This window comes from Lysinibacillus sp. FJAT-14222 (assembly GCF_001278875.1).
Classification (GTDB): domain Bacteria; phylum Bacillota; class Bacilli; order Bacillales_A; family Planococcaceae; genus Lysinibacillus; species Lysinibacillus agricola.
The window spans coordinates 1-86347 of the sequence record NZ_LIYL01000065.1; the positions used below are offsets into that span (position 1 = coordinate 1).

Consider the following 86347-nt stretch of genomic DNA (forward strand, 5'->3'; position numbering starts at 1 on the left):
ATAATACACGATTTCGCGTACGATGTTTTTATTTTTCTAAAGTGTTCAACTTGATTCTACTATTCGCCAAAAAAACAGAATTATACAAGTTAAAATAATTTTAAAAGGATTATCCATCTTTGATTTAAAGACCATCTCTACCACCATCACTTATAATTATAACCTTAATAGGTCACTTTAATATTTTTCTTTTTGGCAAATCTTGCTTCAATCAAAATCTTACCAACTATATGTGAAGGACTCCAATTTCGTTGATTGAAGCCCCTTACTAGATTATTCCTTTACTCTTACCGCTGTTCCGTATGCTAATACCTCTGATGTGCCATCCATGACAGAGGATGTAGAAAACCTTATCGCAACAATTGCATTTGCTCCTAGTTGTCTTGCTTCTTCTTCCATAGCTTGCGTAGCAATTTCTCGAGATCGAACGAGCATTTCTGCATATTCCTTCATCTCTCCTCCGACAATATTGCGAAGTCCCGCCATCATATCGCGACCAATATTTCTTGATTGTACCGAATTACCTTTTACCAAACCTATAGTTTCCACAATTTCTTTTCCAGCCAAAATATCTGTTGTTGATAATAGCATCCAAAGCTCCTCCTATTTTTTATATTTTTGAACGGCTTGGACAGCTTCAGCAATAGAAGTTGTAATCATGCCAGTGCGCTTAATCAAGCCAATAACAAATAAATTGCGATAAACAAACTGATTTTCAATTCCGTCCCGTACAAGTGCCTCTATTTTCATCATATTGTCCCGGCCTTGTTGACGAACATCTGTAAATACGCCTACGATTGGTCGATTCAGCATCGCAAATGCACCAATCTCTGCTGCCACACCCGAGTCAATCTCAACACCATCTAAAACGGCTACTAATACATCACTATTTTGTAGCATCTCTAAATCCGCTTGCGCAATTGCTAAACTATCTGCATATGCCGTTTTATCATTTATCGCATCATTCTCCTGTGGCACATATAATTCAATACCTGGTACTGCCTCTCGAATTGCCGCAGCGAGTTGCTCGTTGACTAAACGATCTCCTAAAGAAAATAATCCATTTGCTAAGTATGCCTTCATAATAAAACTCCTAATCCAATAATTTTTCAAATACGATTTTATGTCGATCTTTTGTATCGACAAATGTTGATACAATATCAAATCCGTGTTTAAGATTTGTTATGAGCATTGCTTTTCGCTCATTTCTACCATATGTACGAACTTTTTTAAAGCCTAGTGTCTGAAGATGCTCATGCTGCTTCCTCATTAACTGACTGGCAATTTCTTGACCACGTTTCTTTTCATGCACACCACCTAGCCAGCTATAAAAAACACCATCAGGATGTCTGAAGCCTAGTTTAAAGCCTATTATATCTTCCTTCTCAACTGCTAATAAACAAATCAACCCTTCTTTACTTTCAAGTTTTTCTAGTAGTAAATTTGCTCCATCAAATACATGTGCATGAATTTCCTGTAATTGATTCAACCAATCATATGGTACGCCTTCAACTGTAACAATATGCATTTTTATCACCCCAATCGTGTATAGTCATTAATTATAGCAGAAAAGGTTTAACAATAAGGCTTGAACATTGCATATTCATTTGTGTTGGAGGTTTTCTGCAAAAAAGTTTTAATTAGAAGTTGAACTCATTCTGATGCGGAGGGGTGATGCTTAGATTATTTTTTCTCCCTTCTTCCCCCATGATCATTCTAAGTAATCGAAATTAACTATTTTATGGATATTTTCAAATATACTGTTTTCGTTGCAAGGCACATTAAGTATACTTGACATAATCCATTGATCTTTATCGCATAATAGGAGGTAATCTCATGACACCCATAAACAGTTGGTTGACAAATACGCTTCGTCCTTATTTCGGACTTCATTCGGTAGAAGAGCATTGGGATACGATTGAAATCAAAAATGGTTATTTCATCTGCATGGATGGTGATATCATTCGAAAACGTATCTCAGTTAGTGAGCAGGCCTATCAAGAAACGGATGTAGAGATCCCGACACGAAATCGTGAAGTAATTCTTCCTCAAACTGCCCGTGGTAAAGAGAAGAAAATGAATTATACCCATATTTCCAGCATTAAAGCGAACGGGGTTATTTTTTCTGCTGGCATGCGTACTGAGGATCTGCCATCCAGCTACATCATCGCTCGCAATACGAAAACCTTTTTCGAACTGCCACTGACCAACACGAAGAATTTAACGAGCAAAGAGGAAATCGTCGAATGGTTACATCGATATCCGTCAAAGTTGCCTACAGATTATAATCTGAAGCTGAACAAGCTAACAAGCAAAAAAAGCTTGCGCTATAAAGCTGTTCCAGGAGATATTTTCCGAGTAGAAATTGATTTATTTACAGACGGCTACGTACTCGTCATCGGAGATTTACGTCAAATGCAAAAAGATGGCCTGTTTGCCGAAGATAGTCTATGGAATAATGTAATGACGATGCCTCTTTTTATTCGACCTTATCTGTTCAAAACAACAAAACGCTTACCAAGTATGGAGGATATTACATCAACCCCATTATCTGAACAAACCTTGATTGTCATGGACGATCATTTTATGCGGGGTGGCTATGAAAAAGTTGGACACAAAACGCTAACCGAAACAGATATTCTCTTACCACTTGGTTACGGTATAAGCATCGATTATGGAAAAGAAGAACGCTACCGCCTTTCCTGGGGGACAGGAACAATTAGCAAGTCAGAACAAGAAACTTCTTTTAAGACAATAAGCCGTTTTTCTAATTATGGCGTACACGCAGGGATCGCTATCGAGTCGTTTGATACTGACAGAGGACAAGCTTTTTCACTGAATAATCCGCTATCTGCAAAGGAACGTAAGCAGGCACTCGCGGAATTTGGCTTTCCAGAGGATATTACATACGATGAATTTAACCGTCAAACAGGTGGACTGACCCGCTCGGAGTATTTGGATTACTTATCGAACAAATATCCCCGTTCCCGTAAATAAAGAAATTGATTTACACATGTCGTATGGTTTGAGATATCAGGACAGTTATCTCAAACTAGGTAGCTTTTGATTTGCTGCTCAAACACAGTATCATAGTAAAATTTACGCGGATAGCATTCTTCCTGTAACACCTTACAGAGTGCAGTTTGCCCCTCCTCGTAGCGAACGGCATATTCACATACATCGTAAAATTGTGTGATAATTGCTTTACTGATTGATCAGCTTGCATTGAGCTTACCCTCCATCCGAATCGAATCATATCGAGTTGGTCCAATGGAAAAAGAAAAATGAACAACATCACCTTATTGCATTAGGAGAATGGGGGTTTCATTATAACATCGTGTATGGGGACAATAAAATTATCTCTGATGACGAGAAAAAAATCTATTGCGTAGCTCTGTTCTTTTGTAGAGCTTTTCCTCTCTTGATAATATTTAAATTTTCAAGAGAGGAAATTAGCTTTATACATAAAAATGCTGGGGACCCTATACCAATGACATTTTAGAGAATGGTTTATTTCCTTTTCAACTCTATTGAATAGCCATTCTAAGTTAGATTTCCATTCAATCCAGCATTCTGATTCACGCCATAATTCAACGATTTCCCTAATACCATCAGCATCTGGAACTTCATCTCTAATATCAGCTAAATATTTTAAAATAAACTTCAATGATTCTTCATCTGCATTTATTGAGTGTATTTTTTCAAATTCGTCTTCAGCGTCATATAACTTCCCTGTATCAAGATACATTACATAGAGCTCCGCAAGCGCCATTGCACTTATATCGAAAACGAAATCAATCTCATCGAAGCTTTTTCCAAAAAACCCCTCGCGTTTCATCGTATTAATAACCTCAGACAGCTCTATATGATTTGATTCTAAATTATTTTGGATATAGTCCTCTAAAAAATCGACTACATCCAAACCTTCATCACTTTCTAATGGTTTATATCCCCATGCTCCCATAGTAAGACTCCTTTCATATTTAAAATATAATATTTCTTTGCTTCCCTAAAAACTATGAGAGAAGCTAGAATCATCTACATTATGGAGTTGCTTATAAATTATTTCTAATCTAGTGTCGCAGCTCTGAAAATAAAAGCGCGACCATCCGAATTTAAAATCTGCAGTCCTTCACTTGTTCCAGCTAATGCTGTGTCCCAATGAACATGACCACAGCAGACCAAAAGCTCAGCAGCATTTTGTAGTTCATTCCAAATATGCGAATTACCAGGAAGACCTTGAGAGCTAATTTCCGGACTTTCATGAAGTAGTAGGATATCGGGAGCTTGTTTTAAAATGTCTCTGAGCTTTGCCAAATAATCAGCTTCTCCCATCCGATTCGGTTTATCCGTCCTACCGATGATTCCTCCGAGTCCTGCTATTGCAAGATTTGCATGCATGATCGTACCCCCATCCGAGAAGAACTGGATACCTGAGGTAGAACCTAATTCGGCTTGTTCCTCATTCGTCAATAGGTCGTGATTTCCTGCGATGCCTGTGACAAATCCAAAATGACTCTGAAAAGCTCTCCATACCGGTAAAGGATTTCCGCTAGCACCTCTTTTACTTAAATCAGTATATAAGTCTCCACATAAGCACACCATCACCTTTGCTGGGTCCAAATCTGACAAATGGATTTGAAACAATAGGGAAAGCACTTCCGCAAGTTCCTCACCTAGTAACTTCCGTGTTTTTTCCATTTTTTCCTGTTTATTACCTGCGATGCCTTGTAAATCAGAAGCAATAATTAGCGCATCCAGCTCCTCTGGCAGTCCAAGCATCTCTCCCCAATAAATAGGAAGCCATTCATAAGAAATCCCTGCTCCCTTTGATGCAGCGGTAATGTATGGTATTTTCTCTAAAGGCTCCTTAGCAATATCAACGATTTTCAATGCTCTTTTTGTATGTTTCTTCATTTAAATACATCACCCTTAAAATTCCCCTTTTCTTGCTCTTCCGAATCTAAAGTTAGTCAGATTGCCCCTTTTGTATTTGCCCTGGTTCATAAAGTTCATTTCGTATCGATGAAAAAATCTCCCGCCTATACACAAACGAATTGCAACAATAGTACTGTTCGTTCTAGCGGGAGACTATATCCGATCATCCGATTGTTTCCACAACGTTTCCTTCCTGATCTTTAAGGTAGGTTTTTACAATTTGGAAGGAAAGCCCTGGGATAGAAGCTAACTCAAATTCGCTTTCCTGAGGCTTCAAGCTTTGACTAAGTTCAATGAGGGCCTTTTCATTCAAAGTAATGGTAACATCCTGTTCCTCCACACTGTACTCGGATTTTTCCCCTGGCTCAAATACAACTCGGATTTCTCGACCAACGAGGATAAGGCTTTTCCCTTTTAAAATTCGTCCGCGTAGTAGTTTGTCGATAATTCCTGCTTGCTTTGCCCCTAGCATAACTTTATCAAGATGTTTGCTGAACCATCCTTTTTTCCCCTGTTCCCAAGCTAGCTGATCCACGAATAAATAGCCGGTATTGGAGCCTTCCTCCTCCATTCCTCTTTCTACCGCCTCAGCAATAGATGGGATCTGTAAAAGCGATGTCCGAGATAAATCAGTTACATAGCTCGGGATAAACTCTACACCTGCATTTAGTACGCCTAAAGTATTCCAAATTTGCATCGCCTCAAGCTCATCGCCTGTAATCCCCACCATTTGAATAAATTCCAATTGACCATTTGGTGTATCAATAGCAGGTAATTCGGGATCCAACGTAAAAGCAAGCGCCGTCAAAAGTGTGTCAGCATCTAGGCAAATAGGGCCGTTTGCATCCAAATAATCACCCGATTTAAAAACATTGCCACTGTTAAAAACGTATCTTCCCATGTTTTGTAGCAAATTCAACGCCCAGGCTGGTGGCTCCTCCTCATCCTCATTACGTGCAAGACGAAATGTTAACTCAAACCCAAATCCGCTGTAGTCAGCATCCTCTGATTCTTTTTCATATAACTCAGAAAATCCATATGTAACAAAATGCCAGTGTGGAACTGGTGACTCACTTTTATAGGCGCTAATTCCTTGAAGTGGATCTTCGCCTCCTAATGAATATGGAAGAATAGTGCCATAATGCTTCGGCTCCTGTTCCCCGTAAATTTTTAATAATTCCTGATCAATCGCATCCCAACCAAATGCATTTACTTCTTCGCTCATCCTAACGCCTCCTATGTATTTTTGATTTTCAACTTTAAGGTAATTTATGGACTCGTTTCTTTGGTCTTTCAGGCTGTCAGGCCACATAAACCCGATTTCGCCCTACTACCTGACCAACTCCAGGTTTCTACAACACTATTTTTTCTTGTTATGTATGTTACTCATTATATTTAATTAAAGCTATATTTCCCTGAATACTACAAAGAGAATAATACTCATTTTATTACAGAATAGATTTATTTTCATTTAATCGGTGTTGGACTTCAAGTCAATCAGTTAAACTCAAGCTACCACAGTAGTGACCATAATGTGTTAAGCCTCGGTAGATGTCTAGACACGCCGAGGCGTTATGATAGCGAGGTTAAATGATTTGAGGGTTCTCCTTAACCGTATAACATTGCTGGTGCACGTACACCTTGTAAATAATCTGCAAGCTTCCCAGCATATACTTTTTCTAAATAAGGTAATTGTGCGATACAATGTGGTGTCATTAATGCTGGGTTTTGGTAAACTTCTAAACCTCCAACCTTTAAGAGCATCGCCACAAATTGTGAGCAAAAATAGGCACGCTCTCTTCGAACCTCCTTTTGCATCATAACCCCAAAGAGCCCAATAAAATTGTATTTATAGCGATCGCGATTCCAATACATATATCGTACGATTTTCATCATCTCTAAGTATTGATAATGGGAGATTCTACAACGATAAATTACACAATCAGCTGTTTCAAATAGCCCCCTTTCTGCATCTTCTTGCAAAAATCCACCACTTAAAGGATTGTTTAGTTGCCTGCGTCCAAAGCTATACATTTCAAAGAGTTCCTCATCGAAAGCAATGGATGCATGATTCATCTCTTTTCCAGTATACATGCCTATAGCTTTTGATAATAATGTACCTGTTTTTGTTAATACTATGTAAATGGTGTATGCCATTTCTTCACCTTCTTCAATATTCTTCGCTACTACCAATACGTTTTAAATCTTCAAATAGTTTCGTTAAATGCCTTTTTTTATAAGTATATAAAACAATGTTTAACTTTTTCTTAGCAGAAAATGAAGAATTTCTTAATTTTTATAAATCAATTGATTGTAAGAATCTATTTTTCCGCTACCTTTATTTATATGATTTTATTTGTATTCTTATGTAAAGGAAATTGCGGTATCGAATAAATCCGAACAGGTAAATGCTCTATCGGTACCTATCATTTTTGTTTTAAAACAAACGAAAGTCACTCATTTTTATGTTTCAAATGAGTGACTTTTTCATATTAGCAATTCTTCAACTTGTGTTTTTCACCAATATAGGCAAAACAAAGGTTAATAATAGCGAGAACAGATGCATTAAACTTGCCAATCCTCTATTTAATAAACTCTCTTTTTTCATTGTGCTGTTCCTCCAATAGCATAAAATATTTGATTGTTACCTTTTAAAGTAAGCAACTAAATTCATCATAAAAGGTGACGCTACTGGAGATTCAAGGACAAATGATAATTTTTTTATTAGACACTTATAAGAGAATTAGTGTTCGGATTTTATGTATAGGTGATTAATTTCATTTAAACTGTACAAAAGGAAGCGAAAAGAGAAAGAATAATGGAATTTCGTTTAGAATTATTTGTTGAAGATTTACATAAATCTATTAATTTTTATGAGGAAATTTTAGGTCTTACATTTTATAAGAAGACCGACATGAGTGCGATGATTAAAACGGAGAATTTTGCTTTATTATTAACAACTGATCAAGTTTTTAAAGAAGATCATTATTTTTAAAAAGGAGGTTTGAAACTAAAAGGAAAAGGTGTCGAAGTAATAATAATCTTTGATAATATCGAACAAGTATATCAACGTGTTCTTGATAAAAATTATCCAATAGAATCAAATCTTACAACGCAATCTTGAGGAATGAAAGATTTTCGTACTATCGATCCTGATGGCTAGTATTTGAATTTAACTTCACATATAAAGTAAAGCTTTAATCAGTGGGGGTTTTCCACTGATTATTAGTCTTCACCAATCGGGCTTTTATGGGTAGTTAATCTCCAACCTTTTTTACATGGAACTTTGTTAACATTTACTTTCATCTTCAAGCAAAAAGTGAGACATACTAACCACAGCAATTGAAAAGAGGTGCTATATGAAAAAACATTTTCTAATTTCATGCTTTTTTGCCGCCTTTATTATATCTCCAGTTCAAACAAATGCGATTACAATGCCTTGCAGTTTAATATTGGAGCCAGTTGATAAAAGCATGAAAAATGCAAAAGGTGAAGCACTGATTTATAAAGTGCAGTTGAATCCACCTAGTTTTGCACGGACAAATTTAAGTATCCTCGCTGTACACCTTCCCGAACCTTCATTTTACGGAGATTTTGATGGCTATGAAGGCTTTGCATTTATCCCTAAAGAGATTAGTTGGCGATTTAAACTCTATCCAACTTCAGAAGAATTAAGTCCAACTTGGGCAGGAAGATTTGATCCCATTACAGCTGAAATGAAGAACGTTGAAGTACAAGTACGACTCTCTAATTCCAAAAGTGGGAAGCTCGGACCAAGTGTTTTATCAAATAGTATCAGTAACTGTAAATAGTTTATCCAAATAGCAGCGTCATGCATTAAACCTCTAACTATCTATACGTGCAGGTTAATCCCAATACCATTCCACCAATGCCTCAATATATTTCCATCCTTAATTGTCCGTGCGATTATGCTATTCAGCTTTTTATATTTTAAATCTTTTATCTCAGACAATTCACCATACAAAATAGCTATCAAATCATAATAATAGTAGTGTAAAGCGAATTTAGCTTTGCATCTCCTGATTTGTTGGCTAGGGGTCACTCTGGTCCAGTGACCCTTTTTTAAAATACATTGGCGAAACCTTTCCCAATGTCATCCATACAATAGGTAGAGGTATAGTGAAAATCGAATTCACGAAGTTATCTAGTAAACCAAAATTAAATTATCAAGATGTTATTAAAGAAAAAGCAAAAGACGGCTGGAAATTCATACAATTAGTAGCTCCTGCATTAGCAACATCTGGTATAGGAACACGTCTTATTTCGAGCTGATTTTTGAAAGACCTATTAACTAGAGCCCCTTATATTTATCAAATTTAGGACATGTACTACAAGTTATTATTATATCTCCGGCTAAAAATCGCCACTATCAATAATACGAGATTGTTTACTGTTTAATGCTGCCAATTACGAATAAATGCAGGTAGGGACGGATGGTTCGGATTGCAACGTTTCGCTGACGCAAGCTCCAAATGTTCATCGTCATCATCATCAGTCACCGAAATAAAAGCCAAAATGTTTTCGTCAATAACACCCTCCCGCTTCAATTCATACATCGTATCATTCATCGCTTCATGAACCATCACTTTATGTTCAACAAATTCTTCATCTTCAACATACAATATTTTATCTAATAACTCACGACTCACCTTTGCTAGCATATCTGTATCATCGTAGTGTAAATATTCATCCTTCAAAAATCGATACTCTTCTGGGTCATCCTCATAATTCTTACCAATTTGAAGTAGCGATTTTTCTGTCCCCATAGTTAAATAAAGACTCCCACAATCTCCGTCTGTCACTAAAACAACAGCATATATTTGTTCATCCTTTAAGCCATTATACATTGCAGTATAAGCCTCTTGTACAGCTTGCTTGATTTTCTGTTTCATGTATACTCTCCTATGTAAAATTTTTCTCTACCAGATTTAAAATAAAGGTTTTTGAAATCCATTAAGATGAGCTATAAGTGCAATTTGTCCGATATGATAGGTTTCATGCATATATATATGATTAAATACCCAGTTCAATGTTGGTTCTGAAGGAGGTTTCCATCCATCATTAAAGTTTGGTACCTCAATTAACGTATGTAGCTCTGATATGTTTACTGAGTGTAAAATTTTATCAGTATAATGCCTGATCTGAATATATCCATTCAATATTTCCTTCGGTGAACTTTCTTCGTTTAGGTTTAGAATACATTTATTTTTCATGGCAATTTCATTAATCCAATAATCCTCACTGCTTGCAATGTGAGCAATAATCCATGCAAGTGTCTTTGGATAAACATCGGACTTTAAAAACCAATCATTTTTATCAAGCTTTTTTAAGTAAGGAATTAAAGTTTTTCTAGCGTCATTTCTATATGGGTAAAGCATGAGACAACTCCCCTTCTTTAATCGAATTCCCCTCTATAATTTTATAGCCTCCACATACTCTTTCAAAAAGTTATTCTATATTTTTCCCAATTCAAGTAAAATGGTAATAAAATTACTGCCCGTTAGTGCGAGATAAAATAAGTATTATCTTAAGGAAGGTCGAATATGAAAATAACACATTTAGATCATTTAGTTTTGACTGTAAAAAATATTGATAAAACATGCTCGTTTTATACACAAGCTTTAGGAATGGAAATGGTCACATTTAGGGAGGGCAGAAAAGCCCTTAGTTTTGGACAACAAAAAATTAATTTACATGAGGTTGGAAAAGAATTTGAACCAAAAGCTGCAAAGCCTACGTCTGGTAGTGCTGATTTATGTTTAATAACAGATGTTCCTTTACTGGATGTAATAAATCATTTTAAGAAGTTAGGAATTGCAATTGAAGAAGGTCCTATCCAAAGAACAGGTGCTATCGGTCCAATTACTTCTGTTTATATTCGTGATCCAGATGATAATTTAATTGAAGTTGCAAACTATTAAGCCGTTGTTAAGATTAAACTAGGACTCACTTTGACTTGGCGGAACCCCAATAAGAAAACAATGTTGTAATTTCAGTAATTAGCCTTTGGAATTGGGTTGATGTTTGTCGAAGAGAAAAAGAAAGCTTAATAGATAATATTTTATTGATGTTATTACTGCTGTAAATGATAATGGCAGTTTGTAAAATGTCAATCAGTGAAGGCCTCTACTCACCTCCACTGATATTTTTGTCAAGCGTTTTGTTATTCATCAGCAAATTTACACAATTTTTCTGCTGTGTTTACATGTAAAAGAACGAATAACTAATGGGTTATCTGAAGTCTTTTCACTTTGACGAAAAATTAATACTCAAAGCTTCTTCCAACGCTTCCCCAAACTGATATAAAGTCGCTTCTTCTTCATGTTTAGCGATTAATTGAACGCCAATTGGCAATCCGTTTTTCGCCTTTCCACAGGGAATCGATAAGGATGGATTTCCTGTGTAATTTGTTGGAGATGTTAATCTTAATAAAGCATCTTGAACGGATTCTGTCGTATCCTCTATAACAATTTTTCGTTCTCCTATATTAGGAGCCGTAGTAGGGAGCGTAGGTGCAATTAAAACATCAATCTGACTAAATACGTCATTATATTGAGCAATTAACTTATTTCTTTTTAGCTGCGATAACGCATATTCATAACCTTTAACTCGCTGACTATTGACTAATCTTTGATAGACTTCTTCATCCACTTCATTTTTATGATTAATGATTGTGTCTATGTGTACAGCCGAAGCCTCTGATTTAATGGTGATGGATTGTGCTTCTGCAATTTCTTTCATTACAGGGATATTAACCTCTTTCACGGTTACTTGCAAATCTTTTAATATACTTATACATTTATTCACTGCACTTTTTACTTCTTCATCGACCCGATTAAAATAGAAAGAATTGATCCCTACTGTCCTACCACTCAATTTTTTGCCAATTAATCTTAAATAGTCTTCTTTATCTTTTATTAACGAATACGGATCTTCAGAATCATATCCCGCAATAATATTTAATAATATTGCACTATCTTTGACTGTTTTTGTGATGGGACCAGTGTGATCCAGTGTATAAGCAAGTTGGAAAACGCCTGCTTTACTTACTAAACCAAATGTTGGTTTCATCCCGACAACCCCACATGCGGATGATGGAATACGAATAGAGCCACCTGTATCTGTACCGATAGATGCTGCCACCATATTAGCGGCGACTGCAGCAGCAGACCCACTGCTAGAACCACCAGACATTTTCTCTAGATCATGGGGGTTTCGGCATGGACCGAAATAGGAACGATCCCCTGTTGGACCATAGGCAAACTCATGTGTATTGGTCTTGCCAATGATGACCGCTCCTGCCGCTATTAATTTTTTAATAACTGTCGCATCATAAGTTGGAATAAAGGTCTCATATATTTTTGAACCCATGGTTGTTCTTATTTTTTTCGTATAAACCAAATCTTTGATAGCTACTGGTATTCCATGTAGGGGCCCTCGTATATTCCCTTCTATTAATTCCGCTTCTAATATTTTTGCCTGATTTAATGCTTCATTTTCTGAAACGGTAATAAATGAATTATTTGTAGGATTTTCTTCATAAATCTTTTTTAAAGATTGATTCACCAAATCAACAGGCGAAATCTCTTTCTTTTGAATCCGTTTACCAGTTGTAACTATATCCATCATCAAAATCACCTCCTGCTTAAACGACAGCAATATTTTTAGATTTTCTCTTACCAGGTTTTACAAATAGCATAGCTACCATCCCGATCACAGAAGCAACTGCAGCAGCTGTGAACATGGAAGAATAGCCATAACTGATGACTAAAAATCCAGTCAGGGTAGGAGCAATAATTGTTGCAGTATTTGTAATGAAATGGGTAATACCGCCAAATGTACCCGCTCTATTCGGTTCTGTATCAATGATGACAGACCAGTAGACTGAGTTTGGCAAAGAGTTAAATGCATTTCCGATTGTCATCAATAGCATGACACCAGCGATGGAATTAGCACTAGGAATTAACATAAAGCAACATGCAGTTAATAATAACGAAACTACAGCTAGGCCTGACCTGGCAATTCTTAAATTTCCTGTCTTCATTCTTAAATAATCCGAAAGTTTCCCACCTAATAGAACGGTAAAACATGCACCGATCCATGGAATCATCCCTAAATACCATAAAGATGATAATTGGAATCCGAATTCATCTTGTAAGTATTTTGGTGTCCATGTTAAAAGCAAAAAGTTAATATATTGGAATGCAAAGTATCCAATCGCATTAAAAACTAAAGTTGGATTTTTAAAAAAGTGATACCATCTAATATTGATTTTTTCTTCTGCTTCAACGAGTTGTTCATCTGGAAGTAAATCACTCTTTGAACGAATTTTTTCAAGTTCCTCTTTTGTTACTTTAGGATGTTCCTCAGGTAAGTTGGTGAACATCTTAGTCCAAATAACAACCCATATCAATCCTAAAGCTGCTAAGAAGAGAAACATTATTTTCCAGCTAGTGACTGATAAAAGAAATACTGCAACAGGAGCTGTAAGCATTGCACCGAGAGGCGTTCCTAGCAAACCTAAAGATACCGCAAAGCCTCTTTCTTTTGGTGTCGCCCAGTTTGCTACTGTTTTATTAATAGTTGAGAATGTTGGGCCTTCAAAAAATCCAAATAAAATCCGGATAAATGCAAAACCAAAAAGGGCTGAACCGCCAAATAAAGCGATGCCAATTTCGCCTGCAAAGGCAGTAGCCATAACAAAAATCGACCAACCGATTCCGATGATTATCCAGACAAATTTTGGTCCCTTTTTATCAGCTAATGCACCACCAAACAGTGCTCCAAATAAATATCCATATCCAAAGTAACCTAATACAGCACCCCAAGCGATTGTATTAAAACCAAATTCAGCAATAATTTGCTCAGACGCATATGAAATGGCTCCGCGGTCAATGTAGTTAATGATAACCATCAGAACCATCATGAACAAAATGTTATAACGATAACTATGTTTCATCCGTATAATCCTCCTCAAGTCGACTAGATTTTTTACCGTTCACTTAATCCTCAATAAAAGTCTTTTAATGATTCCTCCTCTCTAATAATTACTACTGCAAGTTTCGTGCCAAAATCCATTCAACTACAATTTTGCCTGGTAGTATTGATAATGTACAAAAATCACTATATGATAATTTTAAAAAACATGCTTTTTTGCACGATTATTATGCAAAAAAGCATGAAAGTTGTGAGGGGAATATAATTGGATATGGAAATGTCTATAGAATCAGCCATCAATTCGTTGCGAACGGGCTATATTATGACAGATAACAGAGGAAATATACAATATATGAATAATAAAGGAGCTGGGCTTCTTCAGGTTGATAAAAATAAAATCATAACAAAATCCATTTTTAGTTTAATTCCGGCCATGAATAAAAATATGCTTTCTGATAAGGCTCATTTTTTTAATGATGTTTATTATTCAGACCGTAAATTCTTCTTCAATTATTCGCCCATTTATTCAGAGAAAAAAAATGAACTGATAGGCGGCTCATTTTTATTTAACGAAGAACACTATTATGAAGTCTTTTTAAAAGAATTAGATGCTTACAAAAATTTAAATAGTGATTTAAAAGCGATATTTGATATATCGTATGATGTTATTTACGTATCGGATGAAAATGGAACCACACTGCGAGTTAGCTCTGCTTGTAAAAAGCTATGGGGGAAAGAGAAAGAGGAATTAATCGGAAAAAACGTATATGAACTTGAAAAGTCCGGAATTTTTAAACCTTCCGTTACAAGACTAGTACTGGAAAGAAAAGAAACCGTCTCTCTTATCCAAGAGACTCAGACAGGAAGACGGTTGATGGTTGTTGGCACTCCTATTAAAGATGAGAACGGGGAAATAACTAGAGTCGTTAACGCTTCTCGAGATATTACAGCTGTAAATCGTCTACAAACAGAATTAAATGAAACCAAACAGTTGATGGAAGGTTACAAAAAAGAACTTGAATATTTACGAAGTAAAACTAGTAAGAATAATGATATTGTATATCAAAGCATTGAAATGGAACGTGTTATTTCGCTTGCCCAAAAAGTAGCAAACGTGGATTCAACAGTATTAATTTTAGGTGAAACTGGTGTTGGTAAAGATGTAATTGCTAATTATATACATCGCTCCAGTGAGCGTACCGATAAACCTTTCATCGCGATAAATTGTGGTGCTATTCCAAAAGATCTGCTTGAATCAGAATTATTCGGGTATGAAAAAGGGGCTTTTACAGGCGCAGCTAAACAAAAACGAGGTTTATTAGAATTAGCGAATAATGGAACTCTATTTCTTGATGAAATTGGTGAGATGCCGCTGACTCTACAAATTAAATTATTACGTTTCCTTCAGGAGCAAAAATTTACTAGAATTGGCGGGATAGAACAAATTAACGTAAATATACGGATTATTACCGCTACAAATCGAGACTTATTTGAAGAAGTAAAAAAAGGCAAATTTCGTGAAGATCTTTATTATCGTTTAAACGTTATTCCAATTAAAATTCCTCCTTTACGAAATCGTAAGGATGATATTTTATCTCTTATTCACCATTTTCTTCATATATTTAACGAAAAATATGCGCGGTCTAAAACATTTTCGATTGGTGTAATCGAATTACTGCAACAATATGATTGGCCTGGTAATATAAGAGAGCTGCAAAACATTATTGAAAGACTAGTCGTTTTAGCTGAAAACGACGTGATAGACAAAGCAGATTTAGATGCGTTTTTAATTCCAGCGGGGCACAGACACTCGGAGAATGTTGTTGTTAATAATATTATTCCTTTAAAAAAATGTATAAAAGCCGCTGAAGAACAGCTGCTCAAATTAGCAAAACAGAGATATAAAACAGCTACTAAAATTGCCGAAGTGCTCGAAGTGAATCAATCAACGATTAGTAGAAAATTAAAAAGCTTAGATAAGTGAGTAAAGTGTGCCCTTTGTAAAGGACATTTTGAAAAAAAACTAGGTAACTTGTTGGAGCTGCTGTCTGTATTTTGCAAGCGGTAGCTTTTTCAAATTCCATTACCCTCGATAGTGATTGTAATAAATCATGTAACGCTTTATTTCCTGTTTCACTTCTTCTAGTGTCTGGCATTCTTTCACGTTCGTCTCATCTTTAAAATGCCCAAAGAAAGATTCTTGTGGGGCGTTATCCCAACAGTTTCCTCGACGCGACATTGATTGCCCTAATCCCATTTTTCTCACAAGTTTTTGGAATTGTGGATTCGTATAATGGAATCCCTGATCTGAATGTATAAAGGCATCTTCTGTTAAATGATGGTGTTTCTTCAATTGATGAAGCGTATTTAAGGCAATGTCGATACTTAATGACGACGACACTTCATACGCTAAAATTTCATTCGTTTCAGCATCTTTAATCGTTGATAAATAAGCGCGTTTACTGCCTCCGTACGTTAAATATGGGATATCCGTTAATAACACTTTTCCTGCGACACCTTGTTTAAAGTTACGTTACAATTTATTTGGACACGTACGATGTTCTTTTGTCACTTTTGCCATACGTCGAGTTGGATTTGCTTTTCGAATTGGGCAAATGATTTTTTTCATGACCATACCTGTCAAAGGCTCTTCTTTTTTATATACTGTAAAAACTTTATTTTTGCCTTCTTCTTTTGCTTCGCTTAATGCATACGCTATTTCCTCAAGCTCAAATTCAGCATCACGTTCTAAATACATTTTTGCTGCAGTAGTCAGTTTCATCTCTCCTTATCAAAATAAGAGCATTCGTTTGACAATATAATAGAACAAATATTCCTATTTTGGCAAGAGAATAATTAAAATATTTTTAGTGTATTTCTAAAATAGTTTGCCTTATGATTAAATCTTCATCAAATATAGCTGTTGTTATTTTTAATTTGCCCTATTGTATGATATAATTCCTTTACTGACTAACCTAAGTAAGTCGATAACCAACCACTATTGAGCTGTAGCGATGCCGTATGCTACAGCTTTTTTGTAATAAAATGTGGACAAATACTATTTATTTGTACGTCTCTTTGCAAATATGGAAATATTCCATCTTTATCCCAACCAATTAATTTCAACTTCAAATCTGTTGAGTTTGGCATAACTTCTATATCCAAGTTACAACCACATTTATGGCACCATATAGGGTCAGCACCTATTATCCTTCAACTTTTAACTCATACATTTCTTTTGGCTTACAAAAATAAGGCTGTAATTTACTTAAACATTTTTTAATAATTCTTTAATGATAAGTGTTTCTTCCCTGCTTTTAGCTATATCTAACGCAATTTTCCCAAAAACATTCTTAATTTCTGGGTTTGCTCCTCTTTTTAGAAGTAATTGAATAATATCGATGCGTTCCTCACCTTCTGAAACTTGTGTAAGTAAAGGAGTATCTCCATCATTTGCAGTGATATCTATAAATGCCCCATGATCTAATAGACATTCAGCTACTTCTGGGTAAAGTACTATATGTAGTGGAGAAATCCCCTCATCATTTCTCGAATTTACATCGACACCTAAGGCAAGTAAATATTTAACAAGGTCTAGATTTTCGGTACTTACAGCAGCATGTAATAAAGTAAAACCATATTCATCTTTACTTAAAGCTAAGCTTGGATTTTCGTTTAAAATATCTTTTACTTCTTCAAACTGGTCTGTCTCTACTAAATCATATAAGTCAAGAAAATCATTCATACATTCTTCTCCTTCATTTCAATTTTTTCGGATCATCACCATAACGTGTGGTTGATTTCCGTTCCGACTGGCGCTTTCTTAGAGTCGCCCAGCCTTCACTCCAATCAACTTATATATATGGCATACGTTTTAACAATTGCCATCCACAACTTTTGGTGATGAGCCATTTTTTCTCTATTATTATAATGTTTTGATTAATATTTTCCTAATCAAAACAATGTCAACTTCCTATCCCTTACATTGATAAAGTTTTTTGTCTCACATCTTCATTTCCATCCATTGAAGCTTTTTCTTAACTCTCATTGGAATGAAAGATATTAAAAATCTTACTACTTTGATTCTAAGCTTTATGACAATGGCTCTCTTATTGCTTCTAGCTGCCATCATTTCTTTCATTTTATTTATTGGTAATTTGTTTAGTTAGTAGTGCTACGTGGAAACACCAAGGGCATCTTCGTTATTATTTACATTTATAAACCAAGCCTCTTGACGAACATTTGTTCCGATATTAAAATAATAAAAAAAGGAGGCTATTTTATGCAAAAAACGAACACCATTGAATTAGTACATTTCTCAGAAGAGTTTGTGGATATTTTGAATGACTTTGAGCTTCCGGAAGAACAAAGTCGATTTACTGCCCTTCCTAAAGAGATTTCTATAGAAATGGTTGGACAATATCCAATCGTTATTTTGAGTGATAATGTGCCTGTTGGATTTTTTGTCCTGCACGCAACTGAAAGAGTTAAAGAGTACTCTAATAATCCAAACGCTATGCTACTTACTGCACTATCTATTGATCATAAACAACAAGGAAATGGGTATGCCAAAAAAGGGATGTTGGTACTGCCTGAATTTATTAAGAAAAAATTTAAAGGTTGTAACGAAGTTGTTTTAGTCGTTAATCATAAAAATATTCCCGCTCAAAATTTGTATTTAAAAGTTGGCTTTGTCGATAATGGGGAAAGAAGAATGGGACGTATTGGCGAGCAAATTATTATGAACCTATACATCTAATAATTGTAGAAATGGATCTTCAAAAATCACTCATCATGACTTTTACATGAGTTAAAGTAATATCATTAATACACCAGTAATGAGGTATTTTTAAGCTGAACTAATTCAAACAATTTAGTTCAGCTTTTATTTGAATAAAAATGAAAATTGACATATTTAAGAAGTATCCGTACTCTACAAGTAGATGTCTATAATTTTTATTCAAACTAACGGAGCAACCTAGTTGAAGAAAGAAACTTAACATTTAAAGACAGACAGGAGTTAGATACGATGATAAAAGGTTTCGGAGGAATATTTTGGAGAACTAAGAATCTTGATGTTATAAAAAAATGGTAGAATTGGAATGGGACTGTGAATGTTAATAACACCTTTTTCATAAAGCATCTCCTAATCTAAAGTCTTTTAAAACTTATAGATTGAATATTCGACAAATATTCCCAAACATCTTCATACTCCTCTTACAGAACAAATTTCTTTAATCGAAGTGATGTGTTAGTTTCCGTCATTGTATGAATAAGAACTTTGAACAAGAAACGCTCTAATAAATACCTCATCTGTTTTAAATTGAATGCTATCGAGAAACGCAAACTAAGCAAAATAATTTTGGGTGTCCTAATTAATAGATTGAATATTCCGCTCCGTTGCCTATATTTGAGTCCCCTTATTTAGTTAACATAATGTTTTTATTTTATACCAATTATTTTTTCCTCAAGTTCACATGGTAGCTCTGTGTAAACCTTAAACCTCTTGCTTCCACTCCTTAAGAAGCTTAAGGCGCTCCGGTAATTTCGCTGTCCCCCAGCTCCTCTCGCTTCAATCAAGTAAAAATACAAAAACAGGAGAAGAAAACAATTTGTTTTCTTTTCCTGTTTCATTTTAAGAGTTATGGTTTACCTCGATGCAGGTAATGTTGTGTGGCATTTCCTGCATTAAATTGCTCAGTAATATATTGAACAGCGTCTTGTAGAGCTAATTTACTGTTACACGTGAAAACATCTATTGCCGCATAACCGTACTCTGGCCACGTATGAATCGTTAAATGTGATTCTTGAATAATGACTACACCGCTAACCCCGTAAGGTGAAAAATGATGGAAATGTTCGGTCACAATTGTTGCCTTTGCTATATGGGCAGCTTGACACATAATCTTTTTAATTTGTTGTACGTCATTGAGCAATGCATCATTGCAATCGTGCAACTCTAATAAAATATGATGCCCTAATGCATGCTGGGATTGTGATTTTTCTACTGTTCTCTTAATTTGTGAAAACCTGTTATTTTTGCAATTCGGGCAACCACTGGCTTGAAGCTGAGCAATCGTGCTGTATGGATAGCCAGCTCCGACTGTAAGTGCGTGCTGACAATGGATACACTGATATACGACGGATTTCCGCTCAATTTCTCCTGTGTAAATTGGTCGCGTAAATTTACGCTGATTAGGAATGTAGGAAGTCATTTGTTCTGTTGCTTGTAATACGAACAATTGGCTTGTAGCGCCTAAAATCTGCGCACCTTCATAAGTGTTTATCTCGTATTGAATACTGTCAATCACGAAGCCCATAGCATGTAAGCTTTGCTGTAGTTGCCACTGCTTTTGATAGCTACGTTTAGCGTAGGAAAAAAACACATGTCGCATTGCTTCTGGCTTTAATGCGTTAATCGCACGTGATAAAAAAAGCTGTGCGCCAATCAAGGTATACGGTGTATCTGTATATACGCAATCAAACTGGTCAGCGTATGTTTTAGGCAAAGGCTCCTGAACGTTATAATAATCTGTTTTAATCGGAAGCTCATAGTCTTTAGCTATTTTGCTAATCGTACATAAAATTCGTCTATCAATATCTAACACAACAATTTTAGTTGTAGAATTTGGAGCGATTTTCTTTAGTAAAAACGCTAATGCAATACTGATGAAATCATCATCGCCTAAACACAAAATGCGCTTATTGAGTAGCATCGTATAGTCTAGTGCGAGCAATGCACGTTTTAAGGCTGTCTCAACCGTACATTTTGCTTGATCAATTGCCACGTCAGCTTTGGGTCTAGCATCATAAATAGTGCTTAATTCGCTTATATTTTGTGTAATCCATTCCGTACGAAATGCATCATCTGTCGTTAATTGAAGGTAGAGTTTAGCATCAGCACCTGAGAGTTGAAAATATTGCGAAATAGCGAGCTGGCCTTTTTTCGTTAAGCTATGTTTACCCCAACCTTGTTTGGCAAATTCTTGCTTCATTGCTGAAACGATAGGTATTGGTAAGTCTGTCGTATGAGCTAAAGATTTAGTTGTGCAATTTTTATGGAAATATAAATCAAGTAGAGCTTTTTCTAATGTGTGATAATGTTCTTCAAGCTGCATATCAGCTGTAATTTGTTGTAATTGTTTTTGCATTGTAGATTCGTCCTCTCAATTTTAATAAGTAAAAAATTAAAATTGTCTAAATCAACGAATAGAAAAAGCGCGACTAAAACTAGTCGCGCTAAATGTTCATACGAAGCTAACTAATTCTAATCTTGCTTTTTTGCACAACAAATAACACCTCTATATAAGTGGTTTGTTCGACAAAATTAAGCTATAACGTTGATTCAGATTAGAATTCTACAATTAACAAAAAGTTCACCCTTTAATAAAATAGTATATTTATTATATAATAGATATGGAAATTTCACAAGTTTTAGTAAATCATCGCTTTTATAGTTTAATATTCCCTAAAAATGATAGAATTTGTATTATAGTATGCTATGATTTACCGTAACCAATCTAAATGAGGGTTTCATTAAATGGATTTGTATGGAGGAAACACTAAAAGTTAGAAAGGAGTTAATAAGATGAGAGATATTAGAGTTTATCATGTAGATGCATTTACAACTGAAAAATTTGGCGGTAATACAGCTGGCGTTGTGCCAGATGCTGAAAAATTATCCGAAGATGAGATGCAAAATATCGCAAAAGAATTAAATTTACCGGAATCCGTATTTTTACTACCTTCAGATAATAAAGATATAGACTATAAAGTAAAATATTTTACTCCCAGTGAAGAAATCAACTTTTGCGGACATGCAACTGTTGGATTAACATGGCTTTTGGCGACTGAGTTTGGTCTTGCTGAGAAAAAAGAAGGTATAGTGCTAGAAACGAATATTGGTAGAGTACCGGTTGTATGGCATAAGGAAAACGGAAAAGTTATCAATGTGGAAATGACGCAAGTAACGCCAAAAACACAAGATATCCATATTGATGTGGAAGAGCTTAGTCGACTGATCGGCGTCCATTCCGAAAGCATTGATTTAACGTATCCAATCAAACTAGCGAATACTGGTGTCTGGCATTTACTCGTTCCAATAAAAGATCAAATCGATATCGACAATGCAGTGCCAGATTTAGCAGCGTTAGCGAAACATAATAAAGAACATAATATTAGCACGACACATCTTTATACTTTTACTAACTTGAAAGAATATGAATTATATACAAGAGATTTTGCACCAGGGATTGGTATACCTGAAGATCCTGTAACTGGTGCAGCAAATGGTGCGTTAGCCGGCTTCCTCTATTTAGAAGGTGTTATTTCTCAAGGTGAAATAACATATCTTAAAATTGCTCAAGGTGATGCGATAGGAAGACCTGGAACTCTTTATGTGACTGTTATTCCGAATGAATTAAAACCAGTCATCAAAGTTGCAGGAGCAGCTACCATCACAATTCGAGGTATCTTAACTATCTAAACATAGCAGCTTGAATTTGAGACTTTTTTATAGCTATGATTTTCAAAAATCACTCGTTATGTTATGAGGGCACTGAAAAACTAAAGAAATTCATTTTTTTATATTATAAATCTGTCTTTTGTTGGATTTAGAAACTCAAAAAGTCGATTTGCATCACATTTTTTGTGGCAAATCGACTTTTTCAGTGCCTTCTTATGTTATGGGTGATTTTTTCTGTTCGCTCCTTACTGATGGCATCAGGATATAAGGGATTTGAGCCTAGACATAGGATTGTCATTGCGAATAGACGGTTTTGACAAGGGTTTACATCATTCCGTCCGTAAGGTGAAAAGGTGTAATATCTTTAACGATGTGTTCCAAATGTGCAGATATCAAGGTTTGTAAAAATCAGAGGTATAACATCTTTAATTGGATATTATTATTTCCCACTTAAATACATGCGTTAGTAAAATTTTGGCATTTAGTTATATTTCGGCTGACTAAACGTCTCGAAATCCAAATTATTATATTTTATTAATTTCTAAAATCATTGCTGAATGATTTGAAAATCGTACGACGGAAAGCTTGTCATATCAAAATAATGTTTGGTTTCCAGTTTTTATAAAAATTTTGACGATAGTTTTTCCCGTCTCTTTTAAAAATTGATGGTTTTTCTCCTCAATATGATAAGAGTTAGGCATTTATTAGCAAAAGTAGCCATTGCCCTTTTAAATGTTTATCTGTTACCCAAACCTTTATTTAGAAAAATTCGGATGTCGGATTATAAAACCGTAAATCTATATAATTGTAAAAAACACTTGCACCACTTCCAAATGGAGGCGTTCGCCCCAAATCAGGAAATGGGTCGAAACTATGATGATGTCTTGATGTCTTTCCGTAACAATAAGAGGTGTGTGTAGCGCCATCCAATACAGTAGATTAGCGAGCTGACAAATTCCACCGCCAATGCCCGTCTTTACTTCTCCCATTGCGAGCTGCATGCCTTCAATATAGCCTTTTGCCCTCAGTCGTTTTTCCTACTAGTTGCCAAAAAGAAAAAGTTTCACCATGCTTAATGATTACGTCATCGATTTCACTCGTAGCAATTTTTAAATTGATTATTTTATTTTCTTGTAATTTAGGATCACTGTTCCCTAATTTTCTTTTCAGCAATGATTGATGTTTTTTACAAGTATAAGGAAATGTAGTTGATAACTCTTTATGCGTGGCAAACCGTTTTCTTTCTTTTAAATTTGCTAAAAACCGAAAAAGTCTTTTTTGTTCGATTCGTGTGTGATAGAAGAGTGGATGAAGTTCAGTTAGTCTCAATACTATTTTCCTCCCTGTTTTTAAACTAGAAAATAATAAACTTTCTATTTATTAATATGCTTTTTTAGTTGAACTCGTTCCACATGGATTTTTAATACATTCCATCGTACTTCTTCTTTCTGGTTGAACTTTTTTTATTTAGATTTAATCTATCAGTAGCCAGGGTAGAACGTACGAGGGCGTGGGACATTGATCCCGTCAAGTAAACTGTTCACCCCCTACTTGTAGAAATATGTTTGAGGCTGGTTGGGACTTAGATCTCGTATAACAAGCGAAGCTGTAATACTACGGTACCATCTCAACGAAAAACTCTTAAAAATTGTACAATAGTTGAGTTCATTGAATTAAGGACCTTATTAAATTAAAGCGCATCAAAATTCACTTCCACACCTAAACCTGGTTTATCAACAATTGTTATAAGACCACCATCTTGAACAAAACCTCCCGTGATATGAGGAGATTCTGCAATTAGATAATGACTATCCAAATCAGATGCCCGTATATTAGATTTGGCACCGACAAGTGCAGCACCAGCGGCAATACCTAATCGGGATTCGCTCATGCAACCAACCATGCATGGAATTCCTGCAACTTCGGAAATAGCATTAATTTTTATTCCTTGATAAATACCACCACATTTCATGAGTTTAATATTTATCATATCCGCTGCTTCAGTCTGTATTGCCCGTAATGCATCTTGAGGTGAGTGGACAGATTCGTCTAACATAAGATGCTGGGAAATACTCTCTCTAATTTGACAGCAAGCTGCTAGATTCCAATAGGGCACCGGTTGTTCTACTTCTAATACATTATACTTTTCCAAAGCTTTCATAGTTCTGATAGTCTCTTTTGCATCCCAACCTTGATTGGCATCCAATCTCAACTCTATATCTGGTCCCACAGCTTCACGAATCAACTTAATGGCATGAATATCTTCGATAGAATTAATTCCGGTTTTTACCTTTAGAATACGAAAACCCATCTCCGTATATTCTACTGCTTTTTTAGCCATATTCTCGGGAGTGTCAATACCCAGTGTCATATCAGTTTCTATTTGGTTACTGTTCCCCCCCAATAATTTGTAAAGGGGTTGACCTGAGCTTTTTCCGATAATATCATACAATGCCATATCAATGCCCGCTTTGGCCGCATTTTGACCTACCACTACCTGATTCATTAGATTATGGATATTTTCTAAATAGAAAGGGTCTTTTCCTATGAGCAAAGTAGCGATTTTCTGAATAAAGTGTTGCGTTTCTTGTGCGTCACTTCCCGTCACAGGCAGAAATGGAGCTGCTTCGCCGTACCCAATGATACCTTCATCTGTAGTTATCTTAATAATTACATTCTGAGGGATTACTCTTTCTATGAGAGCTACTTTAAAATTCACAATACTTTCAGGTTCATAAATCTTACTTTGAATATTGGTTATTTGCATACTTACTCTCCTTTACTTCAAATACTATAAAGATTCCTTGACCCTCTTCAAACCTAGGGATTCATACCTCTCTGTAAGATCATTTTGAATTTGATCCCGAATATGGTCTATACGATAAAAACTTATAGCTATAAGAGCGAGCGTTTCACATACAAGAGGGACAAAAATATAAGACAATGAAATAGCATTGATGGCTGAATCTGGTTGAACTACGAGTGTTGCGTCATATCCGAATTTAGATAAAATGGCAAGCTGGACAGAAACAGCTAGCCCCATCCCCATCTTTGAGCCCAAACTAATTGCTGAGTAAAGAATCCCAGGAGTTGATGCATGGTGTTTCCATTCCCCATAATCTACTATATCCGGCATTAATGCAGTCAATAAGGGAATGGCTATTCCCAAGCCAAAGCCAGTCATGCCTAAACCAATAAATATAAAGATTGAACTCCCCAATAACATGATAAGCTTTCCACAAATACTTATTCCGACCCCTACCATAATTGCCTGCTTCTTTCCAATTTTACCCCCAATTATAGGTGAAATAGCACTACCTGGAACCATGAAAGCAAAGATAACAACGAGAGCAAGCCCTGCGAAAGTTTGATTTGGAATAACATGAGTAAAATAGTAAATAGCCATAGCAGAACTAAATGTATATGAAAACATAATTGACAATGTAATGATTAGCCCTAAAAGCCAAGGGAAATTTTTTAGATATCTCAATTGTCCAAGAAGTGGAATCTTTTCTTTTTTTGGTAATATAGCAATATATCTATCCCTTGTTCCAAAATAAGCCCAAATTGCGCTGGCTGCACCCAATGCCCCTACTATTATTCCAACAGAAAAGAATCCTTTATTAATATCTCCACCTCCAAACCCTTTTAGGAGTGGAATGACAACCAATCCTGCTATCACAGAAACAATAGAAGCGGTAATAAAACGCATACTACTAAGTTTTGAGATTACTTTACTGTCTTTTGTGATTAAGCTAATTTGCGTTGCATAGGGTAGCTGCAAAAATGAAAGCATAAATAACGCTCCTATATACGTAACAGCTGCATATATGACTTTGCCTGTTTCGCCAAAGGGAGGATTTAAAAAAAGCAATGCACTAAAAATAAAAAATGGGATGGCAAACCACTTAAAAAACGGTCTAGCTTGCCCATCTGGTCTTCTTATCCGATCTAATGTGGCTCCTATACCTATATCTTGAATTCCATCAAGTATCCTCGCAACAAGCATGATTCCCACAAGTGATGATGCAGGAATCAGCATGACATCTGTAAAGAAATAGGACATATATCCATTCATTAAAAATGGTAGGAGACCTGTACCCATTCCTATCGCACAACTTGCCCACATCTCCGAAGTACTCAGTTCTCCTATGTACTTTTTGGTTTTCGCCATTATACCGTCCCCTTTCGAATAAATCTAACAGTCTGCTACGAAAATCAATCACCTACATACGTATTTATATACTCTTCTCTATTCTTATCTGGTACCAAACTTCCTCCAGTTGCCCACACGATATGAGTTGCGTTTCCTATTTTGTCCTCTAATTTACAATTCGCTAAATATTCCGACATTTCGTCGTAAAAAGATAATCTCATTACCCCTTCAAAAGCTGCACAGGCACTGGGCTCCAAAAAAATTTGTTCTTTATTTAAGAGGTGTCTCATATATTCAAAAAGCTTACAATCTTCAACTGTGAAAATCCCACTAAGAATTGGTTCCATAACTTTCCCAATAAATCCAGATGCTCTTCCGACTGCCAGCCCATCCGCAAGGGTTTGACCATCTAAACCAATATCATTAACGGATATTTCATCGTGTTTTCCACTTGCCATTCCGAGTAACATACAAGGTGCTTTTGTCGGTTCCACAAAAAAACAATGTACATTTTCTCCAAATATATCCTTAAGTCCAAAGGTAATGCCTCCAGGTGCACCACCAACTCCACATGGGATATAGACAAATAATGGGTGTTCCTCATTCACAATAAGACCCTGTTCTTTAAGTTGTAACTCCAATCGTTTTGCAGCTACTGCGTATCCCAAAAATAAGTCTATGGAATTTTCATCATCAATAAAATAACTCTTAGGATCTTTGTCTGACTGGACACGCCCATTTTTCACAGCCACACTGTAATCCGACTGATACTCCACAACGACAACACCATGTTTTCGTAACAAATCCTTTTTCCACTGTTCGGCATCTGAAGACATATGGATGATCACCTTATAGCCAATTGCTACACTAACCATACCTATGCTAAGTCCAAGATTTCCTGTAGAACCAACTTGAATTGTATATTGCTGAAAAAAGTGGCGACATTCCTTTGAAGCAAGTTTTGCATAATTATCTTCTTTTCTAAGAAGACCATGAAAGAGCGCCAAATCTTCTGTATGTTTCAATACCTCATAAATACCGCCCCTAGCCTTAACGGAACCTGCAATCGCCAATTCATTATCTTGTTTTAACAATAATGTCCCCGTGAGATTACAATGATCGCTTTCATTTATAAATTTTTGCATCATTGGAATAGCTGTTAAAGGAGATTCAATAATTCCTTGTGTTGCTTTTGTTTCTGGGAAGCAACATTCAATAAAAGGTGCAAATCGTTCCAGCCTTATCCTTGCATCATCAATATCTTTTGTAGATATTCCCATTTTCTCTAATGGTTTATTAGCGCTTTCCTTTTTAGGATTTATCCAAACCAATTCTTCCATATTTTCTAATCTTTTTATAATCGGTGATTTCCAATTATCTGTCTGCAAAATATCCCCCCTCTTAATTTGTCATGATATTTAACATGATTCTATATGCCATCTGCGTTTCTTCTATATCCACATACTCTGAAGTTGTGTGAACGTTGTGGATTCCAATTCCTAACCCACTACATATAAAGCCCCGCTCTCCAAAAATATTAGCGTCACTACTGCCTCCAGTCTTTATCTCTACTGGATCTAGCCCTTCGTCTTTAATTGCCTCCTTTGTTCTCTTATAAAGGTACTCATCTGTTTGAGCATGATAGGGTGGACAGAGAATAGTTATTTCCTTCGACACTCGTCCTTCAAACAGTTCCGCTGCTTCCTTTGCCGCTTTATGCATAACTGCTGCCTGATCATCTATTTTATCCTGATAATAGGACCTGATTTCTGCAGTTACGACTGCATAATCTGGCACTGTCGGAGCTTCTTTTCCTCCATGAATTGAAGATATATTCACAGTCGTATCTTCATCTACTAAGCCCGTTGGCATTGATGTAATAGCATGTGCGGCCATGCAAACTGCATTACGTCCAGCAGTAATATCTACACCAGAGTGAGCAGTCGTTCCCCAAAACTCATACTTGAGTAAGGTCTTTCCTTTACTGGCACTACATAGATATTTAGGGTGCCCAGCTCCATCTAACACAAACATATACTTCACTTTTATATCTGAGGTGTCATAGTGAGTAGCACCTTGCATGATTTCTTCACTTAAAGTAAACAAAAAATACATTTCTCTATGCGGGATATTATTCTCGCGTAGGTATTCATAGCCCTCTAATAACATAGCTATCCCTGCCTTATCATCCCCACCGAGGATCGTACTTCCGTCACTTATTATTCTTCCATTCTTTTTAATTGGTTTAATATTACGTCCAGGTTCTACTGTATCCATATGAACATTAAAGCAAATTGGCTCTAAGTCCAGGCTTCCTGGAATATGAACCAATACATTTCTACCATTACTCCCAAACTTTTTGCCTGTATCATCGGCAATGACTTTTTCTCCACGCTCCTTAAAAAAGGCGATTAGGTAATCAGACATTTCTTTTTCTTCCAATGAAGGGCTATCTATTTGTATAATTTCAATTAGACGATTTAAAAAGCGTTCCTCATTCATTTGTTTATCCATTATAAAACCTTCCTTCTAAATGTCGTTTCTTAATCTTCGGCATAAAACGGAATGGCTTCCTTCAGTGATTCTTCCAGTGGGATTAATAGTTTTGTAACTTTTCCAGTTTCATCACGTTTAAAGGTCACTGGAAAACAAATGCCATAGCTCTCCACTGCTAGATGAAATTTATCTTTACCAGTTGGAATAATAGGAAGGGTCAAGCCAATCATCTGCAAATAGATTTGTCCATCATTTTCCAAAACGATTGCCTTACCATAGGCCCTATTTGAGTATGTACCTATATATGAATCTCTATTTTCACATTTACTTTTCATATTATTGGCATTCTTCAAAGCATCCCGTGTTTCTTCTATTTTTTCAGCACTAAGTTTTGCCGATGCGTCTATATATCTATTCATCCAATCTAAAGGTTCAAAGCCCATAAGTTCATCTAGTATTGCATATCCAATGGAAGTTACCGCTGTTGTCTGATTCAGGTTACAGAGTATAGATATAGCTATGTCCTTTTCAGGAACAAAAATTTGTTGTGATTTGAAGCCATCCAATGTACCCCCATGATGAACGATTTTTTGCCCACGATAACTTTCAATAAACCATGCCAAGCCATAACTAGTAAATTGAATCTCAGGAAACATAATATTGAATATGTCACCATCACGAATAATTATCTGTGGAGAATGCATTTCTTGTAGCATTTCTTTTCCTAACACTTGCCCATTACCATTCAACTGAAATTTCAGCCACTTAAGCATGTCCACGGTAGAAGAATACATAGTTCCAGCGCCACCAGATGTTTTTGCATAGTTGTAAGGAATCCTATATATTTGTCCTCCACTATTTATATATGGCCTAGCCTTTCTGCTATCGTCATCTCTAATCAAATCTCCATAGATATAAGTGCTATTCATACCCAATGGCAATAAAATATTTTCCTTAACGAAATCTCCCCATGGTATACCACCTACCTTTTCCACTAACAAGGTAGCAACCATAAACATATGATTTTGATAATGAAATCTGTACCTTAATGGCCAAGCCGGCGGAAGAAAAGCAAGAGTTTCAACCTGCTCCTTTGTGGTTCTTTCTGGTGTATTTAGCCAACTAGTATCATGTCGTGGCAAACCGCTTCTATGTGAAAGAGCATCTCTTATCGTCAAATGTTCTGTACTGTACTCATCGTACATCTCAAAATTAGGCAAATAAGTTTTGACTGGCATATCCAAGTCTATTTTTCCTTTCTCCGACAGGATACACAAAGACAATGCTATAAATGCTTTCGTAGATGAGCCAATGCAATAAACTGTATTAACGGTAGCTTTATTTTCCTCTTCCAAATCAGCAGCACCTATGGAATAGTGAAATTCGTCACTACCTTTAGATACTGAAACCGTAAGGGACGGTAGTCCATACTGCTCTTTTGTATCGTGAACTAATTTTTCTAAACGCGTTTGCAGCACTTTATCCATATAATATTCATTCCTTCCTAGCAATTTTTCTCTCTAAACTTAAGTATTGCTACAGATTCATCTGGCATTTCCAAGTACAGATCTTCTTTCAATAAATACTTTCTAAAGAAATTTGCATGGTATTGGGCCAAAATAGCAGCAAGCTTATTCCCTTCCATTGACCCCAGGGGGATTCCCATCATTTCAGCAATGTCTGGAAAAAATACTAGATCTGTAAAGCCCATATGTTCTACGTCTTTTAACACCAATTGATAGGTATTCTCTGTATTACTTAGATAAATTCCTGAAAGCAGCTTACTTGTAATTTCAGTTCCAATACATAGAAAAGGCTTTCTAATATCTTGACCATAATCTTCTTCTAGGTTTGCCCCATCCACATCAATTCCGCATACGAAACGACTGTCCTCCCTGCATACAGAAATGGCTGCACCGCCACCAAAGGAATGCCCAGTAATACCGAAACCAGGAATTAAGTCTAAATGTCCTGCCAGTAAATAGTTGCTCTTATTTACTTCTTCCATGTAATCCGCAGCAGTTCGAATCCTTTTAGCCCAAATTTCCATTCTCTTATTCTTCGCATGACTATCACAAAACTGACGACCTGCCTCAATAAAAGTCCCATAATTCTCTTCTGTAAAATCTTTTGCAGCTACTTCCATCATAATCTTTTGTAATATTTCCTCTTTTTCCGGAACATTCATTTCATCACTATGTGTTTCATCCATTGGAATAATCGTTCCATCTTTTAAACGGACTGCTGTAGCTTCTCCTGTATGTCCAATAGCTATCACCACAAATCCCATACTAGCTAAATCTCCACATAGGACACTATTGGACATTTCATAACTCCCATATCCATGACTATAAAATATAACCGGATACTTTTCTTTGTGTTGGGAAATTGGGGCTTCGCTAAAAAAATTGGTTTTCGCCTCGCTTAGCGGATGACCAAAAAGTGCTTCTGCGAAAGAGTATTTAGCATTCTTTCCATCGCTTTCATCTGCCGGATAAAAAAATGTTAAAGGAATCGTTTCTCCCTCACAATTAAACTGACTACGCAAAATACCTACAGTTAACTCCCCATAAGGATTTGGAAAATAAAACATCTATATCAATCCTTTCTATTATTTTTTCAGTATTCCATCCATTAATCCGACTAATTTCAATACTGTAGCCTCTTGATCTTTCTTATCTGAAATCTCGTACTTATCAAAATAATGTAAAACGAAAGTTGATAACATCGCCAACATATAAGAGGACAACTGAAAGTCGATATCTTCTCTATAAACACCTTCCTCAATTTTTTTCTTGATACCTACATTAATATGGGGAATCATCATCTCTAAAAGATACTCATCAAACAGCCTGGCAAAGAAACCAACCCCACAATTAAGTATTTTTTCATAGGAAATTTCATTAATTGAGCCGCCATCTTCAGAAGGGATAGAAAATCCTTCTTTCTCATATGTAAAGAGAACAATATTGTCCGCGCCTAGCGAATCAAATTTTCTCTGAAAAGCAATGCTAGCTAAATATACACACAGGTCCTCCTTGCTTTCAAAATACTCATAAAAAGTACCTGTAGGCAAACCCATCCCCTCACTTAAATCGGATACCTTAAGTGAATGGTAGTCTTTACTAATAAAAACCTTTGTTGCCTGTTCGATTAGTGCTTTACTATAATGTTTATTCAATCTAAAAAAACTAGGTTTTGGCATATACAGTCTCCTTTTATAATGAACTTAAATTTTTGATTGTTAAATTTCCGATTAATATCGGAATCCGAGTTTCCTCAGTAAAATTGTATATTCTATTCATTTAAGAGTCAATAAAAAAATCCGAATTGTTTGATATTACAGAAAACTATAAATGGCTATGGTGTCTCCCCCCATGTCACAACGTCTAAGAGATACTTTTTATCAAAAAAAAATCACCACTTAACATTTGGTATACCTGAAGAACTAACGGGGCAGCATTCCTGTTTGAAAGATGTTCTGGCTCTTGAAAGAAAAAGAGTCCTCTAGTATGATGCTGAATGTCAACGACCATTGACCCAACATCTACAAGGAGGACTCCTAAATGCATTCTAAAATGAATTACAAAATTAATTAAGTGACTGATAATACACTCGTCGTAGGTATAGACATCACAAAGCGCGTTCATTACGCTTGCTTTGTCGATGAACGAGGACGCGTGATGGAAAAAGCTTTTGCTGTACATCAATCAATAGAAGGTTTTGAAAGTTTGTATGAAAAGATTCGACTAACGATAAAGGAACTCAGAAAACAGTTTTTCTATCCCTCATATTCTTTGGGTAAATAATAAATTTGTCTGTTGCAAAGTAGCCTCTTGATGCACCATTTAAAATGGATTCTTTCATAAATGTTTCGTCTAAATAGTTCAACGGCTTACTGGAAATAGCAAATGCTGAACTGACAGCCATTCCACCTGTTGTAAGTAAAATTAATAGTGCCATCACAACGATTCCTGATTTCTTCTTACTCATATCCTTAATGGAGAGTATTCTCTTTTTTAGAATTTGTGTACTCCCTAGAAAATTTGTAGAAAAAACACCTTCTCCTCTTTTTAACTTCTCAGCATGTAGTATCGTCTGACTATACGTTTTTCTAAGTTGGATGTCAGTATTTTTTACTACTTCTTCATCACAAGCGTGTTCACAAAGGTTGTCCAGTTCTTTAGCGAATAGATAGAACAATGGATTGAACCAATGAATACTACTAATCAGCAATACAAAAACTTTATACCATAAATCCTTTCGTTTTAAATGAACTAACTCATGCTTCAATATCATGTTTAGTTCTTCTTCTCGATAAACATTATTAGGTAGCCAGATAGTATTTTTAGTAAATCCCAATACCATGGGGGAATGGATAAAGCGACATTCTTTCAATGCGATTTCCTTAGTGATATTCATTTCACTTTTAACTTTTTCAAGCAAATGAAGAATTTTCGGTTCAGTTATCGTTTGCCCCCATCTTTTCACCATGTACATAAAACGATAATGTCTTACAAGATGAACTGCCAAAAATACAACGATTCCTAAAATCCAAATTATCATCACCATCTGCCAAACAGAAAGTGCTGTCACTGTATCTACAGATGAGGACACAAGCGTTATCTGACTACTGTTAACTGGAATAGGTTCTTTAGATGGTACTTGCACCGATTCTGATAGATTGACAACTGGGGTCGATATATTGATTGTAAATGGTAAAATAAAACCTGCAAGGATCGCGAGCCAGCCATAATAAAGCCATTTAGCACTGTATCGTTTTAAAAGGAAAGGCGTTACAGCTATAAAGAGTAGTCCAATAAGGGACATAACTACTGATTTAAAGAATAAACCTACCATGATACTGTGCATATTAATCCCTCTTTTCTTCCACCCATTTAATTAATGAAGCTAAATCTTCATTAGAAATAGTATCGGATTTATAAAGTGTACCCACTAAATTCATAAAGGAGTTTTTATGATAGAGCTTCATAAAATGCTCTGTTTCAAAACTTAGATAGGCATCTTTTTCTACTGTAGGGTAATAAAATCTCTCCTTAGCTTTTTTCTCACTGCGAAGAAATCCACGTTCAGTTAATCTTTGCATAAGGGATACTACGGTTTGGATTTTCCAACCTTTCTCACTCCCTATTTCTCTCATTATTATACCTGTAGTAATTGGCGGATTACTTTCCCATACTATCTTCATAATCTCAAATTCTGCTTCAGGCAATTTTTTCATACATACTCACCTCTTTTTCATTTAAGTCAATTGTCTTAATTCGTATAATATATCTCCCTTGAATCGTTGTCAAATTTTGTTATAGATGGAGATATATTATTCAAATGCCAAAGGTAATCCCAACAGCCATTGCATTCTCTGTTCCAAGTTTCAGAAATTTTCTATGATGGAGGTTTTTAGAAAAACAACCGAAATACAAAGAATCAAGGGATAGGATAAATCAATTAATTGAGGAAGGTAGACTTGCTGAAGTTCTAAAGAAAGGTTGAAAAATAATCCTTATGCGTATAGAGAGAGAAATTACACATACATCCATGAGTTACTGTTATCACAATCAATTTGATTACGTTTGACCGCTTCAATGCAAATTGAAACGGTCATTTTTTTGTCCATTTACTAGCGGGTGAATTCCTGTTTATAAGGTTAGTGTAATAGAATAAATTAGAACAGCGCTCAACGTAATCGAATGACCAACTATTCATCTATTCATTACTCGCTACGTCTGAGTAAATTGTGTAGTTATCAATACTAATAGGGTATTCCACCATTTGTTGAGAACCCCCCATTTGTCATTTTGTCTGTTAGGAATTGGATCAATTCATTTTTTGTTGGATACAAAAAAGAGGCTGGACATAAGTATTTTTAAAAAGCAAAATTAAAAAATATCCACAAAAGAAAAGCGCTAGAAATCAACGTCTAAAATTGATTTCTAGTGCTTTTTAAAGTTCTGACCAATTTTGTCCCAGCCTCTTGGTGAGTAAATATAAAAAGGAAATTTATTGTTTTTTACTTGATTTCGTAAACAAAATATTAGCTTCTATTCACACATTCCTCCTGCGGTGAGTTTATGTGGCAACACATGGATGCTGGTGGGTTTAATTATATAGTCTCGGTTTCTATTTCATTGGAATCTAGCCTATTTTTAATACTAAACTATGCATAATTATTCTGAAATTAAACTGTAAGCAGAAACTTTCTTAATTTTTAAGGATACGAACATTGAGACAATGTAGGCTAAAATAAGAATGCCTACACATAGCATTAGAATAATCGGTAAATGAACGATAAAGTCTAAACGTTTCACCCCTGCACTTGAAAGTAATACAGAAAGCATAGGGTTTGTATAAAAATATCCTAGGACACCACCAATGGTCACTCCAGTAATAATCACGGGTACAAAGCTGATGGAAATTTGATGCATCAATTGAATTGTTGAGTAGCCTATTGCTTTCATTACACCAAACTCTTTCTTACGCTTAATAATCATCGTTTTGATGATTAGATACAAAATCATTACAACAACTAGAACGGTAATTGTCAGAACCATTATCATAACTGCAAATACTGCAGCTGTATACATACCTGTTTGGCTCTCTATATTTTTATCTATGTCTAACGCTTCTACTATATAATCTCCGTACTGTTCGTGAACATTTTCAATAAAGTTTTGGTTTGATATACCATCTAGATATACATAAAGGGTCGTGCCTTTATAATCTGAATGTAATCGCTGAATTCCATCCATCGTTAATGAGGCTATTTGTCCTAAATTGCCGATTGATTGGCTGAGGCCAGTTACTAGAAAACTAGCTGTTTTATCCCCATATTCTACTTCAACCGTATCGCCAATTCCTTTATTAATTTTATTTGATACAACCCAGGAGATGGATATTTCATTATCATATTTTGGCTGACGACCTTCGTAGACAATATTATTTTCTAACTGATTATAATTATCTGTAACATTCGTATTTACAGTTTGATTATCAATTTTTGTTGTAATAAAATCAAAAATATTTATCTTACTTACATGGTCCATTTGTTTAATGTGACTCAAAAGTTCTGTTGTATCTGCATCTTGCCTAACAGATATCATCACATTTGCTGGTTCTGCGCCAAATAAGTTAACGAATGCGGTTTTGTCTGAAGCAACGTTATAAAAAAGCACCACTGAAAAAGCTGATGCGAATGTTAATGCGATAATAATTAAAAGTATCATGATGTTTTGTTTTACATTTGACAGCATCGATTTAATAGCAAGTAAAAAATGAAGCCCACCTCTCGTATTCTCCAATGGAAAATAGTTTTTTCTAAAACTGTGCGTTTGAATACCTCCTCGAAGGGCCATAATAGGTTGAATTTTTCGAACGCGAAAAGCGGAAATTAATGCAACAATTACAACACAAAAAACAATAATAAATATATTTGTTACATTAATAATCATATTGAATCCCTGATACCATATTAATCCGGATAAAGATGAAATAATGCTTCCTATGATAGGCATAAGACAATATGACAATGCAACCCCAACAATACTTGCACTAAAAGCGATTAAAACAAACTGTAAAATAATTGACGATAGAATTTGTCTACTTGTATAACCAATTGCTTTAAGTACTCCTATATTCGTCATCCCGTCTTCAATGCTATTTGATACACGATACTTAATGACAATTAGTGAAACAAGCACGATAATGGCTGCAAAAGCTACTAATATCATAGCTATGATATTAATGGTTAACGTGCTTACACTTTTCACCATCTCAATATCTAACATCCCAATAGATGAAGTCGTTTCACCTACTGTTGATTGAGGAAACTCCTTACTAAAATCGTTTTGTAACTTTGTAGATTGTGTTTTGTCTTCCATCACTGCAGATATGGCCAATCCTTTGCCTAGTTCATCTGCTAACGTTTGATAAGCAATTTCTGGTAGCATAAATTTCATGAATCCAATGTTGGCCGTACCCATCATTGTTGTTTCAAAGAATCCAGCAATTCGATATTTATAGTCCTTGTTTTGATATGTGATGGTAAAATCTTCACCTAACTCATAACCACCATTTGTTTTAAAAGTGTAAGGAATAAAAATATCATTAGCACTTGAAGTGTTTAGTTTTTCAACCAACTTCAACGCCCCGATATGACGATAATCATCTGCATTAAAAATAGCGGTACGACTAGCTAATTCATTATCACCAAAATTAAATTTGGCAATGTCCATATTGATAATATCGTCTGTTTCTGACTCTATCACCCCAGGATATTTCGTTATAAATTCTCCATAACTTGAATTATAACTTGCATAATCCATCATAATTATTGCATGAGGATCTTTTAATTGTTCAACTTTACTATCAAAAAATGTATTGATTTGAGTAATGACCATTAGACCTATATTCAATAGTAGCGCAGCAACTAAAATAAATGTAAATAAGGAAGCTGTTGCCGATTTACTTCTTCTAATATTAGCGAGGGCTAGATTCATGATTTTCACCTTACCACCCCATTTCTGCAAGGAACACCCCTAGCTTTTCATGACGCTCGAAGCTCTCTTTTTCACTGAACTCACCTAACTGCAAATCACCGCAAATTACGCCATCTCGCAAATATAAAATTCGGTTTCCACGCAATGCTGTTTTCATATCATGAGTGACCATGACTATACTTTGCCCATTTCGATTTACATTTGTTAAAACATCTAACACATTATCACTAGATGCAGAGTTTAATGCACCAGTTGGTTCATCAGCAAAAAGTATTCTCGGATTGTTGATTAATGCTCGAACAATCCCAACTCGTTGAGCCTCACCACCAGAAAGCTGTGTCGGAAATTTAGACCATGCGTTTTCATTGATCCCTACTTGTATTAATAGTTCTTTCGCTTTTTTTACGAGTTCACGCTTATTCTTATTTACTAAAAGGCCACTTGCCAGTACATTATCGAGTACACTCATATTGTCCAGTAAATAAATTTGTTGGAATACAAAGCCACAATTGTTCCTTCTAAATATTGCTAGTTGATCGTTGTTTAATTTAGTTAAATTTTTACCAGCAAAATCGATTTCGCCTAATGTCGGTTTATCCATTCCACTCATTGCGTAAAGTAGAGTGGACTTCCCAGACCCTGAACTCCCCATTATGATTGTAAAATCCCCTTCTATTAAACTGATATCAAGATTTTTTAATACATGCTGTTGAATTCCACCGCTTGAAAAGGTTTTACACAGCTTCTCCGTTTTGATAATCGTCTTTGTCATATTTTTAGCACTCTCCCTTTATTAAGCTAGTGTTTGAATTTGCAAATCAAAGAAAAAAGACCGTAATGAAGATTACAGTCTTATCATACAAAATGAATCCTTATTAAATCTTTATGCAATTATTAACTAATCCTTAATTATCATGCAAGCTTGATTTTCAATACTACGGTAAAGCCATCATGCCCATTGTAACAGCTTATCTGGCCATACATATTTTCCATGAAATACTTCGATATATAAAGACCAAGGCCTGAACCATTCTTGCCTCCGATATTTGTTCCTCGATAATATTTATTGAACAGTAAGGGCAATTCATCTTCGCTAATTCCGGACCCTAAGTCCATGATGTGGAGTTCAAGATAACCCTGCTTGATTTGTGACTTAATAGTGACCTTAGTTCCTGCATATTTATATGAATTACTAATTATATTGTCTATTACCTGCTGCATACGTACAGCATCCGTTAAAATAATACATTGTGGAATTGAATCATAGACGATTTGATTGTCATAATTTACATTTTCAATCATATCAACAAGTACCTCGCTCGATTCTTCGGTTACTGTTATCTGTAACTGTTGCAGCTCTTCTAAAGTGGCATGAAACATATCTGTAACAAGTAAGTCAATTTGCTCTGCTTTCGAATAGATTGTATTCACTTGCTTAATGACCTTTTCATCCCTTACCTGCAGAAGCATCAATTCACTAACTGCCTTAATTGAAGCAACAGGCGTCTTAATATCATGACTTAATGTGGCCACAAGCTCTTTCTTACTACGGTTGGACTCATACTCTCTTTGCCGAGCAGCATAGAGCTCTTCACGTAATAAATCAAAACTTTCCGTGAATGCACCAAAATAATTGTTTTTATCCATATTTAAAGGAATATCTAGATTACCTCTAGCAACATCCGCCGCGAAATGTTGAAGCTGCATAAAAGGTTTCAATAACGTTCTGTAAATGTAGACATTGTAAATAATAATAACACTCATTAATAAACCAACTATTAAACTGAAAGATGTAACCAGTTCCTTTTTCATTTTTTGCACTATTTCTTTATCGTTATTACGGATAATAATTTTCCCTACAATCTCATTATTTTGCCTCACATCAATAATCGAATCTCTATTTTTGATGGCATCATATATATTAATAAACTGAATATCCGGTGTTTGATACATTACATTTTCTAAATTATCTATAATCATAAGTGGTTGTTGAAAGTCGCTGTTATTAAATGTTTCAGTATTAATTTGACCCCAATTTTGTTCGACGGTTTTAACTAATTCATTAATAGCTACCATATTCACTTCTGAACTATTTTTATTGTTAATCATCATTATTGGAAAAGTAATTCCTGCAACAAAAATAACCAAAAGCAAGGCAATTAGCAATTTTATTCTCATTGCTTAGTGTCCTCTAACACATATCCTGTTCCCCATATCGTTTTTATAAATTGCGGGTCCTTTGGATTCTCTTCAATTTTCTCACGTAAATGCCGAATATGTACATTCAGTGTCCCATCCCCTACAAAAGAATCTCCCCATACATTTTGAAACAATTCATCTTTAGTGATGATACGGTTTTTATTATTCGCCAAATAATACAGAAGTTTATATTCCATCGTTTTTAGCTGAATATCAATACCCTTTACTCGAACACGATGAAGTTTGGTATCAATTTGGATTTGACCAAACTCTAAAACCTCTTGTTGGTTAGAGCCATTGCCATATCTTTTGAGTACTGCTTTTACTTTTGCTAATAATACGCTTAGTGTATATGGTTTTTGAATGTAATCGTCCCCACCTATGTTAAGTGCGATTAGAACGTCATCATCGCTGGAACGAGCACTTATAAATAGAATCGGAATCTGCGTAGTTTTACGCAATTTTTTACATAAATCAAACCCCGATTCACTACCGAGATTGATGTCTAGAAGAATCAGTGATGGTTCATGTTCTTCCAAAAATAATTCGCACTCCCCTGCACTTGCCACAAAAGCCGTTTTGACTTCGAACATATTAAAATATTCACAAGTTGTTTCAGCTAAAGCGATCTCATCATCAACAATTAAACAATCTAATTTCATCGTCATTCTCCTAGTAAGAAACTTCCAGTATGCATAGCATAAGAACTATTTAAATCCTCTAAAGTTTTTAATAATTGATTTAATGCATTTTCTCTAGATGCTAACCCTCTAGCATCTTTATCTGTTTCCATGCCAAAATGAATATCGGAAATATGTAAAATATTCACTTGTTGTTTCATTACTTTTCTACAGCTCCTCAATTAAAATTACGTCCGATAGCAATAATTATATTATTTATTTTCTAACACAGAAGTATTTATTACCTTTTTTAACCATGCGTTATATTTTGTTATTATAACCCATGATTAACCTGACTATTATATACGTATAAGTAATTTTTTACTAGCTCCTAACAATCCATTTCGTTCTCTTTTGTGATGCCAGTTCAAAAAATTTTAATTCGTTACATTACCAAATAACTCCTCTAAATCAACCTGCTAGACGAACAAATAAGACACGTTGATTTTTTGCTTCGTATTTATCACAACGCTTTATTTAAAAAGAAAACTCCTGTTTCAGATCGTGTTGTTGCCTAACTTTGAAATGGTCTGTATCACAGAGCTGTTGTTCGATTACAGTTAACTATAATAGTGAAAATCTCTTATAAAACCAAAAGAGCTAATCTAAATATCTAAGATTAGGCGCTTTATATCAATGTTATTTAATCTTAATTTCTATTCCTGAGTGATCAGTAAAACCGTTTTCATCCAATATCATATTCAATTCAGGTAAATGGTTGACCGCTAATATTTCTATGTTGTTTGTTACAAAAGCATAATCTAATCTTCTTCCATCATTTTTATCCATCGAATTAAACCATGTATATTCATTTATATCTTTCCCATTAACTTCTCTCCAAGAATCAACAAAATTATTATTTAATATATTGTTTAATAGATTTGTATTTTCATTTAACCTACTTTTATTTAACAGTTCTATGGCTCTATCATCATTTGTAGCAGCGTTGAAATCTCCAATCAAAACAGTAGGTAGATCAAATTTTTCTTGAAATTTCTTCTGGAATTGAATTCTTTTTTCAGACTCTAATGGAACATGAACTCCTATCACATTAAACTTTTTGAACTGATGCAATTCAATATTTATTTCTATCCACTTAGCATATGCTTTTAAATTGCTTTTTTGAGAAATAAACTTCACTTTTAGTTCTATTTTATGTATAACAACTACAATTGATCCCCTTATATTTTCTTTTACAATTGCATAGCCTTTCTCATTAATAAAATTTAGAAATTCTATTTGTTTTGTTGAACTATCAAATTCTAATAATACGATTATTTCCGGATTTTTATTGGATAAAAAATTAATTAATTTGATAACCCTGTTCTTCCTATTTTCCTTTTCAACTTCACTGTTCCAATCAATCAGATTAGACTTTTTAGGATATAAACCTCCAAAATCATTCACATTTATAGCTAATATTCCCAAAGTATCCTTATTCATCAAACTCTCTTCCTTCCATGTAAATAAATTCAAAACATAACCTTACTTGTATATTAATTCTATAAAAAAAGATCAAATCCCTTTCGTAAGATTTGGTCTTTTACTCTCTATTAAACTAACTCCACCCAAGCAATCCCTTAACATTGCTGCGTATGTTGGACAAAATTGATGTATTAAAATAAAAAAACTACAAACGTTGGTATATCAACGTTTGTAGGCCTTTGAAAATTTCTTAACTTAACTAAAAACCAAATATCTCCGTGAGCAAAGCACATCCCATACCATCCGGATTGTTGTCGTCTTTCCAATAAATCATCACATTTTTAGGAGGGTTAGAAAGGTCTAACTTTCTAATTACTTTTTTATTGTTTTCATCTGGATAATAAAATAAATTTTTATATTCTTTATGTGCGCTATTCACACCGTAGTGCTTTCTATTTCGATCGTTTACAATGTACGAACGGTCAAAGTTTGCATTTTTTAATGTTTTGCCTGATGCTACTTTCACTATATCACTTACCCATTTTTTAAAATCTTCATGATTTATGTCTTTTTCAAACGGTGAGCTTTCATAAAAGTCTTTTATGTATTGAATGACTGGTTTCCCATAGTCTGATTTCTCGAATAAAAGATTTTTTTCTTCTTTATATGATTTAAAGCCTGAGTAAATGAAAGAGATAAATGACTTAATTGTATGCTTCGTGTAATCAAAAATCGGTTCAATCTTTCCTATGGCTTCTTCTTTAAGAATCTTACTGAGCAAATCAACTATAGTAATCTCCAAGTCATCTAGTTCTTCTCCACCCCAAGACAGATGATAACAAGGTACTGATAACCTTTCTACTTCTATAGTAGATAATAATTCATTAAATTCATTTAAAGCTCTCTTACTTCCAGTATGTGTTAAGAATATAAAGGAAACTAAAGGTTGTTCTTTCTCTAATGATGAAACTTTATAAAAATTAACTAATCCGATAATTTCCTCAAAAAGCTGATTATCACCTTTTTGGATAGCTCCATCGTTAATTTTATTTTCCACACAAAACGAAAATTTTGGAAGACTATCAGAAAATGTTTGGTCAAAAAGTTCAATTACAATATCTATATCCCTTGTTTTTTTAGCAATTTCACTCGCTGAGCATATGACCTTTACTTCAGCTTGAACTCTTACTTCATACTTCGAATTTCGAGATAAATCTCGAATCCGATTATTGTATATAAGCTCGTTATACTGCTCGTTATTTGCTAATACAACTGGTGTTAAAAAACTCTCAACAAACCTTGATCCTAAACCATGATTTTCATTAGGGTCTAACAAATAAGCAAGAAACGAAGTTACATTAGGCTCATTGATAGAACCATCATTAGAAGATAAAACCTTAAAAATATTCATCCTTAAACCCCTCTAATTATAAAATTATTTACTTTTTCAATTCGAAATTATATTTCTTGTTTATTTTAGTAGCAATTTTGTCTAAAAACTCACTTACTGTCATCTTCTCAACTTCACTTGTATACCATGCCAATTTAGCCCCTTTAGAAACACCATTATGATAAACCTCTAAAGGCATATATTTCTTCGTAGCATACGTATAATCAAATCTAATGAGTAGTACACTACCATCTTCACATTCTAATTTTACTTTATAATTTGGATTCTTGTATTCCGTTAGAAGCTTAACTCCTTTTATCTTCGCTAACATGTCAAAGGCCTCCAATATTTTCTAATATATTAATAGTTATGTATAGTTTTAATGATATCAGCGTTCAAGGAAATATCGACCTACTTATAACAAGGTCTTCAAGTAATTTTGGAGAACGTTGCGCAATTACGCTTTCTACTAATCTAAAGAAACTCAAATCCGAACAAATCCTCACTTTAATAGTACTGTGTTCAAACTAATTAAAGGTGTGATCAGAGTACCGGTATAATTCTTTGAGTTCTTATAAAATTGAATTACCAATATTTTGCGCATTACTTTTTAATTTTTGTAAATAATAATCTAATTGATTCTCTTTAAAATTCGTTTCTGCCATAAACACACTTAATACCGCTACTGTCGCATCATTTGACGCATTAATAATCGGAACCGATATACCAATAGCTCCTTGCACATGCTCACTATTCGTATAGCAGTAGCCTTTTTCACAAATTTCTTCTAACGATTTTTCAAGTGCTTCTATCGTTATAATGCTATTTTTCGTATGTGCATCCAGCTCTAGTTCTGCTAAAGTTTTTGCTCGCTCTTGTAGATTAAGTTGTTTTATAAAATACGCAAGATGGGTTTTTCCAGCTGTTCCCGTCGGTAGTTTATATACATAGCCTAGCTTTTCAGCCCATTTCAAAGTAATCGGGCTTTCTTCCTTCTCCACAAATGAATAAGTCATTTGGTCACTATACATCACACTTAAATACACTGATTCTTGAAATTCCTTAGCTAACTTTTGCATATAGGGCTTTGCAATTTTACGAAGATCTTGCTCTACCATATTATACAATTTAAGAATATTCGGTGGATTCAAAATATATTTTTTCGATTCTTCTCGTTTAATAAAACCTGTATTATTTAGCGCTTCAACTAATCTATAAGCCGAAGTCAAGCTAATGTTTAACCCTTTTGCCACATCCGACACAGCTAAAGATCGTTCACTCGCAAATAGCATCAGAGCACTCAACGCACGTTCAGCCACTAACGAGCTTTTACTTGTATTATTCATCCAAACACCTTCTTTTAATATTCCATTGACCTATATGTAAATTACTTTTAAAGCATACTTGAAGACTATAGCATGGCTTATTATAGTAAAGATTATATGTAATCAATATCGTTTTTACATTAATTATGTTAGAAAAATCAATTTGGGAACATCCACATTTTGCTAATCCTTATATGTTACCATAAAAATAAAGAATCAAGCCACCGTTAAAATTGGCGAACTTGATTCTTTATTATAGACACTCCTATTTATTCAATTATAACCAAACTGATTGATTAAATTCCACTAAACCAATTTTGAACATTTTCATACATCATCGTATGAATTTGTTGATCTGTAACACCTTCTTCTCGCAACTGCGGAAGAATCTCATCAATTAGGAAACGAATAGACCAACCTGGAATAATTTCATCGATTGATTCTTGCGTATACCAATCAATATTACAGCAATAGTCTTGTGATAAGAATATGCGCTTCTCTAAGCCTTCTTTCAATAATTGCAATAACACTTCATTTCTTTTTGCAGCTGGAAGAGGTCCTTGTCCAAAACGGTCCATTCCTATATAAGCGCCTTTATCTAAAATCTTATGAATATAATTCAAGTCTGTGCTATCACCTGTGTGACCAATCATAACAGATTTTAAATTCACACCCTCTTCTTCAAATATAGCTAGTTGATTCAAGCCATTTTCCGTTTCAGGATGAGAATGTGTCATAATAGGCACACCAGTGCTTTTATGGGCACGTGCAACAGCACGAAATACTTTTTCAAGATCTGGTGTAAGACCAGGTGCATCTGCAGAACATTTAAGGAACCCCGCTTTAATATTTGTATTTTGAATGCCCTTTTCAATATCATGAATGAATGCTTCTGCCATATGATCTATTTCTCTATTTTGGAAATAGTAAGGAATATCTGTAAATGAATAAATACCTGTGGCTGTTACTATTTGCATATCTGTTTCATTTGAGACACGCTCTAAAAATCGCACATCTCTTCCCATTCCTACAACAGTTGGATCACAAATTGTTTTTACTCCTTGTGATTTTACAGCATTCGCACCTTCCACAGCCTTTTTATAAATTACATCTTCATCATATAAATGTGGGAATTGAAACGTCACTACTTCAGATCGTAATAATAAATGTTCATGTACAAGTGTACAACCCAAATCATTAATATTTAGCTTTCCTGTAACTGTATTTATAGATACCATATACCATTTACCCCTTTCATGATACGTAATCTACTTTCTATTTTTACATTGCTATCATAGATTTTAAGACTTTTTGTTTTCTAGCATCCTCAAAGGCTTGAGCGCCATTCAATAAAGGATACACGGCGACGATTGCTGCAAATTGCTCCTTATAAGAAACTAATAAATTAAATGCTTTTTCAAAGTCATTACTATAATAGCCATAGCTTGGTAATAGGTTGATTTCACCTCTCACCATCACATTTAACGGTAATGCAACGTCCTGTTCATATAAAGCAACTACAACAAATGAGCCACCTTTTTTAAGTCGTGATATTCCTTGTTGCGCAGCCAATGAGGAACCCGAACATTCAAAAACAATATCCGCGTCATTTCTTTTTTCTAAAGGATCCTCTACGATTTCAACTGCAATATCAAACTTTTCAATGGCACTTAAACGAACAGAGCGATCTCTTCTTAAGCCTAAAACAGTAACAAAAGCTCCTGCATTTTTAGCAGCTATCGCTACAAAGAAACCAATGATGCCACAACCCTGGACTAACACTTTTTTGCCTGTAATATCATTTGATACTTTTTCAACAGCGTGTAACGCAACGGAAAGAGGCTCGGCAAGTGCAGCAATTTTAAAGGGCAAATTTTCAGGTATGAGATGGACTGAAGCAGCGTTTACCTTCACATATTCAGCCATTCCGCCATCAAAATGCAAACCAAGGCATTGAATATTTGAACAAATATTTTGCCTCCCTTGTCTGCACTGTTCACATTGAGAGCAAATCACACCTGGTTCAACAACAACGTGTGTATTTAGCAAATATTCATTACTTGATGCAGGATGAACCTCTACTACAGTTCCAGATAATTCATGGCCTAATATAATTTCCTTAGGTACAAATTCATAACCTTTAGCATGGTGAGCTGCATGCAAGTCACTTCCACACACACCACAATGACTGACTTTTATGAGTATTTCATTTTCTTCAAGTGTAGGTCTTTGTCTATCTTGGACGTTTAATTGCCCTTTGCCAACTTTCACTAATGCTTTCAAAATGATTTCCCCTTTTGTCAGCTATCCTCAGCTGCTATTTTGTTATACCGCCTGTAACATCAATAACACTCCCTGTTACATAGTCGGATAGATCTGTTGTTAAAAATTCAATGACATTGGCGCAATCTTCAGGTGTCCCGAAACGTTTTAAAGCGGTTTGGTTTGTATATGTTTCAGCGCCTGCTTTTTCAAATTGCTCAATTAAGCGACCAGTAGCAATATAACCTGGTGCAATTGCATTAACTGTAATATTATATGGTCCTAAATCTTGTGCCAGATATTTTGTATAAGAAACGATTGCGGCCTTTGTAGAACCGTAGTGTGAGTATGTGCCTCCTTCTGTTGCTTGTAATCCAGTAACAGAGCTTACTGTGACGATTTTCCCGTAGTTCTTTTTCTTCATACCGCCTGCAACTGCTTTGACACAATTCACTGTTCCGACAAAGTTGCGCTCGTACACTATTTTCAACTGCTCCAAGTCAATTTCAGATGCTTTATTTTCAAGTATAGCTCCTGTCCCACCACCAGCATTGGCAACTAAAATATCTACTTCGCCTAAGTGAGTAACAATTTTATTAAAAGCCGCTTGAACAGCAGCTTCATTCGATACATCTGCCTCTACACCAATTGCTTTTACATCATGCTCTAACAATTCATCGACAACTGTTTCATACTGCTCACCGATATGCTCTTTTTCAAAATGCTGATACGACTTCAAGTCCACATCTATTATTCCTACATGTGCTCCTAATTGTGCTAACCTTAATGCATAGGAACGTCCTATTCCTCGTGCTGCACCTGTGACAACTGCTACTTTGCCTTCTAATTTTTTCATTTCCAATGCTCCTTTGCTTTACGCATTTGTTTGTAATGAATCCATAACTCCAACAGGAGGAATGTTATGATCATCCGACACCAAATCAATGACAACGCTTTCATTTGAGCTAAAAGCTTTTTCAATGGCTGGTGCAATTTCTTCAATCTTCTCTACTCGAATACCCGTAATACCACAAGCTTCCGCTACTTTAGTATGATCAACAAATGAAAAATCACATATATTTGTGTATCTACCAAACATCACGCTTTCCGCATATTTTTGATAACCTAAAATACCGTTATTAATTACAGCTACTACTACTTGAATACCAAGACGTTTACATGTTTCAAGCTCACTCCAAACGTGTCCAAATCCTCCATCACCAACAAGACAAAATACTTTCTTATGTTGATTTGCTAGTTTTGCCCCCATTGCCATTGGCAGGCCCCATCCTAAACCAGCTAAGCCACGCGGGAAAATAAATTTACGCATTTTTGTTGCCGTTAAGTAGTTGGCATTCCAAACAGAAGAAATACTGGCATCCGCTACAACAATATGGTCATCTGTTAAACTCTTTTCTACTTCATATAAAAATCTTTCTACCTTAATTTTGCCTGTCGTTTGTGTAACAATTGATTGCATATCTTGCTGATGCTTTTTGCGAGACTGTTGTATCTGTTGTTCAATCGCAGCTCGTTTACTCGCTCTTTTCTCTACAGATCTGTTTTGTAATTGTATTTTCAAGCTTTGTAAAGTTAATTTAGCATCCCCAGCTAGTCTTAATGATTCATAGTTTCTACCTATTTCTATTGGATCAATATCAATATGAATGTATTTAGCATTTTCAGGGAGCAATGACCAACTATCTGTACCATTTTGATTTGTGCGGTTGCCGACTAGTAAAATGACATCTGCTTGCTGTACCATTGGCTTTAAATGTGTGCTAACTCCCCGTTTACCCATATAATAACCAATGGGTCCAATCGTTAATGGATGCCTTTCATCAACTGCACCTTTTCCCATTGTTGTAGTAGCAACAGGAATCGAAAACTCTTCTTGAATAGCACGTAACTCATCCATGGCGTTGGAAGAAATGACGCCACCACCCGCATAAATAAATGGATTTTCTGCTTGGCTTAACCATTCAGCAGCTAACTCAACTTTAGATGTATCTGCAATTGTACGATCTAATGGGAACGTACCATAGCTTTGCGTTCTTCTTTCATTAATGGGATACTCATTCGAATCTGTAATAATATCCTTTGGTAATAATAATACCGTTGGCCCAGGACGCCCAGATCCTGCTGTTTTAAATGCCATGTCAATATAATCTTCTATTCTAGCCTCAGTTGGAATACGCTTAATCCATTTTGATACTCCTTTAAATAGCTCTAAATGATCTATTTCTTGGAAAGCATTTTTCTCTTCATCGTTTCTTGAAACTTCCTCTACTAAAGCAACGATTGGATAAGATGCTTTTAGCGCTTCTGCTAAGCCTGCTACTAATAATGTTGCAGCTGGTCCATGCTGTGCAGTAACGACTGGGATCGAATTTGTACACATCGCATATGCTTGCGCCATATATGTCCCTGCATTTTCTTGACGGTAGCCGATTTGCTCAATGCCAATATCTTCGCATGCCAATGTTACAGTAGGCGGGTTGCTTTGGCCGAAAAGATATTTGACCCCGTGTCTTTCTAATGACAATGCAATACGCATAGCATTTGTTGTTTTACCACTATTGTTTCTCTCATATTTAAGTACCATCATATATCCTCCATTAATTTTGATTCCATACGATTAATTTTGTTTCTGTCATTTCTTCCATTGCATATTTAATACCTTCTTTAGTGTTACCGCTTTCTTTTACACCACCATACGGCATTTGGTCTACACGGTATGTTGGAATATCGTTAATCATCACCCCACCAACTTGTAGCTTTTTAGAAGCTTCAAATGCAGTATGAATGTTTTGTGTGAAAATACCTGCTTGTAATCCATATTTAGAATTATTTACTTGAGCAATTCCTTCTTGAATAGACTCGATCGGTGTTATAGTTACAATCGGTGCAAATACTTCCTGACAACTTACTTTTGATGTTGTGGCAACATTCGTTAAAATAGTTGGAACTAATACATTATTTTCAATAATACCCCCTGCTAACACGTTAGCCCCTTGTTGCTTAGCTTCTTCAATCCAATTCATGCTTCTTGTTAAATCTTTAGCTGAAATAAGTGAAGAAACATCAGTATTTGCCTTTAGCGGATCACCACAAACAAGTTTGGCTGCTTCACTACGGAAATGTTCCAAAAATTCATCATATAAGTGCTCCATCACATAAATTCGCTGCAAGGAGATACAAACTTGTCCCTGATTTGAATAAGCTCCTATTACACACTCGTGGGCAACCTTCTGTAAATCTGGTGCATCTTCTATAATGACGCCTGCATTGGATCCTAATTCTAAGCTCACTTTTTTTAGACCTGCTTTGGCAATAATTTCTTTCCCTACTTCTGGACTACCTGTAAATGTAATCATATTTACGTTGTCACTCGTTACAATGCGGTCTCCTACAAGGGAACCTCTGCCCGTAACAACATTGAGAACTCCTTTTGGTAAGCCAGCTTCTTCTAAAAGTCTTGCTATAAAGAAAGCAGATAACGGTGTTTGAGTAGCTGGCTTTAAAATAACGCTATTACCTACAGCAATCGCAGGACCTAGTTTATGTGCAACTAAATTCATTGGGAAGTTAAATGGCGTAATAGCCCCAACAACTCCTATAGGCTCTTTTTGTGTATAACCAAATCTGCCCGCGCCTGTTTTCGCAGCATCCATCGGAATGATTTCTCCAACATTTCTTTTTGCTTCCTCTGCCGAAAACTTATATGTTTCGATCGTACGATCAACCTCACCGTATGCTGTTTTCAAAGGCTTAGCTGATTCAAGAGCAATTAATGTAGCTGCCTCATCCCTTTTTTCAGTAAGCAATACTGTTAATCTCTCTAAAATTCTCGCTCGTTCATAGGTTGTCATCTCAGCAATCTCATGCTTATTTTTCACTGCACTTCGGATAGCATCATCAACCTGCTCTAAAGAAGCCTGTGGAATCTCTGCAATTTTCTCGTTTGAAAAAGGTGAATACAAATCGGCATAAACTTCAGCCTCTACCCAACATCCATCAATGTAAAGCCTTTCTTTCAAAATCCACACCCCTTTATTCCGATTATCGTAACATATTCCTATTATCGGAATTTAATCAAATTCTAAATGACATTCTTTTTTAAGTCAATACATTTATTGAATATTCTGAATAAAGTAAAAACAGGATTTCTCTCGACTCTCGTAGAAAAACTCCAGAAGTCGTAGCAGCTATTGATAACTTCTTCAAAATAAAGTGATTAAAAAATGTACAAAGAAAAAACTACGACAAAATAAAATGCCGTAGCTAAAGACAGTTCTTGTATACCAATGTAATAAAAATATGAGCAGTTTTATTTTGAGTTATACAGGTTTATTTTTACCTATCCCATTTCTGTTCCTTGTTACAAAAGAATAGAAAATTAAGTTATGTAAACAAGTCCTCTTTAACAATTAATGTGTAAGATTCACCACAATCTGTGCAGGAAAATCTTCCTTTCCGTATGTCTCTAGCCGATATCGGTAAAAAAGCCTCACACTTCGGACACTTTAATTTTGATATATTAATTAGGAGTTTTTTAGTTATTTCCTTAGACATAGAACAGGCTTGGTCACGTGCATTTAGAAAACTTTCAAGTGATTTGTAATATAATTCATCAGGAAATTCACTTATAATAGGCTTTATGTTCTCTTCTATTTCATTAATGATGTTCAAGGATTCCAAATGAATTTCATCTTCTAAGTTCCCACTTATATTTTCAAGATTTTTATATACTGCTGAATCAATAAAAATAAATGGTTGGTTTAATTTGTGAGTAATACAAAATCTATGACGTCCATCTTCGAATTGCATTTCATCATTTATCTTGATAGGATTAAAACTTCCTTGATTTGTACCATGCAGCCATGTTTTTGCTAGATAAGGACAGTACATGTAATCCCCTCGCTGTTTACGCTCAGGTGTATCCGGTAGTTCTGAATATTTTTTTTCGTTTTCATTATCAAAGAAACATTTGCCATTTCTTTTAACACTACACTCATTTTCAGAAAAATGAAAATTGTATTTTTCTATTTCTAGTTCTCCACCATGTCTAATCATGTAAATCCTCCTTAATAATATACAGCTCTTAATCTATCATGAATGGCATGTGCGGCTCAGTCCAAGATTACAAGAATGAGCCGCACAATATTTGATTGTTATGAAACGTTGATGTATCAAGGTTTTACTATAAAAGAAACAATTGAAGAAAATGATCAACTAGCATTCGAAACTTTTACAGAAATGTATAACAAGTAGTAATTAACATCTCATATTGCACAAGTACACTAATTCATCATAAGCCCACGTTTGTTTTTCTAAACATGAGCTTTTAGTTTATTCTCTTTTTTATATTTAATATACCTTTCAAGTGTAAGGAAATAATGGTTTTTTGAATTTGGAAATTCTTTTTCAATAGCTTCTTTTAGAGTGTTAGTCATTTTATCTTCTCCATTATACAACCCTCTATTGATAATACCGTTAAAACGCCCTACATAGTCCTTTGCAGAACTTTCGCTAATATTATACTCCTGCATCAAATAATTCTTAAATTCCATCTTCATCCCCCTTTGAACATATTTTTTAAAAGAATTCTACAATCTTTCATAAAACCCTTTTTGGATAACAGCTTGTGTAAAAACTTGTGTAAAACAAATTTGATTATGTGTAATATTTGTTTAAAACAAAATCAATTTTTATCTTTTTTTATCGTATTTTCAGGAAATATAAAAAGCTCATAAACCCTATCATATCAAGGTTTATGAACTTTCTAAACTTTTTAATCGTAACGTAAATAAACCTAAAGATACCGGTTGTCGGGGTCGAACCGACACTTCAAAGGACACGATTTTGAGTCAAAGTGGATTCTACTAGTTTCATTTCTATTAAATTCATTTTTGGTCTTAAAAAGTTGTAGAAAAATATCACAAAAAATAAAACGATTCCCCAATAAACACCACCAAATCAAAAAAACCCCTTGACGTAAAGCCCCTTTAATACAATACCTAAACCTCCGCTTTTCCGATAATAGCTTTTATCCGTGCTTGTTCTTCAGTCTTATCCATGTATTCAAAAAATCCAAGATGATTTCCCCAAGGGTCCGTAAATGTTCCCCATTTAGCTGAAACTTCTGGTCTTGAGTAAATTTCAAAGTTATCAATGTTAAGTTCTTTTATAAGTCTTTCTCTTTCAGCTTCGATATTTGTAACACCTAAACGTAAAGGACCGTTTCCTTCAGTAAGATTCCCCTCTGCTACTTGTAACCAACAACCAGGTATGAGTTCCCACTCTACAAAACCATCGTGTGGTATGAAATCCGGTTTCTTATTTAACAGTGTTTCATACCATTTTTGCCCTTCTTTGATATTAGATACGCGTACTTGAGTAGTCATTTCGAAAATCATTTTAACCCCTCCAGACTATAGTATGTATATTCTTTTCAATACATTCGATTAAAAACCCTTTAATCAAATCAACTTTGCCGAGGCATAATTGCGTCCGGAGGCTTTAACTTCTTTCTTTGGTTCACCAACTTACTGTATCAGTAAATTGTGACAAGAAGGTTTGTCAATAAGAAGAAAAAGGAGTGCTTTCGCCCCTTTTTGTCTCATTAGAGAGAAAATTGAGAGAACATGTTATATACTCAAATAGTACATATTCAGAAAACGAGGTATCCACCAAAAGGAAATGTAATTCACATTAATTATACGTAGTCAAATCAGTGGGAGATGTCATAATAACCTGAAATTTATGGTATTATTATAACTATTAACTATTTGGATAGGAGAAGTTATGAGAAGTTATAAAATAGCTTGTATAAGTACTTTTATTATACTTTTATCAGGGTGTGATGCATTTTCCTCTCAAACAGAAGAACCATCTTTAAAAGTAGCGTCAGAAGAAGTTACAGAAGTTGTAAAAAAGGAACCTGTTATCTTAAATGTCACGGATATGGGGAAAGAAGAACCAATAAGAGGTTTTTATCCTCTTGCGATTGATGAAGAGATAGCGTCTCCTATAGGTCAAAGTGAATCTTATTTTACTCATTCTGGTGATAGTCCATTTAAAATAACCTTATTAAATACTGGTACTGAAAGCTTTTTATACAAAGTTCAAAATCTAGATAAAGAAACAAATATAGCAAATGGTGTTTTAAAAAGTAATGAAAGTTATGAGAAGGTATTTGACGGATTCCCTGAAGGTGCTTATGTCATATCTTACCTAGTAGAAGAAGAAGGGTTTCCTATGGATATAAAACTAAAGGTAAAGGTAGAGGAACTTCGCTAAATAATTGGATTTTTAGGCTGAAACTCCAAAACCTTGTTCAACTAACAGGGAGCTTTAGTTGAATAAGGATCATTTTTATAAAAATCTCATACTTAGTTAGAACGATTAACTCCATTTTGATCAATCATTTTTCAAAATGGAGTTTTTGCATTTGCTAATAAATAAAGGTTGAAGAAAACTTTTTAATCAATCTTTATTCTAAAGCAACACTTATATGATTAATCAACAACTTTTCCACCTGTGATTTAAGGGCTTGATTTGCATAACGAAGTACTACATCATTACCTGCAGTGGCAACTTGCACGTCACTAAAGTATTCATCTACTGGCTGCCAGCCTACTACTCGTATACGTTTTTGTGCAAGTTCTCGTTTGAGGTTAAAATATTCTTGTCTTAAATCCTTTAGCAATGAATCCATCATTGGAAGAAATACCGTTTTCATTTTAAATTGCTCTAATTTACAATAGTCAACCTGCAATGATTTAACTGCTAGCTCTAATAAAAGATACTTATGAAGTAACTGTCTTTCGTCGGGTTTAATCATAATAATCAGTATCCAGTTGGGCCGATTGAATACTTTGGATTGGAATACTTTTCGTGTTAAGTAGTGTTTCAAGTATGAGTTCATTAGTATTCATCGATTTAATTATTCCAGTCCATTGTGTGATTTTGTAGTCCTTCCACACTTCTAATTTTATGTCCAATTGCTGATTAAAAGCTTGATCAATTGTTTGTTGTAGTTCTTCCAGTTCCCACTCAGTCAATTCTCTTGGCTGTTCTGTACGCTCTTGTTTATACTCTCTAAGAAGTTCTAAATGCTCCGGCAACATCAACGATGCCCATTTAATATTACCTCTGTCTTGTATCATAAATAAATCACTCCTATGCCAAATGACCACCAACTAAGCGATCTCGATTAATAGCTGTACCCGCTTTTGTGAAAGAAACCGCTCTTAATATTGAGGTAGCTCCAAACCTGTTGCGTATTGCATCCATTGTAGGACCGATTATTTGACGCTGTGGCTTACGATCATCGAATAAATCTAATTGGATACTATGCTCTCTTTCCAGGTTGGATATTCTAACTGATAACTGACGTGCAGGCTCTCCTGCAAAGTGTTCGTCTAGTAATTCAATACAAGTTCTATACATCACAAGTGTTTCGCTTGTTGGGACTTCAATCGTTTTAGATCGATGGAATCCTTTGGTCATAGCGTTTCGACTATAAGAAAGACCCATACTAATTGTACGACCAACATAACCTGCATCCCGCGTTCGCTTCATTACATCCTCACACATTTCAAGGAGCACTACAGAGATCTCTTTACGTGTATGGTAATCCCTCATCAGCATTTGGCCCTTCCCAAAACTTAAAGCTCCGTTTGTTATTAACGGCTCCCCTAATTTGGATAAATCGATTCCCCATGCATGGTAATAGAGTTGATTGCCCATTACACCAAAGCGCTTTTCTAATTCTTTTAGATCTGTATTAGCCAAACCACCGACTGTTTGTATCCCTATAGCATTGAGATTTGCTTCCATCCGTTTACCGATTCCCCACATTTTAGAAAGGGGTCGAACTGGCCATAATTTCTTTGGAATATCTTCATACGTCCATTTAGCAAAGCCTGTTTTCTTTGCTTCAAGGTCTAAAGCTAATTTGGCTATTAACATATTTGGTCCCATACCTACTGCACTAGGTATATTAAATTGGTCAAGAATAGCCTTTTGTATTTCCTTAGCCGCTTCTTCAGGTGAACCCCAAAGCTTTTCAGTGCCAGTTAAATCAACAAAACTTTCGTCTACACTATACACATGTATAGCATCAACTGGGACGTAATTAGAGATCAATTTTGTAATCGTCATCGACATTTGAATAAAGAAACTCATTTTAGGCTCAAACAATCTAATGTCAGGATGTTTAGGTATTTCATAACGACGACTACCAGTTTTGATACTAAATTTTTCTTTCATTAAGGGGGATGCAGCAAGCACTACGCTACCTGGTTGGTTAAAATTTGCTACTACTGCAACTGGCGTTTTTAAAACATCTAGCCCATGTAACATCGCTACGATACTGGCGTAAAAGCATTTCATATCGATACACATAATAGGTCTATTGGGCATACTCTCATAATTCAAACAACTTCACGCCCCTTACTAACAAAAGGAATAACGGCTAGAACATTACTGATCAAAAAAGTACGTTTTGCATGTCTTGTAAAACAAAATGCTTGAAATGAATCACCAACAATTTTAATGACTTTTACACGCCTTTTTGTTATGGAACCATCTTTTGCTACATACATCATGTTCACTAATTGTTTGCGCTGCATAGCTTTAATCAGTTGTTCTCTCATCGTAGTTTCCTCCCATTACCTCTCGCAATTTTTAAAATTGGCTAATCACTATATCTAGACTTTCAATTTCTACCTATGTCCCTACTGAAAGGATTAACTTCCACAAATTGAATCGCATCTACCTTTTTTTATAAAGCAAATTATTCTCTTCTAATGCACTTGCAAGAGAGATTATACTTAACTGATCAATAAAATACCCCAATCCATCCTTCATAATTTTCTTATCAATTTTGTTAATAAAAACATTCAGCTCTGTATCATCCCTCGTTCTTTATAGACATGGAACAATAACAAGAACATTATCGAAAATAAAAGTGCGCTATTGATTATCTTAATTATTTTGGTATACCTTTTCGTGATGACTCCATACTTTGAAATGTACATCATATTTACTAACTGATTGTGTTGCATCCCCTTTATTAACTGATCTTTCATTGTTTTTACTCCCTCCGCAACAAAAAGAACGTTCGTTCGTATATATTATACGCACAAACGTTCTTTTTTAGAAGTGGTAATTTTTAGATCAGTCTTTTTTATTGATCTAAAGCTGATTTATAGTCCTGTAATTCCCCAACATCTTGGGAGTTTCTCAATAGATTCCTACAGCTCTAATTCTTTCTAATACAAATGGTATTGTAAATTTTTAGAACTTACATGTTGAATTAACTGCATAATTGATTATCCTTATAACAGATTCACCAAAGATTTTGTTTGGTTAGGATTTACAACAATACAGAATTTGCAGATGTTTTTCTATTTTTATCCTTGCATTATGATGTCAGCTACTATTTAACGCGAGAAGATTTGATGAAGAAGGAAATAATTAAACCAACCATAGCTATAATTAGAGTGAATATAAAGGAGTCCTGTACTCCCGCTGTTAATGAAGCTCTAATTGAAGAAGGGTCAGATAGATCAGTCATATTGTTCATATATCTTTTCTGAGAAGCGGACATAATCGTAATCGCAACTGCAGTGCCAATTGCTCCCGACATTTGCTGTAATGTATTCATTAAAGCAGTACCATCTGGGTAAAGATTTTTAGGCAATTGATTTAGTCCATTTGTCTGAGCAGGCATCAAAACCATCGATACACCTAAAAATAGAATGGAGTGCATCACAATCACCATACTAACCGGCGTTTCAATGGTAACGTTTGACATGATCCATAACATGATAGGCATGATTGCAAATCCAGGTATAACAAGTCCTCTTGGTCCGAATTTGTCAAAGATACGACCTGTGATTGGGGACATTAATCCATTCAGCACACCACCTGGCAACAAAACAAGCCCCGCGGTAAATGCAGTCAATGCTAGTCCTGTTTGCAAATATAATGGCAACAAAATCATCGTGGACATTATTACCGTGAAGCAAATAAATACGGCCAATAAACCTAGAGTAAACATTGGATATTTTAATACACGTAAATCAAGCATCGGTTTATCCATTTTTAATTGTCGCAAAGAAAACAAGGTAAGTGCAGCAAGACCTATAATAATCATCGTGATCACAATCGTACTTCCCCAGCCATTCTCACCCGCGCTGCTAAAGCCATAGACAATTCCTCCAAAACCAATCGTAGATAGAATAATAGATAATAGATCAATTTTGGGTTTAGTTATGGTTGATACATTCTGCATATACACTATACCCGATATCAACGCAAGAATCAGAAAAGGCAAACAAACCCAGAAAATCCAATGCCAAGTCAGTTTTTCAAGAATTAATCCTGAGATTGAGGGTCCAACTGCGGGTGCAAACATAATGACTAACCCTATTAGTCCCATTGTTGCACCTCTCTTATTGACGGGAAAAATCAATAAGATCGAATTAAACATCAGAGGCAGCAATAATCCCGTACCTATAGCTTGAATCACTCGAGAAAACATTAATACTTCGAAGCTTGGTGCAAGAGCTGCGACTAGTGTCCCAATAATTGAAAAAATCAATGACACAATAAATATTTGACGTGTACTAAACCATTGAAGTAAGAGACCCGAGACAGGAACTAATATCCCCAAGGTCAATAAATAACCTGTTGTCAGCCATTGAACCGTGGAAGAACTAATAGAAAATACTTGTATTAAATCCCCGAGAGCCATGTTTAAAGCCGTTTCACTGAACAATCCAATGAAACCAGCAATTAAGAAAGAAATTAATATTGGAGTAGTTTTAATCACTTTTGTTTGCTGTGTTTCTACTGTTAATGACATAAATAATCCACCTAAAATTTTATTTTGTTATAAGCTTGTCGTTAGTCTTAGCAGATTAATTTTAATTGCAATTTCTTCTGCACTTCTTTTTTTGTACAACGAGTGGCTTCCTTCTCTCTTTACTCTACTTTCTTTTTTTAAACAACAGGTATACGAAATAAGGAACACCAATAACGGAGATCACAATGCCTACAGGCAGTTCAGCTGAAGCAAAGATCGTCTTTCCGATAAAATCCCCGACTAACACCATAAGCATGCCGATTGCTCCGCAGACAGGTATTACATATTTATAATGAATACCGACTAGTCTTCTAGCCATGTGAGGGGCAATTAAGCCAATAAATCCAACGCTTCCTGCTACAGATACACATGCGCTAACTAACCCGACGCAGCATAAAAGAAAAATCATTCTTTCCCGGTCTTTATTTAAACCTATTCCTATGGCTGATACCTCATCCAAATTTAATAGGTTAAGTCTGTGCGATTTCCACCAAATGATTGGCGTTAAAATTATTATCCATGGCAATGCCGTTAATATATGAATCCAAGTCGTACTATAAAGGCTGCCTGATAACCAAACAGTCGCCATTTCAAAATCTTGTGGGTCCATCTTTAATGAAATATAAAGAGTAATGACCCCAAAGCCTGAACTAAAGGCAATCCCTACTAAACAGCGGCCACGCCCATAATCGAAGGGGAGGCAAGATAAAATTTCTTGTCATCCCCTGCATTAAAGCTCCTGATACCGCCATGAAGGCGCCAACCAATAGCGCCCCTATCACACGCGGAAGGCGCGATGTTTGAATGATTAAATGCTCCATATTCTCTGAATCAAAATGAGAAAGTGCCTGTTACATCATTTCATAACTCATGGATTTCGAACCATAGAAAAGAGATACGATTATTGTCACACTGAACAGAATGCATAATACGACAATTAGAACAAACTTATGACTTAATAACGATTTATTCCTCCCTGCTCCATTCCATTACTTGTTCAGATACTTTTGCACACTTTCTAAAAACTTGATGCGACTATAAACAGGGCCTCCTTCCATAAGCGGATCAACCACGTTGACATATACGTGATCGAGTTTAAAGGCATTAATATTTTGGATAATTGGATTCTTCTTTAAGTCTTCGAATGCGTTTTCCGCATCTTTGTTATCAATCATAGAGAATTGCACAAACAAATAGTCTGGATTCATTTCCGCCAATTGCTCGACAGAGATCGCATCTTGCAATTTCGCCATGCCTATCTGTTCTGGCATTTCTAAACCAATGTCATTGTATAAAAAAGGGTTAAAGTCTACATTTTTCGCAAAAATGTAAGTTTGCCCTCCGCGAATACGAACAGTGGCTACTTTTTTACCTTGAAGCTTTTCTTTTAACGATGCTTTTACTGCTTGTGTATCTGTTTTATATTGGGATAGAATTTTTTCTGCCTCACCTTGCTTTCCAGTTAATTCACCCATTAATTTCAAATTGTCTTCCCAGTTTGTAGAAACGTGCGACACCAAAATAGTGGGAGCAATTTTTTGCAATTTCTCCACCACTCCTTTTGGGAACTTGGTTGAACCTAAAATAACGTCTGGCTCTAATTGCAATATCTTCTCCAAGTTAGGTTGTCTTTTTTCACCGATTGATTCCGCCTTGTCCGTTACCGAAGCAAACATTTCTGGAAACTTTCCGCCTACCGATATTGCCCCTACTGGATGAACGTCAAGCATTACCGCATCTTCCATTGCTTCCATAGCCCCAATCACAATTTTTTCTGCTTTTTGTGGAACGGTATACTGTTCACCGAGATACTCAATTGTTCTTGTTTCGCTTGTTCCTGTATTGTCCACTTGAGATTGCGCTGAATCTCCGTTGCTGCCGGAGGTTGAGCTTGATTTGCTCGGTTTGTCTCCTCCTCCACATGCAGCCAAAACAATCATGAATGATGCTATCAAACCAGCTAGTATAAACTTTTTATTCATTCTTCACCGGAACCCCTTTCAAAACAGTATCCCTATCATAATGATCAGTAGTATTAATCCCTAAATGCTCACGTAAGGTGATACCCGTATATTCATTTCTGAACAAACCTCTTTCAACCAATCGCGGCATCAGCTTTTCAAAAAATAGTTTCAAAGATTTTTCTGAACCACCCGGAATAGCTATAAATCCGTCAATAGCTCCAGCCTCAAATCGCTCAATTATATCGTTCAATACGTCTTCAACCGTTCCAACGGAAACCCAGTGAGCAGACCCGACAACCTCCGGCCTTGCTAATACCTCTTCTACTGTAGGCTGATGATTTGTAATATACCGGCGCAACAGCTCAGCATGTGTTCGGCTGCGGACTGGCTGATTCGGATCGGGAAGCATATCCGAAGTTACGGGACAATCCAATGCAAAGCTACTCAAATCAAGACCCAGTACTGATTTAAGCGATGCATGTCTGCGCTCAATAGTCAAATGTGCGTGTGCAGCCTTATGTAGTTCATGGGCTTCCTCACGAGTTTCCGCCAAGAAAAAATATAAACCTGGCAAAACTTTTATGGCGTCCGGATCGCGCCCATGCTCGATAGCTCTTCTTCTCAGATCATTTCGCAATTCCACTCCCGATTCAAGGTCTGGCATCGCTGCAAAAATAGCATCCGCTATTGAAGAGGCGAAATTTCGTCCTGTATCCGACGCACCTGCTTGAAATAAAGGAATTGGTCCCGATTTATGGGCAGGCAAAGTAAGTGGTCCCTTAACACTAAAAAACTCACCTGAATGATTAATTGGGGAAACCTTATCCTTATCAGAAAACATGCCTGACTCACGATCAATAACAATGGCTTCATTCGGAAAACTTTCCCAGAGTTTGCGTACAACCTCAGTAAATTCAATTGCTTTCGCATATCTTTCTTGAGGTGAAGGCATAGGTGACTCACTGAAATTTTCGGCCCCTTCAATAGAAGTGACAATATTCCAGCCAGCACGTCCATTGCTTAGCCAATGCAAAGACTGAAGCTGTCTAGCAACAACATACGGTGGATTAAAAGTCGTAGAAATAGTCGTTACTAGCCCAATCCGCTCGGTTTCACGAGCAATCGCTGCAAATATCATAGTAGGGTCAGGGCTACCAAAATTAGCGGAATCGCCAAGCATCTGTGGACTAACAAAAAGATAATCCGCCCTGAAAAGAAAATCTAGCTTTGACTTCTCCGCCATCTTTGCCAAATCAATATAAGGGTCAATTGAACCCATTTTTTCCACACCGCTGTCTGGGCGCCGCCAGTCGCCTCCTTTCAACCAAGCAGATAAGACTAAGCCAATACATAATTGTCTATTTACAGTCAATATTACCAATCCTTCCCATATAGTAAAAATAGTTTTGCGCCCATGAAATACTCTGATCAGATGTTACCTCTAAAAGGCTATTAATTAATAATGATTCTCATTATCGATTATAGTGTAGCAAGGTCTGTAACAAATGCAAATACACAAATCACAAATACTATATGTATTATTATCTAATCCGGGTTTGCTGAATGATGATTTAGCCGACATGAAGGATAGGGCTGGAAGAAAAGAATGAGCCAAAAGAGAAAAAGCCTGCACTCTAGGTTCATCACCAGTTGCAGGCGTAATATATAAATCAGTAACTCAATTTATATGATTATCTAATTTATGTATGTATGCGGAGGGAGACACACCAAATTTCTTTTTAAACACTCTACTGAAATATAGCGGATTGGCGTAACCGACACTAATAGCGATATCGTGGATGGGAAAATTGCTTACTTTAAGTAAGTCGCTCGCTCTTTCCATACGATAGTTGATAAGATAGTCGATTGGACGAAGCCCAGTATATTTGTGAAAGAAGTAGGAGAAGCGCTTAGGACTCATTGCATGCAGCTCCGCCAACTCGTCGAGTGTCAACGGATTCATATAGTGCCTGTGTATGTATGCAATAGCCTCCTCTATCACCCTTTCACTTGGAGAACTTCCACTCTCTCGATGCTTACATCCCACCAAAACTTGATGCATGACACTTAAAAATAACTCCTTAACACGAAGCTTTCCAATCCCTCTAAGTGTATTGGCATTCTGATGAAGCATGATAAGTAATTCTAGCACTCTCGGATTTGCTCCCGCTTCCAGTTTGAAATGAGAGTCGCATTCATGACCGCTATATACTTCGTCTAACTTGTCAAATCTATAAAACAGTAAATAGTACTCATACTCTGATTGACTTGTAACTTGCGCGTCCAGTTGCATGCCTGGAGCCACATGAATTACTGAGCCTGGATGTAACTCATAGACAGTTCCATTCACACTCATTCTACCCTCTCCACGAATTACAAAAAGAAATCCATGCCGGACAGCCCTAAATTCACTTAGTATACTTTTCGGCTGGATGACTAAACGGTGAACACCTTCTATATCATAGAAACCTCTAGCAAATATCTCGGCTAATTTATCCAAATCTATCATGATAATGCACCTGCTCCCTATCCAAATATTGTACATCTGGGTTACTTTCATTAATGCCAAACAACAAATCTATTTCTCTAGATATCAGCCTAACCGACTATTTGTTTGGGATCACTCAGGCTACACACAAGTATCCAATACATAATTGTCTATTTACAGTCAATATGGCTCCCATGAAATACTCTGATCAGATGTTGCCTAGAAGACTATTAATTAATAATGATTCTCATTATTAATTAATAGTCTAACAAGGTCTGCAACAAATGCAAATACACAAATCACAAATGCTATATGTATTATTATCTAATCTAGGTTTGCTGAATGATGATTTAGCCGATATAGTAAGAGCCTTGTTAACTTCAACATACAATTTCCAGTGTTTATTTTCTTCATCACATTGTATCTCTATTTAGTCAAAATCGTTAGTCCTTAAGGCTTGGTTTAATTTATCTCCTAAAAAAATACGAACATAAACGTCTATTTACCGTTTTGATTTTAAATTTCATCATTGGCGAGGTTGCCAGTACGATACTACCAGGCTGCTCAAAGTTACCAATAACTGCAATGAGGCTTTCAACACATCTAAACCTTCTAGCATGGCAATACAGCTTGCGTAAAAGCATTTCATGTCCATACAAAAAATATCCTTGCGCGGCAGATTTGTCGTAGTTCATATCACCCCACGCTTCCGATGCGTAACAGGCATTATTACTAGAACATTGTTAATAATAAACGTACGCTTTGCCTGCCTCGTAAAGCAAAATGCTGTAAACGAATCACCAACAATCTTTATGATTTTCACACGCCTTTTCGTAATGGCACCAGACTTGGCTACATACATCATGCTAACTACTTGTTGACGCTGCATTGCTTTTATTAACTGTTCTTTCATCCTAGTTGCTCCTTTTCGCTAGCTCTGTTATATGCCTGAGCTTTCCTTTCCTCCCATAAAAAATCAGATGAGTATAGCAGAGCTGTTTTTATCATAGAACAAATGTTCGTGAATTATTATACGCACGTATGTTTCTGATTAGAAGAGGTAATTTTATCAATTTTAAGGAGGCATTGAGAGGACAAATAAACTGGGCATTCGTGTAAGCCTAAAATAGCTTTGTACATATTCTGTGCTTAAGACATGTATTGAAAATTAAGTAGAGAAAGGATGTAAGTATTAGCTCAAATATTGACTATACTTCACCATCAACTCAGTTCACCTCTGATGTAAATGACAGCACTCTTTTTAAAAAAGATGATCGAAATTTTATAAATATTCTAAGTGTAGAACAATTAAATACGTTAGAAAATATATCTTTGCTTGATATTTTTCTAAGTAGAAATAAGGTGATAGAGCCTCACTATCATCAAAATGCAGCAGAACTTGTTTATTGTATTTCTGGTGCTGCCATTATTTCTATATTTAATCCCTTTACAAAAGAGATTAAAAACTATCCGCTCGAGCCTGGCCAAGTCGCCAATGTACCGCAAGGATGGTGGCATTATGAAATTGCTACTGAGAATGACACGCATTTACTGGCTATTTTTGATGCGCCAACTCCCGAAGTAATTTTAGGTTCAGATATATTGAAATTTACACCTTCCAACGTTATGGCTCACACGTATTGTTTAGATGAAACTCAGTGGAAGAAAACAATTGCGCCCATTGTGCCATCAACATATATTGGTCCACCTAAAGACTGCAACCGTGTAAAATCAACTTTGGAAAATCAAAAAGATCAAAAGGAGCAAAAAGATCCTCATCATAAACATAAAAATAAGTATAGACCTTCACAATTTATGAACCCATATCCGTCATATCAAAATCCATATATGAATCCTTATGGCTCATATTATTAAGCAACAGTCAAAAAACGAAAAAATCGTAATCGTTCATACGAGTGTATGACTCGACATCATAAGCTCTACACCTTTCATTGCATAAAAATAAATAAAAAGGAAAATCTATATGTTAAAGTCATAGCTTCGTTATTACTAAAAGAGGTGTAGAAAATGGAATTATTCCCAGTGATCCATACAAATTTTTGGGATGCTGTAATAGCCGTTCCAGCTGTGTTACTTATTACACAGCTAATTAAGGTATTTATGCATGTTCAGCCTAAATATGTTCCCGCGATCGCCCTTGCTATTGGCTTGATTATTTCTATCTTCATTAGCCATAGACATAATCTTATCGCAGGAATATTTATGGGCTTTTTTTATGGTTACGCAGCTATTGGAAACTTTGCTGCATTAAAGACAACTATTAATAGCTTTAAAAGGAAGAAATTAAAGGAATAAACCTTTCAGCTTATCTACAAAATAAATAAAGTGTAACAATAAGCAAAAGTTGATTTTCACTCCGAGTTGGGGCTTTCAGCGCAAGCTAATCCCGCAGGAGTCGCCACTCTCCGTGAAAAATTAACAGCTCCTCATCTTTAGTAGACAAGCTGAAGCGAAATAGCATTATAATTTTGATTAAACCGTCAAAAATTCAGAATTATTAAACCTTCATGCAGACTTATACAATCAGGAGTAGCGTTGTCTACAATCTGACAGGAATACGTATTGTGATGAATTCATTTTTAAATGAAGACTTTGAAGATTTATCGGAACAAAATCTCATTTTATCGGAACAATTTTAGCTTTTATCGGAATATTTTCTCGTTTTATCGGAACAATTTCAGTTTTTATCAACACTATGAGCGACTCATCGGACACCCCCTGGAAAACGCAATCACCCCTACGTTACGATTGTCAGACCCTTTTATTGTAAAAAATGATTAGAATTTCATTTGTCAGCACATCCTAATCTCATAATTAATGAACAAGAATTAGGATGTGTAATTATGGAATTGGCAAATGGGAATCTAGCAACATTACGATTTAAGGAAATTTTTAAGCTTTGGACACAGCTCGGCGTCAATAATGGCTATATTGCTTCAAATCATGCATTTTTTAAGCACGCCGTTGATAAAAAATTGAAGGCTATTATCGCGGATTTTGTGAAATGTTTAAAAGAAGAAAATAAACACCTAACAGCATTATTAAAGGAAAATGGGGTACTTGCTCCTACTACATCAATCGACTACAGACAGTTAAAAATGGGCAATATCCGAGGAAAAAAAGCCATTAATGATACAGAAATCAGCACTATCTTATCAATGAATATAGCTTCTTCGGTTATTTCAGTCAGTCAAGCTTTAGCAATGTCTGTTAAGAAGAAGCATACTGCAAAATATGGTGAACTTCATATGAGGTATGCCATACTGGGAGCAAAGCTAATACGACTCAGTAATGACAAAGGCTGGTTACTGGCTCCTACAACAATTTAGTGTTACAAAAAGGCTGAGACAACTTAAAAAGCGCGAGAAATCAATTTTAGAAACGTTGATTTCTCGCGCTTTTTCTGATGTGGAATTTTTTAATTTTGCTTTAAAAATATACTTATGCCCCAGCCTCTTAAATATTTTTCCCTCATTATCGACTTCTCACAAACAACAGCTTATACCACTGATTCACGATGAACGGTAGCACAGACAGGGCATAAATAAAGCCTAATTGTGCGGTACTTAATGTGGCCACTTCAAACACACCTGTAAGCATTGGAATAAACAATACTGCGTGTAAACTTAAAAAACCGATTAAGAATGCAAGCCAAGTGTATTTATTCGAAAATAGTCCAATGGCGAAGATAGATTCTTTAGATCTGGAGTTGAAGCCGTGCACTAATCGTGACAAGCATAATGTTGTAAATGCCATAGTGCTCGCCGTTAGAGTATCACCCGTTGACAATCCGATTTCAAAGGCGACAGTTGTAGAAATGGCAATTAGTAATCCTTCGAGCACCACTTGAGTAGTAAATGCTTTATTTAATAGTGGTGTATGAATATTTCGAGGCTTGTCCTTCATTGTCTTTTTATTGTTCGGCTCTAGACCGATGGCAATTGCCGGTAAACTATCTGTTAGTAAGTTAATAAATAATAGATGCACAGGCGCAAAAGGAACTGGTAAGCCTAATATTGTTGCATATAAAACAACAAAAATGGCACCTGCATTCCCAGATAATAAGAACAAAATAGCGTTTTTAATATTCGTATAAATACTCCTACCGTTTGCAATAGCCTTCACAATCGTTGAAAAATTATCATCCGTTAGTATCATAGAGGAGGCATCCTTCGCGACCTCTGTGCCGGTAACGCCCATTGCCACACCAATGTCGGACTGTTTTAGCGCAGGGCCATCATTAACACCATCTCCTGTCATGGCGACGACATGCCCTTTTTCTTGCCACGCTTTCACGATACGAATTTTTTGAACCGGTGTTACTCGAGCATAAACAGAAAAATCGTTAACCTTTTCTTGAAGCTGCTGATCTGTTAAGCCTTCTATTTCATGCCCTTCAATCGCTTCAGAGGGATCATTTAAAATCCCGATTTGATTGGCAATAGCCGTTGCCGTAATTTTATGATCCCCTGTAATCATCACCGGTTTGATACCAGCTTTTATACATTTTTCAACCGCTCCTTTAGATTCTTGTCTTGGAGGATCCATCATCGCGACTAAACCAACAAAGATTAAATCTTTTTCAGCCCTTACATCGATTGCTTGATGTCCCCTTATCTCTTTGTAGGCAACTGCTAGCACCCTTAACCCATTCATAGAAAATTCACGATTTACTGCTTCGATTTTTTGGCGTTGTTGTTTTGTTATATTGAATATACCTTTTGACGTTTCGACTTTTATAATTTTAGGCAGAAGGACATCTAATGCTCCTTTTGTAATCATAATAGATTGTTGATTGATAGTATTGACAGTACTCATGAGCTTTCTATCTGAATCAAAAGGGATTTCGGCCACTCTTGGATAATAATCTCTTACCAGCAATTCGTCAAAATCATATTGCTTCCCTAATTTTATGAGTGCAACCTCAGTAGGATCACCGATTTCCTTACCGTCCCTTTCCACAGCATCACTACATAATATTGCCTTTAACATAAGGTCTTTCTCAACTGCATTTTCAGTGTATAGCTGATCATGCGGAATCACTTTTTCATCCACATAGACCTCTTGAACAACCATTTTATTTTCAGTTAATGTTCCTGTTTTATCTGAACAAATGACAGATACACTTCCAAGACTTTCAACAGCATATAACTTTCGAATAATGGCATTTTGCTTTGCCATCTTTTGTGTCCCAAAAGCTAGCACAATGGTAACAATCGAACTTAATGCTTCTGGAATTGCTGCCACGGCAAGTGAAACAGCAAACATAAACGATTCTACAAGCGCACGTCCTCTAATAAGGTCAATCACGAAAATAGCTAAACAGATTAACGTAATCCCTAAAGCTAATTTTTCTCCGAAATGATCTAAACTTACTTGTAAAGGTGTTTTCTTCTCTTTCGCAGTATCGAGTAAATTGGCAATTTTGCCGATTTCAGTCTGCATTCCGATAGCTGTAACCATGACAATACCACGACCAGTTGTCACAAAACTTCCAGAGTAGACCATGTTCTTTTTATCACCAACGGTTACATTGCTTTCCTTGATAGGATCGATACTTTTCGCTACAGCAATTGATTCACCTGTCAGCGAGCTTTCATTGATATGCAAATTATGGCTTTCTAATAATCTCCCATCTGCATTTATATAATCGCCAGCCTCCAAATAAAGAAGATCTCCAACGACTATATCTCCAGAAGAAATCTCTATGAGCTGATTATTTCGCATTACTTTGGCAATTGGAGAGGTTAAGGCTTTTAAATTATCCAAAGACTGTTCTGCCTTGACATGCTGTACAGTGCCTAGGATAGCGTTCAATATGACGACAATCATAATCACGACGGTGCTTCCTACTTCTCCTAATAAAAATGAAACGAAAGCAGCGATGATTAAAATAATGACTAATAAATCTTTAAACTGCCCAAAGAAAACGGCGAATGCACTTGTTTTTTTCCCTTCCTCTAATACATTATAGCCGTATACTTCTTGCCTCTTTTGAACGTCATAATCACTCAATCCTTGATCTGTCACGTTCAAAGTTTTCATCACTTCAGCTGATGATTGTTGATGATATTCTGACATTCGATTCCCCCTCCATTTGAAATTATTAGACAATCATGCCGATTAAGTAACTCACAGCATCTACACTATCCTGATTTCTCACTGACTAAATTCAGGAGAAAATGCTGTTATTAGTTAATAAGTTAGATTCCCATCAGTAGACCCCTTTGAATTATCTATCTTAGGCAGAGAGAAACTTATATATCCTAAAAATAGTATTGAATCATCAGACTCTCTATCTACTCGAGCCCCTAAAATACTTTAACTACAACAATCTATTCCTTGTCCTATTCCAGTATGATAATAATCGATATAGAAATTAATTATTTGTTTAATAGGTGAACATATAATACAAAATGAAACTTTAATCAGAGAGGATTTTCTTCATCGCCCTCTGTCACCAATCGGGCTTTTATGGGCCGTTAATGCGGGATAAATTCGCGATGACGATTAAGCCATATTGGTCACAATAATCTGCTCTTGCTAGCTATAACCACTAAAAAAGACATTTGGAATATGGCTACTCCAAATGCCTTTGTCACATGCATAGACTCCCAAATAGGCCAGTCCTACAATTATTTTATTATTTCTCTTTATTCGCTACTAATAAATAATCGAGTGCACTCATTCTAGTAAGTTTATGAGTAAATTTTATAGCATCAGCTTGAGAATCAAACAAAAAGTTTTCGAGTTCGTCTGTTGGTATATAGTGATCAGCGATTTTTCGTTTTAGTTTTCGTACAGATAAAGTGTGTGAATCCTCTTCATATAAAATAATAGCACCCACATTCCTATAAAGCGTCTGATCAATCGTTGCGACAACTTTTACATTCGAACCTTTAAATTCTGTTAAATCTATCTGCATGTATTTACCAACCTCCTCTAAACTTACATTCTATCTCTAGCTATCATTGTCCTTCTTTTTCAGTAGTTTTTTTTGGATATTTCATCCAAAAAACTATGAGTTGGTGTGAGCTGATTTCAGCCCTAGCTCAGTCTCATGTGAAACTGGCGCTCTTTTTAGAGAGAAAATAGCACAGCCTAAAGCACATAAAACTAAGATGGCACCGAAGCTAGCTAAATGCATAACAGACCCTGTAACAGTAAACATAGCTCCACCAACAGCTGAACCTATGGAAATACCGATTTGTAATGCAGCTGTATTTAAGCTTTGTTGAATATCAGATGTTTTTGGATCAATTTGTATTAAATAGTTTTGTAATGGAGGTGTAAGTGCCCAGCTAAGTGCTCCCCAAAAAACTGTAACGATTAAAAAGAGTGGTAAAGCGACAATCGTATAAGGGATACTAAATAATACTACGGCAAACGTTGATACAACAATTAAAATTGCTTTACCAGTACCAATTTTATCACTTAACCAACCACCTAGAGCATTACCACTGACCGAAGCTATCCCGAAGATTAGATAACAAATACTAATCCAAGAGGCGTTCATATCAAATGCTTCTACTAAAAATGGTGTTAAATAAGCATATAGCATATAATGACCAGCTAGCATAAACAGTGTTGTTAATTGTGCACTAAAGATTTTTAAATTTGCTAATGATTTAATTTGAGCCTTTAATGGAACAACTTCTACAACGGGCATTTTTTCAAGCAGAAATGCAACAAGAATCATTGATAAAGTTGAAAGAAAAGCTATGCCTAAGAATACAGCTCGCCAACCAAATGCTTCTGTAACAAATATCCCTATTGGTACACCGATTACAAGTGCCGAACTTACACCTACGAAAACAAGACCTAAAGCTTTTGCACGATGTCTCGGTTCAACAATTTTTGTTGTAATCGTTAATGACAAAACAATAACCAATGCTGTACTCATCGCGGTAAAAATTCTAGCAATCATGACTGTCGTGAATGTCGTACTAAAATAAGTCATAACATTACCTAAAGTAAAAATGAATAAAGAAATAAGATAAAGGCGCTTCCTTTCCACTTTTGCGGTTAATGATAAAAGGACAGGCGCAGATATTGCATAGACGAGAGCAAAAATTGTAATTAATTGTCCCGCTGTTGCTAAGGACACATTTAAATCCTCTGCAATTTTTGGTAAAATACCACCAACAATTAATTCCACCAATCCTACTGCAAAGGTAGTAGCGGCAAGAATATAAACTCTCCAATTCATAATAATCACCCTTCCGTTACACTTTCATTTTTGTAGGGAATTTTATTCTGAACGAAAATAAAAAAATCCTGACTACAAAAATGAAGCAAAATTTTTGTAGTCAGGATTTTATGGTTCCTGGTAGAGACCCTCAATCCATATCATTGAGGTTATACAGATTAAATATTTACCCTAGCTATATTAGCATATCGAAAATTACATGACAACAATTTTTATTATTCTACTTCGCCCTCTCTTCTTTCTCATCCATAAAATCAGTTCGCTATAGCACGCTCCAGCATCAAAATTCAATTTATCATTGCGCCTACCTAGCTGCTTTGATCAAAAAGAATCCCTTAACAAGAGATAAATTTTAGATTTTTACTTATAATTCTTCAAACTTGACCATACATAATAATATAACAATATTGCGAGGTGATTGTTTGCGTATATTAGGTTTAGTATGCTATTTTTTAATGTTGTTTTATGGCGTAGAACTAGTAGTAGAAGAGCTCACAATCGATGAACCAGCAACCATTTCCCCTAGTCTGAGCAAACAGCAAATCCCCTTAAAAGAAACTGTTGAAAATTCGACAGTTTGTGTCTATTATCCCTCTTATAAAGTTTGCACAGCATTACCAGCTAACTAAAAAGACAAAAAAGAGGCTACTCAAAATAGCCTCTTTCTCACTGAAAGTCTTAATTTATTTTATTTTGAACCGATATGGAATTGATTAAACGGATATAGTGTTATTTTAGCTTCACCATAGATGGCATCTTTAGAAATTAAACCATAATGGCGGCTATCGTAACTTTTTAAACGGTTGTCACCAAGTACAAAATACATACCCTCAGGCACTTTTTTTTCATTTACTAATTGCTCTAACGTGAAATTTTCTGTAATGCGTAATTGATTAGGATCATCTGTTTGACGGTTCACATAATCTTCTTTATAAGCTTTGCCATTTACATACAAAACATCGTCCTTCATTTCAACTGTATCACCTGGCAAGCCAATTACTCGTTTGATATATAGTTCATCTTCTGTTGGAGATTGAAAGACAATTTGATCAAAGCGTTCAATTTTACTCATTTTACTTACAATAATAATATCCTTATCATGGTAAGTTGGGAACATAGAAGCCCCTTGCACTTTAATTGGTGCAAATAAAAATTGCTTACAGCCAAAAACAACTATAGCCGTAATGACAATAATTTTAAGATAGGATAGTATTTCTTTTTTGAAACTTGTTTTTTCTTCTTGCATGCTCATTCCCCGATACTGTTTTTTTATAGTATAACATTTTCTACAGTATATTGACGAATGAATCACATAAATTGTTTCAAGTTTACAAAAATGGCTAATCACCAGAATGTGAGGTTGATTTCGTTCCGACCGGGCGCTTTCCTGTGGAGTCAAAAGGATGTTGGTCCCGAAGGCAGTCCCCCTATTCTCTTCGCTCCAGGGTCTCACCTGTGACGCTGGAGTCCATGTGAAAACCATTAGCCAAAGAAACGCTCAGGTCCGAAAGAAAACTGATCGGGTCAGGCCAAAATCCGCGGTTACGTTTTTACAAATATCATCCCTAATTTTTGGTGATGAGCCACAAAAAATAGACAAAGCTACTTTATAGCTTTGCCTAGATGTCTTCTATATTTTTGTTTTCACGATTATGAATGGTTACTTTGTGAAGCAGAGTGATGCTGCTCATTAAATAAGTCTACTGCTAAAATAATACCTGCAGGTAATGCAACTGCTAATAAAATTGTGCCTATAATCATCACTATCACTCCTTCAACCATTTCTAACACAATTATACACGAAATTTTCTGATATTTCAAACACATTGTAAATTAAATAAAAAAACCATTCAACTAGGCATGCACCCTACCTGAATGATTTTTTTATGTTTTACATGAAAATTTTTAAGCTCAATAGTTGTAAATATCGCATAGCTGAACTGACTGGATTTTTTTGAACTTTACGTTTAGGCACATAGCTTTGCATGCAATTATTTAGAGCTGTATACCTAAGCACCTGGGTCCTCCCATTCATTCATCTCCCTCCCTTCATTGCCAAAAGATTTACAGCTATTACACCCAAATTGTCACTCCTTACTATTTATTGCAAATGGGCTTTTAATTCCGATTGAACTTTTCCTAGTTCCGCCTCTTCAGGGATGTAATACCAAATGTGGTCAATTGTTTTGCCAGTTCCCTCTTTAAATGACAACTGATCAATATTACGATCCATTTTTTTATACATACTTTGCAGTTGGATTAAGTCCTTCATCGTAAAATTCATACGGACATTATCCCCTACTACATCAAGCATATCTGTAGCCTTTAATAAAGATTGTGTCGACGAAGCTTTTTTCAGAACCGCCTCAATAATTTGTCGTTGGCGAATTTGGCGGCCAAAATCACCGCGAGGATCTTCATATCGAATGCGTGAAAAAATTAACGCATTTTCACCGTCTAAAGTTATCTCACCCTTCGGATAATGATAGGAGTCATAAGTTAAATCCATGTCATTATCAATTGTGACACCACCAATCGTGTCGATAATTTGCAGGAAGCCATCCATATTAATAAACACGTAATAGTCTATCGGAATATCTAAAAAATGCTCCACCGTATCCACCGCCATTGGAACGCCTCCAAATGCATAAGCATGATTAATTTTATCGACGGAATCATGACCGATAATCTCTGTACGAGTATCTCGAGGTATACTAAGCATCTTCATCGTTTGTTTTTCAGGGTTAACCGTAATGACGATCATCGTGTCTGAACGTCCACTATCATTTTTACGCTCATCCACACCTAGCATTAACACAGAAAATGGGTCTTTTTTCGTAACTGTTTTTTGTTCCTTATTTTCATCGCCTGCTGATTCAATTAATGGTGTATTTATTTTATTCATCGTTTTCTGGATTGTATAATAAGCAGTACCTATAAAAATTAAAAAAATTGCTAATAAGCTACCTACTATCCAAAGCCATATTTTTTTCTTGCTCTTTTTTTCCTTAGAGCGCTTCATATTTTTTTCCATACATAAGTCCTTTCTTGCTTACCAAATTTACCCCTCTTTTTGACGTATTAAGTTGGAAAAAAGTTTATATAGTCTATTTATATGCATATTGGACGAAAAAAAGACGTACACTAGTATTTACTAAATTTACGACGTGCTATTCCTTGATTTGTAAATTACCCCTCATTTATTTAGTGTCAGCTAACTTAATGACAAATTGATTCTACTGAGTTTTATACGAACTTAGATGGCTCGTTTTTCACCACATTATTTTAATACGTTTGAAGAGGTCGAGGATGCAATAACATTCATGAAAGAACTATTATAGATAATATTAACAAAGGCTCAAGACAGTCATTACAGTGTCCTGAGCCTTTTTGTAGACATCTTTACAATATCAATCATTATAGAATTTAAAGCTATATTGATCGAAATATCGTTGAATATTCATCGCTGCATGCTGGATAATTTTTACCATTTCTAGAAATTTCTCTTCTGTTGGTTTACGATACTCTGGACCTGCTATAGTTAAAGAAGCAATAATGTCACTTTTGCTATTAAAAAGTGGTACACCAAGCCCAAATACAGAGTGAGAATATTCACCTGTAGAAAAACACCAGCCTTGATTTCGAATATTCTCTAAATCTAATAACATCTCATCCGGGTCTGTGATGGTTTCGGAGGTTAATTTCTCCATCCCATTATCCATAATGTCCATCTGCCTTTTCTCCGGAAGATACGCCATGATTGTCTTACAAGATGCACCTATGTAAAGTGGTGTTCTCGTCCCAATTGAAACCGAGAACTTAATCGTTTGCGAACTCTCTGCAATTTCTACTGTTACTCCATCGGTTCCGTCCAACCACGTTAAAAACACAGACTCTTTTATTTCTTCTGCAAGGTTTTTCATTATTGGTAAAACAAAATCGGAAAGATTCAATTTTTCTTTCACCATTTGACCATATTCTAAAAAACGAAGTCCCAATTCATATTTTTTGGTCTCAGGATTTTGAATTAAAAAGCCATGATTTTCAAATGTAGACAAGATTCTATAAATAATCGAATGACTAATATTCATTTCTTTCGCTAATTCACGCACGCCCCATGTAGGGTTTTGTTTATTAAAATATTTAAGAACTTCTAATGAATTATCTAAAGTTTTTAATGTCATCTCACACCTCAACTGTCTCTATATTAGAACCGCAATTTCATTATAAAATGAATTCAGACAATTTTCAATAATTCCAACTATTTTACAATTATTTATTATTTCCTCTCCAATAAATAATTCATTTCACTCTTTAACATTAAATACGATGATTTATTTCATCACCACTTATTCATAATGTAAAGACGTTAACTAATGAATTAAAAACTAAGTACCTTAATCTAGTAAGTTGCTTCAATTGTCGGAAAAAGAATAAATATAAATTAATGCGTATCCATAAAAAAAGGTTGATTTTCACTCCGAGTTGGCCTTTCCGCGGGCTTGGCTCATTATGCGTTGTCCTATTCTCAATTAATATATACCATTTGCATCACCTGGCAACTCTTTAATATGTTTCAAAAATGCAGTCATATTCTCATCATCTTCAATTGGATAAGAGAAATGACAGTGATTCGCTATATCTTTGGATAAGATTCGAAATAATTCACAAGCAACAAATATCGAGTCCCACATATGTTTATAGTCGGAATCAGAATACGTTTCTTTATACAAGTTCCAATAAGAAACTGGAAGATATTTTTTGAAATATTTCCCCATTTTTCCTGTGGACACCTGAAAATCATTTTCTATTCCAATCCACCAATTGACTATTTGATTTAAAGAATCTCTTGTTGTTTCTTCATACATTAATTTGGCATATGGAAGTTCATCACGCCATATTCCTTTCGCCACATTTTGTAAACACCACCAAAAGTCACTAGTGCAGCTATCAAATTGTTCTTTTGTTGGCTTCTTTACATAATAGTCATTGTCCGAAGGTAAAGAAATTTTCGGTAAGATATGATCTTTATCTAATAATGGAACTGTAAGCTTATCTTCACCATATTCATCCAACATGGCTTCTGTTGATTGAAGGCGAAGGTCAATTCGATTGCCATCTGTAAATAACATTAAATATGTATATCTTCGATCAAAATCGATATCCTCACCTAGATCTTTATCGAGTTTATCTGGTTCCTGAACCATCAGCAAATCCCCAAATATACGAATCCAGTTCTTATCTTTTAAGAATGTGGAAATTTCCATAACTACATAGACAATATCGTAATCTTGAAAAATATCTTTTGATGCATTCGGGTTAGTTCTTGAGCCATTCATATAAACAGCTCGAATTCTTTCGTCTCTTTGAGCAATATCTATTATCAAATCAAACATTTTTCTCTCGGTTCTCAATATGATTACCTCCAACAGAATTTATATATAACTCTACTTTAGATAATACAAGTTAGCCTTATTTCTTATTCATCTAACCTGCACAATTGCAAACTCATCTATAATACATCCATAACTTTCATTCTATGTATTTCGTAAAATACTCCAAACTGTATCTTAAATCACTAAAAAAGCTAAACTAATTGTTCGGATTAGTTCAGCTTAAAATTCGACCTTTAAAATGTTATACATTGTATAAAGAATGGATCATCACCATAACGTGTGGTTGATTTCCGTTCCGACTGGGCGCTTTCCTGAGGGCGTCCAGTCTTCACTCCAATCAACTTATATCAATTTAATAAAACATACTGAAATGACTTTTTTGTCTATATGCTTTGGTCTTGTATGCCTTGCACTAATTTTTCTTGGATCCGCAAATATTGTGCAATTTCTTCATCATTCAATACTTCAAAAAGCTGCATAAAAACCTCTTGTCCAATGGATTGGGCTTTCGCTAAGGCTTTTTCACCTTCGTCCGTTATTTGTAAGCGAATTGTACGACGGTCAGATGGGTCATACAGTCTTTCTGCTAAACCGAGCTTTACTAATTTTTCAGAAATACTCGTCATTGCCCCTTTTGTATAGCCAAGCGTTCCTGCTAATTCAGCTTGCTTTTGTGGACCTTTCGTGTGTAGCTCACTTAATACTAAAATTGGTGAAATACCTAACGGATACGGAAATGCTTTCGTAAAACGTATAATATTTGCATTATTCATCTGTTCAATCCTATGAATAAGTTTAAAAATATTTGTCTCTTTCAAAATATCCACCTCTTCCAATTGTTGGACCAGTGATCTATTGAGAATCATTTGAAGCTAAGAAAACAGCTAGTCTTCCAATAACATCACCAAAGCGACCTAATGGAATTTTACTTTTAAGCGCTTCATCTTACTCAGGCTATGCTTTTGCCCACGCTTGTACACCTGGTGAATAAACAAGCGGAATAATGCTATTCATGTAGTTTAACATTAGACTAATTGCAAATCAATTATGCCACGGTCCGGAATCGGCTTTGTGCTTGCCTGTAGTTGTGGAAGACGTCTATACCTGTCGCTACGAAAAAACTTTGTAGCTGACGCTTCGCTTTCGCTACGAAAAAACTTTGCAGCTGACGCTTCGCTTTCGCTACGAAAAAACCTTTGCTGAAAGAAGTTAAAAAATAATTTTCTTTTTCATAGATCCTCCAATTGGCAAATTTCTACTTTTCACGCTTTTATTCTACGGAAAAGACTAGCAGTTTACAATTAAACACTTTTTTATTTTACAAAGAATAATATGTCATCTTTTTTATTCGACAAGAATAAACTGTAGTAGCTAGCTAAAATCACTTTCAGGAAAGGAGTTGTTTACAATGGGTGCTAAATGGATAAAGATTTCAGTCCTTTATTTAGTGATTGTTTTGGCTTTTGGCCTGTTTATGCATTATACAGTTCAACTTGAATGGAAGGCGACACATGCCCACATTGGTGTGGTAGGTTGGCTGACAACTGGATTTATCGGTTTAATTTATTCAATATATAAAGATGCTGCCGAGACAGGACTGGCCAAAGCACAATTTTGGTTTTACAATATCGGATTGCCGTTCCTCTTTGTCGGTATGATGATGGTATATATTGATGTGCCACGCTGGTTATTTGAGCTCTTCGTATCTGGTGGCGGTATCGCTGTAGCCATTTCAGTGCTATTCTTTGTTGTCAACGTCTTTAAATATGTAAGAAGTACATCTTAAATAGAAAGCCCCACTTTTCCATAAAGTGGGGCTTCATTTTATACCATTCTCTTAGCAAATAATCATCATGTAATCGATCCATAATTATTGTTGCAATGAATTCGCCTGCATTTGATACATCTTTTCGTAAATGCCGCCCTGTGCTAATAGCTCATCATGTGTGCCACGTTCAACAATCTTACCTCGATCTAAGACAAGAATACGATCTGCATTTTTAATAGTAGAAAGTCGGTGAGCGATAATGAATGTTGTACGTCCTTTTTTCAGCACATCCATCGCATGCTGAATAATCTCCTCTGTTTCCGTATCTATATTAGAAGTAGCCTCATCTAATATTAAAATAGCCGGGTCAAAGGCAAGCGCACGCGCAAAGGAAATTAACTGACGCTGTCCAGATGACAGTGTGCTCCCCTTCTCAATAACAGGCTCATCATAGCTATTTGGCAAGTTCGCCAAAACACGTTCCCCACCAACAGCCTTTAATGAAGCTTCTATCTTTTCACGTGAAATTTTAGGATTGTTTAAGCTGACGTTCGAAGCAATAGTACCTGTAAATAAGTACGGGTCCTGAAGAACAATGCCCATATGTTCACGCATTGTTTGACGAGGAACCGAAGTGATATCAATTCCATCAATCGTAATTTTACCTTTAGAAGGATCATAGAAGCGGAACAATAAGTTCATAATCGAACTTTTCCCAGATCCTGTATGACCTACTAAGGCAATTGTTTCACCTTGGTGTGCTTCAAATGATAGGTTTGTCAATACATATTCATCATTTTTATAAGCAAAGGAAACATCTTTGAACACCACATTCCCTTTATATCTAGGTAAACTTTTTTCAGATACTGGTTCCCCATTAGTATCTAACACCTCAAAGACACGCTTTCCTGCAACAAGTGAGCGCTCAAGCTGAGAAAATTGATTGACGATATTCGTGATCGGATTAAATAATCTCGTTAAATAATCGACGAAGGCATATAATGTCCCCGCAGAAATAACTTCCGTCGCCGTAAATGACTGTGTACCAAAGTAAAAAATAAAGATCGTAAACATAAGAAGTCTTAATGTATTAACAAGGTTGAAGGAAGTTGCAGAATCAAGGAAAAGCAGCTTACGTTCATATGCATAATGCTCATTATTCATGTCATCAAATTCATTCGTCATTTGCTGCTCACGACGGAATGCTTGAATAATCGTCATCCCTTGAATCGATTCATTAATCATTGCGTTAATATCGGCAATTTTTGTTCTGATCACATCATTATATTTCGAAGCAACTTTACGATATAAAATCATCCATAAATAAACGACTGGTACCATAGTCAATGCTAGGAATGCCATTTTCCAGTTTAAAATGAAAAGTGCGATATAAACACCTACAATAGAAATTAAACTCGTAACGAAATTTGAAAGTACCTGAACATATAAATTACGAACAGCCTCAGTATCATTCGTTACACGGGCAACAATTTTCCCTGCTGGTAAATTATCGAAGTATTGAATTGGCAATGTTTGAATATGCTCAAATACATCCTTACGTAATTTTTGTACAACCCGATTGGCACCCATTTGTAAATAGATATACATAAAATAGCGTAAAACAGCTGTAGCTATTGCTAAAATTAAATAGACAAGTAACAGCCAAGTGATTGGTTTTATTTCCATATGTCCAATTGTCATGTAATTATCAATGATATGCTTCGCAATAAATGGCCCAACAAGCTCCGTAAAAACGGCGATTGTTAAGAAAAATAATCCAAGTAGTATCGGTTTTTTAAAATACATTGCATAGCGTACTAAACGTTGACTCGTACTCATGATGCACCTCCTTCTAGCTGCTGACGGTCAAATTGCTCTTTATACCATCCTTGTTGTGAAAGAAGTTGCTCATGTGTTCCCTGCTCTACAATTTGGCCTTCATCTAGCACGATAATTAAATCGGCGTGCTGAACTCCTGATAAACGATGTGTTGTAATAATCGTCGTTTTGTCTTGTCGTTCTCGCTGTATATTTTCAATAATTCTTGCCTCTGTTTTTGCGTCTACAGCAGAAAGAGAGTCATCAAGCATTAAGATTTCAGGGTCTTTAATAAGAGCACGCGCAATTGAAACGCGTTGCTTTTGACCACCTGAAAGAGATACACCCTTTTCACCAACAAGTGTCTCAAGACCCATTGGTAGATTTTTTAAATCCTTTTCAAAGTATGCTGCACGAATGGATTCCTGCAATTCAGCTTGTGTAGCATCTTCTTTCCCAAATAAAATATTTTCACGAATAGTACGTGAGAATAGAACATGATCCTGAGGAACATAACCAATCCAGTCGAGTAACTGCTCCTTCGTTTGTGCAGTAATATCAACTCCATCAATCGATAGCTGCCCCTCGCCAATTGGATACTCGCGTAATAATTGTCGCAGGAAGGTCGTTTTTCCCGCTCCTGTTTTACCAACAATCCCAAGTGTTTGCCCCTTTTTCAACGACAACGAAATTCGCTGGAGGTTTTTTACCTGACTCATTGGATATCGGAATGTTAAATCATCAAAGCCAATCGCATTCGGTGTCACAATCGTTTGTGGATTCGCAATATTTCGAACATCCGCGTCATACCTTAGCGTTTCCTGCACACGATCAAGAGAAGCGTTACCTTGTTGCATCACATTAATAAGCTCTCCAATTGCAAATATTGGCCAAACTGCTAGCCCCAAGTAAACATTGAACGTTACAAGCTGCCCAACTGTCATTGCCTCAGTCGCTACTAAATGAGCACCATAGCCTAGCGCTACAACATAACTGATCCCTGTACCGACCTTTGTAATTGGTCCAAATAAGGCGTTAATTTTTGCGGTATGCATATTTTTTTCATACACAATCTCGCTCATCTCTGCAAAATTTGCTTCATCCTTTTTTTCTTGCACATATGCGCGTACAACTCGCACACCTGCAACGGACTCTAGAACACTATCGTTCAGCTCTCCAAAAGAATCCTGTGCCTTCATATATCGTTCATGCACAATTTTCCCTAAATATTGAATAAGGATGGCCATTATCGGCACTGGCAGCATTGCAAAAAAAGTAAGCTTCCACGAAATCATATAGCCCATGGCAAAAATAATAAAGCCCATGTAGATTGTCGAATCAATCAATGTCATAATCCCAAAGCCAGCTGTTAATGACACTGCGTTTAAATCATTTGTTGCACGGGCCATTAAATCTCCGGTGCGATTTTTTTCATAAAACGTTGGCGTCATGCGTAGAAAATGCTGCATGAGGTTCCGACGTAAAATTTTCTCTAGGTTAATAGCTCCTTCAAATAGTCTGAATTGCCACACAAAATTAAGGACATACCCCCCAATAATGATGCCAATAAAAATCAAAATATACTTCGTTAAAAGAGCTGATGTCATTTCTCCAGCAGTCAATATATCAATAATGGACCCTAGTAAATACGGTGGAACCACTTCTAACCCGCTGGCAATCATTAATAGCACAATTGCTATTGTATATTGTTTCCAGTATTTCTTAAAAAACCAGCTTAATTTACTTAAAACATCAAACATACATTATAACCTTCTTTCTCCAGTGCTATTGAAGCTTTACTACCCACTATCCAGAAATACCTTGTTAAAAATCATTTTTTGTACCGTGTTTCGCATACACATACACTCCCTTTTCATTATCACTACAACCTTTTTTTTGCAATAAAAAAGACACATACCCCAAAAAAAAGAGCATGTGTCTCTTAATAAAAGGCAAGGTGTAACCCATGCCTTTTATTACAATGTAAAATACAATGTTAGAAGACATGGACAATGTATGCAGATGTACTTTGATATGATACTGATAAAATTAACATTGTCATGACCTCCTTCGTTTGATTTGTTATAGTGTTCTTGAAGATTATCATACTATAGAAATATTTGTCAACTACCTTGCTGTTATTTTTTAGATTTTTCAGGAAATAATTAGCACTTTAAAGCAGTGAATTACTGAAATTAATATCCAGGAGTAAATCATTCCTGGAACATAAATTTAACATTAAATACTATAACTTTTTATATTGACTTTAACGCGACGTAAACCATTATGGTTAGTTTGTATTAGCCTAAAGGAGGAAATAGACATGAATGAATTTTATCAAATGCCCTTATTCTTAAAGCTAAAAGTAAGGGATATTGAAAAGTCAAAAGAATGGTATGCAAACGTAATCAATTATGCCTCGGCATAATTGCGTCCGGAATCGGCTTTGTGCTTGCACAAAGAAATAAAATCGTCAAGTAGTATCCTTGGTTCCCCACAAATTGACAATACGATTACTGTGTTAAATACAAATTTTTCAAATAAAACATGTTATTGAATCATTGCTGGAAGACCCTAACGAACAAAGCTAGTTCAATAGGGTCTTCCAGCAATTTATCGGAACAATTTTAAGATTTATCGGAACAATTTAAAGGTTTATCGGAACAATTATTAAATTTATCGCCTAACTTTAATTTATCACCCAACTTTTAAAATTTATTGCCTAACTTTTTAAATTTATCGCCCATCTTCCCAATAAAATTAAAGAATAACAAACACGGAGACTGTTCCCTTATTTCCATTAAGGGTATAAAATGCCGTCCATCTTTGCTCACTTCAACATCCATCGGTGCAAGTTGAATATAAGAGAAACGAACGCCAAACTGAAACATCGTTTACTGTTTTGAATTTTACAGTGTGCTTTTCAAGGCACCAGGTCTATTTATTATTTAGTAATTAATTATTAATTAGTAGTGACGGTTTTTCCGTTAACGGGTTTTCCGTTTCTGGATTTACCGTTAACGGATTTTCATTGAACGGTGTAATAGTGTTTGAAGACTAAAAAAGTTCTCATTTTGAAATACTAAGATCATAATACGCCTCCTTTCTTGTTATATACATATTAAAAGATGATATAGGGACAATAATTACGAAGTAGTTTGGCAGGATTTATATAAATTTTATTTATCTTAATCGACGGTATACTAAAATAGTGTTTGAGAAGTCAAAAAACTATAGAACGAAAATATTTGAACCAACGCTGGTAAAACGGTATAAGATATAATGAAAAAAATCATGTCATTCTAAATTTGAGCTCTCTTTGATATATTTGAACCCGTATAACTATAGAAATATATCTAAAAGGGTTATCACATGATACACTTTTCACTATAGACATTTTAATAAGGAGTCTTTACGTTGAAATCATTTTTAGCTGTTGGAATTGGCGGATTTTTTGGTGCCATCTGTCGATATAGCCTTGGTCTAGCACTTTCAAATAATGGTGGTTTTCCATTTGCGACACTTTGCATAAACTTAATTGGTTGCTTTTGTTTAGCGTGGCTATTTACTACGTTTACAAAGCGTACGCCTGTAGTTTTAGGAATTGGTACTGGCTTTTTTGGTGCCTTTACAACCTTTTCGACATTTTCTTTAGAAACGTTATTACTTCTACAAGATAGTAAGTGGCTACAAGCCGTTCTTTATACTTTAGTGAGTGTTTTTGGCGGTTTAGTTTGTGCATGGCTAGGGTTTAGACTAGCAAAGGGGCGCATCGTATGATAGTTATTGGTATTGGTGGATTTTTGGGAGCACTAACGAGATTTTATCTAGGAAAATGGATTGCTCATACATATCTTTGGGCAACTTTTTTTATTAATATATCGGGTTCTTTTGCACTTGGCTTTTTATTTGCTTTACAACCAAGTGATTGGCTTTGGCATTTTATAGGGATTGGTTTTTTAGGAGCCTATACGACATTTTCGACATTCGGTTTTGAATCCTTGCAGCTCTTGGAACAGACAAAATGGAAACAAGCTATTGTTTATATATGCACTACAGTTTTATTCGGTTTACTTTTCGCGGCACTTGGCTTTTTACTTGTGTAACAGCATTTATGAGAACTTATAGAGGTGATTTTTTGACACAACCATCAATCGAACAATTACAAGCACTCGAAGCTGAAATTGAACAAACATTATATACATTAATCGACCTAGAACTAGCGGAAAACTTTCCAGAAATGAATACCCGCTTTGCACAATTACTTGCAAAGGTACAGGCTGCTCAGTTAATTGATTATAAGCTTGACGTCCTCGTTGACCCTCAAGCATTTTCCACAGAAACATGTATTCTACTACAAAGTTTAATAGAGGCAAAGGCTAGACCACATAAAAGGCAACGACTCCTAACGCATCGTATGATTTTAAAAATATGGCTACGTAAAAATAAACGGTTTATGAATGAATTTTTACCACAAATGTTTTAGGCGCCCCTTCAATTCTCAAGGGCGCCTCCTTTTATATTTGCAATTGTTGTAACACTTCTTTGATTTTCCCTTCGATTGTTACATCAAATTGTGCTTCATGTTGTGCAATATCTAAATTAATATAAACGGTTTTTCCTTTTGTCATCATGGGGAGTTGATTAACCGGATACACTTCGAGGCTCGTACCGATAACAACGACAAGCTCTGCTGCTTTAATAGCCTCCATCGTCTTGTGCCAGCTTGCTTGTGGTAAACTTTCCCCAAAAAGCACTACATTCGGACGTAGTTTACCACCACAATGTGCACAGCTCTCTTTGTGCAAGAAGCTTTCCATTGGAGCAGCTTGCTGACAGCGATGACAACGTACGGAGCGTATCGAGCCATGTAATTCCTCTACTCTTTGACTTCCTGCTAGCTGATGAAAACCATCGACATTTTGCGTGGCAACTAACGATACGATTCCTCGTTTTTCCCAATCAGCTAAAATTTGATGGCCCTCGTGTGGCGCTACTTTTTCCAAATTTTCTATGCGCATTTTATAAAACTCATGAAACAATGAATAATTTTGTGCCAATGCTTCCGTAGTAGCTACTGTTCGAGGATCAATATTATTCCACCAACCTGATGCCGATCGAAAATCTGGAATTCCACTTTCGGTTGACATACCAGCACCTGTTAAAATCACCGTACTGCTTGAGGTTTGTAACCACTCACTTAAACGTTCAATTGTCATTTTTCCCTTTTCCATTCATGGCATTATCATATGGTGTGTAAGTCATAGTAGGTACTTTCTTTTTCACAAAAACGCGATATATTGCACGAACCAAAATGCTTGAAAAAATCAGACTTACAATAAGCGCCACGCTATTCCCAATATTCATTCCACTCAATCCTTTCTCTCCGTGTAGTTAGTGAATGGCTTTCCTATTGTTTGAGTGTATTTCCTATTAATGAAGGCTGCCAACTCTCTACTATTTATATTGTCAGCCAACATTGGACATGCCCAAATTATTAACATAATTATCCCAATATACTCTACATACAAGTGTAAATGTTTTTTTAAATAAAATTTTGCATTTATTTTGGAAGACCTATTTAGAAAACTACTTATTAATACTTAATACTTCGACAACAAATCAATATTTCCTGTAGTTCGGTGCAGCTATTTCTCCCCTACTTTCCGTCGACGCTAATTCTATCCGGCGCCTTGAGTGTTCTTTCCGTCGTTGCCTGAGTTCTTTCCGTCGCTCCGAGTCTTCTATTCGTCGTTGAGACCCTACTTTCTGTCGATGCTAATTCTATCCGGCGCCTCGAGTTTTTTTCCGTCGTTGCCTGAGTTCTTTCCGTCGCTCCATGTCTTTTATCCGTCGTTGAGACCCTACTTTCTGTCGATGCTAATTCTATCCGTCGCCTCGAGTTTTCTTTCCGTCGCTCCATGTCTTCTATCCGTCGTTGAGACCCTACTTTCCGTCGACGCTAATTCTATCCGGCGCCTCGAGTTTTGTTTTCTTTC

The 86347-nt window shown here is 35.6% G+C and carries 81 protein-coding genes, 4 pseudogenes and 1 riboswitch; of the genes and pseudogenes, 19 read left to right on the top strand and 66 right to left on the bottom strand.

Annotation, left to right across the window (positions count from 1 at the left end; translation table 11 throughout):
- Nucleotides 1-273: 273 nt before the first annotated feature.
- From AN161_RS26035 to AN161_RS26045, 3 genes are read right to left on the bottom strand one after another with little or no spacing between them, the layout of a single operon-like run.
- Nucleotides 274-591 (bottom strand): YbjQ family protein, encoded by a 318-nt coding sequence (locus AN161_RS26035; protein WP_053597222.1) that lies wholly within the window; start codon nucleotides 589-591, stop codon nucleotides 274-276.
- Between the two features lie 12 nt (nucleotides 592-603).
- Nucleotides 604-1083: a nucleoside 2-deoxyribosyltransferase gene (locus tag AN161_RS26040; protein WP_053597223.1), complete on the bottom strand. Its 480-nt coding sequence runs from the start codon at nucleotides 1081-1083 to the stop codon at nucleotides 604-606.
- A gap of 10 nt (nucleotides 1084-1093) precedes the next feature.
- Entirely contained in the window at nucleotides 1094-1528 is a 435-nt protein-coding gene (locus tag AN161_RS26045; protein ID WP_053597224.1) for a GNAT family N-acetyltransferase, read from the bottom strand.
- Between the two features lie 308 nt (nucleotides 1529-1836).
- Between AN161_RS26045 and AN161_RS26050 the strand changes: the two genes are divergently transcribed.
- Entirely contained in the window at nucleotides 1837-2997 is a 1161-nt protein-coding gene (locus AN161_RS26050) for an immunity 26/phosphotriesterase HocA family protein (protein ID WP_053597225.1), read from the top strand.
- 442 nt (nucleotides 2998-3439) lie between these two features.
- Here the strand turns inward: AN161_RS26050 and AN161_RS26055 are convergent, their stop codons facing one another.
- From AN161_RS26055 to AN161_RS26070, 4 genes are all read right to left on the bottom strand, one after another.
- A complete protein-coding gene (locus AN161_RS26055; protein WP_075807369.1) occupies nucleotides 3440-3964 on the bottom strand; it encodes a DUF4259 domain-containing protein in 525 nt (174 codons plus the stop codon).
- 104 nt (nucleotides 3965-4068) lie between these two features.
- Nucleotides 4069-4917, bottom strand: a complete 849-nt coding sequence (locus AN161_RS26060) for a metallophosphoesterase (RefSeq protein ID WP_053597226.1) — start codon at nucleotides 4915-4917, stop codon at nucleotides 4069-4071.
- Between the two features lie 184 nt (nucleotides 4918-5101).
- Complete coding sequence (locus AN161_RS26065) at nucleotides 5102-6163, bottom strand: suppressor of fused domain protein (protein ID WP_053597227.1); 1062 nt, start codon at nucleotides 6161-6163, stop codon at nucleotides 5102-5104.
- A gap of 383 nt (nucleotides 6164-6546) precedes the next feature.
- Nucleotides 6547-7131 (bottom strand): hypothetical protein, encoded by a 585-nt coding sequence (locus tag AN161_RS26070; protein ID WP_241774659.1) that lies wholly within the window; start codon nucleotides 7129-7131, stop codon nucleotides 6547-6549.
- Between the two features lie 625 nt (nucleotides 7132-7756).
- Here AN161_RS26070 and AN161_RS30860 point away from each other — a divergent pair.
- From AN161_RS30860 to AN161_RS26085, 3 genes are all read left to right on the top strand, one after another.
- Nucleotides 7757-7933 (top strand): VOC family protein, encoded by a 177-nt coding sequence (locus tag AN161_RS30860; protein WP_241774660.1) that lies wholly within the window; start codon nucleotides 7757-7759, stop codon nucleotides 7931-7933.
- Nucleotides 7934-8297: 364 nt separating this feature from the next.
- Nucleotides 8298-8750 (top strand): hypothetical protein, encoded by a 453-nt coding sequence (locus AN161_RS26080; protein WP_053597228.1) that lies wholly within the window; start codon nucleotides 8298-8300, stop codon nucleotides 8748-8750.
- A 328-nt stretch (nucleotides 8751-9078) separates the two neighbouring features.
- On the top strand, nucleotides 9079-9231 hold the full coding sequence (locus tag AN161_RS26085) for a DUF4177 domain-containing protein (RefSeq protein WP_241774661.1): 153 nt from the start codon (nucleotides 9079-9081) through the stop codon (nucleotides 9229-9231).
- Between the two features lie 122 nt (nucleotides 9232-9353).
- On the opposite strand, the gene AN161_RS26090 is transcribed toward AN161_RS26085, so the two are convergent.
- Nucleotides 9354-9851, bottom strand: a complete 498-nt coding sequence (locus AN161_RS26090; RefSeq protein WP_053597229.1) for a DUF4303 domain-containing protein — start codon at nucleotides 9849-9851, stop codon at nucleotides 9354-9356.
- Between the two features lie 36 nt (nucleotides 9852-9887).
- Nucleotides 9888-10337, bottom strand: coding sequence for a DinB family protein (locus AN161_RS26095; RefSeq protein WP_053597230.1), 450 nt, complete (start codon nucleotides 10335-10337; stop codon nucleotides 9888-9890).
- A gap of 165 nt (nucleotides 10338-10502) precedes the next feature.
- Here AN161_RS26095 and AN161_RS26100 point away from each other — a divergent pair, with 165 nt between their 5' ends.
- Nucleotides 10503-10880, top strand: a complete 378-nt coding sequence (locus AN161_RS26100; RefSeq protein ID WP_053597231.1) for a VOC family protein — start codon at nucleotides 10503-10505, stop codon at nucleotides 10878-10880.
- A gap of 325 nt (nucleotides 10881-11205) precedes the next feature.
- Here the strand turns inward: AN161_RS26100 and AN161_RS26105 are convergent, their stop codons facing one another.
- Together AN161_RS26105 and AN161_RS26110 are read right to left on the bottom strand one after the other, a co-directional pair.
- A complete protein-coding gene (locus tag AN161_RS26105) occupies nucleotides 11206-12588 on the bottom strand; it encodes an amidase (protein WP_241774662.1) in 1383 nt (460 codons plus the stop codon).
- 16 nt (nucleotides 12589-12604) lie between these two features.
- Nucleotides 12605-13918: an MFS transporter gene (locus AN161_RS26110; protein ID WP_053597232.1), complete on the bottom strand. Its 1314-nt coding sequence runs from the start codon at nucleotides 13916-13918 to the stop codon at nucleotides 12605-12607.
- A gap of 249 nt (nucleotides 13919-14167) precedes the next feature.
- Here AN161_RS26110 and AN161_RS26115 point away from each other — a divergent pair, with 249 nt between their 5' ends.
- The gene (locus AN161_RS26115) at nucleotides 14168-15880 is read left to right on the top strand and encodes a sigma 54-interacting transcriptional regulator (protein WP_053597353.1); all 1713 of its coding nucleotides are present in this window, start codon (nucleotides 14168-14170) and stop codon (nucleotides 15878-15880) included.
- 99 nt (nucleotides 15881-15979) lie between these two features.
- On the opposite strand, the pseudogene AN161_RS26120 reads toward AN161_RS26115, so the two are convergent.
- Nucleotides 15980-16519 (bottom strand): annotated as a pseudogene (locus AN161_RS26120) (IS3 family transposase); the annotation flags it as partial.
- A gap of 645 nt (nucleotides 16520-17164) precedes the next feature.
- Nucleotides 17165-17641: an ankyrin repeat domain-containing protein gene (locus AN161_RS26125; RefSeq protein WP_053597233.1), complete on the bottom strand. Its 477-nt coding sequence runs from the start codon at nucleotides 17639-17641 to the stop codon at nucleotides 17165-17167.
- A 537-nt stretch (nucleotides 17642-18178) separates the two neighbouring features.
- Here AN161_RS26125 and AN161_RS26130 point away from each other — a divergent pair.
- Both AN161_RS26130 and AN161_RS28000 read left to right on the top strand, forming a co-directional pair.
- Entirely contained in the window at nucleotides 18179-18655 is a 477-nt protein-coding gene (locus tag AN161_RS26130) for a GNAT family N-acetyltransferase (RefSeq protein WP_053597234.1), read from the top strand.
- A 270-nt stretch (nucleotides 18656-18925) separates the two neighbouring features.
- Nucleotides 18926-18988 (top strand): annotated as a pseudogene (locus AN161_RS28000) (glyoxalase); the annotation flags it as partial.
- Nucleotides 18989-19538: 550 nt separating this feature from the next.
- Here AN161_RS28000 and speD read toward each other — a convergent pair.
- Nucleotides 19539-21047, bottom strand: coding sequence for an adenosylmethionine decarboxylase (gene speD, locus AN161_RS26135; RefSeq protein WP_053597235.1), 1509 nt, complete (start codon nucleotides 21045-21047; stop codon nucleotides 19539-19541).
- A 437-nt stretch (nucleotides 21048-21484) separates the two neighbouring features.
- Between speD and AN161_RS26140 the strand changes: the two genes are divergently transcribed.
- Nucleotides 21485-22381, top strand: a complete 897-nt coding sequence (locus tag AN161_RS26140; RefSeq protein WP_053597236.1) for a PhzF family phenazine biosynthesis protein — start codon at nucleotides 21485-21487, stop codon at nucleotides 22379-22381.
- A gap of 776 nt (nucleotides 22382-23157) precedes the next feature.
- On the opposite strand, the gene AN161_RS30865 is transcribed toward AN161_RS26140, so the two are convergent.
- The 9 genes from AN161_RS30865 to AN161_RS26180 form a co-directional block, all read right to left on the bottom strand.
- Nucleotides 23158-23361 carry a VanW family protein gene (locus tag AN161_RS30865; protein ID WP_075807370.1) on the bottom strand — a complete coding sequence of 68 codons (204 nt, stop codon included), beginning with the start codon at nucleotides 23359-23361 and terminating at the stop codon, nucleotides 23158-23160.
- Nucleotides 23362-23365: 4 nt separating this feature from the next.
- Nucleotides 23366-23689 carry a VanW family protein gene (locus AN161_RS30870; RefSeq protein WP_075807371.1) on the bottom strand — a complete coding sequence of 108 codons (324 nt, stop codon included), beginning with the start codon at nucleotides 23687-23689 and terminating at the stop codon, nucleotides 23366-23368.
- Between the two features lie 361 nt (nucleotides 23690-24050).
- Nucleotides 24051-25127 (bottom strand): dipeptide epimerase, encoded by a 1077-nt coding sequence (locus tag AN161_RS26150; RefSeq protein ID WP_053597237.1) that lies wholly within the window; start codon nucleotides 25125-25127, stop codon nucleotides 24051-24053.
- Between the two features lie 24 nt (nucleotides 25128-25151).
- Complete coding sequence (locus AN161_RS26155) at nucleotides 25152-26534, bottom strand: glycoside-pentoside-hexuronide (GPH):cation symporter (RefSeq protein ID WP_053597238.1); 1383 nt, start codon at nucleotides 26532-26534, stop codon at nucleotides 25152-25154.
- Nucleotides 26535-26578: 44 nt separating this feature from the next.
- Entirely contained in the window at nucleotides 26579-27904 is a 1326-nt protein-coding gene (locus AN161_RS26160; RefSeq protein ID WP_277815990.1) for a D-serine ammonia-lyase, read from the bottom strand.
- Nucleotides 27905-27917: 13 nt separating this feature from the next.
- Nucleotides 27918-29030, bottom strand: coding sequence for a M20/M25/M40 family metallo-hydrolase (locus AN161_RS26165; RefSeq protein WP_053597239.1), 1113 nt, complete (start codon nucleotides 29028-29030; stop codon nucleotides 27918-27920).
- 29 nt (nucleotides 29031-29059) lie between these two features.
- Entirely contained in the window at nucleotides 29060-30499 is a 1440-nt protein-coding gene (locus AN161_RS26170) for a serine hydrolase (RefSeq protein WP_053597240.1), read from the bottom strand.
- Nucleotides 30500-30516: 17 nt separating this feature from the next.
- Nucleotides 30517-31605: a hypothetical protein gene (locus AN161_RS26175; protein WP_053597241.1), complete on the bottom strand. Its 1089-nt coding sequence runs from the start codon at nucleotides 31603-31605 to the stop codon at nucleotides 30517-30519.
- An 18-nt stretch (nucleotides 31606-31623) separates the two neighbouring features.
- A complete protein-coding gene (locus tag AN161_RS26180; RefSeq protein ID WP_053597242.1) occupies nucleotides 31624-32217 on the bottom strand; it encodes a TetR/AcrR family transcriptional regulator in 594 nt (197 codons plus the stop codon).
- A 394-nt stretch (nucleotides 32218-32611) separates the two neighbouring features.
- Between AN161_RS26180 and AN161_RS30875 the strand changes: the two are divergent.
- Nucleotides 32612-32752, top strand: a pseudogene (locus AN161_RS30875) (IS110 family transposase); the annotation flags it as partial.
- A 25-nt stretch (nucleotides 32753-32777) separates the two neighbouring features.
- Here the strand turns inward: AN161_RS30875 and AN161_RS26185 are convergent.
- The 19 genes from AN161_RS26185 to AN161_RS26270 all read right to left on the bottom strand — a co-directional run bounded on the left by AN161_RS26185 (nucleotide 32778) and on the right by AN161_RS26270 (nucleotide 53225).
- The gene (locus tag AN161_RS26185; RefSeq protein ID WP_241774664.1) at nucleotides 32778-33884 is read right to left on the bottom strand and encodes a M56 family metallopeptidase; all 1107 of its coding nucleotides are present in this window, start codon (nucleotides 33882-33884) and stop codon (nucleotides 32778-32780) included.
- A 1-nt stretch (nucleotide 33885) separates the two neighbouring features.
- The gene (locus AN161_RS26190) at nucleotides 33886-34254 is read right to left on the bottom strand and encodes a BlaI/MecI/CopY family transcriptional regulator (protein WP_053597243.1); all 369 of its coding nucleotides are present in this window, start codon (nucleotides 34252-34254) and stop codon (nucleotides 33886-33888) included.
- A gap of 943 nt (nucleotides 34255-35197) precedes the next feature.
- The gene (locus AN161_RS26195) at nucleotides 35198-37555 is read right to left on the bottom strand and encodes an ABC transporter permease (RefSeq protein ID WP_241774665.1); all 2358 of its coding nucleotides are present in this window, start codon (nucleotides 37553-37555) and stop codon (nucleotides 35198-35200) included.
- Nucleotides 37536-38297 carry an ABC transporter ATP-binding protein gene (locus AN161_RS26200; protein WP_053597244.1) on the bottom strand — a complete coding sequence of 254 codons (762 nt, stop codon included), beginning with the start codon at nucleotides 38295-38297 and terminating at the stop codon, nucleotides 37536-37538. The genes AN161_RS26195 and AN161_RS26200 overlap by 20 nt, the downstream gene beginning before the upstream one ends.
- A gap of 140 nt (nucleotides 38298-38437) precedes the next feature.
- On the bottom strand, nucleotides 38438-39703 hold the full coding sequence (locus AN161_RS26205) for a HAMP domain-containing sensor histidine kinase (RefSeq protein ID WP_053597245.1): 1266 nt from the start codon (nucleotides 39701-39703) through the stop codon (nucleotides 38438-38440).
- Nucleotides 39700-40386 (bottom strand): response regulator transcription factor, encoded by a 687-nt coding sequence (locus AN161_RS26210; protein WP_053597246.1) that lies wholly within the window; start codon nucleotides 40384-40386, stop codon nucleotides 39700-39702. The genes AN161_RS26205 and AN161_RS26210 overlap by 4 nt, the downstream gene beginning before the upstream one ends.
- 2 nt (nucleotides 40387-40388) lie before the next feature.
- Nucleotides 40389-40565: a hypothetical protein gene (locus AN161_RS30035; protein ID WP_158003110.1), complete on the bottom strand. Its 177-nt coding sequence runs from the start codon at nucleotides 40563-40565 to the stop codon at nucleotides 40389-40391.
- 478 nt (nucleotides 40566-41043) lie between these two features.
- Entirely contained in the window at nucleotides 41044-41847 is an 804-nt protein-coding gene (locus AN161_RS26215; RefSeq protein WP_053597247.1) for an endonuclease/exonuclease/phosphatase family protein, read from the bottom strand.
- 241 nt (nucleotides 41848-42088) lie between these two features.
- Nucleotides 42089-43240, bottom strand: a complete 1152-nt coding sequence (locus tag AN161_RS26220) for a PD-(D/E)XK nuclease family protein (protein WP_053597248.1) — start codon at nucleotides 43238-43240, stop codon at nucleotides 42089-42091.
- Nucleotides 43241-43268: 28 nt separating this feature from the next.
- On the bottom strand, nucleotides 43269-43550 hold the full coding sequence (locus AN161_RS26225; protein ID WP_053597249.1) for a hypothetical protein: 282 nt from the start codon (nucleotides 43548-43550) through the stop codon (nucleotides 43269-43271).
- 241 nt (nucleotides 43551-43791) lie between these two features.
- Nucleotides 43792-44565, bottom strand: a complete 774-nt coding sequence (locus tag AN161_RS26230) for an IclR family transcriptional regulator (protein ID WP_053597250.1) — start codon at nucleotides 44563-44565, stop codon at nucleotides 43792-43794.
- Nucleotides 44566-44840: 275 nt separating this feature from the next.
- Complete coding sequence (locus AN161_RS26235; RefSeq protein ID WP_053597251.1) at nucleotides 44841-45782, bottom strand: aryldialkylphosphatase; 942 nt, start codon at nucleotides 45780-45782, stop codon at nucleotides 44841-44843.
- Nucleotides 45783-45825: 43 nt separating this feature from the next.
- Nucleotides 45826-46827, bottom strand: coding sequence for an alcohol dehydrogenase catalytic domain-containing protein (locus tag AN161_RS26240; RefSeq protein WP_053597252.1), 1002 nt, complete (start codon nucleotides 46825-46827; stop codon nucleotides 45826-45828).
- A gap of 34 nt (nucleotides 46828-46861) precedes the next feature.
- Entirely contained in the window at nucleotides 46862-47662 is an 801-nt protein-coding gene (locus AN161_RS26245; protein ID WP_053597253.1) for an SDR family NAD(P)-dependent oxidoreductase, read from the bottom strand.
- A gap of 18 nt (nucleotides 47663-47680) precedes the next feature.
- The gene (locus AN161_RS26250; protein WP_053597254.1) at nucleotides 47681-49414 is read right to left on the bottom strand and encodes an acetolactate synthase catalytic subunit; all 1734 of its coding nucleotides are present in this window, start codon (nucleotides 49412-49414) and stop codon (nucleotides 47681-47683) included.
- Nucleotides 49415-49424: 10 nt separating this feature from the next.
- The gene (locus AN161_RS26255) at nucleotides 49425-50846 is read right to left on the bottom strand and encodes an aldehyde dehydrogenase family protein (protein WP_053597255.1); all 1422 of its coding nucleotides are present in this window, start codon (nucleotides 50844-50846) and stop codon (nucleotides 49425-49427) included.
- A 364-nt stretch (nucleotides 50847-51210) separates the two neighbouring features.
- A complete protein-coding gene (locus tag AN161_RS26260) occupies nucleotides 51211-51882 on the bottom strand; it encodes a hypothetical protein (RefSeq protein ID WP_053597256.1) in 672 nt (223 codons plus the stop codon).
- A 257-nt stretch (nucleotides 51883-52139) separates the two neighbouring features.
- Nucleotides 52140-52379: a hypothetical protein gene (locus AN161_RS26265; protein WP_053597257.1), complete on the bottom strand. Its 240-nt coding sequence runs from the start codon at nucleotides 52377-52379 to the stop codon at nucleotides 52140-52142.
- Between the two features lie 447 nt (nucleotides 52380-52826).
- Nucleotides 52827-53225, bottom strand: coding sequence for an ornithine monooxygenase (locus AN161_RS26270; RefSeq protein WP_053597258.1), 399 nt, complete (start codon nucleotides 53223-53225; stop codon nucleotides 52827-52829).
- Between the two features lie 388 nt (nucleotides 53226-53613).
- On the opposite strand from AN161_RS26270, the gene AN161_RS26275 reads away from it, so the two are divergent.
- The gene (locus tag AN161_RS26275) at nucleotides 53614-54108 is read left to right on the top strand and encodes a hypothetical protein (RefSeq protein ID WP_053597259.1); all 495 of its coding nucleotides are present in this window, start codon (nucleotides 53614-53616) and stop codon (nucleotides 54106-54108) included.
- Nucleotides 54109-54301: 193 nt separating this feature from the next.
- Here AN161_RS26275 and AN161_RS26280 read toward each other — a convergent pair whose 3' ends face one another.
- The 11 genes and pseudogenes from AN161_RS26280 to AN161_RS26325 form a co-directional block, all read right to left on the bottom strand.
- Complete coding sequence (locus tag AN161_RS26280) at nucleotides 54302-54652, bottom strand: hypothetical protein (RefSeq protein ID WP_053597260.1); 351 nt, start codon at nucleotides 54650-54652, stop codon at nucleotides 54302-54304.
- Nucleotides 54645-54977 (bottom strand): YolD-like family protein, encoded by a 333-nt coding sequence (locus tag AN161_RS26285; RefSeq protein ID WP_053597261.1) that lies wholly within the window; start codon nucleotides 54975-54977, stop codon nucleotides 54645-54647. The genes AN161_RS26280 and AN161_RS26285 overlap by 8 nt, the downstream gene beginning before the upstream one ends.
- 13 nt (nucleotides 54978-54990) lie before the next feature.
- Entirely contained in the window at nucleotides 54991-56250 is a 1260-nt protein-coding gene (locus tag AN161_RS26290) for a UV damage repair protein UvrX (protein WP_082340448.1), read from the bottom strand.
- Nucleotides 56247-56468: a transcriptional regulator gene (locus AN161_RS26295; RefSeq protein WP_053597262.1), complete on the bottom strand. Its 222-nt coding sequence runs from the start codon at nucleotides 56466-56468 to the stop codon at nucleotides 56247-56249. Before AN161_RS26295 ends, AN161_RS26290 begins: the two co-directional genes overlap by 4 nt.
- A 785-nt stretch (nucleotides 56469-57253) precedes the next feature.
- Complete coding sequence (locus tag AN161_RS26300; RefSeq protein WP_053597263.1) at nucleotides 57254-58684, bottom strand: DHA2 family efflux MFS transporter permease subunit; 1431 nt, start codon at nucleotides 58682-58684, stop codon at nucleotides 57254-57256.
- Between the two features lie 124 nt (nucleotides 58685-58808).
- Complete coding sequence (locus AN161_RS26305) at nucleotides 58809-59294, bottom strand: iron ABC transporter permease (RefSeq protein WP_053597264.1); 486 nt, start codon at nucleotides 59292-59294, stop codon at nucleotides 58809-58811.
- A gap of 68 nt (nucleotides 59295-59362) precedes the next feature.
- Nucleotides 59363-59556 (bottom strand): annotated as a pseudogene (locus AN161_RS30880) (iron chelate uptake ABC transporter family permease subunit); the annotation flags it as partial.
- Nucleotides 59557-59673: 117 nt separating this feature from the next.
- Nucleotides 59674-60666: an ABC transporter substrate-binding protein gene (locus AN161_RS26310; protein WP_053597265.1), complete on the bottom strand. Its 993-nt coding sequence runs from the start codon at nucleotides 60664-60666 to the stop codon at nucleotides 59674-59676.
- Nucleotides 60659-62020: an NtaA/DmoA family FMN-dependent monooxygenase gene (locus AN161_RS26315; protein ID WP_053597266.1), complete on the bottom strand. Its 1362-nt coding sequence runs from the start codon at nucleotides 62018-62020 to the stop codon at nucleotides 60659-60661. Before AN161_RS26315 ends, AN161_RS26310 begins: the two co-directional genes overlap by 8 nt.
- Before the next feature lie 306 nt (nucleotides 62021-62326).
- Entirely contained in the window at nucleotides 62327-63157 is an 831-nt protein-coding gene (locus AN161_RS26320; protein ID WP_053597267.1) for an AraC family transcriptional regulator, read from the bottom strand.
- A 670-nt stretch (nucleotides 63158-63827) separates the two neighbouring features.
- Nucleotides 63828-64049, bottom strand: a complete 222-nt coding sequence (locus tag AN161_RS26325; RefSeq protein WP_053597268.1) for a transcriptional regulator — start codon at nucleotides 64047-64049, stop codon at nucleotides 63828-63830.
- A 278-nt stretch (nucleotides 64050-64327) separates the two neighbouring features.
- Here AN161_RS26325 and AN161_RS26330 point away from each other — a divergent pair, with 278 nt between their 5' ends.
- The 3 genes from AN161_RS26330 to AN161_RS26340 all read left to right on the top strand — a co-directional run bounded on the left by AN161_RS26330 (nucleotide 64328) and on the right by AN161_RS26340 (nucleotide 66486).
- A complete protein-coding gene (locus AN161_RS26330) occupies nucleotides 64328-65011 on the top strand; it encodes a cupin domain-containing protein (RefSeq protein ID WP_053597269.1) in 684 nt (227 codons plus the stop codon).
- A 153-nt stretch (nucleotides 65012-65164) separates the two neighbouring features.
- The gene (locus AN161_RS26335; RefSeq protein ID WP_053597270.1) at nucleotides 65165-65452 is read left to right on the top strand and encodes a hypothetical protein; all 288 of its coding nucleotides are present in this window, start codon (nucleotides 65165-65167) and stop codon (nucleotides 65450-65452) included.
- Between the two features lie 548 nt (nucleotides 65453-66000).
- Entirely contained in the window at nucleotides 66001-66486 is a 486-nt protein-coding gene (locus AN161_RS26340) for a DUF3231 family protein (RefSeq protein ID WP_053597271.1), read from the top strand.
- Between the two features lie 145 nt (nucleotides 66487-66631).
- On the opposite strand, the gene AN161_RS26345 is transcribed toward AN161_RS26340, so the two are convergent.
- From AN161_RS26345 to AN161_RS26355, 3 genes are all read right to left on the bottom strand, one after another.
- Nucleotides 66632-69238 (bottom strand): cation-translocating P-type ATPase, encoded by a 2607-nt coding sequence (locus AN161_RS26345; protein WP_053597272.1) that lies wholly within the window; start codon nucleotides 69236-69238, stop codon nucleotides 66632-66634.
- Between the two features lie 562 nt (nucleotides 69239-69800).
- The gene (locus AN161_RS26350) at nucleotides 69801-70082 is read right to left on the bottom strand and encodes a hypothetical protein (protein WP_053597273.1); all 282 of its coding nucleotides are present in this window, start codon (nucleotides 70080-70082) and stop codon (nucleotides 69801-69803) included.
- Nucleotides 70083-70175: 93 nt separating this feature from the next.
- Entirely contained in the window at nucleotides 70176-71366 is a 1191-nt protein-coding gene (locus AN161_RS26355) for an MFS transporter (RefSeq protein ID WP_053597274.1), read from the bottom strand.
- Between the two features lie 77 nt (nucleotides 71367-71443).
- Nucleotides 71444-71543, bottom strand: a riboswitch (purine riboswitch).
- A gap of 245 nt (nucleotides 71544-71788) precedes the next feature.
- Between AN161_RS26355 and AN161_RS26360 the strand changes: the two genes are divergently transcribed.
- Nucleotides 71789-71995: a hypothetical protein gene (locus AN161_RS26360; RefSeq protein WP_053597275.1), complete on the top strand. Its 207-nt coding sequence runs from the start codon at nucleotides 71789-71791 to the stop codon at nucleotides 71993-71995.
- A gap of 59 nt (nucleotides 71996-72054) precedes the next feature.
- On the opposite strand, the gene lepB is transcribed toward AN161_RS26360, so the two are convergent.
- The 6 genes from lepB to AN161_RS26395 all read right to left on the bottom strand — a co-directional run bounded on the left by lepB (nucleotide 72055) and on the right by AN161_RS26395 (nucleotide 77580).
- Nucleotides 72055-72612, bottom strand: a complete 558-nt coding sequence (lepB, locus tag AN161_RS26365) for a signal peptidase I (protein ID WP_053597276.1) — start codon at nucleotides 72610-72612, stop codon at nucleotides 72055-72057.
- A 404-nt stretch (nucleotides 72613-73016) separates the two neighbouring features.
- A complete protein-coding gene (locus AN161_RS26375; protein ID WP_053597278.1) occupies nucleotides 73017-73127 on the bottom strand; it encodes a hypothetical protein in 111 nt (36 codons plus the stop codon).
- Between the two features lie 340 nt (nucleotides 73128-73467).
- A complete protein-coding gene (locus tag AN161_RS26380; RefSeq protein ID WP_053597279.1) occupies nucleotides 73468-74400 on the bottom strand; it encodes an LCP family protein in 933 nt (310 codons plus the stop codon).
- A 376-nt stretch (nucleotides 74401-74776) separates the two neighbouring features.
- Entirely contained in the window at nucleotides 74777-75550 is a 774-nt protein-coding gene (locus tag AN161_RS26385) for an IclR family transcriptional regulator (RefSeq protein ID WP_053597280.1), read from the bottom strand.
- A gap of 348 nt (nucleotides 75551-75898) precedes the next feature.
- Entirely contained in the window at nucleotides 75899-76780 is an 882-nt protein-coding gene (locus AN161_RS26390) for an aminoglycoside 6-adenylyltransferase (protein ID WP_053597281.1), read from the bottom strand.
- 365 nt (nucleotides 76781-77145) lie between these two features.
- Nucleotides 77146-77580 carry a MarR family transcriptional regulator gene (locus tag AN161_RS26395; RefSeq protein ID WP_053597282.1) on the bottom strand — a complete coding sequence of 145 codons (435 nt, stop codon included), beginning with the start codon at nucleotides 77578-77580 and terminating at the stop codon, nucleotides 77146-77148.
- Nucleotides 77581-78170: 590 nt separating this feature from the next.
- Between AN161_RS26395 and AN161_RS26400 the strand changes: the two genes are divergently transcribed.
- Nucleotides 78171-78548, top strand: a complete 378-nt coding sequence (locus AN161_RS26400; RefSeq protein WP_053597283.1) for a hypothetical protein — start codon at nucleotides 78171-78173, stop codon at nucleotides 78546-78548.
- A gap of 84 nt (nucleotides 78549-78632) precedes the next feature.
- Here AN161_RS26400 and AN161_RS26405 read toward each other — a convergent pair whose 3' ends face one another.
- On the bottom strand, nucleotides 78633-80369 hold the full coding sequence (locus tag AN161_RS26405) for an ABC transporter ATP-binding protein (RefSeq protein ID WP_053597284.1): 1737 nt from the start codon (nucleotides 80367-80369) through the stop codon (nucleotides 78633-78635).
- Nucleotides 80366-82108: an ABC transporter ATP-binding protein gene (locus AN161_RS26410; RefSeq protein ID WP_053597285.1), complete on the bottom strand. Its 1743-nt coding sequence runs from the start codon at nucleotides 82106-82108 to the stop codon at nucleotides 80366-80368. The genes AN161_RS26405 and AN161_RS26410 overlap by 4 nt, the downstream gene beginning before the upstream one ends.
- A 1657-nt stretch (nucleotides 82109-83765) precedes the next feature.
- Between AN161_RS26410 and crcB the strand changes: the two genes are divergently transcribed.
- The 3 genes from crcB to AN161_RS26425 are packed head-to-tail and all read left to right on the top strand — an operon-like array spanning nucleotide 83766 to nucleotide 84834.
- On the top strand, nucleotides 83766-84128 hold the full coding sequence (gene crcB / locus AN161_RS26415; protein ID WP_053597286.1) for a fluoride efflux transporter CrcB: 363 nt from the start codon (nucleotides 83766-83768) through the stop codon (nucleotides 84126-84128).
- Nucleotides 84125-84454, top strand: coding sequence for a CrcB family protein (locus tag AN161_RS26420; RefSeq protein ID WP_053597287.1), 330 nt, complete (start codon nucleotides 84125-84127; stop codon nucleotides 84452-84454). The genes crcB and AN161_RS26420 overlap by 4 nt, the downstream gene beginning before the upstream one ends.
- A 32-nt stretch (nucleotides 84455-84486) precedes the next feature.
- Nucleotides 84487-84834 carry a hypothetical protein gene (locus AN161_RS26425; protein ID WP_053597288.1) on the top strand — a complete coding sequence of 116 codons (348 nt, stop codon included), beginning with the start codon at nucleotides 84487-84489 and terminating at the stop codon, nucleotides 84832-84834.
- A gap of 31 nt (nucleotides 84835-84865) precedes the next feature.
- Here the strand turns inward: AN161_RS26425 and AN161_RS26430 are convergent, their stop codons facing one another.
- Both AN161_RS26430 and AN161_RS29230 read right to left on the bottom strand, forming a co-directional pair.
- A complete protein-coding gene (locus AN161_RS26430) occupies nucleotides 84866-85567 on the bottom strand; it encodes an NAD-dependent deacylase (RefSeq protein ID WP_053597289.1) in 702 nt (233 codons plus the stop codon).
- The gene (locus AN161_RS29230) at nucleotides 85557-85715 is read right to left on the bottom strand and encodes a DUF3951 domain-containing protein (protein WP_143115078.1); all 159 of its coding nucleotides are present in this window, start codon (nucleotides 85713-85715) and stop codon (nucleotides 85557-85559) included. Before AN161_RS29230 ends, AN161_RS26430 begins: the two co-directional genes overlap by 11 nt.
- Nucleotides 85716-86347 lie beyond the last annotated feature (632 nt).

Bases quoted from the DNA above. Each gene is read 5' to 3' on its own strand.
- AN161_RS26100 (WP_053597231.1), top strand. From the start codon at position 10,503: ATGAAAATAACACATTTAGATCATTTAGTTTTGACTGTAAAAAATATT.
- AN161_RS26430 (WP_053597289.1), bottom strand. From the start codon at position 85,567: ATGACAATTGAACGTTTAAGTGAGTGGTTACAAACCTCAAGCAGTACG.
- AN161_RS26385 (WP_053597280.1), bottom strand. From the start codon at position 75,550: ATGACATTAAAAACTTTAGATAATTCATTAGAAGTTCTTAAATATTTT.
- AN161_RS26325 (WP_053597268.1), bottom strand. From the start codon at position 64,049: ATGAAAGAACAGTTAATAAAAGCAATGCAGCGTCAACAAGTAGTTAGC.
- AN161_RS26350 (WP_053597273.1), bottom strand. From the start codon at position 70,082: ATGCAGATAGATTTAACAGAATTTAAAGGTTCGAATGTAAAAGTTGTC.
- AN161_RS26205 (WP_053597245.1), bottom strand. From the start codon at position 39,703: ATGAGAATAAAATTGCTAATTGCCTTGCTTTTGGTTATTTTTGTTGCA.
- AN161_RS26220 (WP_053597248.1), bottom strand. From the start codon at position 43,240: ATGAATATTTTTAAGGTTTTATCTTCTAATGATGGTTCTATCAATGAG.
- AN161_RS26155 (WP_053597238.1), bottom strand. From the start codon at position 26,534: ATGGCGAAAACCAAAAAGTACATAGGAGAACTGAGTACTTCGGAGATG.
- AN161_RS26305 (WP_053597264.1), bottom strand. From the start codon at position 59,294: ATGGACCCACAAGATTTTGAAATGGCGACTGTTTGGTTATCAGGCAGC.
- AN161_RS26355 (WP_053597274.1), bottom strand. From the start codon at position 71,366: ATGAATTGGAGAGTTTATATTCTTGCCGCTACTACCTTTGCAGTAGGA.
- AN161_RS26210 (WP_053597246.1), bottom strand. From the start codon at position 40,386: ATGAAATTAGATTGTTTAATTGTTGATGATGAGATCGCTTTAGCTGAA.
- AN161_RS26170 (WP_053597240.1), bottom strand. From the start codon at position 30,499: ATGGATAAAGTGCTGCAAACGCGTTTAGAAAAATTAGTTCACGATACA.
- AN161_RS26125 (WP_053597233.1), bottom strand. From the start codon at position 17,641: ATGAATGATTTTCTTGACTTATATGATTTAGTAGAGACAGACCAGTTT.
- AN161_RS26310 (WP_053597265.1), bottom strand. From the start codon at position 60,666: ATGAATAAAAAGTTTATACTAGCTGGTTTGATAGCATCATTCATGATT.
- AN161_RS30860 (WP_241774660.1), top strand. From the start codon at position 7,757: ATGGAATTTCGTTTAGAATTATTTGTTGAAGATTTACATAAATCTATT.
- AN161_RS26345 (WP_053597272.1), bottom strand. From the start codon at position 69,238: ATGTCAGAATATCATCAACAATCATCAGCTGAAGTGATGAAAACTTTG.
- AN161_RS29230 (WP_143115078.1), bottom strand. From the start codon at position 85,715: ATGAATATTGGGAATAGCGTGGCGCTTATTGTAAGTCTGATTTTTTCA.
- AN161_RS26175 (WP_053597241.1), bottom strand. From the start codon at position 31,605: ATGTTTTATTTTCCAAATCCTTATGGGGAGTTAACTGTAGGTATTTTG.
- AN161_RS26405 (WP_053597284.1), bottom strand. From the start codon at position 80,369: ATGAGTACGAGTCAACGTTTAGTACGCTATGCAATGTATTTTAAAAAA.
- AN161_RS26340 (WP_053597271.1), top strand. From the start codon at position 66,001: ATGGAATTGGCAAATGGGAATCTAGCAACATTACGATTTAAGGAAATT.
- AN161_RS26050 (WP_053597225.1), top strand. From the start codon at position 1,837: ATGACACCCATAAACAGTTGGTTGACAAATACGCTTCGTCCTTATTTC.
- AN161_RS26400 (WP_053597283.1), top strand. From the start codon at position 78,171: ATGGGTGCTAAATGGATAAAGATTTCAGTCCTTTATTTAGTGATTGTT.
- AN161_RS26140 (WP_053597236.1), top strand. From the start codon at position 21,485: ATGAGAGATATTAGAGTTTATCATGTAGATGCATTTACAACTGAAAAA.
- AN161_RS26095 (WP_053597230.1), bottom strand. From the start codon at position 10,337: ATGCTTTACCCATATAGAAATGACGCTAGAAAAACTTTAATTCCTTAC.
- AN161_RS26300 (WP_053597263.1), bottom strand. From the start codon at position 58,684: ATGTCATTAACAGTAGAAACACAGCAAACAAAAGTGATTAAAACTACT.
- AN161_RS26230 (WP_053597250.1), bottom strand. From the start codon at position 44,565: ATGAATAATACAAGTAAAAGCTCGTTAGTGGCTGAACGTGCGTTGAGT.
- AN161_RS26055 (WP_075807369.1), bottom strand. From the start codon at position 3,964: ATGGGAGCATGGGGATATAAACCATTAGAAAGTGATGAAGGTTTGGAT.
- AN161_RS26335 (WP_053597270.1), top strand. From the start codon at position 65,165: ATGGAATTATTCCCAGTGATCCATACAAATTTTTGGGATGCTGTAATA.
- AN161_RS26380 (WP_053597279.1), bottom strand. From the start codon at position 74,400: ATGGAAAAAAATATGAAGCGCTCTAAGGAAAAAAAGAGCAAGAAAAAA.
- AN161_RS26410 (WP_053597285.1), bottom strand. From the start codon at position 82,108: ATGTTTGATGTTTTAAGTAAATTAAGCTGGTTTTTTAAGAAATACTGG.
- AN161_RS26215 (WP_053597247.1), bottom strand. From the start codon at position 41,847: ATGAATAAGGATACTTTGGGAATATTAGCTATAAATGTGAATGATTTT.
- lepB (WP_053597276.1), bottom strand. From the start codon at position 72,612: ATGCAAGAAGAAAAAACAAGTTTCAAAAAAGAAATACTATCCTATCTT.
- AN161_RS26165 (WP_053597239.1), bottom strand. From the start codon at position 29,030: ATGGATAAACAAATGAATGAGGAACGCTTTTTAAATCGTCTAATTGAA.
- AN161_RS26105 (WP_241774662.1), bottom strand. From the start codon at position 12,588: ATGATGGATATAGTTACAACTGGTAAACGGATTCAAAAGAAAGAGATT.
- AN161_RS26200 (WP_053597244.1), bottom strand. From the start codon at position 38,297: ATGACAAAGACGATTATCAAAACGGAGAAGCTGTGTAAAACCTTTTCA.
- AN161_RS26190 (WP_053597243.1), bottom strand. From the start codon at position 34,254: ATGAAAAAATTGCCTGAAGCAGAATTTGAGATTATGAAGATAGTATGG.
- AN161_RS26245 (WP_053597253.1), bottom strand. From the start codon at position 47,662: ATGAAAAAATTAGAAGGCAAAGTAGCAGTTGTCACAGGTGCAGCACGA.
- AN161_RS26320 (WP_053597267.1), bottom strand. From the start codon at position 63,157: ATGATAGATTTGGATAAATTAGCCGAGATATTTGCTAGAGGTTTCTAT.
- AN161_RS26185 (WP_241774664.1), bottom strand. From the start codon at position 33,884: ATGCACAGTATCATGGTAGGTTTATTCTTTAAATCAGTAGTTATGTCC.
- AN161_RS26295 (WP_053597262.1), bottom strand. From the start codon at position 56,468: ATGAGAGAACAACTGATTAAAGCTATGCAGCGCAAACAATTAGTGAAC.
- AN161_RS26130 (WP_053597234.1), top strand. From the start codon at position 18,179: ATGCAAAAAACGAACACCATTGAATTAGTACATTTCTCAGAAGAGTTT.
- AN161_RS26180 (WP_053597242.1), bottom strand. From the start codon at position 32,217: ATGCCAAAACCTAGTTTTTTTAGATTGAATAAACATTATAGTAAAGCA.
- AN161_RS26080 (WP_053597228.1), top strand. From the start codon at position 8,298: ATGAAAAAACATTTTCTAATTTCATGCTTTTTTGCCGCCTTTATTATA.
- AN161_RS26260 (WP_053597256.1), bottom strand. From the start codon at position 51,882: ATGATTAGACATGGTGGAGAACTAGAAATAGAAAAATACAATTTTCAT.
- AN161_RS26275 (WP_053597259.1), top strand. From the start codon at position 53,614: ATGAGAAGTTATAAAATAGCTTGTATAAGTACTTTTATTATACTTTTA.
- AN161_RS26235 (WP_053597251.1), bottom strand. From the start codon at position 45,782: ATGGTATCTATAAATACAGTTACAGGAAAGCTAAATATTAATGATTTG.
- AN161_RS30035 (WP_158003110.1), bottom strand. From the start codon at position 40,565: ATGAAACAACAAGTGAATATTTTACATATTTCCGATATTCATTTTGGC.
- AN161_RS26035 (WP_053597222.1), bottom strand. From the start codon at position 591: ATGCTATTATCAACAACAGATATTTTGGCTGGAAAAGAAATTGTGGAA.
- AN161_RS26270 (WP_053597258.1), bottom strand. From the start codon at position 53,225: ATGATTTTCGAAATGACTACTCAAGTACGCGTATCTAATATCAAAGAA.
- AN161_RS26225 (WP_053597249.1), bottom strand. From the start codon at position 43,550: ATGTTAGCGAAGATAAAAGGAGTTAAGCTTCTAACGGAATACAAGAAT.
- AN161_RS26375 (WP_053597278.1), bottom strand. From the start codon at position 73,127: ATGATTATAGGCACAATTTTATTAGCAGTTGCATTACCTGCAGGTATT.
- speD (WP_053597235.1), bottom strand. From the start codon at position 21,047: ATGCAAAAACAATTACAACAAATTACAGCTGATATGCAGCTTGAAGAA.
- AN161_RS26285 (WP_053597261.1), bottom strand. From the start codon at position 54,977: ATGATACAAGACAGAGGTAATATTAAATGGGCATCGTTGATGTTGCCG.
- AN161_RS26420 (WP_053597287.1), top strand. From the start codon at position 84,125: ATGATAGTTATTGGTATTGGTGGATTTTTGGGAGCACTAACGAGATTT.
- AN161_RS26065 (WP_053597227.1), bottom strand. From the start codon at position 6,163: ATGAGCGAAGAAGTAAATGCATTTGGTTGGGATGCGATTGATCAGGAA.
- AN161_RS30865 (WP_075807370.1), bottom strand. From the start codon at position 23,361: ATGCAGCTCGCAATGGGAGAAGTAAAGACGGGCATTGGCGGTGGAATT.
- AN161_RS26110 (WP_053597232.1), bottom strand. From the start codon at position 13,918: ATGAAACATAGTTATCGTTATAACATTTTGTTCATGATGGTTCTGATG.
- AN161_RS26060 (WP_053597226.1), bottom strand. From the start codon at position 4,917: ATGAAGAAACATACAAAAAGAGCATTGAAAATCGTTGATATTGCTAAG.
- AN161_RS26115 (WP_053597353.1), top strand. From the start codon at position 14,168: ATGGAAATGTCTATAGAATCAGCCATCAATTCGTTGCGAACGGGCTAT.
- AN161_RS26045 (WP_053597224.1), bottom strand. From the start codon at position 1,528: ATGCATATTGTTACAGTTGAAGGCGTACCATATGATTGGTTGAATCAA.
- AN161_RS26040 (WP_053597223.1), bottom strand. From the start codon at position 1,083: ATGAAGGCATACTTAGCAAATGGATTATTTTCTTTAGGAGATCGTTTA.
- AN161_RS26250 (WP_053597254.1), bottom strand. From the start codon at position 49,414: ATGATGGTACTTAAATATGAGAGAAACAATAGTGGTAAAACAACAAAT.
- AN161_RS26280 (WP_053597260.1), bottom strand. From the start codon at position 54,652: ATGATTAAACCCGACGAAAGACAGTTACTTCATAAGTATCTTTTATTA.
- AN161_RS26090 (WP_053597229.1), bottom strand. From the start codon at position 9,851: ATGAAACAGAAAATCAAGCAAGCTGTACAAGAGGCTTATACTGCAATG.
- AN161_RS26150 (WP_053597237.1), bottom strand. From the start codon at position 25,127: ATGCAAATAACCAATATTCAAAGTAAGATTTATGAACCTGAAAGTATT.
- AN161_RS26265 (WP_053597257.1), bottom strand. From the start codon at position 52,379: ATGGAATTTAAGAATTATTTGATGCAGGAGTATAATATTAGCGAAAGT.